Raw genomic sequence first — 102,626 nt, 5'->3', positions numbered from 1 at the left:
GGCAGGTGGAGGTCCTCGTCGGAGGTGCAGGAGGAGACCTGCACCCGGCTGCCGTCGGGCCGCACGGTGTAGACCCGGATGGTCAACTTCGCCGCCGCAGTGGGGTATTGGTGATCGGGCATGGTTCATGTACCTCGTGGGTGATGTTGCGCGGGGGCGTGAAAGGGTGCCCGCGCCCTCCGTGGACGGTCCATGGCCGAACGCGCGCCGGGGCGCACCCCGAGCGCCGGTCACCGTCCGCTTCTTTCTGCCTTCTGTGCGTCACAAGCATCGGCAGAAACGACTACGCTCACCAGTACCTGCCCGGTGACGCTTTCGTCGAGTTAAGGAGTTGAGGCAGTGAGTGGCGATCAAGAAATTGACGGCATGTCATCTCCTGCCCTGCGCTTCGGCGAAGAACTCCGCAGGTCACGGCGGGCCCGTGGATGGTCGCAGCTCGAAGCGGGCGCGCGCATGGGCTACTCGGGGGGTCTGCTCTCGTACGTGGAAAGAGGGAAGAAGCCCGTGACCCTTAACTTGGCAGTCAGGGCAGATCAGGTGTTCGGGACCGGCGAGCGGTTCCAGTAGCTCTGGCGGCAGTACTCCAACGCCAGCCTGCTGGAGGGCTTCGCGGAGTTCACGGCGGCGGAGGCCCGGTGCCGACGGATGCGGACCTTCGGGATCGGAGTGATTCAGGGGCTGTTGCAGATACCGGCCTATGCGTCCGCGCTTGCGAACGCCGCTGCTCAGCGCGGCAGTATCACTCAGGAGCAGGCCGATGCGCGTGTTGCTTTCCTGGCAGGCCGTCAATCCCTGCTGAGTCGGTCGAATCCACCCTTCATCCACGCGGTCATCGATGAGAGTTGCATTCGACGTCCGATCGGCGGAAGGGCGGTGATGGCTGAGCAGTTGAGGTACCTGGAGGAGTTGGCTGCGCAGCCGTGGATCACCATTCAGATCGCTCCGTTCGACCTGGGGGAACGAACGCCGTTCACGATGCCGCTGGTACTGCTCGACCTTCCCGATCGAGCGGTAGTCGGCTACGCGGAATCGCAGGCCCGAGGCTATCTTGAGCGCAGCCGGGAGACGGTTTCCGCCTGGTCCAGGGAGTACGATCTGCTCCAGGTGGAGTCCTTGTCTACGGTCGCTTCACTCGCCAGGGCCCGGGCTCTCAGGAAGGAATTCTCATGACCGACATCGACCTGTCCGAGGTGCGCTGGATGAAGTCCACGTACAGCAACAACGGTGGCGAGTGCATCGAGGTCGCCCCGGCCGCTTCGCCGAGCCACCTGCCTGTTCGTGACTCCAAGGACCCGCAGGGCCCCGCGCTGTTCTTCACCAAGGCCGGGTTCGCCTCCTTCGTCGCTGCCGTCAAGGCCGGGGAGTTCGGCGAGGTCTGATCCTCCGGAGCGACACGAAGCCCTGCGGCCCAACACCCGGCCTGCGGGGCTTCTTGCTGGCCGGGGGCGGATCGGTGGGCCGCAGTTCCGTGAGGCGCCCGGTTGCCGCCGTGCCGGGAACTACCCTCGGTTCTGCGGTGGAACCGCACCACTGGATCTCGGCGCTGTCGAGCGGCACATCTGACGACGACGCCGACGGGAGGGGGAACCCGCTCGGGCCGTGCCGCGTCCAGAACCACAGGTGAACGATTCCGGTACGGAGGGGGAGCGTCGGTTGAGCGGGTACGTCTCGGAGCCCGAGCGGCTGCCGGTCGCGGCGAACGAGCTGGACGAGGGGGCGGACAAGCTGTCCGCGGCGAACGCGGGGTTCGGCGAGTCGGACGCGGCGGCCCGCCGCCACGGCGAATGGGCGGTCGGCAAGTCGCTGGGCGACTGCGCCCGGCGTTGGGAGGGCGAGACCGGGCGGACGGTCGCCGCGATGCGCGCGCTCGGGGAGGGGCTGCGGGTCACCGCGGCGAACTACGGCCGTCAGGAGGACGCGGTCGCCGAGCAGTTCCGCCGCGCCGCCGTCCTGCTGGAAGGGAACGGCTGATGCGGCCCGCGGACGGCAACGACGCCCCGGACGGCCGCTGGAACGCGAGCACGCCCGGCCACGAGCGGCTCTTCGACGCCCCCGTCACGGTGGCCCGACTGCGCGACTGCGACCCCGCCGCCTTCGGCCGGGCCGCCGAGGAGTGGGACAGGATCGCGACGGCCGCCGGCGAGGCACGCTTCGAGGCCGTCGACGTCCTCTCCACGCTGCAGGAGGGGTGGAGCGGGGAAGCGGCCGAACTGGGCCGACGCTCGCTCGCCGACCTGATCGACGAACTCTCCATCGCCGAACGGGAGATGGAGGCGGCCAGGCTCACCCTCAGCAACACCGCCGACGGGCTGGCCCTGGCCCGGCGCTGGATGGCCGAGGCGGACGACCTGGCGCACCGCAACGGCCTCGCGGTCGAGGACGACGGCACCGTCCGCTTCCCGTCCCGGGCGGGGTACGCCAACGACCCGGACGCCCGGCTGGAGGACCGTGAACTGTCCACCGCCGCCGGGGACGTCCGCAACCTGGTCGAGGCCGCGCTGAGCTACGCCGCGGACGTCAGCGACACCGCGGCCCACGAACTCGACCGGATCGAGAAGGCCGTCGGCTACGACCGCCTCGACGGCTGGACTGAGCGGGTCGTCGCCGAGGACCTCACCGCGGCCCGCGACATGCGCAAGGTCTTCAGCGGCGCGGGCGGGGTGCTGCTCCCGCCCGACCCGTACGACCGGGGCGCCGGCGCGTACGACTCCGAGGAGCCCACGCAGCGCGACGTCAAGCTGAAGAACACCCTCGGCGCGGGCATCGTCGGCATGCCGTTCAAGGCGGGCGACGTCAACGCGAGCGCCATGATGGCGCACTACCTCTCCGGCACCGGGGAATCGGTGGAACTCGACGTCGAGGACATGTTGCGGGACGTCCCCGACTTCCGGCAGAGCGTCGACGAGACCCTGGACGGCAACCTGCCCGGCTGGGAGGCGCAGGCGCTCGCCGAGTACCGCCGGACCGGGAAACCGGTGGCCCTGGTAAAGCAGACCGGCTGGCAGCCGATGTCCGCCACGCCGGACAGCAGCCAGGACTGGTTCTACGCGGTGGGCTCGTTCCACTACAACACCCAGGCGAAGATCGAGGTGAAACCGCCGGCCACGCCGGGCGGACCGCCGGAGGTCACGGTCACTTACCAGACCCAGGTCCGCGACCGCTACAACTGGGACAGCGGCAAGTCCACCGAGGTCCCGGGCATCGGCACCGTGACCGACGACGACATGCAGCGCTTGCACCGGACCGGGCTCGCCCAGGAGTTCGACATGGGCGGCAACAGCGACACCCGGACCAGGAAGCTCTGACGCCGTGACACCCGTGCGGCCCGTGCTGCGGCGGCTGCTCGTCGCGTTCCTGGCGGCGTGCGTCGGGTTCACCGTGCTGGTCGTGGGCTGGGGCGTGGTCGCGCTGACCCGCGACCACACCCCGCGCGAGACCGACTCGACCCGGGCGCAGCGGCTGGCCGGTCTGCACGCCGACCAGCACCCGGGCAAGGGCAGGTACTACGTCCCGCAGGACGCGGTGCTGGCCCGGACACCGGACGGCACCCGGGTCGGCTACCTGCACTACCGCCTCGGCGGCGGTGACGACGTCAACGTCGACGACTTCCTGCGCACCTACGACCTGCCCGGGCCCGGCGGCCCGGCGCCCCTGCCGGACGACCTGCGGACGGCCCTGCCCGGCGACGAACCGCCCGAAGCCGCCCTGCTCCCCGAAGCCCCGGGGAGCGGCGTCCACCGCCAGGTCTACGTGGTCCGGACGCAGGACGGCCCGACCGGGGCGGGCGACGTCTACGTCCGCGCCACCGGCCAGTCGTCCTGACCCCGGCGGCGGAGCCCGGGCCCGGCGGTGATCCGCTGCTCCGGCCCGCCGTCCGCGGGCTCAGTGCGGGATGGCGGAGATGAGTTCGGTGGCACCGGCCCGCTTGAGGGTCAGGGCGACGGAGGTGCCGAGGTCCTCGGGGGAGAGCGGGCCCGCCCATTCGTGGGCCTTGAGGACGCGCTTGCCGTCGGGGGTGAAGACGTGGCCGCGGAGGGAGAGGGTGCCGTCGGGTTCGGCCTTGGCGTGGCCGGCGATGGGGGAGTTGCAGTGGCCCTGCAGGACGTGCAGGAACATGCGTTCGGCGGCGGCCTCGCGCCAGGTGTCGTGGTGGCCGAGCCCGGAGACGGTGTCGATGGTGCGGGTGTCGTCCTCGCGGCACTGCAGGGCGAGGATCCCGGCGCCGATCGGCGGGCACATCGCCTCGACGGTGAGGACCTCGCTGATCCGGTCGGCGGCGCCGATCCGCTCCAGGCCGGAGACGGCCAGCAGCAGGGCGTCGGCCTGGCCGGCGTCCAGCTTGGCGAGGCGGCTGTTGGCGTTGCCGCGGATCGGGACGGTCTCCAGGTGTGGGTGGGAGACCGCGAGTTGGGCGATCCGGCGGACCGAGGAGGTGCCGATCCGGGAGCCGGGCGGGAGCTGGTCGAGGGTCAGGCCGCCGGGGTGGACCAGGGCGTCGCGGATGTCGTCGCGCCGCAGGTGGGCGGCGAAGGTGGTGCCGGCCGGCAGCGGGCGGTCGGCCGGGACGTCCTTGAGGCAGTGCACGGCGAGGTCGGCCGTGCCGTCCAGCAGCGCCTGGTCGACCTCCTTGGTGAAGGCGCCCTTGCCGCCGAGCGCGGCCAGGTCGCCCGGCCAGCGGTCGCCGGAGGTGGTGACGGGCACCACCTCGGTCCGGATCCCCGGGTGGAGCGCGGCCAGTTCGGCGCGGACGCGTTCCACCTGGGCGAGTGCCATCGGGGAGGAGCGGGAGACGATGCGGACCAACTCGGTTGAGGGCATGCCGAGATGATAGGTCGTCTTACGCGCGGCGCCGGAACGGGACGGGCCGCCCGGGCGGGGCGTAGCGTGGGCCGGGTGATCGTATGGCTGAACGGGACCCACGGCGCGGGCAAGACGACGACCGGCACGCACGTGCAGCGGCTGCTGCCGGACTCCCGGGTGCTGGACGCCGAGAAGGTCGGCGAGACGCTGATGGACATCAGGCCGGGGCTGCCCGGGACGGACAACTTCCAGCACTGGCCGCCGTGGCGTCCGCTGGTGGTGGAGACGGCCCGCCGGGTGCTCGACTACGCGGGCGGCACGCTGGTGATGCCGATGACCGTCCTGGTCGAGGAGTACTGGCGGGAGATCAGCGGGGGCCTGGCCGGGTACGGGATCCCGGTGCGCCACTTCGTGCTGCACGCCGACCGGGAGACCCTCCGGCGGCGGATCGCGGGGGACACCGTCACGGGCCCGGACTCCCCGTTCCGGCTCAGGTACCTGGAGCCCTACGCGCGGGCGGCCCGCGACTGGCTGCACGCCGAGGCGGAGGTGGTCGACACCACGCACCTCACGCCGGCGCAGGCCGCCGGGCGGATCGTGGCCGCGCTGGGGCGGTGAACCGGCCGGGCTGCCGGGCTGCCGGGCTCCGGGCGGTCGGGCGGTCGGGCGGTCGGGAGCGGCGGAGGGCGCCGACGGCGGGTGACCGTCGGCGCCCTTCCGGGGCGGTCGCGCGGCTGGTCAGGCGCGGACCAGGCCCTTGCCGGCGGCGGACGCGGCGTCCAGGGCCTGGGCGTGGTACTCGGCGGCCAGGTCGCGCAGGCTCTCCATCGCGGGGTTGACGGCGGCGAGGGTCAGCTCGCGGCGGATGGTGGTGAGGTCGGCGCCCCAGACGTCGCGCAGGATGCGCTCGATGTACGGGGTGGAGTGGTCCCAGCCCTCGCGGGGGGTGCCGGGGGCGAAGCCGCCGCCGAGCGAGGTGACCAGGACGACCGGCTTGCCCTTGAGGAGTTCGGCGGTCGGGCCGGCGCCCGCGATGACCAGGTCGACCCAGGTCTTGAAGTGCTGGGAGACGCCCCAGTTGTAGAGCGGGACGGCGATGATCGCGGCGTCGGCGGCGCTCAGCTCGGCGGCGAGGGAGGCGCCGAGCGCGGCGGCCTCCTGCTGCTCGGGGGTGCGCTGGTCCTCGGGGGTGAAGCCGGCCAGGGCGGCGGTGGCCCAGATGTCGCCGGGCAGCGGGTCGGTACCCAGGTTGCGGCGGGTGACGGTGCCCTCGGGGTGGGCGGCGGTCCACTCGGCCTCGGCGGTGTCGGCGAGCTCGGCGCTGGTGGAGGCGCCGGGCATGATGCTGGCGTCCAGGCGGAACAGGTTCATGACAGTACTCCTCGGTTCGCGCCCCGCCGGGAGGGCGGTGGGCACGGGTGGGCGCGGTTCGGGCGCGCGGACGGGCACGGCGGGGCAGGGGCGGGCCCGGTGGGCACCGCCTCGACGTAAACGGACTTTACCCCGTTTCTCCCGCCGGGTAAATTGGCGCCCATGGACAGCCCCCTGGTCCCCTTCGGTCGACCCCCCACCGAGCGCGCGGACGCGGCCCGCAACCGCGAGGTGCTGCTCTGCACCGCCCGCGCGATGATCGCCGAACTCGGGGCGGACCACGTCACCATGGACGGGCTCGCCGAGCGTGCCGGACTGGGCAAGGGCACCGTCTTCCGCCGCTTCGGCACCCGGGCCGGGATCTTCCGCGCCCTGCTCGACGCCGAGGAGCGGCGCTTCCAGTGCGAGGTGCTGTCCGGCCCGCCCCCGCTCGGCCCCGGCGGCGACCCCGTCGACCGGCTGATCGCCTACGGCCGCGCCCGCACCCGCTTCCTGCTGGAGCGCCACGAGATCGCCCGCGCCTCGTTCGAGCGCAAGGGTGTCGCCCCGCCCGCGGTCGGCCCGAACTTCTCCCGCCCGCACATCCGGATGCTGCTCGCCCAGGCCGCCCTGGGCCTGCCCGACCTGGACACTCTCTCGCTCCAGCTCGCCAGCGCGCTGGAGGGCCCCGCGCTGCTCTTCCTGGTCGCCGACCTGCCCCCCGGGGGCCGGGCCGCCGGGTGCGCCGAGGACGACCTGGGCGCCCTGCTCGCGGACGGCTGGCAGACCCTGGTCGAACGGATCGCCCGCCGCTGACGGGCCCCGGGCCGACGGGCCCCGGGCCCGACACCCGTGACGCCGGGCCGGGGCGCGGGCGTCAGAGGCCGGACGTCACCCAGATCATCTTCCGGCCGGTCTCGGCGGGGGCGATCGGAGCCTCCTGGTCGATCCGGTCCAGGACGTAGCCGAGCTTGCGGGGGACGGCGGCGCTGGCCGCGTTCGACTCGTCGCAGTGGATCTCGGCGCGGTTGATGCCGGGCAGCGCCAGCGCGGCACCCGTCAGGGCGCGGGCGGCGGCGGTGGCCAGGCCCCGGCCGGTGTGCTCGTGGTGCACCCAGTAGCCGACCTCCAGTGCGCCGGGGCCGAGCCGGCTGTGCAGGCCGAAGGCGCCGATCACCACCGCCGGGTCCGCGTCCAGGCCCAGCAGGTACAGGAAGTCGGTGCCCCGCTCCCAGGCCGCCTCGCCGCGCACCGACAGCTGCTCGCTCTCCGCCAGGGTCGGCGCGTGCTGCGCCCAGGGCATCCACGGGCTCAGGTGGGCGAGGTTGGCGTTCACCGCGGCGTTCAGCGCGGCGGCGTCCGCCAGCGTGCGGCGGCGCAGGTGCGCGCCGCCGCCCACGGGCAGCAGTTCGGGCGGGCGACCCGCGGTGACCGGTGGCACAGAGTTGTCGGGCGTGTCGGCGGAGTGACTCATGGACGGAGTATGGGCCATGCACGACCGTTCCCACCAGCGGATATCCGCCCCGCTACCCTTGCGCTTCGCCGCCGACCGCCGACCGCGGCCACGCTCCGCGGTCGACCGTCAGAGCCGCACCATCACCTCGTCCAGCGGCTTGCGCTCCAGGTCCGGCACCCGGGCGTCCTCGGCGGGGTAGCCGACCGGGATGACGTACGCGGCGCGCTCCTCCGGCGGGCGGTCGCAGACCTCGTTCAGGAAGCGCATCGGGCTCGGCGTGTGGGTCAGCGTGGCCAGGCCGGCCTGGTGCAGGGCGGAGAGCAGGAAGCCGACGGCGATGCCCACCGACTCCTTGGTGTAGTACGGGCGCGGCGAGTTCGGGCCCTTGTGCACCTCGAACACCACGATCACCGCGGGCGCGTCCTCCAGGAACGGCTTGCGCCAGTCGGTGCCGATCGGGGCCAGTGCTGCCAGCCACTCCTCGGACGCCCGGTGGGCGTAGAACTCCCGCTCCTCGGCCTCGGCGGCCTCCCGCAGCCGCCGCTTGCGCTCCGGATCGGTGACCACCACGAACCGCCACGGCTGCACGTGCGCGCCGCTCGGCGCGGTCGCCGCCGTCCGCACCGCCCACTCCAGCACCCCCTCGGGCAGCGGACGGGTCGAGTAGTCGCGCACGGTGCGGCGCTGGTCCATCACGCGGTGGAACTCCCGGCAGCGGTCGGCCGCCTCGTCGGCGGGGACGCTCATCGGGTGCAGCGGCGTCGTCGGGTGCGACGGCGCGCGGGAGGGGTCACGGTCAGCCATGCGCGCCACCCCAGCACGCCGGACGCCCCGGCGGAAGGGGCCGGGGCGCGGTCGGCGAAAACCGGCAAGCCGGCGGCCGACGAGAACCGACGAGCGGGCGACCGGCGGGGAGCGCGCGGGGGCCTACAGTTCGGTGACCCGGCCGTCCGCGACCACCAGCCGCCGGTTCACCTGCACGGCCTCCAGCATCCGCCGGTCGTGGGTGACCAGCAGCAGGGTGCCGGTGTACGAGGCGAGCGCCGACTCCAACTGCTCGATCGCGGGCAGGTCCAGGTGGTTGGTCGGCTCGTCCAGCACCAGCAGGTTCACCCCGCGGCCCTGGAGCAGCGCCAGCGCCGCCCTGGTCCGCTCGCCCGGGGAGAGCGTCCCGGCCGGGCGCATCACGTGCACCGCCTTCAGGCCGAACTTGGCCAGCAGGGTGCGCACGTCCTCCGGGTTCAGCTCCGGCACGGCCGCCGCGAACGCCTCCAGCAGCGGACGCCCGGCGTCGCCGCCGAACAGGTGCCCGCGGGCCTGCTCCACCTCGCCGACCAGCACGCCCGAACCCAGCGACGCCGAGCCCGAGTCCAGTTCCAGCCGGCCGAGCAGCGCCGCCAGCAGCGTCGACTTGCCCGCGCCGTTCGCGCCGGTGATCGCCACCCGGTCCGCCCAGTCGACCTGCAGGTCCACCGGGCCGAACGCGAACTCCCCGCGCCGGGCGGCCGCCCGGCGCAGCGTCGCCACCACCGAGCCGGAGCGCGGCGCGGCGGCGATCTCCATCCGCAGCTCCCACTCCTTGCGGGGCTCCTCCACCACGTCCAGCCGCTCGATCATCCGCTGGGTCTGCCGGGCCTTCGCGGCCTGCTTCTCGGTCGACTCGGCGCGCTGCGCCCGGGCCTTCTTGTCGTTGTCGCCGCCCTTGCGGCGGGCGTTGCGGACGCCGTGCTCCATCCAGTTGCGCTGCATCTGGGCGCGCGCCTCCAGGCCGGACTTCGTGTCCGCGTACTCCTCGTACTGCTCGCGGGCGTGCCGCCGGGAGACCGTCCGCTCCTCCAGGTACGCCTCGTAGCCGCCGCCGTACAGGTTCACCTGGCCCTGGTGCAGGTCGAGTTCGAGGACCCGGGTGACGGTGCGGGCCAGGAACTCGCGGTCGTGGCTGATCAGCACGGTGCCCGCGCGCAGGCCCTTCACGAACGCCTCCAGGCGCTCCAGGCCGTCCAGGTCCAGGTCGTTGGTGGGCTCGTCCAGCAGGAACACGTCGTAGCGCGACAGCAGCAGCGAGGCCAGGCCCGCCCGGGCCGCCTGGCCGCCGGAGAGCGCCGTCATCGGCAGGTCCAGCGAGACCTTCAGGCCCAGCGAGTCGGCGACCTCCTCGGCCCGCTCCTCCAGGTCCGCGCCGCCCAGCTCCAGCCAGCGGTCCAGGCCCGCCGCGTACGCGTCGTCCGCGCCCGGACGGCCCTCCACCAGGCCCTCGGTGGCCTCGTCCAGCGCCGCCTGCGCCGCCGCGACGCCGGTGCGCCGGGCCAGGAAGTCGCGCACCGACTCGCCCTCGCGGCGCTCCGGCTCCTGCGGCAGGTGGCCGACGTTCGCGGTCGGCGGGCTCAGCTTGAGGCTGCCGCCCTCCGGGGCGTCCAGCCCGGCCAGCAGCCGCAGCAGGGTGGACTTCCCGGCGCCGTTCACCCCGACCAGCCCGATCACGTCCCCGGGGGCGACGACCAGGTCCAGCCCGGAGAACAGCGTGCGCTCACCGTGGCCGGCGGCGAGGTCCTTGACGACGAGAGTGGCAGTCATGATGACCACGATTCTAGGCGGCGCCGCGACGCCCCCCGGACGGGCGGGGGACGGCGGGTCCGGGACCGGGGTCGGAACGCCCCCGCGGTGAAGTTACGCTGGTCGCCGTCACCGTTCAGCGTTCCGGGGGGATGCCGTGCCGCCCTACAGCAGCAGTGTTCCGCGGGCGCGCCGCCGCCTGCGGTTGGTCCTGGGCGCGGCGGCGGGCGCGCTGCTGCTCGGTCTGGTGCCCGCGGTGCGGCACGACGCGGAGGCGATGGTCGGCGAGGGCGGCCCGGACGGGCCGGCCGGGCCGGTCGGGCCCCGGCTGACGGTGGCCACCTGGAACATGTGCGGGGAAGTCGCCTGGGGCTGCGGCAAGTACGGCGGCGGCGAACAGAAGGCCGAGGCGCTGCGCTCGCTGGCGGTGGACCACGGAGTGCGGGCGGTGCTGGTGCAGGAGGCGTGCCGGGGAGACCTGGAACGGGCCCGGACCGGGCTCGGCGCCGACTGGCGGCTCGCCTTCCAGCCGTACGCGGAGGTGGACGACGCGGGCACCGCCGCCCCGGTGGACTGCGGCGACGGCCGGGGCCAGGCCGGCATCGGCATCCTGGCGGCGGCCCCGCTCACGGACGTCTCCCCGGTCGCCGCGCCCCAGCCCGAGCACGGCCTGCGCCGCGGCATCCTGTGCGCCACCGCCACCGCCACCGCCACCGGCGCCGGCGCCGCTTCCCCGGCGGCCCCGGCCTCCCCGGGCACCGCGTCCGGCGGCGGCCTGCGGCTGTGCGTCGCGCACCTCCCGCTGCCGCCCGCCGACCGGTCCGACCGCGCCGCGGAACTCCGCGACGACCAGCTGGCGGCGCTGCTCGCCGCCGGGACGGCCGGGGCGCCGGGCACGACCGGCTCGGTGTTCGGCGGCGACTTCAACTCCTCACCGCCGGGCCAGAACGGCAGGGACGCCTGGATCTGGCCCGCCGCCTACTTCGACACCGTCCGGGAGTGCGCCCAGCAGGAGCCGGACCAGCGCTCCGGCTTCGCGCCCACCCACCAGAACGGGCTCAAGCTGGACTACCTGTTCACCGCGCTGCCCCGGCACGGCTGCCACCAGGTGGACACCGGTTCCTCCGACCACCGGGCGGAGCTGCTCACCGTCACCGCCGCGCTCTGACGGCCCGTCAGCCGAGGTAGCGCTGCCGGAGCACGGGGTTGGTGACGAGCGCGCCCGCCACCACGAAGGTGACCTTGCCCGGCGGCGAGACCCGGCCGTCGGCGTCGGCCGCCCGGACCTCGACGGTGTGCCCGCCGCCGCGCCACTCCCAGACGGGCTGCCAGCTCCACCGGCCGTCCTCGACGGGGGCGGTGCCCAGCACCCGCTCCCCGATGGCGAGTTCGACCCGTTCGGCGCCGTCCGCGCGGCCGGTCAGCCGGACGGCGGGGCCGGCCACGTAGCTCTCGTCGACGGGGTCGGTGACCACCGGCGCGGGCAGCGCCGGCGCCGCCGCGGCGGGGGCGTACTGGGCGCGGGGGGCCTGCGGGTCGATGGTGAACACCACTTCGGAGTGGCCGCTGTGGACGTTGGCGGCGTCGGCGGCGAACAGGCGGATCAGGTGCCGGCCCGGGGTGAAGTTCCGGCTGGGCTGCCAGGACCAGCTGTCGTCGGGGGCGACCGGGGCCGAGCCGAGGTACTTGCCGTTCTCCCAGATGCTGATCCGCACGCCGCCCGGCGCGGAGCCGGTGATGGCCACGCCGTCCGGCGGGAGCACCGCCTCCACCGGCGGGAAGGTGATCACCGGGCTGGGGAAGGCGTCCCCCCGGACCTGCGAGGTCTCCTTGAGGAACTGGTCGATCGCGGCGTGGTCGGGCGGCAGCACCTCACCGCCGTTGGTGATCATGCCGATGTACGGGACGATGCCGTCCACCAGCATGTTCAGGATGCCCATGATGGTGGGCAGGTTCCGCAGCGTCACCTTGCCGTGGTCGGTGATCAGCGCCGAGTCGGTGTAGATGAAGTTGAAGTTCGAGTAGCCCTGGAAGAACCGGACGAACGGTTGCACCTGCCGCACGTACTGCTCGTCCTGCGGGGAGGTGATCAGGTAGATGTTGGCGTTCCGGTGCGGGCTGCCGATCACCAGGTCCGGCAGGACGGCGTCGAGGACGGCGACGTTCTGCTCGGTCACCTCGCCCATCATCACCTTCGCCGCGCCGGGGATGCCGGCCCGCACGTAGGAGCCGATGCTGAACTGGGGCACGACGGCGACGATGTTGCCGTAGCCGTACTTGAGGCCGAAGAACAGCGCCGCGCTGCCGCCCTTGGAGCTGCCGAAGAGCGTGACGTCCTGCGGCGTCAGGTGCAGCAGGCGCATCACCCGCTCGATCAGCGCGGCGACGGACCGCTCCAGCGAGAAGTCCATCCGCTTGCACAGGTAGTAGGTGTTGGCGCCCTCGAAGAGGTCGCGGATCCACAGGACGTTGCCGCGGACCTTGTCCAGGACGCCGTTGCTCCAGCCGTACTCGTCCGGTGCTGTGAAGTTGGCGAACGCCACGACCAGGTGCCGGTTGCCGTTGCGGGAGTGCGAGAAGCGGTACTCGATCGGGACGGCGCCGGTGGTGTCCACACCGTTGAAGATGCGGCGGGTGTGCTTGGCCTGGTCAGCCATGGGCCGATTCCAATCGTGCGCGCAGTTCTGCCTGGAGGTCGCGCGGCGGTCCCCCCGCCGCCGCGGCCCCGTCGAAGGTGGGGGCGGGGGCGTACCGGGGGGCCTGCGGGTCGACGGTGAACACCACCTCGGAGCGGTCGCTGTGGACGTTGGCGGCGTCGGCGGCGAACAGGCGGATCACGTGCCGGCCCGGGGTGAAGGTCCGGTTGGCCTGCCAGGACCAGCTGCCGTCGGGGGCGACCGGGGCCGAGGCGAGGTACTTGCCGTTCTCCCAGATGCTGATCCGCACGCCGCCCGGCGCGGAGCCGGTGATGGCCACGCCGTCCGGCGGGAGCACCGCCTGCACGGGGGGGAAGGTGATCACCGGGCTGGGGAACGCGCCGCCCTGGACCTGCGAGGTCTCCTTGAGGAACTGGTCGATCACGGTGTAGTCGGGCTGCACGACCTCACCGCCGTTGGTGACCAGGCCGATGTACGGGACGATGCCGTCCACCAGCAGGTTGAGGATGGCCAGGAGGGTCGGCAGGTTCCGCAGCGTCACCTTGCCGTGGCCGGCGATCAGCGCCGAGTCGTTGTAGACGAAGTTGAAGTTCGAGTAGCCCTGGAAGAACTGGACGAACGGTTGCACCTGCCGCAGGTACTGCTCGTCCTGCGGGGAGGTGATCAGGTAGATGTTGGCGTTCCGGTGCGGGCTGTCGATCACCAGGTCCGGCAGGAGGGCGTCGATGACGGCGACGTTCTGCTCGGTCACCTCGCCCATCATCACCTTCGCCGCACTGGGCATGTGGTCCCGCACGAAGGAGCCGATGTTGAACTGGGGCACGCTGGCGACGATGTTGCCGTAGCCGTACTTGAGGCCGAAGAACAGCGCCGAGGTGCCGCCCTTGGAGCTGCCGAAGAGGGTGACGTCCTGCGGCGTCAGCTGCAGCGAGCGCATCACCCGCTCGATCAGCGCGGCGACGGACCGCTCCAGCGAGAAGTCCATCCGCTTGCACAGGTAGTAGGCGTTGGCGCCCTCGAAGAGGTCGCGGATCCACAGGACGTTGCCGCGCACCTTGTCCAGGACGCCGGTGCCCCAGCCGTACTCGTCCGGTGCGTTGAGGTTGGCGAACACCACGACCAGGTGCCGGTTGCCGTTGCGGGCGTGCGAGAAGCGGTACTCGATCGGGACGGCGCCGCTGGTGTCCACACCGTTGAAGATGCGGCGGGTGTGCTTGGCCTGGTCAGCCATGGGCCGATTCCAATCGTCTGCGCAGTTCTGCCTGGAGGTCGCGCGGCGGCTCCTCCGCCGTCGTCGCGACCCCGTCGAGGTCACGGAAGGAACGGGAGCCCGGCCGGGGACCGCCGAGCGGGAGCGCCGACAGGTCCTGCGGGGGCGCCTCCAGGTCGCCGCCCGCGACCAGGATCCGGTCGGCCAGGCGGACCGAGGCGTACCCGTCGTCCAGGTCGCAGAAGGCGTCCTGGAAGCGCCGGTAGCGCTCCGCGTAGCGCTCCTCGATCAGGTCCACGTCCCGGATCGAGGAGATCAGCTCCTCGGAGTCGAAGACCAGCGGCCCGGGGGCACTGCTCTGGAAGTCGAAGTAGAAGCCGCGCAGGGTGTCGCGGTAGTGCTCCAGGTCGTAGGTGAAGAACAGGATCGGCCGACCGGTGTTGACGTAGTCGAACATCAGCGAGGAGTAGTCGGTGACCATCACGTCGGTGATCAGCGACAGGTCGGCCATGTCCGGGTAGTCGGAGACGTCGAAGACGAAGCCGTCCCCGGCGCCCGGCACCGGGTCCACCACGTTGGGGTGGCGGCGGACCAGCAGCACGTGGTCCTCGCCGAGCCGCGCCCGGGCGTCGTCGAGGTCGATCCGGAAGTCGAACTTGTACCGGCCGGGCGCGTAGTACTGGTCGTCGCGCCAGGTCGGCGCGTACAGCACGACCCGCTTGCCGTCGGGGACGCCGATCCGGCGGCGGATCCCGGTGGCGAGCCGCTCGGTGCCCGGGCGGCGCAGCACGTCGTTGCGGGGGTAGCCGGACTCGACCATCTCGCCGGGGAAGCCGAAGGCGCGGCGCAGGATCGGGGTGGAGAACGAGTTCGGGGAGACCAGCAGGTCCCAGTTCTCCACCTCGACGGCGAGGCGCTCCAGGTACCGCTTGTCGGCGAAGTGGACGGCCTCGATGTCGTGGCCGATCTTCTTCAGCGGGGTGCCGTGCCAGGTCTGCACGACGACCTGGCCGGGCCGCTTGCGGAACCAGTCGGGCAGGTGGTTGTTGGCCACCACGTAGCGGCTGGTGGCGAGCGCCTCGTACCACTCGGGCGACCACATCCGCACCGCGCGGGCGGTGTCGGGGACGTCCACCTGGTCGTCCTTGACCACCCACAGGTGCTCCAGCGCGACGCCGCGGCGCACCAGTTCCTCGTGGACGGCGCGCGGGCTGTCGGAGTACTGGGTGCCCTTGAAGGCGTCGAACAGCACGGTGGGCCGGACGGGCTGCTGGCGGGCGGCGGGGTACGCCTTGGTGCGCAGCAGCTTCTGCCGGTAGGGGCCGCGGGCGTGGTCGGGCATCGCGGAGTGGACCAGCAGGGACAGCCGGTCGTACGCCTCGGCCTGGAGCTCGTAGTCGCGGCCGCCGGCCGTCGCGGACTGCGGGAGCCGGGGGATGGCCTCCTGGTCCAGCTTGAGCATCAGGTCGGGCAGCAGGTCGGCGGGCGCGGTGCGGGACGGGTCCTGGCGGCGCAGGAAGAGGTCCCAGCGGCCGGCGGCGAGCGGGACGGTGCCGGCCAGGGTGCGGATCCGGGCGGGGACGAAGCGGGCCCGGAAGTGCTCGCCGGCCAGTTCGACCGGGACGGCGCGCTCGGTGCCCTGGGCGCGCGAGCGCAGCACCAGGTGGAGCCGCCGGCGCTCCGCGACGGGCAGCAGCTGCAGGCCGGGGTAGCGGCCGACGACCTCCAGGGTGCCGTCCTCCTCCCAGCCGAAGCGGGTCGCCAGCGGGAGGGCGGCGCGCTCGAACAGGACGAGGTAGCCGGCGCCGTTGCGGTGCACCACGAGCTCCCGGTCGCCCTCCGCGGTCTGCAGCTCGTCGGGGAGGCGGTGGTGGCCGTCGGGGGTGTCCTCGGCCATCACGGGGTACATCGTCATCTTGCGCCCGGCGACGTGGAAGGTGGTCTTCCAGCCGTTGGCGCCGAGGTCCCAGGACTCCGGGACGCCCCCCTCGCCGTCGCCGCCGCCGTGGCCGCGGTGCGAGGGCACCAGGGAGCGCAGCGGGACGCGGACGGTGAAGGTGCACCAGCCCTCGCCGCCGGGGGTGAAGTGGACGGGGGCCTGGGCGCGGCCCGCGCCGCCGAGGCTGACCAGCCGCAGCTGGCCGCCGGTGGGGACGGTCGGGCCCAGGTGGACGCCGCGCAGTTCGAGCCGGTCGCCGACCAGGCGGTGCCCGGTGATCCGGCAGCGGACCACCTCGACGCGGAGCTTGAGCCGGTTCTGGACGAACAGCGGCAGCACCCGGGTGTTCTTGTCGACGTACCGGTAGGGCGGGTTGGCGGCGCTGCCGGCGCTGCCGCGGTCCAGGCCGCGGTAGCGGAACAGGCCGCGGCTGAGCACTCCGGCGGCGACGTCCCAGGTGCCCTCGACCCACTGGCCCTTCTGCTTGAGCCGGTTGGTGTCGAAGCTCGCGCTGAACCCGGACCAGTCGTAGCAGTAGCGGTTCTGGTTGGAGTGCTCGGTGGCCTGCGGCGCGTAGACGGTGCGGGCGGGCACCAGCAGCATCCGGCCCTGCTTCTTGTTGCGCAGGGCCAGCGCCTTGATCGACATGTGCCGCTTGTGGACGTTCAGGAAGCGGATGTAGGCGTTGCCGGAGAACTCCAACCGGTCGCCGTCCCACCGGACCCCGCCGATCGAGCCGTGCAGCGACAGCTCCTTGCCGAGCCGGTACGCCTTGCGGCCGATGCCGGTCCCGCGGTCGTCGAGGTGCGGGTACTTCAGGTACCGGTGGAAGCGGCGCTGGACCGGCATCGGCCCGCCCCGGCGCTCGAACTCGACGACATCCAGCAGCGCCTGGAGCTTGCGGCGGCGCACCAGCAGCCACTTCACCCGGGCCTCGGCGGGCAGTTCCTCGATCAGGTCCTCGCCGGCCTCGTCCAGGAACTCGTTGGCCCAGGTGATGAAGGAGGTCCGGTACTCCTCGTCGCCGTCCGGGAGCGCCTTCAGGTGGAGCATCAGGTCGGAGGCGAGGCAGGCCAGGTCGTACTTGCGCTTGGACTCGGCGAAGGTCCTGGAGCGGTGCCGGCCGAGGAAGCGGCTGACGGTGAGGACGGCGTTGACCCGGTCGCGCAGGTTGTCGACCTCGTGGTGCCGCTGGGTGATGGAGGGGGCGGCGTTGCCCTCGCGGCGGCGCCAGTAGTAGACGACGTCGGTGATGGTGTCGACCTTGGACGCCCGGAAGTGGGCGAACATGTTGACCCAGGAGTCCTCGTAGAGGACGCCCTCGGGGAACTCGATGAAGTAGTAGTCCCAGAAGCGGCGCCGGAACAGTTTGTTCCACACCGTACGGTCGTAGATCAGTTTGTCGTACTTCGTGATGTGGGTGCCCCGCCGGTTGGCGGCCATCGGGGCCTTGTGCAGCGGGGACTGCCACTTCTTCGTGGAGGTCATCATCTGCACGTTGCCGGAGACGAAGTCCGAACCGGACTCCTCCAGGGTGCGCAGCAGCGTCTCGTACGCCTGCTCGGGCACCACGTCGTCGCCGTCGGCGAAGACCAGGAACTCGCCGTCCGGGTGCATCGCCCGCAGCCCGGTGTTGCGGGCGTGGCCCGGGCCGTGCGCGTCCTGCCGGATCAGCCGGAAACGCGGGTCGCGGGCGCACATCGCCCGGGCGATCCCGGTGGAACCGTCGGTCGAGCCGTCGTCCACCAGGATCACCTCGAAGTCGCGGAACGACTGCCGGGCGATGGACTCCAGGCACTCGGCGAGGTACGCCTCGACGTCCTGGAAGGGCACGACGACGCTCAGCCGCGGGCGGTAGGCATCCACGAACGCAATCCGTCTCTTCTGTCAGCCGGCGGTGGCGGCCGGAACTGGCTTGTCCTCGCGCAGCGCCTGCCAGAGCTGCTGGGCGCGGGTCTCGTCGGCGACCACCCGGTTGTGGTCGATCCGGTCGGCGACGACCGGGAGCATCACGGTCCTCATCCGCTCCGGCTGGAGGCCCTTCATGCTCTGCGCGAAGTCGAGCAGGCCGGTGAGCGACCCCAGCGAGGTGTCGGTGGTGAGCGCCTTGGTGGCCGCGTTCGCCACGCCGTACGCCTTGGTCGGGCTGGAGAGGGTGCCCTTGCGCTGGAGCTGGGACAGCACCGAGAGCAGGAACTTCTGCTGCAGGCCGATCCGGCCGAGGTCGCTGCCGTCGCCGATGCCGTGCCGGGTGCGGACGAAGGCGAGCGACTGGGTGCCGTCCAGCACGTGGGTGCCGGCGGGCAGGTGCAGGCCGCTGTACTTGTCGTCGATCGCGACGTCGGTGGTGATCTCCACCCCGCCCATCGCGTCCACCAGTTCCTTGAACCCGGCGAAGTCGACCTCGACGTAGTGGTTCATCCGCAGGCCGGTCATGGTCTCGACGGTCTTCACCACGCAGGCCGGACCCGCCGTGGTGTAGATCGAGTTGAACATCACCCGGGGCGCGGCGGCCACCTGCTTGCCGGCGGCCGTGGTGCAGGCCGGACGGGCGACCATGGTGTCGCGGGGGATGCTCACCACGGTGGCGTTGGCACGGCCCTCGGGGATGTGCACCACCATCGCCGTGTCGGAGCGCGCGGTGCCGCCGACGTCGCCGCCCGCCAGCTCGCCGTTGTCGCCGCTGCGGGAGTCCGAGCCGAGCACCAGGATGTCCTGCGCGCCGGTCGGCAGCACGGCCGGGCGGTCCTCGCCGAGCGCCTTGTCGATGTCGACGGTGCTGAGGTTGCTCTCCAGGTGCCGGTACAGCCAGAACCCGGTGCCGGCGGCGGCCAGCACGAGGGCGAGCACCACGCCGCCACTGATCAGGAGGATCCGCCGGCCCTTGCGGCGGGGCTTGGCCTTCCGGCCGGGTGCGGTTCCCGGATCGGGCTCCGGTGCGGATTCCGGTGCGGCCGACATCTCGTCAGTCTGCGCCATGGGTCGAGCGTCCTCCCACTTCACGGGCAACGGTGCGTACCCGGAGGGGGACATGCTCTCACGCGATATTCATCAGACGTTTACTTTTTTGATCACAGCAATATACCGAAGCCGTACGTGTTCGGATGATCGCTTTCCGCGATCGGCCCGTCGGACCGGCGGGGGGGGGGGGAGTGCATTTCCGGCGCCGCCGTCGTCCGGGCGCCCGGCCCCGCCCGATCCCCCGCCGGGCGGTCCGCGAGGGCGGGCGCCCGGCCCCGCGAGGACGGGACCTAATTCCGTTGCGGGGGGCGTGGGGGGCTGCGTAACCTCGGAGACGTTACAGCCCCGCACGTCTGGAGAAGGCCGTTGCTCGTCTGAGGTCATGAGACACCGCGCCACGCCGCACACCCGTGTCCCCTCCGGGTCGGTCGGCGTGCGGGCGCGAGTGCGACCTCGGCAGGGCAGCCGCCACGGCTCCCGTGCGGACCCTCCCGTCTCCCCTCCGGAGGAGGCGGCCCCGCGACGGCCCTCCGCACTCCCGCGCCCCCGGTGTCTCCCGTGTTGCTCCCCCTTCCCGCGGCAACCTCCAGGAGGCCCTCATGGCGCAACCCACCACCTCGATCCTCTGCACCGACCTCGGCTTCGAGTGGCCCGACGGCCGCCCCGTGCTGAGCGGTTTCCACCTCGCCGTCGGCCCCGGCCGCACCGGCCTGGTCGGCCTCAACGGCGCGGGCAAGTCCACGCTGCTGCGGCTGATCGCCGGCGAACTCACCCCGGCCGCCGGCACCGTCCGGGTCGCGGGCGAACTCGGCTACCTCCCGCAGGACCTGACGGTCGCCGCCGGACGGCGGGTGGACGAGACGCTCGGCATCCGCGCCCGGCGCGAGGCCCTGCACGCCATCGAGTCGGGAGACGCGGACGAACGCCACTTCACCGCGATCGGCGACGACTGGGACGTCGAGGAGCGCGCCCGCGCCACCCTCGACCGCCTCGGCCTGGCCGAACTCGACCTCGACCGCACCACCGGCGAACTCTCCGGCGGCCAGGCCGTCCTGCTGCACCTCGCCGCCCTGCTGCTGCGCCGCCCCGACGTCCTGCTGCTCGACGAGCCCACCAACAACCTGGACGTCCGGGCCAGGGCCCGGCTGTACGACGCGGTGGCCGCCTTCCCCGGCGTGCTGCTGCTGGTCAGCCACGACCGCGAACTACTGGAGCGGGTCGACCAGATCGCCGACCTGCGGGACGGCGGGGTCACCTGGTACGGCGGCAACTTCAGCGCCTACCAGGAGGCCCTGGAGGCCGAGCAGGAGGCCGCCGAACGCGTCGTCCGCAACGCCGAGGCCGACGTCAAGCGCCAGAAACGGGACTTGGTCGAGGCCACCCAGCGGCTCGCCAAGTCCGCCGCCTACGGCAAGCAGCGCTCGGTGCGCCGCAACGACCCCAAGGCGCTGGCCGACAAGCTCCAGGGCAAGGGCGAGGAGACCGCCGGCCGCCTGCGCGGCATGCACACCGAACGCCTCGACGAGGCCAAGGAACGGCTGGCCACCGCCGAGGAGGCCGTCCGCGACGACGCCGAGATCCGGATCGACCTGCCCCGCACCGCCGTCCCCGCCGGGCGCACCGTCCTCACCCTGGAGGGCGTCCGCCTGGCCCACGGCGGCCGCGGCCGGATCGACCTGGAACTGCGCGGCCCCGAGCGGATCGCCCTCACCGGCCGCAACGGCTCCGGCAAGAGCACGCTGCTGCGCACCATCGCCGGCGACCTCGCCCCCGCCGAGGGCATGGTCACCACCCCCGTCCAACTGCGCCACCTCCCCCAGCAGTTGGACGTCCTGGACGAGCGGGAGACGGTCTTCCGGAACGTCAAGGCACACGCCCCCGGCGCCACCGACAACGAGATCCGGGCCCGACTGGCCCGCTTCCTGTTCCGCGGCGCCCGCGCCGACCAGCCGGCCGGCACCCTCTCCGGCGGCGAACGCTTCCGGGCCACGCTGGCCGCCCTGCTGCTCGCCGACCCGCCCCCGCAGCTCCTGCTGCTCGACGAACCCACCAACAACCTCGACCTCGCCAGCGTCCGCCAACTCACCCAGGCCCTGGCCGGCTACCGCGGCACCCTGATCGTCGCCAGCCACGACCTCCCCTTCCTCCGCGAGATCGGCATCACCCGCTGGCTGGACTGGGACGGAGGCGAACTGCACCCGACCGACCCGCGCTGACCCGGTGGGCCGTCGGTACCCCAACCACCCTGTCCGGAAAGGAGGATGGGAGACTGACCATCTGTGACAGACACCGAGACGCACACCGACCTGGCCCGCCGCATCCACGCCGCCTCCCACCTGACGGGGGAGTTCACGCTCCGCTCGGGCCGCACCGCGACCGAGTACTTCGACAAGTACCGGTTCGAGGGGGACCCGGTGCTGTTGGACGAGATCGCCCGCCGGATGGCCCCGCTGGTGCCGCCCGGCACCGAGGTGCTGTGCGTGATCGATCGCGGGCAGGGCGGCGCCGGGGCGCTCGCGGCCGAGGGCATCCGCCTGCGGTCGCTGCTCACCGCCGACGACCTGCGCGCCGCCGCGGCCTGACCCCGGCCGCTCCTCCCGCCGCCGTTCCCTCCTCTCCGGCCCCGCGGTCCCGTTCCGGTGTCCGCACCGTGGGACGAGTCGGCCCGGGGCGGGGGCGGGAGGGCAGGATCGGGGGGTTCTGTCGTCGTTCCCCGCTGGAGTGTGCGCCGTGGCGCTGGTCGAGATCCCCGGTTCGAAGTCGGTGACGGCGCGCGCGCTGTTCCTGGCCGCGGCGGCGGACGGGGTGACGACGCTGGTGCGGCCGCTGGTGTCGGACGACACCGAGGGCTTCGCCGAGGGGCTGGGCGCGCTCGGCTACCGGGTGGAGCGCGCGGAGCGGGAGTGGCGGATCACCGGGCGCCCGCAGGGCCCCGGGGCGGACGGGGCGTCGGTGTTCTGCCGGGACGGCGCCACCACCGCGCGCTTCCTGCCGACGCTGGCCGCCGCCGGGCACGGCACCTTCCACTTCGACGCGTCCGAGCAGATGCGCCGCCGCCCGCTCGGCCCGCTCACCACCGCGCTGCGCGACCTCGGCGTCGAGCTGGAGCACCACGGCGCCGAGGGCCACCACCCGCTGAGCATCCGCGCGGCGGGCGTCGAGGGCGGCGAGGTGACGCTCGACGCCGGGCTGTCCTCGCAGTACCTGACGGCACTGCTGCTGCTCGGCCCGCTCACCCGCACCGGCCTGCGGATCAACGTCACCGACCTGGTCTCCGCCCCGTACGTCGAGATCACCCTCGCGATGATGCGCAGCTTCGGCGTCGAGGTGGCCCGCGAGGGCAACGTGTTCGACGTCCCGTCCGGCGGCTACACCGCCGCCCGGTACCCGGTCGAGCCGGACGCCTCCACCGCCTCGTACTTCTTCGCCGCCGCCGCGCTGACCGGCCGCGAGGTGACCGTCCCCGGGCTGGGCCGCGGCGCGCTGCAGGGCGACCTGAGGTTCGTCGAGGTGCTGGAGCGGCTCGGCGCGAAGGTCGAGATCGGCGCCGACGCCACCACCGTCACCGGCGGCACGCTCACCGGCGGCACCGTCAACATGCGCGACATCTCCGACACCATGCCGACGCTGGCCGCCATCGCCCCGTTCGCCTCCGGCCCGATCCGGATCGAGGACGTCTACAACACCCGGATCAAGGAGTGCGACCGGCTCGACGCCTGCGCGGAGAACCTGCGCCGCCAAGGCGTCGACGTCGCCACCGGCCGGGACTGGATCGAGATCCGCCCCGGCACCCCGCAGCCGGTCGAGATCGAGACCCGCGGCGACCACCGGATCGTGATGTCCTTCGCCGTCGCCGGGCTGCGCACCCCGGGCACGACCTTCGACGACCCGGGCTGCGTGCGCAAGACCTTCCCCGGCTTCCACGACGCGTTCGCCGCCTGGGCGGCACAGCCGGAGGGCTGAGCCGCGCGGACGGCGAACGGGAGGGTGCGGGGGAGGGCTCAGTCCTTCACCGCGCCGCCCAGGCCCGACACCATGTGCCGCTGGACCAGCACGAAGAAGACCAGCACCGGCACCGTCATCAGGGTCGAGGCGGCCATGATGCCGCCCCAGTCGTTCTCGTCCGGCTTGAAGAACACCATCAGCGCGGCCGGCAGCGTCTGGTGGTCGGTGTCCAAGATCAGCGTCTTGGCGAACACGAAGTCGTTCCACGCCGTGATGAAGGAGAACACGCTGGTCGCCGCCAGGCCGGGGGCCACCAGCGGGAACAGGATCCGCCACAGGATGGTGAACCGGCTCGCCCCGTCGATCCGGGCCGCCTCCTCCAGCGACTCCGGCACCGCGGCGACGAAGCCGCGCAGCATCCACACCGCGAACGGCAGCGAGAACGCCAGGTTCACCAGCATCAGCGAGCCCAGCGAGGACAGGCCGAAGCCCGGCGCGACCGAGCCGATGTCCCGGACCAGGAAGAACAGCGGGATGGTCAGCGCCTCCACCGGCACCATCTGCGCCACCAGGAACATGATCAGGATGGTGGTCCTGAACCTGAACTTGAACCGGGACAGCGCCACCGCCGCCAGGAAGGCGATCGCGGCCGACACCACCACCACGACCACCGCCACCGCCAGGCTGTTCAGGAAGTACCGGCCGAAGCCGGACACCCCCAGCGCGTTGCGGAAGTTCTCCAGTGTCGGCGCGAACGTCCACGGCCGCGGGTGCGCCGAGGTGATCTCGCCCTTCGGCTTCAGCGCCGACAGCACCATCCAGTACAGCGGGAACACCGTCAGCAGGGCCAGCACCACGGCGACGGTGTTGGCGCCCTGCCGCAGCACCCGGTTGTCGCGCTTGCTGATCACAGTTCCTCCCCGGAGCGGCGCAGGCTGCGGATGTAGATGGCGGTGACGCCCAGCAGGATCAGCGTCATCAGGACGCCGATCGCGGCGCCGAGGCTGTAGTTCTCGGCGACGAACGCCTTCTGGTAGGCGTAGACGTTCAGAACCAGGTTCTGGCCGGCGATGCCGCCGCCCCCGGTCATCACGTAGATCTGGGTGAAGACCTTGAAGTCCCAGATGACCGACTGGATCACCACGATCACCAGCAGCGGCCGCAGCATCGGCAGCATGATCCTCCGGAAGATCGTGACCGTCCCGGCGCCGTCCAGCCGGGCGGCCTCCAGCACGGAGTCCGGGATCGCCTGGATGCCCGCGTACAGGGTGATCATCACGAACGGGAAGCTGTGCCAGACCACGACCACGGCGACCATCGCGAACGCCGACCACTTGTCGTACATCCAGTTGTGGCCCTGGGTGCCGAGGACCTCGTTGACCAGGCCGGAGTTGGTGTCCAGCAGGAACATCCACACCGTGGAGCCGGTCATCGCGGGCGCCGCCCAGGCGCCCAGCGCGCCGAACATCAGCATCAGCCGCGGCCACTTGCCGACCCGGGTCAGCAGCACCGCGCAGGTCGCGCCGACCGCCAGGGTGGTCAGCACGCAGAACGCGGCGAACGCCAGGGTCTGGCCGAGCACCGTCCAGAACTGCTCGTCGCCCAGGACGTCGGTGTAGTTCGACAGGCCGACGAACTCGGTCGGCACTCCGCCCGACGCCTGCGGCTGCCCGAACTTCAGCACCGACAGCAGGCCCAGCTGGTACAGCGGGTAGCCGAACAGCGGGATCAGCACCAGGGCGGCCGGCAGCAGCAGCCACAGCGGGACGGGGATCCGGGCGAGCGGCCCGGTGCGGCGGCGGGCCCCGGCGGGGGCGCCGCCCGCCGGGCGGACGGGGGAGTCCCCCTGGTCCGCCCGGGCGGTGACGGTCGTGGCAGGCATCGACAACTTCCGGTTCTCCTACGGGACCCTGGCTACTTGCCGCTGAACGAGGTGTTCATCGCGGCCGCGGCCTCCTTGGTGGCACCGGCCACGTCGGACTTGCCGGTGATGACCTTCTGCAGCATCGTCGGCACCACGTTCTGGGCGTCGATCTTGGCCCAGGCGGCGTCCTTCGGGACGAACTTGGTGCCGGCCTCGATGGTGTCCGTGAACGGCTTCAGCCACGGCTGCTTCTGCACCACCTCGGCGCGCGCCGAGGACAGCGTCGGCAGGTTGCCCATCGCGTCGAACAGCGCCAGCTGGTTCTTCTTGGAGGCCAGCTCCTTCATGAAGTCGACCGCCAGGCTGCGGTGCTGGGTCGACTTCATCACGCCCAGGTCGTTGCCGCCGGAGAACGCCGGGGCGATCTTCCCGGCCTCGGCGCCCGGCAGCGGCACGATCGCGTACTTGCCGGCCGCCGCGCCCGCCTCCACCGCGCTGCGCGAGGAGTTCGGCAGGATCGCCATGCCGGCCTTGCCCGCCGCGAACGACTCCACGGTCTTGCCGCCGGTCAGGTCGGCGCACTGCTGCGCCGGGCAGATCGCGTCCGTGAACAGGTCGGTGTACGCCTTCACGCCCGCCTGCGACTGCGCCGAGTCGATCGCCGAGGTGTACGCCGAGCCGCTCGCCGTCGCCAGGTCGCCGCCGTCGGCCCACACGAACGGCAGCGCGCCGAAGGTGTACTTGCCGCCGACCGCGATGCCCAGCAGGTCGCCGTGCGCGGCCCGGACCTTCTCCGCCGCCGACTTCAGCTCGGCGTAGCTGGTCGGCGCCTGCAGGCCCAGCTCGGTGAACACGTCGGTGCGGTAGTACAGCGCGCGCACGCCCAGCCACCACGGCAGGCCGTACGTCTTGCCGTCGACCACCGCGGTGTCCTTCAGGTCCTGCGGCAGGTCCTTGCCCTCCTCCCAGCCCGCCAGGTCGGAGGTGATGTCGGCCAGGCCGCCCGAGGCGGTGTAGCCGAACAGGTCGGTGTTGCCGAACTCCACCACGTCCGGGGCCGAGGACGGGTCGTTGAACGCGCCCTTCATCTTCTCGGCGCGCGGACCGGCGTCGGTCGGGATGTACGAGACCTCCACCTCGACGCCCGCGTGCTTCGCCTTGAAGTCGGCGACGGCCTGCGCCACCACCTGCTCCTTGGGCGCCCGGTTCGCCTCGTCGTACAGCCACACCTTCACGGTGCCGGTCTGCTTGTCCGCGGACGTCGCGGTCTTCGCGGTGCCCGGCGCACAGGCCGTGGCCACGGTGCCGGCCAGCACGGCAAGGGCGGCACCACGGGCCAGCTTCTTCATGCTCAACGTCATCTCCTCGCCGCAGCGGGACGCACCTGCGCGCCCCGGGACGAACCGGGACATGCAGTGGGGGATCGGTGTGAGCGGGACGTTAGAAACTCGCCGGGCACGGCGACAAGAGCAGACCGCGAAAGTTCTGCACTGCAAAACGATGTGCTGCGGAACTGGCACCGGGGCCCTCCCCGCCGTAGCGTCACACCCCATGACCAGCACCGCCGCCGAGAGCCGACCCGCCGAGGGCCGGCCGGAACGCAACCAGTCCGCGTCGCTGCGCCGCGCCCTCGCGGTGCTCGAACACGTCCGGGACCACGCGGCGGCCGGCACCGACCTCAGCCTCACCGCGCTCGCCGACGGCCTGGAGATGTCCAAGTCCACCGTGCTGCGGCTGGCCGCCCCGCTGGTCGACGCCCAGCTCCTCGCCCGCGACCGCGACACCGGCCACTTCCGGCTCGGCCCCGGCGCCCTCCAGCTCGGCCAGGCCTACCTCGCCACCCTCGACCTGCGCACCGCCGCCTCCGAGGAGGCCCACCAGCTGATGCGCGAGGTCGGCGGCACCGTCCACCTGTGCGTCCCCGACACCCCGTACGTGGTCTACGTCGACAAGGTCGAGAACGAGACCGCCGTCCGGATGGCCTCCCGGATCGGCAGCCGCGCCCCCATGTACTGCACCGCCGTCGGCAAGGCCATGCTCGCCTGGATGCCCGAGGAGGCCCTCGCCGCCGTCGTCGCCGACGGCCTCCCCGCGATCACCACCCGCACCCTCACCTCCGCCGCCGCCCTGCGCACCGACCTCACCCGGATCCGCACCCGCGGCTACGCCGTCGACGACCGCGAGAACGAACCCGAGGTCCGCTGCATCGCCGCCCCCGTCTTCGACCACAACAACACCGTCATCGGCGCCATCTCCACCTCCGCCCTCACCTCCCGCATCACCGCCGCCCGCGCCCGCGAACTCGGCCCCGTGGTCGCCGCCACCGCCGCCCGCGTCTCCAGGCGGATGGGCTCGACGCGCTGACGACGCGGCTGCCGCGGGCCGATCGCGGACTACACGGGGATCAGCCGGACGCGGCCTCCGCAGAGCTTGGTGAGGTCGTCGACGTCCGAGGTCAGCACCACCACCGGCCGCTGCTGCCGGAGGGCGAGTTCGGCCACCGCGGCGTCGATCGCGTACTTGTGGCCGTGCAGGCCGGCCGCGAGCAGCAGGGCGGACGCGGCCTTGGCCTCCTCCTCGCCGACCGGGGCGATCCGCAGCCCGGAGAGCAACCAGCGCAGCCGGGCTTGGTCGGTGCGTGCGTGCACCGCCTCGATGACGGTCAGCGCGCTGATCACCACCTCCATGCCCCGGGCGCGGGCCTCCGCGACCAGCGCGACCACGGGCTCACGGTCGGCCAGCAACTGCGAGAGACCCTCGGAGTCGAGGACCAGAGTGCCCTCGTGGTTCAGCTTGCGGCGGGCCATTCGCTCTCCCCGGCGAACACCTCGTCGAACACCTCGCGGGCGCGGTCCTGCGCGGCGGTCGAGATCGGCCCGTTGCGACGTTCGTAGTCGGCCAGGTACTCGTCCAGTATCCGGCCGCGGAGTTCGCGTTCGACGGCGGCAGTGATGAACGCCGAGAACTCACGCTTCCCGACCCGTTCCCGGATGGCGGCCGCGGTGCCCTCAGGCAGGGAGAGGCTGACCCTGGTGGCGGGGCCCTCGCCGATGTTGTACACGCTCTCGGTCACGGGCCGAGATTATCAAAGAAGTGGGAAAGCGGCCCCGGCGGTGATCCGTCAGACCTCGGCGGGCTTCGGGGCCCGGGGGCGGAGCCTGGTGCCGAGGCGGTCCAGGCCGATGACCAGGGCGCCCAGGACGGCGAACTCGGCGACGAGTTCGACCATCTGGAGGCCGACCCAGGCGTAGCCCTTCTCGGTGGGGTCGAGGAAGAAGTAGGGGTAGCGGACCGGGAAGTGCGGGAGCAGGATGGCGCGGGCCTCGGTCAGCAGGGCGTAGCCGAGGGGGTAGGAGAGCCACAGCGGCAGGTCGCGCCAGCGGGAGGCGTTGCGGGGGGAGAACAGCAGCCACTCGCCGAGGACCAGGACCGGGGTGGTGTAGTGCAGGAAGAAGCTGGACCAGTGCTGGACCACGTCGCCGGAGGTCAGGCCGGGCAGCGGGTTCTCGCCGTGGTTGAGCAGGACGTGCGCGACGATGCCGGTGATGGTGATGTACAGGACGGCGGCGCCGCGCAGCCGGGGCGCGGGGGCGTCGGCGGTGTCGCGCCTGGCCGTCCAGTAGATCGCGGCCAGGAAGTAGCCGAGCACGATCACGTTGCTCTGGATGGTGAAGTACACCAGCGAGCTGTTGCTGAGGAAGATCCCCAGGAACGCGGACAGGACGATGGCGCTGCGCCACCAGGTGGCGGGTCGGGCCCAGACGGTCATGCGGTCACCGGACGTTCGTTTCGGCGGTGCCCCCCGTGGGCACGACAGGTCGCCGCACTCTACCCGCCGGTTCGACGGTCGGAAAAGATCACCGGTCGGGGGTGGTGCGCGCCCGCCCGCGGGCTCAGAAGGACAGCTGCGCGGGGGTGTGGGTGTGGCCCTCGATGCCGGTCGCGGCGCGCCCGATCAGCTGCCGGGCGAGGTCGTTGCAGGCGCGGGCGGCGGCGAGTTCCTCGCCGATCGCGGGGTCGGCCTCGTCGTCCGGGTTGCGCCGGGCCGCCCCGGTGCCGCGGGCGCCGGGGGCGCTGAAGCCGCTGAGCGCGGCGGTGCAGGTGGTGCGGGAGTCGTCCTCGTCGAAGTTCAGGTCGACGAGCCAGTGGTTCTGCATGACGGTTCACCTTCCGGGCGCGCACCGGCGCACGGGCGGCCGGCGCCCCTCGTCCCCCCGGTCTCGCGTTCCCCTCCAGCCTCCGCCGCGGCCCGCCGGGCGTCAACGCGCGGCGGGCGGGCACCCGGTGCGGCGGCGGTCAGGGGGTGCGGAAGCCGCGGAAGACCACGTCGGCGCGGCGGACGAAGCCGAGCCGCTCGTAGAGGGCGCGCGCGCCGGTGTTGGCGGCGGCGACGTGCAGGAACGGGCGTTCGCCGCGGGCGGTGATCCGGGCGGCGAGTTCGCCGACCAGGTGGGCGGCCAGGCCGCGGCCGCGGGCCTCGGGGGCGGTGCAGACGGCGGAGACCTCGGTGAAGCCGGGCGGGCGCAGCCGTTCGCCGGCCATCGCGAGCAGCGCGCCGTCCGGGTCGCGGGGGTCGCGGACGCCCAGGTAGGTGCCGAGTTCGCGGGTGCGCGGCCGGAACGGGCCGGGGCGGGTGCGCTCCACCAGGGCCAGCATCTCGGGCACGTCGGCGGCGCCGAGTTCGACCACCCGCAGTCCGGCGGGCAGTGCCGGGCGGACGGGTTCCCGCTGTACCAACTGGTGCCCGTCCAGGACGAATTCGGGCTTCCAGCGGGCGGGCGGCAGCGCCGGGCAGCTGAACAGGTCGGCGAACTCCCCGGCCCCGAGCAGCCCGGTCAGGTCGTCCCAGGCGCCGGGCCCGGGCGCGGCGCCGACGCTGCTGAAGCTCGCCACCTCCGGGTCGTAGCGCACCGCCTGCCCGTGCCGCCGGGCCAGGTGCGCGTGGGCGCCGCCCAGCGAGGCGCCGACGGGGTCGTCCAGTACGGCGGTGTCGAGGCTGTCGATGGTGTCCATGTCCGCGGAGCCCTCCCGGTCGATCGGTCCACCCCCATGATCGGGCACGCGTGATCGGGCGCGCGCGGCGCGCCGTCCGCGGGCCGCCGCCGTGTCGCGCGCACTGCTGCCGGGCTCTTGTTACCGGCGGGTCACGTCCCTATCATCGCCACTGTGACAGCTTCACTGTCAAACCTGGGAGGCGGTCGCCGATGACCTCCGCAACACCCCCCGCCGGTCCCCTCGCCGGGGTCCGGGTGCTGGAGCTCGCGGGCATCGGGCCCGGCCCGTTCGCCGCGATGCTGCTCGCCGACCTCGGGGCGGACGTGGTGCGGGTGGACCGGCCCGGCGGGCAGGGCCTCGGGCCCGACCCGGCGCGCGACCTGACCAACCGCAACAAGCGCTCCGTCCTGGTCGACCTGAAGACGGACGCGGGCGCCGCCGCCGTCCGCGACCTGGCCGCCCGCGCCGACCTGCTGATCGAGGGCTGGCGCCCCGGCGTCGCCGAACGCCTCGGCGTCGGCCCGGACGCCTGCCTGGCCCGCAACCCGGCGCTGGTGTACGGCCGGATGACCGGCTGGGGCCAGGACGGGCCGCTGGCCGAACGCGCCGGGCACGACGTCACCTACCTGGCGACCTCCGGCCTGCTCGGCCTGATCGGCCCGCCCGACGGGCCCCCGGCGATCCCCGCCAACCTGCTCGGCGACTACGCGGGCGGCTCGCTCTACCTGGTGGTCGGCCTGCTCGCCGCCCTGCACCACGCCCGCGCCACCGGCACCGGCCAGGTGGTGGACGCCGCGATCGTGGACGGCGCCGCGCACCTGACCACCATGCTGTGGGGCCTGCTGGACGCCGGGCTCTGGCAGGAGCGGCGCGGCAGCAACCTGCTGGACGGCGGCGCCCCCTGGTACGGCACCTACCGCACCTCGGACGACCGCTGGATGGCCGTCGGCCCGCTGGAGCCGCGCTTCTACGCCGAGTTCGCCCGCCTGCTGGAACTCGGCCCGGACGCCCCCGACCAGTACGACCCGGCGCGCTGGCCCGAACTGCGGCAGACCCTGGCGGCCCGCTTCGCCACCCGCACCCAGGCCGAGTGGACCGCCCTGTTCGAGGGCCACGACGCCTGCGTGGCACCGGTGCTGACGCTACGTCAGGCCGCCGAGCACCCGCACCTGGCCGCCCGCGGCAGCTACCCCGAGCACGGCGGCACCCGCCAGCCCGCCCCCGCCCCGCGCTTCTCCGCCACCCCCGGCGCGCTGCGCACCCCGCCCGCCCGGCCCGGCGCGCACACCGCCGAGGTGGCCCGCGACTGGGCCGTCCCCCTCCCGGAGTCACCGGCCCCGAACCCCCCGGCCCCGAACTTCCCTGCTCCGAACCCCCCTGCCCCGAACTCCCCTGCTCCGCCCGCCTCCTGAAGGGACCCGCCCGTGCAGCGCGAGCTCTACACCGAGGAGCACGAGGACTTCCGCACCACCGTCCGGGCCTTCCTCGCCAAGGAGGTCACCCCGCACCACGCCCGCTGGGAGCGGCAGGGCGTCGTCGACCGCTCCGCCTGGCTGGCCGCCGGCCGGGCCGGGCTGCTCGGCCTGGCCGTGGACGAGCGGTACGGCGGCGGGGGCAGCCCCGACTTCCGGTTCGCCGCCGTGCTGGCCGAGGAGTTCGTCCGGGCCGGGGCCGGCGGCCTGGCCGTCGGCCTGCACAACGACGTCATCGGCCCGTACCTGACCGGCCTGGGCACCGAGGAGCAGAAGCGGCGCTGGCTGCCCGGTTTCTGCTCCGGCGAGCTGGTCACCGCGATCGCGATGACCGAACCGGAGACCGGCTCCGACCTGCAGGCGATCCGCACCACCGCGGTCGACGCGGGCGACCACTACCTGTTGAACGGCGCCAAGACCTTCATCTCCAACGGCATCCTGGCCGACCTGGTCGTGGTGGTCGCGAGGACCACCGCCGAGGGCGGCGCGCACGGCCTGAGCCTGCTGGTGGTCGAGCGCGGCACGCCGGGCTTCGAACGCGGCCGCAACCTCGACAAGATCGGCCAACACGCCCAGGACACCGCGGAGTTGTTCTTCCACGAGGTGCGCGTCCCGAAGGCCAACCTGCTGGGGGAGGAGCACCTGGGCTTCCAGTACCTGATGCGCAACCTGGCCCAGGAGCGGCTGGCCATCGCGGTGGCCGCGATCGCCGCCGCCGAGGCCGTCCTCGCGGAGACCGTCGAGTACGTCAAGCGGCGCACCGCGTTCGGCCGGCCGCTGGCCAAGCTGCAGCACGTCCGGTTCGAGATCGCCGAACTGGCCACCGAGTGCGCGGTCACCCGCACCTTCGTGGACCGCTGCGTGCTGGAGCACAACCGGTACGCGCTGACCCCGGTGGACGCCTCGATGGCCAAGTGGTGGGCCACCGAACTGCAGAAGCGCGCCGCCGACCGCTGCCTGCAACTCCACGGCGGCTCCGGCTACATGCGTGACAGCGCGGTCGCCCGGGCGTTCACCGACGGGCGTGTCCAGACCATCTACGGCGGCACCACCGAGATCATGAAGGAGATCGTCGGCCGCGCCCTCCTCGCCTGAAGTCCGGCCGAACCCGGCTGAACCCGGTCGCGCTCCCGCCGAACTCCCGCCGAACTCCCGTCGCAGTCCCGCCGTACCCTCCCTCCCGAAAGGCACCCGCACCCGTGACCACCGAAGCGTACGTCTACGACGCGATCCGCACCCCGCGCGGGCGCGGCAAGCAGAACGGCTCCCTGCACGGCACCAAGCCGATCGACCTGGTGGTCGGCCTGATCCACGAACTCCGGCGCCGCTTCCCGACCCTGGACCCGGCGGCGATCGACGACATCGTGCTCGGCGTGGTCAGCCCGATCGGCGACCAGGGCTCCGACATCGCCCGGGTCGCGGCGATCGCCGCCGGGCTGCCCGACACCGTCGCCGGCGTGCAGGAGAACCGCTTCTGCGCGTCCGGCCTGGAAGCCGTCAACCTGGCCGCGGCGAAGGTCCGTTCGGGCTGGGAGGACCTGATCCTGGCGGGCGGCGTCGAGTCGATGTCCCGGGTGAAGATGGGCTCCGACGGCGGCGCCTGGTTCGCCGACCCGATGACCGCCTACGAGACCGGTTTCGTCCCGCAGGGCATCGGCGCCGACCTGATCGCCACCATCGAGGGCCTGTCCCGCACCGACGTGGACGCGTTCGCCGCCGAGTCGCAGGCCCGCGCCGCGAAGGCGCAGGCCGACGGGCTGTTCGACCGCTCGGTGGTGCCGGTGCGCGACCGCAACGGGCTGGTGGTGCTCGGCCGCGACGAGTTCATCCGCCCCGGCACCAGCGTCGAGTCGCTGGCCGGGCTGAAGCCGTCCTTCGCCGACATCGGCGAACTCGGCGGCTTCGACGCCGTCGCGCTGCAGAAGTACCACTGGGTGGAGGCCATCGACCACGTCCACCACGCGGGCAACTCCTCCGGCATCGTGGACGGCGCCGCGCTGGTCGCCATCGGGTCGAAGGAGATCGGCGAGCGCTACGGCCTCACCCCGCGGGCCCGGATCGTCTCCGCCGCGGTCTCCGGCTCCGAGCCCACCATCATGCTCACCGGCCCGGCCCCCGCCACCCGCAAGGCGCTCGCCAAGGCCGGGCTGAGCGCCGCCGACATCGACCTGGTCGAGATCAACGAGGCGTTCGCCGCCGTCGCGCTGCGCTTCATGCGCGAACTCGGCTTCCGGCACGACCAGGTGAACGTCAACGGCGGCGCCATCGCGCTCGGCCACCCGCTCGGCGCGACCGGCGCGATGCTGATCGGCACCCTGATCGACGAACTGGAACGCCGCGACCTGCGCTACGGCCTGGCCACCCTGTGCGTCGGCGGCGGCATGGGCATCGCCACCGTCGTCGAGCGCGTCAACGCCTGACCACCCGTCAACTCACGTAACTGACCAAGGACTTCAACGACATGACCGACGTGAGCAGCCCCATCCGCTGGGAGCAGGACCAGGACGGCGTGGTCACCCTCGTCCTCGACGACCCCGCCCAGTCCGCCAACACCATGAACGCCGCGTTCACCGACGCGCTCGAAGCCACCGTCGAACGGCTCTCCGCCACACCGGAGTTGACCGGCGTCATCATCACCTCGGCGAAGAAGACCTTCTTCGCCGGCGGCGACCTCAAACTGCTCTCCGCCGCCGGACCGGCCGACGCCGAACGGGTGTTCGCCGACTCGATGCGGATCAAGCGCGCGCTGCGCCGCCTGGAGACGCTCGGCAAGCCGGTGGTCGCCGCGATCAACGGCACCGCGCTCGGCGGCGGCCTGGAGATCGCCCTCGCCTGCCACCACCGGATCGCCCTGGACGCCCCCGGCAGCAAGATCGGCCTGCCCGAGGTCACCCTCGGCCTGCTGCCCGGCGGCGGCGGCGTGGTGCGCACCGTGCGGATGCTCGGCATCACCGACGCCCTGCTCAAGGTCCTCCTGCAGGGCCAGCAGTACCGTCCGGCGCAGGCCCTGGAACACGGCCTGGTGCACGAACTCGCCGCCACCGCCGAGGAGATGGACGCCAAGGCGCGCGCCTTCGTCGCCGCCCACCCGACCAGCCTGCAGCCCTGGGACGTCAAGGGCCACCGGATCCCCGGCGGCACGCCCAGCACCCCCGCGCTCGCCGCCAACCTGCCCGCCTTCCCCGCCAACCTGCGCAAGCAGCTGAACGGCGCGCCCTACCCGGCGCCGCGCAACATCCTGGCCGCGGCGGTGGAGAGCAGTCAGGTCGACGTGGACACCGCGTTCGCCGTCGAGGCCCGCTACTTCACCGAGCTCGCCTGCGGGCCCACCTCGAAGAACATGATCAAGGCGTTCTTCTTCGACATGCAGGCCGTCAACTCCGGTGCCTCCCGCCCGAGTTCGGTGCCCACCCGGAAGGCCGCCAAGGTCGCGGTGCTGGGCGCGGGCATGATGGGCGCGGGCATCGCGTACTCCTGCGCCAAGGCGGGCCTCGACATCCTGCTCAAGGACGTCACCGCCGAGGCCGCCGAACGCGGAAAGGCCTACAGCGCGGGCCTGTTGGACAAGCAGGTGGCGCGCGGCCGGATCACCGCCGAGGAGCGCGCCGCGTTCCTGGCCCGGATCACCCCCACCGCGGACGCCGCCGACCTGGCCGGCTGCGACACCGTCATCGAGGCGGTCTTCGAGAACCCCGAGCTCAAGCACAAGGTCTTCCAGGAGGTCCAGCACGTCGTCGCCCCCGACGCGCTGCTCTGCTCCAACACCTCCACCCTGCCGATCGGCCTGCTCGCCGAAGGCGTCGAGCGGCCCGCCGACTTCATCGGCCTGCACTTCTTCTCGCCCGTCGACAAGATGCCGCTGGTCGAGATCATCCGCGGCCCGGGCACCGGCGACGAGGCCCTCGCCCGGGCCTTCGACCTGGTCCGGCAGATCCGCAAGACCCCGATCGTGGTCAACGACTCCCGCGGCTTCTTCACCTCCCGGGTGATCGGCCAGTTCCTCAACGAGGGCGTCGCGATGATCGGCGAGGGCCTCGACCCGTCCTCCGTCGAACAGGCCGCTGCCCAGGCCGGCTACCCCGCCAAGGTCCTCGCCCTGCTGGACGAACTCACCCTCACCCTGCCCCGCAAGATCCGCAACGAGGCCCGCCGCGCCGTCGAGGAGGCCGGCGGCAGCTGGACCGGCCACCCCGGCGAGGCCGTCCTGGACCGGATGCTCGACGAGTTCGACCGCCCCGGCCGCAGCGGCGGCGCCGGCTTCTACGAGTACGTCGACGGCCGCCGCACCCGGCTCTGGCCCGGCCTGCGCGAGCACTTCGTGCGCGAGGGCGCGGAGATCCCGTTCGAGGACATGAAGGAGCGGATGCTGTTCAGCGAGGCGCTCGACTCGATCCGCTGCCTCGACGAGGACGTCCTCACCTCGGTCGCCGACGCCAACATCGGCTCCATCCTCGGCATCGGCTTCCCCGCCTGGACCGGCGGCGTCCTCCAGTACGTCAACGGCTACCCCGGCGGCCCGGCCGGCTTCACCGCCCGGGCCCGCCAACTCGCCACCGCCTACGGCGAACGCTTCACCCCGCCCGCCTCGCTGGTCGCCCTCGCCGAGAGCGGCGGCCGCTACTAGGCCCTGACGGCCGCGGCGTCGCGGGCGGCCAGCAGGCGACCGGCGCCGATCAGGCCGGAGTCGTCGTCCGCGACGCCGAGCACCACCATCCGGCGGATCTCCTCGGCGCTCAGGCCGAAGCAGCCCAGGCGCTCCAGCTCGGCGGTCAGCAGCTCGGCGTAGCGCGGCCCGACCGCGAGCGCGAAGCCGCCGATCAGCACGTAGCGGCGGATGCCGATCGAGGTGAACATCGCGGTGATCGCCGAGGCCAGTGCGGTGAACCCGCCGCGCAGCGCCTCGGTCGCGAAGCCGTCCCCGGCCCGGACGGCGGCCACCAGGGCGTGGTTGTCGAGCAGTTCGGGCTCGGGGGCGGCGGCCGCCAGGGCGGAGCGGGCGTAGCCGTCCGGGTCGGCCAGCGCGGCGCGGCGGGCGGCGGCCAGCGCGCCGCGCCCGGAGGCGATCGCGCCCAGGTGGCCGCGGCCGCCGCAGTCGCAGGGGGCCGCGTCCGGGGACGGGTCGACCGTCCAGTGGCCGATCTCGCCGCCGTGGCCCTCGCTGTCGAGCAGCACCTCGCCCGCCCGGAAGACCTTGTTGCCGATCCCGGAACTCACCGTGATCAGGCAGAACGGCTGGTCGTCCGCGGGCTCCACGTACCGCCAGACCGCCGCCGTCAGGTCGTTGACCACGACGACCGGCAGGCCCAGCCGCTCCTCCAGCCGTTCCCGCACCGCCACCTGCGCGCCCGGACCGCCCCACACGGTCGGCGCGGCCAGCGCCCGGCCGTCCGCGGTGACCGGCCCGGCGAAGGCGACGGCGACGGCGCTGCTGCCGTGCCGCTCGACCGCCTCGGCGGCGAACGCGGCGACCTGCTCCAGCACCCGGGTCTGCAGCTCGTCCACCGGCAGCTCCGGGTGCCCGGCTATCCCGTCCGTCGGCACCCGCCGGACGTCGGTGACGGCGTCCTCGCCCACCCCGTAGCGGGCGGTGCGCAGCGTGGTGCCGCCGAGGTCGATGACGGTGAATGCGGCGTCGGACAAGGGTCGCTCCCAGGGGCTTCGGTGCTCGGACGTGCGGCGGCGGCACGGCCCGACCGCCGCCGCGGCGTGATCGTACACGCCCGCCGCCAAATATGGGAGCGCTCCCACAGCTACCGCCGCTCCGCGCCGCCGGGCCCCGCCCCCGGTCGCCGGCGGTCCCGGGCCGTCCCGTCCTCGGGGTGCGGCAGCGGAAGTGCCCCGTCTCGATGAACATGGCGGAGTCTCGGTGGACCTGGCCCTTGGCGAACCACTCTGTCCGGCGTCACTGCACCCGCGGTTCGTCACCGAGCTCTGACGACCACTAGGAGCTGTCCGGCCGATCACGTGAGCGCCTCGGCAGGTGATCAGCGGGATTCTGCCGCGGGTGCGGATTCGGGCGGCGGCCTCAGTCTTTCGCATCCGAGGCGGCCCCGCGATGATGCAGGACATGGATGTTGAAGACCCTGTAGCCGTGGTGGCGCGCCTGCGGGAGGAGCATCAGAACGAGCCGTGGGACCGCAGGTGGAACGACCTTGAGGTGGCGGGCGTCGATCTGGTGTCGCTCGACACTAGGCTGGGCGGCTGTACCTACACGTGGGTCGCCAACGGCGGTTCCCTCCACGAGCGGGGACTTGCGACCGTGGGACTCATCCTCGGACAGCTTGAGACGATCCTTCCCGAGCTCACTGAGGATGACAGCCCGCGTGTGTGGCATCGGTTGCACCTGATGGCTCAGCTCATCATGGCTCACAACACCCCACCAGCTGAGGCGAGTTCTTAAGGACCCGCCCGCCCGATCATGTGACTGTCGGGCTCCCGGGTCGTTGTTTCGGGCATGGGGCGGGGTGATCTCACGGATGCCGAGTGGGAACGGCTGAGGCCGTTCCTGCCGGTCAGCAATAGGCGTTGTGGCCGGTGGCGGGACCACCGGCAGGTGATCGACGGGATTCTGCACCGAGTGCGGACCGGTGTTCACTGGCGTGACCTGCCTGAGCGGTTCGGCCCCTGGAAGACGGTCTATGAGCGCCATCGGCTGTGGTCGGCCGACGGGACCTGGGAGCGTCTACTCCAGCGGGTCCAGGCGGAGGCGGACGCGGCCGGGGACATCGACTGGGACGTCTCCGTCGACTCCACCATCGTCCGGGCCCACCAGCACGCGGCCGGCGCCGGTGCCGATCCGCCACCAGCTCTTGATTCAAAGGGGGCTGGGCCGGGAGAACACCAGGGCGAGACGCCGTGGCAGAGCCTCGTCGCCCGCCTGGCGGAGGTGGTGCGGGAGGCGAGGGCCTCGGCCGCTCGCGCGGCGGCTTCACCACCAAGGTCCATCTGAGCGCAGACGGCCGTTGCCGCCCTCTGTCCCTCATCATCACGCCGGGGCAGCGGGCCGACTGCACGCAGTTCGCGCCGGTGCTGGAGAAGCTCCGTGTCCCGCGGATCGGGCCGGGCAGGCCTCGCAAGAAGCCCGACAGCCTGGCCGCCGATAAGGCGTACAGCAACGGGCCGTGCCGCGACTACCTGCGCAGACGCGGCATCCGGCACACGATCCCGGAGAAGACCGACAGCCAGGCCGCCCGCCTGCGCAAAGGCTCACGTGGAGGGCGGCCGCCGGGCTTCGACGAGGAGCGGTACAGGAAACGGAACACCGTCGAACGGGCCATCAACAAGCTCAAGCACGCCAGAGCAGTCGCAACCCGATACGACAAACGCGGCTACGTCTACCTCGGAACAGTCACCGCAGCCGCCCTCGTCATTTGGCTTCGCACATGATCGACCGGACGGACCCTAGTTTCCTGCCACCGGAGTTTGATCGGTGGGACTCGGCGAGGAGAGGGGACGCACCATGAGAGCGGTGGATGATGACGAGGCCGCCGCGACCCTGACTCACCTCGCCGTGATTCAGATTCGCGCCATGGCCCGGAGGCGGCAACCCTTCCACCCGTGGATGGGCGATGACTATGTCGTCTGCATCGGGTGGCTCGCCGATCTGGTGCACAACCTGGCAGTGCCTCGTGGGCGAACGAGGTCGTGGAGGCCCGGTCGGAAGCGGAGCCGCCGCATGGAACACACCTGGGCGGTGGCCGGGGAGATCGGCCGGAAGTGGATCACCGACAGTTTGGAGGCGGAAGGACTCGTGTGGAAACCGCCGTCGGACACGTTCCTCCCAGGTGAGCGCGACAACCGCGGGTGAGAGCCCGTCGCGCTGCCCCCCGGGAGCGCGGCGGGGCGCATCTGTGGTGGGACCGGGGGGCGAACCTAGCCGTCCCGGGCCGCCGCGTCCTCGGGGTGCGGGCGGGCCAGTTCCTCGGCCAGTGAGCGTTGGAAGGCCGTCACCAGGGCCTGCACCACCACCGGCTGGATCCGGTCGGTGAGTTCTCGCATCCGGTCCAGTTCCTCGGGGGGCGGGGCGCTCTCCCGGTACGGGCGCCAGACGGTGTCCCGGAAGAGGCGGTGCAGGTCGTGGGCGGTCGCCCGGCTGTGCAGCCGGACCACGGCGCGGGCGGCGAGCAGGGTCTCCAGCGGGATCGGCACGTCCAGCACCCGGACGCCCAGCGGGAGCAGGCCGGGGTCGACCTTGAACACCTCCGGGTCGGCGGTGCGGTGCAGGGCGCCCATCGCGGCGAGCGAGTCCAGGTCGGCGTCCGAGAGCGGGCGGCCCGCCCGGCGTTCGACCTGGTCGCGGCGGGCCTCCTCGGCCGACTCGGGCGTCCAGGAGGCGACCAGGGCGCGGTGGATCGCCAAGTCCAACTCGCCGATGTCCTGCGGAAGTTGGGCCAGGTACCGTTCGATCGCGGCCAGCGTCAGCCCCTGCCGCTGCAACTCCTCGATCAGCTCCAGCCGCCCCAGGTGCTCGGCCCCGTACCACCCCACCCGCCGCGCCCCCAGCTCCGGCGGCGGCAGCAGCCCCTTCGCCCCGTAGAACCGCAGCGTCCGCACCGTCACCCCGGCCCGGCCCGCCAGCTCCTCCACCGTCCACCGCGGCCCGTCCACCACGCCCGACCCCTCACCCCGGCCCCACTGTGACAGCAGCAGTGTCGCACCGGCCGGGGCGGCCGGTCCATCGGCGCGGAGGTCAGCCCAGCGGGAGCAGTTCGGGGTGGTGGCGCCTGGTGACCGCTGGGTGGGCGCGGCTGTAGCCCTTCAATTCGTTTGCGCCGAAGTCGGAGTGGAGCGGGTTCGAAGGGTCCTGGGTGATGCCGGGGGCGTGGTGGGCGTGCGGGAAGTCGAGCGGGGTGATGTGGGCGTCGAGGCGGGGGTTGTAGAAGAACGGGACGGAGAAGCGTTCGCGGGCGCCGGGCGGGGACAGGACGCGGTGGGAGGTGGCCCGGAGGTAGCCGTCGGTGGCGACTTCGAGGAGTTCGCCGAGGTTGACCACGAAGGCGCCCTCCAGCGGGGGGACGTCGAGGAAGGTGCCGTCCGGGCGTTCGACCTGGAGGCCGCCGACGGTGTCCTGCAGGAGGAGGGTGACGAAGCCGTAGTCCTTGTGGGTGCCGACGCCCTGCGGGGGGCCGGCGGGGGCGCTGCCGGGGTAGCGGACCAGCTTGAGGTGCAGGTGGGGGTGCGGGGCGAAGGCGTCGTCGTAGAAGTCGGGGCGGGCGCCGATCGAGGCGAGCAGTTCGTGCAGCAGGCGGCGGGCGACCGAACCGAGGCGGTCGATCCAGTGCAGGGCGGCGGTGCGCAGCTCGGGGAGCGCGGCGGGCCACTGGTTGGGCCCCTCCAGCCACCAGTACGCGGGCTCGCCCGGGGCCGGGACGTGCGGGGGCAGTTCGGGGCCGATGTCGAGCTGGTCGCGCCAGTCGCGGCGGCCGCCGGTGTGCTCGTCGCCGGTGCGGGTGTAGCCGCGGAAGTGCGGGGAGTTGAGGTTGCTGACCGCCAGCCGGTCGGCCTCGGGGAGGGCGAAGAAGGCCCGCATCGCGGCGGTCAGCGCGGCGGTCTCGGCGGGCGTGACGCCGTGGCCGGTGAGCTGGAAGAAGCCGACGCCGGTCGCGGCCGCGCGCAGTTCGGCGTGCAGGCGGGCCCGGTCGGCGGGGGTGCCGTCGGCGAGCGAGAGGTCGATCACGGGGAGGGAGGTGGGGTGCTGCTGCGTCATGGGGGTGCGTCCGCGGTGCTGGGACCCCGGCGGGGACGGCGGATCGCGCCGCACGGGCCGGGGGAACGGGGGCCCGCGCGTCCGAACGGGAGGAACGGGGGAGCGGGGCCGGGAGACGGGATGGGGTCAGGCGGAGCGACGACAGGACGCGCTCGTGACGCGGAGCAGGTCCACGTGGCGACGGCTGACGAGAAGGGGCACCCCATCAAGGCTACCGCCCCCGTCCGGAAAGCCCCCGGGGAGCGTACGGCGGGCGTACGGGGAGCTTCCCGGGCGGGGATGGGGGCGGGGCGGGGGCGCGGGGCCCGGCGGGTGCGGGCCCGGGCGTGCTGCGGCTCAGTAGCCGGTGGCGCCGTCGATCCGCTCGCGCAGCAGGTCGGCGTGGCCGTTGTGGCGGGCGTACTCGGCGAGCATGTGCACCAGGATCCGGCGCAGCGAGACCGGCTGCCCGGTGGCCTTGTGGACGCCGGTGGCGTCCAGCGAGGGGGTGTCGGCGATGATCCGGCGGGAGATCTCGACCTGGGCGCGCCAGGTGGCGAAGGCTTCGTCGAAGTCCCCGTCGAGGCGTTCGAAGTCCTGGTCGGGGTCGTCGTCCGAGTAGTACAGCACCGGCCGGGACTCGTCCCCGGCGAACTGGATCTGCAGCCACCACTGTTCGACCCCGGCCAGGTGCCGGACCAGGCCGTGCAGGGTCAGCCCGGACGGCGGCACCAGGAACTCGGAGAGCCGCCCGGTCGGGACGCCCGCGCACTTCAGCGCGAAGGTCTCGCGGTGGAACTCCAGGTACGACAGCAGGACCTCCCGCTCGTCGCCGACCAGCGGCGGATCGGCGCGGCCCGCGGCGTCGGCCCAGGCGGGGGAGAAGGTCTGCGGCGCGGTGGTGGGCCGTCCGGCGGGTCGTTCGGCGGGCCGTTCGGCGGGGCGCCCGGTGGTTTCGTCGCTCATCGGGCCAGCCTGCCAGCCGCCGCCGACAACGGGCTTGCCCCACGCGGGAGATGGGGGGAGGTCAGAGGGTGACGACGAGCTTCTGCGCGCTGACGCCCTTCTTCAGCTCCCGCAGCGCCTCCGGGACGGCGGCCAGGCCGTGCCCGACCACGGTGGCGTCCGGGGCGGCCCGGTAGGCGCCGGCGGCGAGCGCGGCCGGCAGGAAGCCGGTGTAGACGGCCGGCCCGACCTCGTTGTCCTTCAGGGTGCCGCCCCAGATGCTGCTCACCCGCACCCCGTGCCGCCGCGCCAGCCACCCCGGGACGCGGGTGAACAGCGCGGGCCGGGCCGAGGCGATCCGCCGGCCGCCCGGGGCCCGGGCCGCGACCCGGACCGCCGGGCGGAGCGAACCGGCGCCGATCGCCAGGATGCCCGCGAGCGGTCCGGCGCCGATCAGTTCGAGGAGTTCCGGGACGGCGGTCGGGCTGGTGCGGTCGACGGCGTGCGCCGCGCCCAGGGCGCGGAGGCGGTCGAAGTTGTGCGGGGACGAGGTGGCCAGGACCCGGTAGCCGGCGCTGCGGGCGAGCTGGACCGCGTTGCTCCCGACGCTGGTCGAGCCGCCCCAGACGAGCACCGTCTCCCCGCGGTCGGCGGGGTCCGGCCCGGGCAGCGCGAGACCGAGGTGGTCCGGCTGGAACAGGCCGGTCGCGGCGGTCGACAGGGCCAGCGGCAGCACGGCCGCCCGGTACAGCGGCATCGACTCCGGGACGGGGCAGACCATGTGCTCCAGCAGGACGGCGTAGTGCTGGAAGGCGCTCTCGGCCGGACGGTTGCGGGACCGGTCGACCCCGAACGCGTGCCCCAGGACGCGGTCCCCCGGACGCAACCGGGTCACCCCGGGGCCGGTCTCGACGACCTCGCCCGCGACGTCCGAGCCCACCACGGCGGGGAAGGCCAGCCAGGGCAGGGCCAGCCGGTAGAGGGGACCCGGCAGGTCGTCGATCGGGTTCACGGCCACCGCCCGCACCCGGACGACCACCTCGCCCGCCGCCGGCGGGGTGTAGGGCGCGGGCCCCACCTCGAAGGGCGCGCCCGGTTTCGGCAGCCACAGTGCGGTGTTCCGGTACGTCATCTCGGGGCCTCTCTCCCTGGGCGCGTCGGTGTCCGGCCCCGAGACTAGGCAGTGTCTAGAAAGTAGTCAATGCCTACTTGCGGATAGGATGGGCCCATGCCCCACCGGCCCTTCCACCACGGCAACCTCCGAGCCGCCCTGCTCGAACGGGCGGAGGCGGTGCTCCGCGAACGCGGCCTGGACGCCCTCTCGCTGCGCGAACTCGCCCGCGAGGCGGGCGTCAGCCACGGGGCCCCGCGCAGCCACTTCCCCGACCGCGGCGCCCTGCTCGACGCGCTCGCCGAACGCGGCTTCCTCCGGCTCGACGAGGAGATCCGGCAGGCCGCGGGCCGGGCCGCGAGCCGGGCCGCCGCCCGGGCCGCCACCGGTGACGCGCAGGACGACCACGCCCGCACCCTGCACGCCGCGGCCTCGGCCTACCTGGGGTTCGCCGTCCGGGAACCCGCGCTGCTCGACCTGATGTTCGCGACCAAGACCGACGAACCCCCGGAACCGGTCCGCGCCGCCGCGGGACGCCTGTTCGGCACCATGAGCGGCCTGATGGACGCGGGCGTCGCGGCGGGCGCCTACCCGGCGTCCGACGTCGGCCGGCTCACCCTGCTGCTGTCCGCGACCGTCCAGGGCGTCTCGGCCCTGGTCACCTCCCGCCGGATCCCGGCCGACCAGGGCGAGGCCCTCCTCGGCGACGGGATCGCCCTCCTGCTCTCCGGCGCGGCGGCGGGACGGTAAGACGGCGGGATGGTGGGACGGTGGGACGGTGTGGCGGCGGGATGGTGGGGCGGCGGGCCGGTAGGGCGGCGGGCCGGTGGGACGGTGTGGCGGCGCGGCGGCGGAACGGTAAGACGGTAGGCCGGTGGGGCGGCGGGACGGCGGGACGGTGCGGCGGCGGGACGGCGGGACGGTGCGGCGGCGGGACGGCGGGACGGTGCGGCGGCGGGACGGCGGGACGGCGGGACGGTGCGGCGGCGGGACGGTAGAGCGGGCGCGGGGGCCGGCCGGTAAGACGTCCGGCCCCGGCGGTCCGTCAGAGTGCGCGCCGGTACACCTGGCGCGAGCCGCCCTCCGGGCCCGGGGCGGCCGGTTCGGCGGGGGTGAAGCCCAGGCGTTCGTAGAAGACCCGGGCGCCGCCGGCCACCGCGCCCGGGTGGTCCGCGCCGAAGGTCACCACCTCGACCGTCCGCACCCCGGCCGGACAGCGGGCCAGCGCCCCGGCGACCGGGGCCCGGCCCAGGCCCAGCCCGCGGGCGGCGGCGTCCACCACCAGCCAGTGCAGGTGGCACACCGGCGGGTGGTGGCCGACCAGCAGACCGCCCAGCAGGGTGGCGCCGTCGTCCGCCACCAGGGCGCTGCCGCAGGCGAGTTGCTCCGCCACGGCGGCGTGGAAACCGGGATCGTCGACCATCGGCCCGAACCAGTGCTCGACCTGCCCGGCCAACCGCACCAGCCCGGCAGCGTCCTGCGGCACCCCCACGCGCACCCGCACACCCGCGCCCGCGCCTGAGCCCGTGCTCACGCCTGAGCCCGCGCCCGTGCCCGTGCCTGCGTCCGCGCCCGTGTCCGTGCTCGTGCTCACGCCTGAGCCCGCGCCCGTGCCCGTGCCTGCGTCCGTACCAGTGTCCGTGCTCGCGCCTGTGCTCGTGCTCGCGCCTGCGTCCGCGCCCGTGCCTGCGTCCGTGCCAGTGTCCGGGCTCGTGCTCACGCCTGAGCCCGCGCCCGTGCCTGCGTCCATGTCCGTGTCCGTGCTCGCGCCTGTGCTCGTGCTCGCGCCTGCGTCCGTGCCTGCGTCCGTGCCTGCGTCCGTGCCTGCGTCCGTGCCCGCGCCCGTGTCCGTGCCCGCGCTCGCGTCCGCGCCCGTCTCCTTGTCCGTGTTCATCTCCGACCCCGTTCGCCTGCCCGGCCTTGACCCTGACCCGTGGGTCAGGGGCTAGCGTTCCGGCACTTCCCGTCGGGCGCCGCTCACCGGCCGCGCCCGGCGTCCCCCCGATGAGCAGAGGAGCCGTCATGAGTGTGCCCGGAAGCCTGCCCGCGAGCGTGCCCGGGACCGTCCGCGAGGTCCGGCTGGTCCGGCGTCCGCAGGGCCGTCCGGTGGCTGCCGACCTGGCCGTGGTCGAGGTGGCCGCGCCCGAACCGGCCGAGGGGCAGGTGCTGGTGCGCAACCGGTGGTTCCAGGTCTTCGCGGGCCTGGCCTCGCTGCTCGGCGAGACCCCGCCGAACACGCCGTTCCCGTCGATCGAGGTCGGCGGCACCCTGTTCGGGGCCGCCGTCGGGGAGGTGGTCCTGGCGCCGGAGGGCAGCGGGCTGCGTCCCGGCGACCTGGTCTCGCACTTCCAGGGCTGGCGGGAGTACGCGGTGGTCGACCCGGCCGGGCTCGCCCTGCTGGACGGGCGGCTGCCCGACCCGGCGGCCCGCCTGACCTCGGGCGCGACCGGCTACGGCGTGCTGACCCGCACCGCGCCGCTGCGGCCCGGCGACACCGTGCTGGTCACCGGCGCGGCCGGCGGCGTCGGCACGCTGGCCGGGCAGACCGCCAAACTGCTCGGCGCGGGCACCGTCCTGGGCACCACCGGCTCCCCGGCCAAGGCCGCGCGGCTGCGCGAACTCGGCTACGACGCCGTCCTGGTGGACGAGCGCACCGACGGCGCGGACGGCCCGGCCCGGGCCGAGCGCTTCGCCCGGCAGCTCGCCGAGGCCGCCCCCGACGGCATCGACCTGCTGCTCGACACGGTCGGCGGCCACCAGGCCGAGGCGGCCCTCGCCGCCGCCCGCCCGGGCGCCCGCGCCGCCCTGGTCGGCGTGCTCACCGACCAGTTCGCGGCCGCCGGGACCGCCGGGGCCGCCCCGCTGCGGCTGGACGCCTTCCAGGTCATCGTCAAGGGCCTGCGGGTGAGCGGGTACGCGAACGCCGGGCACGCCGAGGTGGAGGCCGAGTGGCTGCCCCGCTTCGGCGAGTGGCTGCGCTCCGGCGCGATCACCTTCCCGCACGTCCGGGCGAAGGGCCTGGAGGAAGCCCCGCGGGCGCTCCAGGAGATGGCCGAGGGACGGCACTTCGGCACCGTCCTGGTCGAGCTGTAACCCGGCGGCGAACGGCGGCGAACGGCGGCGAACGGCGATGGCGGCCGGGTCGGCGGCGGCCGGAATGTCCGGGCCGCCCCCGTGGTTCGACCGGTGGACGGTGACCGGCGACCGGTCAACGGCCACCGGGGAGGACCTGATGGACATGCGGATCGGGGACGCGGCCGCCGCCGCCGGAACCACGCCCAGGGCGCTGCGCCTGTACGAGCAGCGCGGTCTGCTGCCGCCGCCCGCCCGCACCTCCAGCGGCCAGCGGGTCTACGACGGCACGGACGTGGCCCGGATCCGGGTGATCCGCACGCTGCTCGGCCTCGGCCTCACCATCGAGGACCTGCGCGGCCACGCCGAGTCCTTCGACCTGCTGGTCGCCGACCCGGCCCGCCGCTGCGCGAACAACAGCGGCGGCCCGGTCGTCCGGCACCGGCTGGCCGCGCTGGACGCCGAGATCGCCCGGCTGACCAGGCTGCGCGCGGCCCTGGCCGCCGCCGCGCTGCGCCCCGGGGCGGACTGAGCTCGGGCCCGTCCGCAGCCCGCGGGCCCTCAGCCCGCGCAGCCCCGCGCCCTCAGCCCGCGTGGTGCCGGGCCAGCAGGACGGCCTCCCGGCGCAGCGCCTCGTCGCCGGTGCGGTCGGCCGCGGCGAGCAGTTCGCCGGGGAAGGCGTCCTGCAACTCGGGGCGGTGCGCCAGCAGCCCGTAGCTGGCCCAGAGCAGGTGTTCGCGGGTCAGCGGGTCGGGGCGGTGCGCGACGTACCAGACGTTCTCGAAGCGGGGGCGCAGCGCCGGGTCGGTGAGCAGGCTGAGCACCCGGCGCAGGTGGCGCACCGGCAGGTCGGCGTCGAACCCGGCGGAGGCGTGCACGGCGGCGACGTACAGCGCGGGGTGGTCCTCGGTGAGCGTCTCGGCGAGGACGGCGCGGGCGCCGGTGGTGCCGGTGAGGGCGAGCGCGTGCAGCAGGGCGAGTCGGACGGACGGGTCGGTCTCGGTACGCCACAGGCCGAGCAGGGTCGCCGGGTCGGGGGCGAGCGGGAGCGCGGCGCGGCGCACCGCCGGGTCCGGGTCGGCGAGCAGCGGCAGGGCGCCGGAGCGGTGCCGTTCGGTCAGCGCCGGGTCCGCGGGCAGCAGGCGCGCCAGCAGCGCGGTCAGCGGGACGCGGGTGCGGCCCATCTCCGGGTCGGTGGCCAGCGCGAGCAGCAGCGGCAGGGCGGCGTGGGCGGCGGACGGCGCGGGTCGCCCGGGCGCGGGGACGAGGCAGTGCAGCAGTTCGCAGTCCTCGGGCCGGGCGTCCGGTCCGGCCAGTGACAGGCGGTGCAGCACCCGCGGCACCATGGTCGCCGGGCTGGACCAGTGCGCGGTCTCCAGGCCCTCCCAGAGTGCGTCGTCCAGTGCGGTCAGCGGTATTTCGGTGGTCATGCTCTCCCCCGTACTCCGTGGTGCCCCAGTGAAGCCGTACCCCGTGAAGATCGGCTGTCATTCTCGGCCGGGACCGCCGTGCTGTCGTGCGGATTCCCGGCCCGGGACGAAAACTTTGCCGAGGTGATGCGGGGGAGTGATGGGGGGTCACGGAAGGGATCGGCGCGGTGGCCGACCGTCGCCGCCCGGCCGCGCGGGCGCAGCTCACGGCGACGGTCGGTGACGGTGCGTCAGCTCCGCGCGGAGGGGGCGGCCCCCACGTACCGCGCCAGGTGCTGCCCGGTCAGGGTGCTGCCGTCGGCGACCAGGGCGGCGGGGGTGCCCTCGAAGACGATCCGGCCGCCGTCGTGGCCCGCGCCGGGGCCGAGGTCGATGATCCAGTCGGCGTGCGCCATCACCGCCTGGTGGTGCTCGACCACGATCACCGAGGTGCCGGAGTCGACCAGCCGGTCCAGCAGGCCCAGCAGTTGCTCGACATCGGCCAGGTGCAGGCCGGCGGTCGGCTCGTCCAGCACGTACACGCCGCCCTTCTCGGCCATCCGGGCGGCCAGCTTGAGGCGCTGGCGCTCGCCGCCGGAGAGCGTGGTGAGCGGCTGGCCGAGCGTCAGGTAGCCGAGGCCGACGTCGGCGAGCCGCTGCAGGACGGCGTGCGCGGCGGGGGTGCGGGCCTCGCCGGCGGCGAAGAACTCCCGGGCCGCGTCGACGGACATCGCCAGCACCTCGGCGATGTTCCGGCCGCCGAGCCGGTACTCCAGCACCGCGGCCTGGAAGCGCCGGCCCTCGCACTCCTCGCAGACCGTCGCCACGCCGGCCATCATGCCCAGGTCGGTGTAGACCACGCCCGCGCCGTTGCACTCCGGGCAGGCGCCCTCCGAGTTGGCGCTGAACAGGGCGGGCTTGACCCCGTTGGCCTTCGCGAACGCCTTGCGGATCGGCTCCAGCAGGCCCGAGTACGTCGCCGGGTTCGAGCGCCGCGAGCCCCGGATCGGGCTCTGGTCGATCGCCACCACGCCCTCCGGGACGCCCCCGCCCGCCGTTGCCGCGCCGCCCGCCGACGCCGCGCCGCCCGCCGTTGCCGCGCCGCTCACCAGCGCCGCGCCGCTCACCAGCGAACCGTGCACCAGCGAGCTCTTCCCGGAGCCCGCCACGCCGGTCACCACCGTCAGCACGCCCAGCGGCACGTCCACGTCGACCTTCCGCAGGTTGTGCGCGTCCGCCCCGCGGATCTCCAACGCCCCTGTGGAGGTGCGTACTTCGGCCTTGAGTGCGGCCCGGTCGTCGAAGTGCCGGCCGGTGACGGTGCCGCTGGCCCGCAGCCCGGCCACGCTGCCCTCGAAGCACACCTCGCCGCCCGCCGCCCCGGCCCCGGGGCCGAGGTCGACCACGTGGTCGGCGATCTCGATGGTCTCCGGCTTGTGCTCCACCACCAGCACCGTGTTGCCCTTGTCGCGCAGCTGCCGCAGCAGCGCGTTCATCCGCTGGATGTCGTGCGGGTGCAGGCCGGTGGTCGGCTCGTCGAAGACGTACGTGACGTCGGTCAGCGAGGAGCCCAGGTGCCGGATCATCTTCACCCGCTGCGCCTCGCCGCCGGAGAGCGTCCCGGCGGGGCGGTCCAGCGAGAGGTAGCCGAGGCCGATCGCGGTGAAGGAGTCCAGCAGTTGGCGCAGCGACTCCAGCAGCGGGGCCACCGTCGGCTCGTCCAACTCCCGCACCCAGTCGGCGAGATCGCTGATCTGCAGGGCGCAGGCGTCGGCGATCGAGAGGCCCCGGATCTTCGAGGCGCGGGCGGCCGCGCTCAGCCGGGTGCCGTCGCACTCGGGGCAGGTGGCGAAGGCCACCGCCCGGTCCACGAACTCGCGGACGTGCGGCTGCAGGGCGGCCCGGTCCTTGGCGAGCATCGACTTGCGGATCCGCAGCACCAGGCCCTCGTAGGTCATGTTGATGCCGGCGATCTTCATCCGGACCGGCTCCCGGTACAGGAAGTCGTGCCGCTCCTGCTCGCCGTACGCGTCGATCGCCTTGTCCGGGTCGACCAGGCCGGACTCGGTGTACAGCCGGTAGTTCCAGCCGCCCGGCTTGTAGCCGGGAATGGTCAGCGCGCCCTCGTTCAGCGACTTCGAGCCGTCGTACAGCTGCCCCAGGTCGATGTCCGAGACGCTGCCCCGCCCCTCGCAGCGCGGACACATCCCGCCGGCCCGCCCGAAGGTCCGCTTCTCGGTCGTCGTCCCCTCGCCGCGCTCCACCGTGATCGCCCCCGCGCCGTGCACCGTCGGCACGTTGAAGGAGAACGCGGGCGGCGGGCCCACGTACGGGTCGCCGAGCCGGCTGAACAGGATCCGCAGCATCGCGTTGGCGTCCGTCGCGGTGCCCACCGTCGAGCGCGGATCGGCGCCCATCCGCTGCTGGTCGACGACGATCGCCGTGGTCAGGCCCTCCAGCACGTCCACCTCGGGGCGGCTCAGCGAAGGCATGAAGCCCTGCACGAAGGCGCTGTACGTCTCGTTGATCAGCCGCTGCGACTCGGCGGCGACCGTCCCGAACACCAGCGAGCTCTTGCCCGACCCGGACACCCCGGTGAACACCGTCAGCCGGCGCTTGGGCAGTTCGACGCTGACGTCCTTCAGGTTGTTCACCCGGGCCCCGTGCACCCGGATCAGGTCGTGCCCGTCCGCCGCGTGCCGCCCGTCCCCGCCGACGTTCCCGCCCGCGTCCCCGCCGTCCGCCGGTGACCCCGTCCGTGCCGCGCCGCTCATCGCCCTCGTCCCTCCGTCCGGCGGTGCCCGTGGCAGCGCCGCCGCCCCGATCCAACCATCCGGAACCGTCGACAGCCGGTTCTCGTCCACATCAAGCGCGGGTAAAGTGACCGGCCGAACCACCCGGGAGGCACCGATGCGGGCACAGAAGCGGATACGGGACCGGCGACGGCCGGCGGCGCGAATGACCCCGGGAGCCCCGGTGGCCGCCGCCGCGCTCGCCGCGCTGGTGCTGCTCGGCCCCGCCGCCGCGTCCGCGGCGGCCGGCCCGTCACCCGCCGCGTCCGCCTCCGCCACGGCTTCGGCCCCCGCCGCGTCCGCCTCCGCCACGGCCCCCGCCGCCGGGCTGCTGCCCGCCGAGGCGTCGCAGGCCGAGCGGCTGGCCGCCGAGCTGCGCAAGAGCCCGGTCTACATCTCCGCCGACCTGCCGCGCCAGGTGCCGCGTTCGCTGGCCCCCGCGTACGCCGAGGCCGCCGAGCGCACCGGCGTGCCCACCTACGTGCTGGTGCTGCCCGACTCGGACCGGACGCTGCTCGCCCAGGTGCACGACCGGCTCGGCACCGACGGCCTGTACGTGCTGGTCGAGAAGTACGGCGGCGTCACCGTCTCGGCGTTCGGCGTCGACCTCCCGGCCGAGGACGCCGCCCGGATCGCCAACCGCACCGTCTCCTACGACGCCGGGCCGCTCGCCCGGTTCACCGCCTTCACCGAGAAGGTCACCCAGGGCAAGGACCAGGTCGCCGCCGAGGCCCGGGAGTTGGAGCAGCACCACGACGACGACCCGCCCCGGGCGTACATCTCCTCCACCGACCGGCAGAACCAGAACCTGCTGCTGGGCCTGGCCGTGGTGGTCATCCCGGGCCTGCTGCTCTCCCTCGGCCTGTGGTTCGCCCGCCGCCGCCCGCTGCGCCCCGGCCCGCCCGCCCGCAGCACCGGAGCCGTCCGCCGTCCGGCCGTCGACCTGGGCAAGAAGCCGCCCGTCGCCCTGACCAAGGCCACCGCGAAGGCCCAGCTCAAGAAGGGCGGGACGAAGGCCGGGACGAAGGGCGGCGGGCGCCCGCAGCCCGCCGCGCTCGCCCCCGCGCCGCTGCGCCGGAGCGTGCTGGTGGCCACCCTGCTGGTCACGGTGGCCTCCGTGTTCGGCGTGGTGCTCGCCGCGCCCAGCGTCTTCCCGCAGACCATCGACGACCCCGACCTCACCGTCACCCGGGCCGACCTGGAGGCCCGCACCACCGAGGCCGCCGCCGCGCTCACCGCCGACGGTGGCATCTACCAGGACGCTTCCGCCCCCAACCCGCTGACCCCCGAACAGCTCGCCGCCGTCCGTCAGCGGATGGGCCAACTCGCCACCAAGACACCGGTGTTCCTGCTGTTCACTTCCTCCGACGGCGACGACGAGAGCGCCGGCGACAGCTCCGCCCTGCTCGCCCAGGTGCACCGGCAGACCGGCCGGGACGGCGTCTACGTGCAGGTCGACCCGGTCGGCGGCTACCTGCAGGTGGAGGAGTACGCCGCCGCCGAGACCGACCTGTCCAGCCAGTTCCGGAAGGCCGACCTCCGCTACCCCGACCGCGACGGCTCCTACGACGACCTCAAGATCTCCGAGCGGCTGAACACCGTCCTGGACGAGGTCGCCGCCGCCCGACCCACCGGCGACGAGGGCTACACCGGCGACCGCGAGACACTGCCCGAGCTGCGCAGCAACAAGCTCCCGCCGCTGTTCAGCAACGACTTCGGCGGCGGCATCACCCTCGGCGTCCTGCTGCTCGCCGTCCTGCTGCTGCTCGCCTGGGCCGCCGTCGCCACCGCCCGCGCCGTGCTCCGCTCCCGCCGCGCCCGGTCCGCCGCGCCCGCCCCCGCCCGGCCCACCAGCACCGGCCCCCGGCACACCGCCACCCACCCCTCGGCCCGCCAACTGCGCTCCTGGGCCACCGAGGACGCCCGCGCCCTCGCCGTCCGGCTGGCCGCCGTCGACCAGGACGACCCCCGCCGGGCCCGCGCCTGGGACTGCCTGGACGCCGCCCAACTCCTGCTCGGCGAGGACGGCGGCAGCGACGCCACCCCGTCCGACCTGGCCGCCGCCGTCGCCCTGGCCCGGGCCGGGGCCGACACCCTGGAGGACCGGCGGGGCCCGCGGCTGTGCCGCCTCAGCCCGCTGCACGGCATCGCCGACGGCGGCAAGGTCCCGTCCTGGTTCACCACCGTGGACCTCGGCCCGACCTCCGCCCAGCTGTGCGCCGAGTGCCGGGACCTCCTGCAGCTCAGCGGCGTCAACCGGTACGGCGCCGCCGACCTGCCCGCCCGCCGCGCGGAGACCGACAAGCGGCTGCTGCGCCTGCCCGACGAGGGCGGCCGCGGCACCGTCGCCTGGAACGAGGAGGGGGAGGTCCTCCCGGCCGCGCTCGAAGGCGTGGACGCGCTGGTCCAGTGGGCCCGGGAGTCCGCCAGTGTCCAGTGACCGGCCCGGCCGTGCGCCCGCCGGCCGTGCGCCCGCCCGCCGTGCACCCGACGCCCGGCCGGACGCCGGGCAGATCCTTCCGGCCGCATCCGATGGCCTCGACGCACCCGTCCCCAGGGCCAGGGAGTCCGCCAGTGTCCAGTGACCGCCCCACCGCCACCGCACCCGGCGTGCTCACCGCACCCGGCCGCCGTCCGCTGTCCGGCCTGCTGGCCGTGCTGCTGCTGGCCTGCGCCGTCCTGCTCGGCACCGGCAGCGTCACCCCGGCCCGCGCCGCCGACGCCACCCCCGCCACCAAGGCGACCGGCGCGAGCATCGCCGAGGCGCTCAAGACCTCCCCGGTGTACGTCGATCCGGCCTTCGCCGCCGCCGTCACCCCCGCCCAGCAGCAGCAGCTCGCCGAGCAGATCGCCGCGACCGGACTGCCCGTCAAGGTGGTGCTGGTGCCGCTGCAGAAGGGCGACGCCTTCGACGGCCGGGCCAAGGCGATGGCCGCCGTCGTGCAGGAACGCCTCGGCCAGTCCCCGCTGATCATGATCACCAGCGACGACTACGGGAGCTGGCTCAACGGCTACGAGTGGCCGGCCGACAACGCCCACCAGGCCCGCGACGCGGCCAACGCCGTCGCCCTGATCAAGGAGCTCAAGGACGCCGGCCTGGCCGCCAAGATCGGCCGGGCGATCGAACTGATCGGCACCGGCAAGGGCACCGAGGTGTACAAGGCCGAGGCCGACCGCGTCGACCGGGAGCACGCGGCCCGCGCCCAGACCGAGGACCACGCCGACTCCCCGTCCGCCTCGTCCTCCGCCACCGGCCCGTTCGCGATCGTCGCCGTCCTGGTGCTCGCCCTGGTCATCGGCTCCGCCCTGCTGGTCCGCAGCCGCCGCAAGCCCCGCCACACCGCCTTCACCTTCCCCGACGCGGTGTTCGCCGCCGACCGGGCCGCCGACGAGGCCGGACTGCGCCGCCAGGCCGCCGACGAGGTGCTCGCCCTCGGCACCGCCCTGGACGGCGCCGACGGCGCCACCACCCCCGGCCTCAGCCGCGCCCTGGACGCCTACGACGCGGCCGGCCGGGTCCTCGACCGCGCCGACGGCCTCCCCGACCTGGCCGGCGTGCTCGCCCTCGCCGCCGAAGGCCGCGCCGCGCTCGCTGCCGAACCCCGGCTCCCGCTCTGCTTCTTCGACCCCCGGCACGGCACCGCCGCCCGCCGCACCACCTGGCGCCCGCTCGGCCGCCGCGACCGCGTCGACGTCGCCGTCTGCACCGACTGCGGCCAGGCCCTCAAGGCCCGCCGCTCCCCGCAGGTCCTCGCGGTCCGCGACCACGGCCGCACCGTCCCCTACTTCGAGGTCCCGGCCGAACGCAGCCTGTGGGCCGCCACCGGCTACGGCTCCCTCCTCTCCGGCCCGGACGACACCCTCGCCGCCCGCGTCGGCTCCGGCGAGTTCAGCCGCGCCGCGACCCGGCGGCAGGCCGCCGACCACAAGGACTGACCCCGGAGCCGGGCGGCAGACCACCCCCGGCGAGGACCGGCCCCCGCCCCGGGGGTGGGCGCTCACGCGCGCGGTGGCCACGGCCAGGCGGCGGCCGCCGCGTCCGCCTCCGGGCCCGCCACCTCGTCGAGCACCGCCCGCAGCCGGGCCAGGCACTCGGCGGCGAACGCCGGGAGGGTGCGCCAGTAGTACGGGATCCCGCTGACCGCGACCGCGATCGCCCAGGCCCGGGCGCGGGTCCAGGTGGCTTCGTCCGGGGCGAGTGCCTCCCGGTACGCCCGCCGGGCCTCGGGCGGCAGGTCCCAGACGGGGGCGTGCTCGGCGTCGGGGTGGCCGACGGACAGGCAGCCGAAGTCGATGACGGCGCTCAACCGGCCGTCCCGCACCAGCAGGTTGCTCGGCTTGAGGTCCCCGTGCAGCCACCCGTGCGGTCCCGACGGTTCGGGCAGCGCGAGCCCGTCCCGCCACAGTCCCTCCAGCGCGTCGAGGTCCAACTCCCCGCCCAGCAAGGCCCGGCACTCGCCGAAGCGGCCGGCGATCGACTCCTCGACCGCCCGCAACCCGCCCCCGCGGTACCAGCTCAACTCGCCCGTCCGCCGGGCCCCTCGCAGATCCGCCCCGTGCAACTCCCGTACGAACTGCGCCAGATCGGCCCCGAACCCGGCCCAGTCCCGCACGCTGTCCGGCCCCGCCTCGGCCCCCTCCAGCCACCGGTACACCGACCACACCAGTGGGAACCCGGCCCCCGGGACCCCCGCGTACAGCGGCTCGGGCACCGGCCACGACAGCGACGGCGCCAACCTGGGCAGCCACTCCCGCTCCTTGCGCGCGGCCCGCGCCGCGTCCGCCGTCCGCGGCAGTCGCACCAGCAGCCCGCCGCCCACCCGGTACATGGTGTTGTCCGTCCCCGCCCCCGCCGCCACCACCGGCAGCCCACCCCACTGCGGACACTGCTCCGCCACCAACGCCCGCACGAGCGCCTCATCGCCCGGAACTTCGTCCTCGTGCAGCATCATCCCGGCAGTCTCCCCGCCGTCCCGCCCCGGGGCCAGTGGATTTCCGCCCCGCCACCGCGAACACCCGCCGGGTCCGGCACGTCACCGCGCCGCCCCGGGCTCCTCCGCCACCTGCTGCCGCGCGACCACCGACCGCGGTCCCCACCCGGCGGCCTTCGCCGTCTTCCAGCCGCCCTGACGTTCAACTACCCTTTCCCCAAGGGGGATTGCCGATGTTGTTGGTGCGGGATCTGGTACGCGAGGTGGTGGCGGAACACGCGCCGCACGAGTTGCCGCTGGTCGACGGCCTGCGGACCCTGGACGATGCCGAGGTCGTCCGCGTCCTGCGCGGCCGGGGGCCGCGCAGGGAGCCGCTCGGGTTCGGTTTCGCGGAGGTGGCGGCGCTGGTCACGCCCGTCGTCTGGCTCGCCCTCGACCAGGTGCTCAAGCAGACGGCCGAGACGATCGCGGAGAGCGCGTTGCGCCGGTGCCGTTCGGGGATCCGCAAGCTGCTGCGCCGCCAGGCCGAACCACCCGTCTCAGTAGTGGAGTTGACGCCGGAACAGCTGGCACTGGTCCGAACGCTCGTCCTGGAGCGGGCCGCCGAGCGGGGCATCGCACCACAGGAGGCCGAAGCGCTGGCCAACGACGTCGTGGCGCGGATCGCGACCGGGAACGCGACGGGCCACGAGCTCTCCGGAACACCAGAATCCGACGCGTGACTGCCGCCGGGCTTCGGAGCGCGACCGGTACGGGCCCCCGGTTCGTGCTCCTCATCGTCCTGGTCACGGTGTCGAGCACCCAGGCCCTCGGCGCGGCGGCCGTGCTGGTCGAGACCTGGGTGTTCCGCCGCCACACCGTGCCACCCGGATGGGACTGCCTCTACGCCGCCGGATTCGATCCGGTCGGCAGCGACCTGGAGAAGGTCCAGGTGATCGCACACCAGGCGGCGGCCCTCGACAAGTGCGCCGCCACCCGACCGGTGTCGTACCAGGGCGCGATCGCGGCCCTGGTGCTGTTGGCCGTCGCGGCCCTGGTGTACTGGTGGCTGCCGGCGCTGCGCGACCGCCGCCGGCGCCCGGTGCCGGTCGAGGCCGTCGACCCCGACGGGACGCTGACGGCCGAACTGGCCGACCTGTGCGCCCGGAGCGGAATCCGCTCCCGCCCGCGTTTCCACGTCGACGCGGCCCGGTTGACCTCGGGCGCCGCCGTCCACGGACGCACCGGAAGGTACACCGTTCTCCTCCACGGCGGCCTGCTCGTGCGACGCGGCACCGACCCCGAGCGCTTCCGCGCCGTCGTCCTGCACGAGCTCGCGCACATCCACCACCGCGACGTGGACTACGCGTACGCCACCACGGCGTTGTGGCGGGTGTACGTGCTCCTCGCCCTGCTCCCCTCGCTCGCCCTCGACGGGCTGCTCCTCGCCGACGCCCTCTCCGGGGCGGACTCCCTGCGGTGGCGCGTGTTCTCGCGCGGCACCGTGGCGGACGTCGTCGTCGGGCTGCTCCTGGCCGGACTGGTCCACCTCGCCCGGGCGGACCTGCTGCGGCGCCGCGAACTCCAGGCGGACCTCCGGGCCGTCGCCTGTGGCGCACACCCCGACACCTGGGACGCGGCCGAACCGCCGAGAACCGTGCGGCCACCGCTGCACCGGTTCCTCGCGGCGCTGCGCACCCACCCCGGGTGGGCGGAGCGCAGGCGGACGCTGGCCGACGCCGACCGGGTGCCCGGCGTCGGCTCGCTGGAGATGTTCCTGGCCGGTGTGGCGACCTGGTTGCTCTACGACTCGGCCGCATCGCTGCCGCTGCCCCTGTCGAAGACGTGGGAGTACTCGCTCTGGACCACGGTCGTCCTCGTGACGCCGGTGCTCTGCCTGAGCCTGGGCCTGCCGATCGTCCGCGCCGCGCTGACCGCCCGAGGCCGCGCCGGATCCGGTGCCCGGGCGGGTCTCTGGCTCGGCTGCGGGCTGCTGCTGGGCGCCGTCACCACCGAAGGCCGGAGCCGCCTGGCCTGGGTGCCGCCGCAACCGGAGTACCTGGTCGCCCTGCTCTTCATCGGCGCGGTGCCCGTCGTGTGGTTCTCCCAGTGCCTCCGCCTGGCCGTGGGCCTCCCCGGGCGGCGCCGACGGTGGACCGCGGCGGCGCTCTGCGCGCTGGTCACCGGGTTGCTGCTGGCCGCGGGACTGCAATGGTGGCAACTGGGAGGCAGCCGGATCGCGCTCGGGGCCGGCGATCCGGGCGGTGCGATCTCCGCGCTCTACGACCGCAGGGGCCCGGGCCTGTGGCAGGACTACCGTTTCGACCTGTCGGCGTTGTCCTTCGGCATGCCGCTGCTCACGCCGCTGTTCGGTGACGCCCTGTTCGGCGTCGCCGCGCTGCTGGCGTGGCTCGTGCCGCTCGTGCTGGTCCTCCTCCAGCGGCCGGGTTTCCGCCTGCGGCGGACGCTCGGCGCGGGCCTGGCGGGCGGGCTGCTCTCCTGGGCGGGGCTCGCCCTGATGGCGTACGTGCTGTACCCGCAGCGGCCGGCCGGTCTCCAGGAGCGGACCGCGGCGTACCTCGCGGTGCACCTGTGGTGGTCGGTCGTGACCGTGCTGGCGGCCTGTCTCCTGACGGCCGGGCTGGTGGCGGCCTTCTCCCGGCGGCACTGGCTACCGCGGGCCCTGGTCGCGGTCCCGGTGGTCCAACTGCTCGGCTACGCGGGTGCCTTCGCGCTCTACTCCGCCGACGGCTGCCTCGGCCCGTTCAACACCGTCGTCGACCGCTGCCGGCGCTCACACCTCCAGGCCGGTTTCGACAATTCCCGAGCGGTCGTCATGGTGACGCTCGTCGACGCCGTCCTGGGGGCCGCCTGCGCGGCGGTGGTGGGCGCGGGCACCGCCCGGGCGGTCCGCCGCCTGCGCCGGCGCCCGGCGGAGCCCGTCGGCACCGACGCGCCCCCTGGCCCAGTCGGCCCGGTCCGGCGGCGCCGTCGCCTCGCGGCGGCGGGCACCGTCCTCGTCCTCGCCTCCCCCCTCGCGGCACTGACCGCCGGTACCGCCTGGTACACGCCGACCCTGCCCGGCGACCTCACGGCCGTGCCCTGGCCCACCGCGCGGGGCCAGGACCAGCTCCCGCCCGACCAGGCGGCCGAGCTCCGTCGGACGCAGCTGTACGCCTGGATGACCGGCGGCGGGACTTCGGCCGTCCGGGAGATCGACACCGCGACGATGGCGCTGGCCGCCGAGATCACGAAGGCCGGCACCGAGACGCCGAAGGCCAACGGCAAGGTCTCGGTGGACGAGCAGGCGTTCCACCGGCTGTGCGGTGCCGTGGGCGACCGGGTCGTCGAGGCGCAGCGCTACTTCTCCGTCCCCGACCCGGAGTTGCGGACCGCCTGGTCCGACGCGCTGGCCCGGATGAGGAAGGGGGCCCAGGAGTGCCAGGACGCGATGGTCCCGCCCGCAGACGGGCCGCAGCACACCGACGAGGAGCGGGCACGGCTCTTCACCGCCTCCCTGCACGAGGTCACCGACGGGTACGGGAACCTCGCGAGCGGCTTCAAGGCGATCGCGGCCGCCGCCGCCGCGACCCCCGCCCCCGGGGAGTGACTTCAGCGGGTCCGTCCAGCGGTCGGAGGTCCGGGAGGTCCCGGCCCCCGTCACCGGGCAGCGCTTCCTCCGGCGCGACCGGGCCCGGACGCGCCGGGCTGCGCCACGTACTCCACCGTCTGCATCATGCCGAGGTCCTCGTGGTGCAGTTGGTGGCAGTGCGCGATGGTGCGGCCGGTGAAGTCCTCGTAGCGGACCAGGAAGGTCACCGACTCGCCGGGGGTGCCGCCGGCCAGGCCGACGGTGTCGTGCCAGACCGGCGGGTCCAGCCGGACGCCGTTGCGGTGGGTCACCAGGAACGGGTTGGTGTGCAGGTGGAAGGGGTGGTTGAAGCCGGGGGCGGTCTCGCCGGTGCGGACCGTCCAGCGTTCGGTCCGGCCCAGCGGGAGCACGTGGTTGACGTGGTCGGGGTCGTACAGCCCGTACGCCGGGTCGCGGTGCGGGTCGCCGCCGGGGTCGGCGGGCGGGGTCGCGCCGCTGCCCAGCACCCGGAAGGCGTCCGGGAAGGGTTGCGGGAAGACGCCCGGGTCGACGTGGAAGAGCACTTCCCGGTCGGGGCCGGTGACGTCGCGCTCGTCGAGGAACGGGCGGCCCGCCGGCAGCGCGGTCGGCAGGGCCATCGGCGGGTCGACCGGGTCGCCCGCCACCTCGACGGTCAGCAGCGGTTCCGCGACCCGCGCCGCCCGCAGCTCGTACCGCCCGGGGGCCCCGCCCCGGACCAGCAGGTCCACCCGGTTGCCCATCACCAGCGACACCGTCCGCGCGGGTACCGGGGCGGGCAGCGTCACCCCGTCCTGGGCGATCCGGTGCATCGTCAACTCGCCGTCGGGGCCGGTCAGTCGCAGGTCCAGTGCGGTGAACGCGGTGGCCCCGACCAGCCGCCAGCGCTGCACCTCGCCCGGCCGCAGCGCCAGCACCGGGTTGACCGCGCCGTTGACGGTGAACACCGACGGCACCCCGGCCGTCCAGGCTCCGGAGGTGAACGGCGGCACCCGGCCGCCGCGCAGCTTGAGCTCGTTGACGCACACCACCACGTCCGCGGCGGCCCGCACCTGAGGCACCTCGTCCACGTCCCCCTCCACCACGAGCACCCCCGCCATGCCCCCGGCCAGCTGTTCGGCGGTGGAGCCGTGCAGGTGCGGGTGGTACCAGTACGTCCCGGCCGGGTGGTCGGCCGGGATCCGCAGCACCGTGCGGTAGCGCGGCTCCGGGTCGCCGGACGCGGCGCGCGGCGCGAACTCGCGCAGCACGTTGTCGGCGAGGCCGGACGGGGAGACGTGCAGCCCGTGCGCGTGCAGGTTGAAGCTGTTGGGCCGGTGCGGCATCCGGGCGCCGCGCATCCCGCCCGCCGGGTTCGGCGGCAGCCCGTTGACGTGGGTGAGCAGCAGGGTGTCCCCGGCCCGCACCCGCAGCGTCGGCCCCGGGAAGCCCCCGTTGTAGGCCCGTACGGTGACCGGCCCGTACCCGGGCACCCGGACCTCCGCGTACCGGACGTCCAGCACCTGCTCCAGCACCGAGGGCACCCGCTCCGGCGTCGGCCGCCGCCGGACCGTCGCGGGCTGCGGGAAGGCGGCCCGCCCCGCTGCCGTCGTCGCCGACGCCGCCCCGGTGCCCGCCGCCACCACGAGACCGGCCGCAGCGGCCCCCTTGAGCAGCACCCGTCGACCGATCACGCCACTGTCTCCCATAACCGGGCAATCTAGGGCAAAGCGGCGCCACTGTTCGCCCCGCCGCACCGCGCGGCCCGCTCCGGTCGACGGTCCGTCAGGACCGCCTGCGGGGCCCGCCCCCGTCCCCGGCAGGCCGGGAGCGGGGACGGGCCGGGAGCGGGGGCAGGCGGCCGGGTCAGGAGATGGAGAAGACCGAGGCCCACTTCTGGCCGGCGCTGCCGGCGGCGGCGGTGTTGGCGGTGACGGCCTGGCCGGCGGTGGCGTTGCCGTCGAGGACGAAGCCCGTGGCCGGGTTGGTCAGGGTGTAGGTGCCGACGGCGTTCTGGGTGACCTGCCACTTCTGGTTGGCGGCGCCGAGGTTGACGGCGGTGAGGGAGATCTGGCCGCCCGCGGTGGTGGGCGCGGTCAGGTAGAGCGGGATCGGGCAGCTGTCGTAGACGCGGACGGTGCCGTCGGTGTTGGTGGCGAACTTCCAGCGCTGCGAGGCCCGGGTGGTGTCCAGGGCGGCGAACTCGGCCACCGAGGGGATGCTGCCGCTGCAGGTGCCGCCGCGCTGGAGGGCGACGCCGCCGCCGTTGCTGAGCGCGTGGTAGGCGCCGTCGTTGACCACGGTGGGGCCGTAGTTGATGGCGTGGGTGTCGAGCGCGGTCAGCGCGGCGCCGGTGGTGGACAGCGGGGGCGCGGCCGTCGGGCGGACGTTCTTGAACCAGTCGGCGAAGGTGGCGGGCGTGTGCGAGGCCAGGGTGGCGACGGTGCGGTCCCAGCTGCCGTCGACCTGGTTCCACAGCTGGAGCAGCGCCCCGTCCACGTTGCCCTGGACCTGGTCGCCGGTCTGCCAGCCCGCCGCGGCGGTGAACGGGTAGGAGGAGCCGTCCGGCCAGACGTAGCGCTGGTCGCCCAGCAGGTAGGCCGCCACCGAGTCGGCGAAGCCCTCGGTCCAGGCGCAGGTCGCGGAGGACGCCGTCGGGACGTAGTGCGGGTTGCAGTTGGTGACGGTCGGGAAGGTGCCGTTGTACAGCCGGTTCTGGAAGAAGTGGCCCGACTCGTGCAGCACGGTGTGCTCGGAGTCCGGGTCGGCGTCGGCGAGGTGCACGGTGTTCGACAGGTCGTACCAGGGGCCGTCGGTGGAGCCGGGGTACCAGCGGACGGTCAGGGTGGTGCAGGTGGCGGCGTTCGCCTCGGCGGTGGTCCAGCACGGGGTGGTGGAGTTGGCCCGGCGCGACCAGAGCAGGTTGACGGTGTCGAAGGCGTGCCAGGCGCGGGCCGCGCCGGTCGGTTTGACGACGCCGAGGGCGAGGCTCGTCGATATGTTCGTCTGGGTCGGCGTGTCGTAGGTGTAGACCGTGCCGCCGGCGTCGGCGACCTTCCACACCTGGTTGTCGCGGGTGGCGAAGTGGACGTACAGGTGGTCCATCGAGGTGGTGGCGACCGGGGTGTAGCAGAGGTTGAACGAGCCGTCGGCGGCGCCGGTCAGCTGGGTGTCGGGGTTCAGCTTGTGGTCGGTGTCGGTGGACTTCTCCCGGCCCCAGAGCTCGACCGAGGCGTTGCGGGCGGCCCGGGTCAGGGTCGGCTTCCCGGTGCCCGCCTCGGCGGACTGGTAGTCGAACTGGAGGGTGCCGCTCAGGCAGATCGGCGTCGCGGCGGCGGCCACTCCCGCCGAGAGCGGGACGAGGGCGCCGGCGGCGAGGGCCGCGGGCAGCAGCAGGCGCAGCAGGATGGTGGAACGGTGCGGCATGGACGTCCTTCCGGAGGTGCCCGCGCGGGGTGCGGGGCGGGAGCGGCGGCCCGTGACGCACCGTTCGGTGACGGACCGTCAGAGGCGCGAGCCATCGTCGGTTCGGCGCCGCCCCGCCCACCAGGGGCGCACGGAATCACCGCCACCGTTTGTGGATTTCACGTGTGCGCCCGCGCGTGTTCGGATCCGCCCCGCGCTCCGCAACCCGTCGTAGCCCGGCCCGAGGTGTGCCCGCGCGGCGGCGGGCCGACGTGCGAACGGCGGGGGAGGCGGATCGGTGGTCCAACTCGCCCGCACGGGACGGACGTTCGACGGGCGCACGGCCCAGGGCGACGTGCGCCCCACCAATGCCGGGGGCTGCCACCGGAGCCCGCCGGCCCGGCCCGTCCGGATTGCCCCGCCCGGTTGTTCTGACGCGAACAACGGAAGTTCCGGGGCCGCCTTCTCCGCAGCGGATATCCGATGCCGCCAAAATGGTTCTCCGTCCGATTATCACCCTCTATGTCGTATGCGTTCCATGTCTTCCGCGCCCCGGTCCGCCCGGAATTCCGGAGGGTTGGTTCGGCAATTCGGCCGACTGGTATGGTCCGTGACAACGAGCCAGATCGGGGGGGACGGCTTCTTGCCCGCTGTGCCCATGTCTCCGAGTCACTTTTGGATCGGGCGCCACCGCACGGGCAGGCCGGTAACGGTTCCGCGGAGAGCGCCCAAGAACTGGCGCACCATGCGTACGAAGACCATGAAATTGACCGTCGCCGCCGTCGCCGCGGCCGCCGCGCTCTCGTTGACGGCCTGCGAGCCGGACGGCAGCGACGGGACCGGCGACGAGGCGGCGGGCGCCGGTACCTCGACGGCCTCCGCCCCGGCCGCGGGCGGCACCCCGACGGGCAAGGCGACCGGCGCCACCCCGACGGGCAAGGTGACCGGCGGGAGCACCGGCGGGACGACCTCGTCGGCGGGGGGCGGCACCGGCGGGAGCACGGGGGGCGGCACCGGGGGCGGCGATGCCGCGGGCGGCGGCAGGCTGAAGCCGGCCGCCCAGTCGGTGAAGATCGGCCAGCCGGCCACGGTCGACTTCGCCGACAAGCAGGCGAACGTCACCACCAAGCTCCAGATCACCGTCACCGGGGTCGAGATCGGCTCGATCAAGGACCTCCAGGAGGCCAAGGCCCCCACCGCGAACGCCGAGGGCCACACCCTGGTCTACGTCAGCTACACGATCAAGAACCTCGGCGACGCCAGCCTCTCCTTCACCGCGCCGAGCTCGAAGTTCGTGGTGGTCGACACCGCGGGCCACAACGGCGTCTTCATGGACCCGCCCGCCTCGATCACGGTGGCCAAGTGCCCCGGCCCGAAGTTCCAGGGCGTCAAGAAGGGCATGGAGGCCAAGGGCTGCAGCATCATCGGGCTCTCCGGCACCGACAACGCCCCGGCCCAGGTCGGCTACACCGACCTGGTCGACCTGCTCAAGTTCCAGGCGGCCTGGACGAAGTGACGTCCGGGGGCCGACGCGTCCGCTCCGGCCCGGCGGGGCCCGGACCGGCGCGGCCGGAACCCCGGACGCCACCGCCGCGCACGCCGCCGCGCGGCGCCGTCGCGGTGCCCGTCGGCACCGCGCGGCGGCCTCCCGGCCCCGGGGGCGTTCGCGTGGTCTGATGAAACGTCGGGCGCGCGGGCACGGAGAGCGAGGCTGGTCGGGCATGCGGATCGCGGTCATCGGGGCGAACGGCGCGATCGGTCGGTGCGTGGTGACCGAGGCGCTGGCCCGGGGGCACCGGGTGACGGCGGTGGTGCGGCGGCCGGAGCAGTACCAGGGGCTGGCGATCAGCGTGGAGCGCGGGGACGTGCTGGACCCGGCGGACGTGGCGCGGGTCGCGGCGGGCCGGCAGGCCGTGGTGAGCGCGGTCGGCGGCGGGGACGGCCCGGGCCGGGGGCGGCTGGTGGAGCCCGCCGCGCACGCGCTGGTCGCGGGGCTGCGGGGGCTCGCGGACGCGGCACCGCGCCTGCTGGTGGTCGGCAGCGCCGGCAGCCTGGCCACCGCTTCGGGCGCGCCGCTGTGGGACGACCCGGCGGTGACGCCCCGGCAGTTCGAGCTGATGCGGGCGCACGGCCGGGCCCTGGACTACCTGCGCACGGTGCGCGATCTCGACTGGACGGTGCTCAGCCCGCCGCGGAGCCTGGTTCCGGGCGAGCGCACCGGCGCCTACCGCTCCGGCACCGACGAACTGGTGACGACCCCGGACGGCCTGTCCACCCTCTCGCTGCCGGACTTCGCGGCCGCCCTGGTCGACGAGCTCGAACAACCGGCCCACCACGGCGAACGCTTCACCTGCGCCTACTGAACCCCGTCGGGGGCGGGACCCCGCAGCGGCGCGCCCTTGGGGCACCAGGTCGCGTGCGGGCTGCGGTACCGCTCGGCCCCGTACAGCACGGTCGCCTGCCCCAGCAGGCCGACGAGGACGATCGGCACCACGACGGCCAGCACGGTGTGTCCGGCCCGCTCCCGTTCCGGTCGGCGGAACAGGGCGTGGCCGAGCTGCCAGGCCGCCCAGCCGAAGGCGGCGGCGCCCGCCACCAGGCCGGCGAGGGCGAGCGCGGGCGCGGGTCCGGAGATCTGGAGGGTGCCGAAGCAGTGCCGGCCGAGTTCGGCCTGGAACGCGGACAGCGCCCACAGCGCCGCGACGGTGCAGGCCCAGCCGCCCCCGGCCGCCAGCAGGCTGTAGCGCGTCCGGTGCCACCAGCGCACCCGTTCCTCGTCCATTCCCGCCCCGCCTCGCCTCGGTCGTCCCCTGTCAGGTCCGGACGCCGCCCGGGCCGAAGAGGTTGCGGCCGGCCCGGGGCGGGCCGGCGCGGCTCAGCCGAACTGGACGGAGCGCTTGGCCAGGCCCATCCAGAAGCCGTCGATGACGCTGCGCTGCTCGCCGAGGTCGGCCTCGCCGGCGCCGAGGGTGACGAAGAGCGGGGCGAAGTGCTCGGTGCGCGGGTGGGCGAGGCGGCCGGCCGGGGCCTTGTGCTCGAAGTCGAGCAGGGCGTCGAGGTCGCGGGCCTCCAGGGCGCGGCGGCCCCAGTCGTCGAACTCGGCCATCACGGAGGTGATCCGGCCGTCGGGGGAGAGGGCGCGCAGGTTGTGGGTGAAGAAGCCGGAGCCGACGATCAGGACGCCCTCGTCGCGCAGCGGGGCGAGCTTGCGGCCGATCTCCATCAGCTTGCGCGGGTCCAGGGTGGGCAGCGAGACCTGCAGGACCGGGATGTCCGCGTCGGGGTACATCTCGACCAGCGGGACGTACGCGCCGTGGTCGAGGCCGCGGTCCGGCACGTCCTGCACGGGGGTGCCGGGGGCGCTGAGCAACTTGCGGACGGAGGCGGCGAGTTCGGGCGCGCCGGGGGCGGCGTACCGCACCTGGTAGTAGTGCTCGGGGAAGCCCCAGAAGTCGTACACCAGCGGGAGGGTGCGGACCGCGCCGATCGCCAGCGGGGCCTCCTCCCAGTGTGCGGAGACCATCAGGATCGCCTTGGGACGGGGCAGGTCGGCGGACCAGGCGGCGAGCTGGCCGGGCCAGACCGGGTCGTCGGCGAGCGGGGGCGCGCCGTGCGAGAGGTAGAGGGCGGGCATGCGCTCGGTGGTGGGGGTGCTCATGGGTCCGTCCTCCTGTAGCCGGCCTGTAGTTCAAATTTGAACCTCGTGCCTCCGAAGGTACACCTGAGTTCAAATTTGAACAACCGGAGTAGACTGCGGGGCATGGACGATCCCCGCTGGCTCGACGAGACCGAGATGGCCGCCTGGCGCGGGTTCGTCGCGGCCGCCAACCTGGTCGCCCGCCGCCTGGAGCGCCAGCTCAAGGAGGACGCGGGGCTCTCCCACACCCAGTACGAGATCCTGGTCCAGCTCTCCGCCGCCCCCGGCGGCTCGCTGCGGATGACCGACCTGGCCGACCGCCTGATCACCTCCAAGAGCGGCCTCACCTACCAGGTCACCCAGCTGGAGAAGGCGGGCCTGGTGGCCCGCCGCTCCTGCCCCAGCGACGTGCGCGGCGTCTTCGCCGAGATCACCGACCAGGGCTGGGCGACGCTGCGCGCCGCCGCCCCGGGGCACGTCGCCGCCGTCCGCGAGGCGCTGATCGACGTGCTCACCCCGACCCAGCTGGCCGCCCTCGCCGACAGCCTCGGCACCGTCAGCGACCGCCTGCGCGCCGCCGACTCCTGAGCCCCGCCGCCCCGCCGCCCGCTGTCACCCGCTCCGCCGCCCCGCGGTCACCCGGCCGGCACCGGCGGCAGGCCCAGCAGCGCCGCCACCCGCTCCACCGTCGCGTCCTCCCCGTCCGCCAGCACCGTCTCGACGCCCAGCGCCCGGGCCGGCGGCAGGTTGGCCGGCTGGTCGTCGACGAACACGCACGCCCGGCCCGGCAGCCCCATCGCCTCCAGCACCAGCCGGTAGATCGCCGGGTCCGGCTTGGCGAGGCCCACCCGCTCGGAGATCACCGCGACGTCGAACAGCTCCCAGAGGCCGAGCGCCGCGTACGGGTCGTACGGGTCGGTGCCGAAGCTGTTCGACAGCAGCGCGACGGTGTGCCCGGCCGCCCGTGCCGCCCGCGCCAGGGCGATCATCCGGACCGCCGGGCGGACGGTGGACCAGGCCCGGCCCATCAGGTCCACGTGGTCGGCGAGGCCGAGGGCGGGGGCGACCCGCCGGTTCCACTCGGCCTGCCCGATCCGCCCGACCTCCAGGTCCGCGTACAGCGCCCGCACCGCCGGGTCCCCGGTCAGGGTCCGCCACCAGGCGTCCGGGGCGAGGCCCTCCCGCTCGCACCAGGCCCGGTGGGAGGTCCCGGTGCCCCGGGTGAGGACGCCCGCGAAGTCGAGGATCAGCCCCCGCGGCGGGGGCCGGTCCGTTCCGTCGCCGTCCTGCCGCGTCCCGTCGCCGTGCGGCTGCGCCACGGTGGTTCCCCCTCCGGTCGGTGGTTGCTGGTCTTCGGAGGGGGTCTTCCCCGTTCCCGGGCCGGTCAGAGCGCCGTCGCCCGCACGCACAGCACGTCCGGCAGGTGGGAGGTGAGCAGCGACCAGTGCTCGCCGCCGTCGGGGGAGCCGTACACCTCGCCGTTGCGGTTGCCGAAGTAGACGCCCGCCGGGTCGCCGTCGTCGGTGCACAGCGCGTCGCGCAGGACGACGCCGTAGTGCTCCTCGGCGGGCAGGCCGGCGGTCAGCGGCTGCCAGGTCTCGCCCGCGTCGGTGGTGCGGAAGACCCGGCAGCGGCGGTCGACGGGCAGCCGGGCGTAGTCGGCCTCCAGCGGGAACAGGTACGCGGTGCCGGGGGTGCGCGGGTGCGCGGCGACGCCGAAGCCGAAGTCGGCGGGCAGGTCGCCCGAGATCGACTTCCAGGTCCGCCCGGCGTCGTCGCTGCGGTAGACCCCGCCGTGGTTCTGCAGGTAGAGCCGGTCCGGGTCGCCCGCGTCCCGGGCGATCTTGTGCACGCACTGGCCGAACTCGGGGAACCGGTCGGGCAGGAAGTCGGCCCGCACGCCGAGGTTGGACGGCCGCCAGCTCAGGCCGCCGTCGGCGGTCCGGTAGGCGCCGCCGGAGGAGACCGCGACCAGCAGCGCGTCCGGGTCGCGCGGGTCGGTGAGGACGGTGTGCATGCCCTGGCCGCCGTAGCCCGCGCCCCAGTGCTCGCGCTGCGGGTGGTCCCACAGCCCGTCGACCAGGGCGAAGCTCTCGCCGCCGTCGGTGGAGCGGAACAGCGCGGCGGGCTCGGTGCCCGCGTACACCACGCCCGGGGCCTCGTCGCCGGCCGGCTGCAGCTGCCAGACCCGCTCCAGGGTGGCGCCCGTCCGCTCGGGGAACTTCACCGCCGGCCGCGCGGGCTCCTGCCAGTCGGCGCCCAGGTCGTCCGACCACCACACCGAGGGGCCCCAGTGGCTGCTGTCCGCCCCGACCAGCAGCCGGGTCCGGCCGCCGCGGCGGTCGATGCCCACCGCGTAGACCCCGTTCATCGGGAAGTGGGGTCCGCTGAACTCCCACGTCTCGCGGTCCGTGCTGCGGCCCAGGAACAGGCCCTTCTTGGTGCCGACAGCCAGCAGGAAACCCTGCGCATCCCGTGCATCGTTCATCGTCGAACCCATCCGGAGACTCGGTCGTAACGCGGTCCCGCAGCAGTGTGCTCCGGGCCACTGACAGTCGCACGCCAGCACGCCGGGGGCCCGGCAATGCCGGACGCCCCGCAGGTGGTTTACAATTCAACAATGCCGGGAGCGCGACACCCCGACCGCGCCCGGCACCCGACGGAGGAGGACCCGATGGCATCCACGATCGACCTGCGCCGCGCCGACGAGCGCTTCCACACCCGGGCCGGCTGGCTGGACTCCAAGCACTCCTTCTCCCACCACTGGGACCCGACCAACACCCACTTCGGCCTGCTGCTGGTCTCCAACGACGACACCGTCGCCCCCGGCACCGGCTTCGACACCCACCCGCACCGGGACATGGAGATCATCACCTGGGTGCTCGACGGCGGCCTGGTCCACCAGGACTCCGAAGGCCACAACGGCGTCATCTACCCCGGCCTGGCCCAGCGGATGAGCGCCGGCACCGGCCCGGCGCGGAGCGCTTGAAACGGCACGAGTCTGCACAGCGAGAAGAACGACTCCTGGACGCTCACCGGCGAGCCCGCCCACCGCGACCCGGTCCACTTCATCCAGATGTGGACCATCCCCGACGCGGCCGGCATCGCCCCCGGCTACGAGCAGCTCGACATCAACGACCAGCTCGCCCGGGGCGGTTGGACCACCCTCGCGTCCGGCATGGCCAAGCACGCCAACCAGCGCGCCATCGGCATCCGGCAGAAGCACGCCGCCCTGCACGTCGCCCGCCTGCGCCCCGACGAGACCCTCGAACTCGCCACCGCCCCCTTCGTCCACCTCTACGCCGCCCGCGGCGAGGCCGCCGTCGAAGGCGCCGGCCTGCTCCACCAGGGCGACGCCCTGCGCATCACCGCCGCCGAGGGCCAGCGCGTCACCGCCGGCCCCGAGGGCGCCGAACTCCTCCAGTGGGAGATGACCGCCGCCCTCGACTGACCCGGCCCCCACCCACCGAAAGGCCCGCCCCCCACGGGGACGGGCCTTCGGCGCGTACGGGACGCGCGGGGACGCAGAAGGGCGCCCGGAGGAAGGGTGTTCCTCCGGGCGCCCCGCGTCCGGGCTCCGCCGCGGGGGCGGGGCCGGGTCAGTTCTGGGCGGCCTTCTGGGCCGCCACGCCGGCGTGGACCTCGGCCATGTCGAGCTTCCGGGCCTGGCCGATCAGGTCCTCCAGGGCGGCTTCGGGGAGCGCGCCGGGCTGGGCGAAGACCAGGACGCCCTCGCGGATGATCGCCAGGGTCGGAATCGACCGGATGTCGAACGCCGCGGCGAGCTCCTGCTGGGCCTCGGTGTCGACCTTCGCGAAGGTGATGTCCGCGTGCTTGTCGGACGCCCGCTCGAAGACCGGCGCGAACTGGCGGCACGGGCCGCACCAGGCCGCCCAGAAGTCGATCAGGACGAAGCCCTTGTCGTCCTCACCCTGGACCACCTCGTCGAAGTTGTCCTTGGTCAATTCCACCGTGCTCATCATCGCCACCTGCCTCTCGCAGCTCCGGCCCCGCCGTTCGGGCCCTTCGCCCGGCACAACTCCGTCGCCAGCGGAACTATTCCGGCAGCCGTGAGCGGTGAACACCCGGGACCTGCCGTACGTACCCCAGGGCGAACCGGTCGAACCAGGACCGGAACGCCACCTCCCGGACGGGAGCACCCCGATGACCACCACCGGCCGGACGGCCCCCCGCGACCGCCGCCTCACCCTGCTCGCCGCCGGCACCCTCGCCGCCGCGGCCCTGGTCGCCGGCTGCGGCAGCAGCGGCGGCAGTGGCAGCAGCACCTCGGCGGGCCGCACCGGCAACCCCGGACAGAGCCAGGGCACCCTGATGACCGCGCACGACGCCAAGCTCGGCACCCTGGTCACCGACGGCCAGGGCTACACCCTGTACCGCTTCGACCAGGACACCAACAACCCCTCGGCGAGCCACTGCACCGACGCCTGCGCCTCGCTGTGGCCGCCCGAGACGGCCAACGGCAGCGGCAGCGCCGACCTCAAGGGCATCGACGGCAAGCTCGTCTCCACCGTCACCCGCCCCGACGGAAGCCACCAACTCACCCTCGACGGCTGGCCGTTGTACCGCTACAGCCCCGACACCAAGCCCGGCGACACCAAGGGCCAGGGCGTGGACGGCACCTGGTTCGCCGCCACCCCGAGCGGCGCCAAGGCGATGCCGGTCAACGGCGGCACGCCCGGCACGCCGTCCGGCGGCGGCTACTGAGGGCCGTGGACGGCCGGGCGGAGCGGGGGGTGCGGCGCGGGCGCCCGAGCCGCACCCCCGTCACGGTTATCGACACCAGCCGCCCCGGACTTGAGGTCCCCGGCCCGCCCCGCGCCCCCCGCCCGCCGAGGCCGCCGCCCGCACCGCGCCCGATCGCCGCCGCGCGCCCCGCGCGCGAGGATGGCGCCGTGGCCGAGCCCCCGCGCACCCCCGTCCCCCGCGGCACCGGACGCCCGGCCGCCGAGCACCGGCTGATGCGCGCGCTGTACCGGGAGCACGCCGGCCCGCTGTACGGCATGGTGCTGCACCTGGTCGGCGGCGACCGGCAGCGCGCCGAGGACGTCGTCCAGGAGACCCTGGTGCGCGCCTGGCGGCACCTCGACCGGCTCGACCCGGACCGCGACGGCCTGCGGCCCTGGCTGGCCACCGTCGCCCGCCGGATCGTCATCGACGGCCGCCGCAGCGCCCGCGCCCGCCCCCGGGAGGTCCCGGAGAGCGCCCTCGACCGCCTCCCGGACCCCGCCGCCCCCGCCGCCGAGGACGAACTCGACCGCGCCCTGCGGCTGATGACGATCACCGACGCGCTCGGCGCGCTGTCCGCCGCGCACCGCGCCGCGATCACCGAGACCTACCTGCGCGGCCGCACCGCCACCGAGGCCGCCGCCGTCCTCGGCGTCCCGCCCGGCACCGTCCGCTCCCGCCTGCACTACGCCCTGCGAGCCCTGCGGCTCGCCCTGGAGGAACGGGGCGTGACCCCATGACCGCACCCCGCGAACCGTACGACGGCCCGCACGACGGCCCGCACGACGACGGCCCGCACGACGACAGCCCGTACGAGGACCCGCACGCCGATCTCGGCGCGCACCTGCTCGGCGTGCTCGAACCCGAACGCGCCGCCCGCTTCGCCGAACACCTCGCGCACTGCCCGCGCTGCACCGCCGAGGCCGCCGAACTCGCCCCCACCACCGCGCTGCTCGCCGAACTCGCCGCCGACGCGCTCCCGGAACCGGCGGGCGAGGAGCTGCTGCTCGGCCGGGTGTCCGCCGAGCGGCGGCGCGCCAAGGTCCGGCGGCTGGTGCTGGCCGCCGTCGCGGCGATCCTCGCGCTGGGCGGGCCCGCGGTCACCTGGGCGGTCGTCCAGAGCAGTCAAGTCGCCGCCACCGCACAGCGGTTCAGCGCCACCGACCCGGCCACCGGGGTGTCCGCCACGGTCGGCGTCGACCCCGCCGCCTGGGGCAGCCGGATCACCCTCGACCTGGACCGCGTCCCCGGCCCGCAGACCTGCGAACTGGTCGCGGTCGGCACCGACGGCACCCGGCAGACCGTCACCAGCTGGACCGTCCCGCCCACCGGCTACGGCGCCACCACCGGGCTGCGCACCGCGGGCGGCAGCGGGCTGCCCCCGGCGGCGATCGCCCGCTTCGAGGTCCGCTCCGGGACGTCGGTGCTGGTCACCGTCCCCGTCCCCGGGGCACACTGGAAGCAGTGAGGAGGCCACGCGGGCCCGGGGAGCTGCCCGCCGCGGGGCGCGTGGACAGCGGTGATGAACAACCGGATGCCCCTGCTCTGCCCGCGCTGCGGTCTCCCGCAGCAGGTCGTCCACGAGGACGACCCCCACCACCCGGTGCGCGTGGTGCACACCGGGACCGGCCGCGAGGCGTGCGACGAGCCGGAGACCGTCGAGGAGCCCCCCGGGGAGGACGTCGGAGAGGCGCCGGTCGACGTGGAGCGGACCGGCCTCAGCCGCTGCTGAAACCGGCCCCGCCTCGCCGCCCCGGCCCCGGCGTCGCACCCTGGAAGGACCGGACCGGCCCCGACGACCCGAACACCCAGCACGCACCCGGGAGGTGGCGGCCATGATGAGGACGCTGGTCGGATGGCACATCGAGATGGAGTTCCAGGAGGACGGCGACCACACCAGGGCCGCCGCGATGGTCCGCCTCGCCGACGGCACCGAGCTGCGCGGCCACGGGAGCGCCACCCGGCGCCACGGCGACCGCCCGCAGCTGCGGGTCGGCGAGGAGGTCGCCGGGGCCCGCGCCCTCAACGACCTCGCCATGCACCTGCTCACCAAGGCGCACGACGAGATGACCCGCCCCACCGGCGACCCGATGGCCCCGCTGATGTGGCGCGAGGTGACCTGACCGCGCCCCGGATCAGAGTTCGTCCAGCGGCACCGCCGGGTCGGCCAGCCGCTCCGCGTCCACCGCCCGCCCGGAGCGGACCAGTTCGCGGATCGGGTCGGTGACGTCCCAGACGTTGACGTTCATCCCGGCCAGCACCTTCCCGCCGGACAGCCAGAACGCGATGAACTCCCGCCCGGCGACGTCGCCCCGGAACACCACCCGGTCGTAGCCGCCGGGCTCCGCGTAGCCGGTGTACTCCATGCCCAGGTCGTACTGGTCGGTGAAGAAGTACGGGACGCGGTCGTACACCGCCGCCTTGCCGAGCATCGAAGCGGCCGCCACCGCGGGCTGGTTCAGCGCGTTCGCCCAGTGCTCGACCCGGATCGGCTTGCCGAACAGCGGGTGGAAGGCGTTCGCCACGTCGCCCGCCGCGAACACGTCCGGGTGCGAGGTGGCCAGGTGCTGGTCGGTGCGCACCCCGTTGTCCACGGTCAGGCCCGCGTTCTCGGCCAGCGCCGTGTTCGGCGCGATCCCGACGCCGACCAGCAGCACGTCGGCCGGGACGGTGCTGCCGTCGCCCAGCCGCACCCCGTCCGCCCGCAACTCCTCGACCTTGACGCCGAACCGCAGGTCGACGCCGTGCGCCCGGTGCAGGTCGGCGAAGACCCGCGCGGCCTCCCGGCCCAGCACCCGCAGCAGCGGTAGCTCGGCCGCCTCCAGCACCGTCACCTCCGCCCCGGCGGTGCGGGCCGCGGCCGCCGCCTCCAGGCCGATCCAGCCCGCGCCGACGACCACCACCCGGGCGCCGGGGCGGAACGCGGCCCGCAACTGCTCGCTGTCGCCGAGCCGGCGCAGCGTCCGCACGAAGTCCCCGTCGCCGCCCGGCACCGGCAGCGCGCGCGGCGCCGAACCGGTGGCCAGCAGCAGCTTCGAGAACGGCAGCCGCTCGCCGCCCTCCAGCGTCACGGTGTGCCCGGCCGGGTCGATCGCGGTCGCCGCCGCGCCCAGCCGCAGCTCCACCCCGTGCTGCTCGTACCAGTCGGCCGGGTGGACGTAGACCTTCTCCTTCTCCTCCTTGCCGAGCAGGTACCCCTTGGACAGCGGGGGCCGCTCGTACGGCCGCTCGGCCTCGTCGCCGACCAGGGTGACCGGCCCCCGGTAGCCCTCCGCGCGCAGCGCCTCGGCGGCCTTCGCCCCGGCCAGGCTCGCCCCGACGATCACGATCCCGGTGTCCATGCCCCACGTCCTTCCCACAGTGGCGTTCCCTTGTCGCCGTCCTGCCCGACCTTGGCACCGCCACACGTCCGACCGGGGGACCCGCGCCGCTCCGCGGCCCCGCCGGGCCCGGATTCGTCCGCGAGGCGGACCACGATCCGGCGGGGCCGTCCGCCTAGGCTGGGGCGGGTCCGGCCGTCCGGCCGGCGGAGCGTCGAAGGGAGCCCGCGGGATGGTGGAGCGAACGGCCACGGTGCGCTGCGTGCCCGCGGTGCCGTGCTGGGTCGGCCTGACCGTGCGCGACCTCCGGGCCGCGCAGGACTTCTACGGCCCGCTGCTGGGCTGGGAGTTCACCCCCGGCCCGGACCGCTGGGGCCCGTACCTGCGCGCGGTCGTCGACGGCGTCGAGGTCGCCGGACTGAGCGAACTCGGCACCGACTGGGAACGCCCGGTCGCCTGGACCACCTACTTCGGCATCGAGGACGCCGACCGCGCCGCCGACGGCGTCCGTGAACGCGGCGGCACCCTCGCCGTCGGCCCGCTCGCCTTCGACGCCGGCCGGGTCGCGCTGGCCGCCGACCCCTTCGGCGCCACCTTCGGCATCTGGCAGGGCGAACCCGCCGGGGCCCGCCCCGGCGACGCCCCCCGGACCACCCGCTCCGGCGCCCCCGCCTGGATCGAACTGCGCACCGCCGACCCGTTCGCCGCCGCCCTCTTCTACGGCGAGGTGTTCCGCTGGGACGACCGCGACCCGGCCGACTTCGAGGTCCGCTACGAGCACGAGCGCGTCGTCCTGCGCTCCGCGGACCGCAGCGTCGCCGCGCTGCGCTCCGCGAAGGACCTCTCCCCGCACTGGGAGGTCTTCTTCGCCGTCACCGACACCGACACCGCCGCCCACCGCGCCACCAGCCTCGGCGGCCGCGTCCTGGACGGCCCCGCCGACTCCCCGTACGGGCGCGTCGCCCGGCTCGCCGACGCGGAGGGCGGCCACTTCTCGGTGCTGGGGCCCGCGATCTGAATCCATGGGCTCACGAGAGCGAAACCAGGGGCTCGGGGAACGGCGAGTCCGTGCTGCTGGTGGCCGGAGCCCATCGAAGGTCCGTGCTGCTGCGTGTCTTCAAGAGAACCGCAAGCAGAAGCGCGCAATGGCAGTGCACCGTCAGCAGACTGGGCCTCGCCGTTCCCCGAGCCCCTGTCGGGGCTCTCTGCTCAGCGCCCCACCGGGGAGAACAGCCGGTGCATCGCCTCCGGCAGGTCGTCCGGGTGGCTGACCGGGCGGTGGAAGTCGAAGCGGGCGTCCAGGGTGCCGCCGCCGAGCAGCAGGCGCACCCGCAGGCCGTGGCGGTCGAGGGCGACCGGGCGGACCTCGTGCAGGGGGTCGGTGGTGGGGCGGTGGTGGTCCAGGGCGCTCGCGCCGAGCAGGAGCAGTTGGTCGGCGTGCGCGGCGGCCAGGTGCTGGAGCAGGCCGGCCTCCTCGGCGGCGACCGGGTCGGGGGCCGCGGCGGCCGTCCCGTCCGGGTCGAGGCAGCACTCGGAGCCCCACAGGTCGTCCAGCGCCAGGTGTTCGGGCTCCAGTCGGAGCACCACCCCGGCGCCGTCCCCGTGGCCGTGCCGGGGGAACAGCACGGCGGCGCTCTCGCCGGGGGCGCGGGAGAGCAGGCCGCGGACCCGGAGCCGGCCGCGGACGCGGTGCGGGACGGCGACGGGGGCGACGTCCACGCAGTCGAGTTCGGCGGTGAGCGGGCCGCGGGCCAGCGCGGTGATCCGGTGCAGCGCCGACTCGCGGCCGACCAGCACCGCGACCGAGCCGTCCGGCCGCGGTGCGCAGGCGACCTGCGGCGGCAGGCCGGGGCGGGCGGTGAGGTCGGCGCCGCGGACGTCCAGGACCGCGGAGGAGGCGAACTCCAGCAGGGTGCGGGCGCGTTCGGCGGCGGACGGGCGGCGGGCGGGCTGGGGCAGCACGTGGAGCCTCCTTCTTGATTAGGTAAGGCTAACCTAATCAAGGGGAGGGGTGGAGGTCCAGTACCGGGGCGTGCTCAGTCGCCGATCCGCCCGTCCGGGGCGCCCAGCATCCGCAGCACCAACTGCCCGTAGCGCCGCCCCAGCTCCTCCGGGGACTCGCTGCTGCGCTCGGTGTACCAGCGCGAGACGTCGATCCCGAGCGAGGTCACGGCGCGGGCCGCGGTCCGCTGGTCCGGGACGCGGAACAGACCCGCCGCCGCCCCGTCCGCGATGATCCGCAGCACCGTCTCCTCGATCCGGATCCGCAGCTCGGCGACGGCCGCGAAGTCCTCCTCGGGCAGCGCGTGCAGCTCGTTGTTGACGATCCGGCCGACGGTGTGGCCGCGGGCGTGCCAGACGGTGAACGACTCGGCCAGGGCGCGCATCCGCTCCACCGGGTCCGCCCCGGCGGCCTCGGCCCGCTCCACCAGCTCCAGGGTGGCCCGGTGGCCGGTGCGGGAGATCTCGGCGAGCAGCGCCGCCTTCGAGGGGTAGTGGATGTACAGCGCGGCGGGGCTCATCCCGGCGGCCGTGGCGATGTCCCGGGTGGTGGTGGCGTGGTAGCCGCGGCGGGCGAAGGAGTCCACGGCGGCCAGCAGCAGCCGCCGGGCGGTCTCGGTGCGCTCCCCGCCCCCGGGCCAGAGCGCGGCGGTCGCTGGGTCGGTCATGGGCCCAATCCTCCCAGACGGCTCCGGCCCGACCCGGCGGGTCGGGCTGTTGACAGTGTGGCCCGCCGCAAAGATGCTAAGCAAGCGCTTAGTCACGTCCGTTCGGAGAGGTGCGAGGTACGAGATGACAGTGTCGTTCGAGGGCAAGGTGGCCGTGGTCACCGGCGCGAGCCGGGGCATCGGGTTCGGCATTGCCCGGGAGCTGGTCCGGCGCGGGGCGAAGGTCTGCCTCACCGCCCGCACCGAGGAGACCCTGACCGAGGCCGCGAAGGCGCTCGGCGGCCCCGGGAGCGCGATCGCCGTCGCCGGGAAGTCCGACGACGCCGCGCACCAGGAGGAGACCGTCGCCCGGGTGATGGAGACCTACGGCCGCCTCGACCTGCTGGTCAACAACACCGGCATCAACCCGGTCTACGGCCCGGTGCTGGACACCGACCCGGCCGCCGCCGCCAAGATCCTCGCCGTCAACGTGCTCGCCCCGCTCGCCTGGACCCGCCGGGCCCACGCCGCCTGGATGGCCGAGCACGGCGGCGCCGTCGTCAACGTCGCCTCCATCGCGGGCCTCCGCTCCTCCAGCGGCATCGGCATGTACGGCGTCTCCAAGGCAGCCCTGATCCGCCTCACCATGGAACTCGCCGCCGAACTCGGCCCCGCCGTCCGGGTCAACGCGGTGGCCCCCGCCGTGGTCAAGACCAAGTTCGCCGAGGCGCTCTACGAGGGCCGCGAGGAGAAGGTCGCCCGCGCCTACCCCCTCGGCCGCCTCGGCCTCCCCGAGGACGTCGCCGGAGCCGTCGCCTTCCTGCTCTCCGAGGACGCCGCCTGGATCACCGGCCAGACCCTGGTGGTGGACGGCGGCGTCACCCTCGGCGGCGGGCTGTGAGCGGAACCCGCCCCGACTCCGCCGGGACGGACCCCGCCGGGGCCGACTTCGCCGGGACCGGTGCCGTCGTCACCGGCGCCGGGCGCGGCATCGGGGCCGCCCTCGCCCGGGCCCTGGCCGCCGCCGGCGCCCGGGTGGTGGTCAACGACCTCGACGCCGACGCGGCCCGCGCCGTCGCCGCCGAGATCGGCGGGCACGCCGTCCCCGGCGACGCCGCGGGTGAGGACGGGGTCGCCGCCCTGATCGGCGCCGCCCGCGACCGCCTCGGCGCGATCGACCTCTACTGCGCCAACGCGGGCGCCGCCACCACCGGCGGCCCCGACGCCGCGCCCGACGCCTGGGAGCTGGCCTGGCAGGTCAACGTGCTCGCCCACGTCCGGGCCACCCGCCTGCTGCTGCCCGACTGGCTGGAGCGCGGCACCGGCCGCTACCTGGCCACCGTCTCCGCCGCCGGGCTGCTCACCATGCTCGGCTCCGCCCCGTACTCCGTCACCAAGCACGGCGCCCTCGCGTACGCCGAGTGGCTCTCCGCCACCTACCGGCACCGCGGCCTGAAGGTGCACGCCCTGTGCCCGCAGGGCGTGCGCACCCGGATGCTCGACGGCACCGGCACCCACGGGCAGGTCCTGCTCGCCCCCACGGCGATCGAGCCCGCCGAGGCCGCCGCCGAGGCGCTGCGCGGGATGGCCGCCGACGAGTTCCTGATCCTCCCGCACCCCGAGACCGCCGGGCAGTACGCGGCCCGCGCCACCATCCCCGACCGCTGGCTGCGCGGCATGAACCGCCTCCAGCAGGAGATCGAGGCCCGATGAGAGCCTGGCGGATCACCCGCACCGGCCCGCCCCTGGACGTGATGGAACTCGTCGCGGACGCCGACCTCCCCGTCCCCGGACCGGGCCAACTCCTGGTCCGGGTGAGGGCCGCGGCCGTCAACTTCCCCGACGCGCTGATGGCCGCCGGGCAGTACCAGGTCCGCCCGCCGCTGCCGTTCACCCCCGGCGTGGAACTCTGCGGCGAGGTCGTCGAGGGGCCGCGGGCCGGTCAACGCCTGATCGGCACCGCGGAGTTGCCCGCCGGTGCGTTCGCCGAGCACGCCCTGATGAACGCCGCGACCGCCCTGCCCGCCCCCGGCCACCTGGACGACGCCGAAGCCGCCGGCTTCCACATCGCCTACCAGACGGCCTGGTTCGCCCTGCACCGGCGCGCCCGCCTCGCCCCCGGCGAGACCCTCCTGGTGCACGCCGCGGCCGGAGGCGTCGGCAGCGCCGCCGTCCAACTCGGCAAGGCCGCCGGGGCGTTCGTCATCGCCGTGGTCGGCGGACCGGAGAAGGCCGCCGTCGCGGCCGAGCTGGGTGCGGACCTGGTCGTCGACCGCCGCGCCGGGGACTTCGTCACCGCCGTCAGGGAGGCCACCGGCGGCCGCGGCGCCGACGTGGTCTTCGACCCGGTCGGCGGCCCCGCCTTCACCGGCTCCACCAAGTGCGTCGCCTTCGAGGGCCGGATCGTCCTGGTCGGCTTCGCCTCCGGCGAGATCCCCGCCCCGCCGCTCGGCCACGCCCTGGTGAAGAACTACTCCCTGCTCGGCCTGCACTGGGGTCTCTACGTCACCCGGGACCCCGCCGCCGTCCGCGCCTGCCACGCGGCCCTCACCGCCCTCGCCCCCCGCCCCCTGGTCTCCGCCCGCCTCCCCCTGGAGTCGGCCGCCACCGCCGTCCACGACCTCGCGGCCGGCACCACCACCGGCCGCCTCGCGATCGTCCCCTGACTGCCCGGCCCGGGGGCGGGTGCCGGACCCGCCCCCGCCCCCGCCGCCGTCAGCGGTGCTTGCGCAGCTCGCGGCGGGCGAGCGAGCGCTTGTGGACCTCGTCCGGGCCGTCGGCCAGCCGCAGGGTGCGGTTGCCGGCCCAGAGTTGGGCGAGGGGGGTGTCCTGGCTGACGCCGGCCGCGCCGTGGGCCTGGACGGCCTTGTCGAGGATCCACTCGACGGTGGACGGGACGGCGATCTTGATGGCCTGGATCTCGGTGTGGGCGCCGCGGTTGCCGACGGTGTCCATCAGCCAGGCGGTCTTCAGCACCAGCAGGCGGGCCTGCTCGATCCGGACGCGGGCCTCGGCGATCCAGTCCTGGACCACGCCCTGGTCGGCGAGCGGACGGCCGAACGCCACCCGGGAGTTGACCCGGCGGCAGGTCAGTTCGAGGGCGCGTTCGGCGATGCCGAGGGCGCGCATGCAGTGGTGGATCCGGCCGGGGCCGAGCCGGGCCTGGGCGATGGCGAAGCCGCCGCCCTCCTCGCCGATCAGGTTGGCGGCGGGCACCCGGACGTCCTCGAAGAGGATCTCGGCGTGGCCGCCGTGGTCGTCGTCGGGGTAGCCGAACACCCGCATGCCGCGCAGCACCCGCACGCCCGGGGTGTCGCGCGGGACGAGGACCATCGACTGCTGACGGTGGGTCTCGGCGGCGGGGTCGGTCTTGCCCATCACGATGAGGACCCTGCAGTCCGGGTTCATCGCCCCGGTGATGTACCACTTGCGGCCGTTGACGACGTACTCGTCGCCGTCGCGCTCGATCCGGGTGGCGATGTTGGTGGCGTCGGAGGAGGCCACGTCCGGCTCGGTCATCGCGAAGGCGGAGCGGATCTCGCCGTCGAGCAGCGGCCGCAGCCAGCGCTCGCGCTGGGCGGGGGTGCCGAACTGGGCGAGCAGTTCCATGTTCCCGGTGTCGGGGGCCGCGCAGTTGAGCGCGGGCGGCGCCAACAGGATGGAACGGCCGGTGAGTTCGGCCAGCGGCGCGTACTGCAGGTTGGTCAGCCCGGCGCCCGACTCGCCCGGGAAGAAAAGGTTCCACAGGCCGCGGGCCTTCGCGGCGGCCCGCAACTCGCCCACCACCGGCGGGATCGACCACGGCTCGCGGGCCGGGTCGGCGAGTTGGGCGGCCAGCACCGGTTCGGCGGGGTAGACGAACTCGTCCATGAAGGAGGTCAGTTGGCCGAGCAGCTCGGTCGTCCGGGCGTCGTGGGAGAAGTCCATCGATCAGCCCTCCAGTACGTCGAGGCCGAACTCGACGAAGAGCGGCACCAGTTCGCCGACCCGGTCGAAGCCCGCGCCGACGGTGGCGCCCCGGGTGTAGCGGTAGTGGATGCCCTCCAGGACGACCGCCAGCTTGAAGGAGGCGAAGGCCACGTACCAGCCGAGGCCGGCGACGTCCCGGCCGGAGGCGTCCGCGTAGTGGCGGACCAGTTCGGCGGTGGTCGGGAAGCCGGGGGCGAGGGCCGCGCCGGGGAGCAACCCGTCGAAGCGGCGGGCGAGTTCGGTGTACATCACCAGGAGGCCGAGGTCGGTGAGCGGATCGCCGACGGTGGACATCTCCCAGTCCAGGACGGCCGCGATCCGGTCCTCGGCGTCGACCAGGACGTTGTCCAGCCGGTAGTCGCCGTGCACCAGCGCGGCGGCGGGGGAGGGCGGCAGGGTCTCGGCGAGGCGGCGGTGCAGGTCGTCCGCGCCCGGCACCTCGCGGCTCCGGGAGGCGTCCAACTGCTTTCCCCAGCGGCGCAGTTGGCGCTCCAGGAAGCCCTCGGGGCGGCCGAAGCCGGCCAGGCCGACCGCGTCCGGGTCGAGTGCGTGCAGGGCGACCAGGGTGTCCACCAGGCGCAGCCCGAGGGCGTGCACCCGCTGCTCGCCGAGCGCGGCCAGCGCCTTCGCGTCCCGGTGGGCGGTGCCGGGGACGTACTCCATCAGGTAGAACGGCGCGCCGATCACCCCGGTGTCCTCGACCAGCAGCACCGGCCGGGGGACTGGCACGGCGGTGCCGGTCAGGGCGCCCAGCACCCGGTGCTCGCGGGCCATGTCGTGGGCGGTGGCCAGCACGTGCCCGAGCGGCGGGCGGCGCAGCACCCAGCGGGAGGCGCCGTCCTCGACCAGGTAGGTCAGGTTGGACCGGCCGCCCTCGAACAGCCGGGCGGTGAGCGGCCCCGCGACGGGCGCGGGCAGGGCGGCGTCCAGGTGGGCGCGCAGCCTCTCCAGGTCGAGTCCGGGCGGAGCGGCGGTGGTCATCGGGGCACCTCGCAGAGGGTCGGGACGTGCTGACTAAGCGCTTGCTTAGGATCGGCCCGGCGGCGGCGCTTGTCAACGAACGGCGGCGGACCGGCAGCGCGGACGGCAGCGGATCGGAGGCGCGAACGCCGGCGGACCGGAGGCGCGACCGGACGCACCGTCTTCCCCGCGACGTCCCGGCCGAGCTGCCCGCCCCACGGCGACGGGTCGGCGGCCGGCCCTGCCGTACGAGTTGCACCGGCACGTGCGCCCGCCCCGCCCACAACCGGCGGGGCCCGGCCCGGTGACCCCTCAGAACCCCGGCGCCGCGTACCCGTTCAGGAACCACAGCGCCGCCGACCACCACAGCACCCCCACCGCGCAGAACAGCGCCCCGCCCGCCACCGGCAGCACCCAGCCGCGCAGCCCGCCGTGCCGCACCAGCAGCACCTTCGCCGCGAACGCCCCGTACAGGAAGCACCCCGCCGCCGAGTGCAGCCCCACCCGGACGTCGGTGAACCGCACCCCGTACGCCAGCAGGCAGTGCTGGGCGATCGGCAGCGACAGCGCGAACGCCAGCCAGCCGCCCACCCGGTGCCCCACCCGCACCGGACGGGCCGCCGGGCCGCGCCGGTACATCCCCAGCGCCAGCACCACCTGCACCAGCGCCAGCCCGAACAGCGCCGAACCGAGCCAGGACTTCAGCCGCAGCGCGTCCTCGCCGGACGCGCCGAACAGGCTCCGCCCCGGATCCGGCACGTGCGCCCGCCCGAACCACAGCAGGCCCAGCGAGACCGCCGCCGGCGCCAGCACCGCCAGCAGCGGGACGACCGGCGACCCACCGGGACGCGGTCCGGCCACCTCAGCCCTCCTGCGAACCGTCGGTGCCGGCCGGGGCCCCGTCCGCGGGCGCCTGGGCGGGCGCCTCGTCCGCCGGTGCCTGGGCCGGTGCCTGGGCCGGGGGCACCTGCACCGGAACCTCGACGGGGGCCTCGGCGGCCGGCTCGGGCGCCTGGACGGCGGGCGCGGGCGTCGGATCCTGCACGGTGGCCCGGGCGCCGGGGTCCGCGGGGGCTGCCGGATCCGCCGGAGTCGCCGGGTCCTGGGCGGGGGCCGATGCCGCCACCGACGCACCCGCCGACGCACCGGCCGAGGCCCCCGCCGACGCGCCCCCGCCCGGCACCGCGCCGCCCGCCCCGCGCAGCGTCGCGATGTCGACGCCCACCGGGTCGCCCAGCGAGGTCACCGCGTAGAAGGTGCCGCGCGGGTCCGCCACCGTGTGCCCGGCCGCCTCGCCCGGCGCGCGGTCGCCCGTGTACCGGTACAGCGGGTGGCCCTTGTACAGCACCTGCGCCGTCCCGTCCGGCAGCGCCGCCGCGCCCAGCAGCCCGTCGTCCACGCCCGGCCCGGCCAGCGGGAACCCCGGGGTGGTCACCGGCGGCCAGGACTTCGCGCACTCGTCCAGGCAGCCGGCGTGCACCGAGTTGTCGGCGCCGTACAGGTACAGGGTGCGGCCCTGCGCGTCCACCAGGACCGGGCCCAGGCTGCCCACGCTCGCCAGCGCCACCCGGGTGCCGGTCGAGGACGCGAACGTGGACACCGACGGGCCGGAACTCGCGGACGGCGCCGCCACCGACGGGGAGTCCGTCGCGGGCGGGGCGTTCAGGTCGGTGGGCGCCGCGCAGGCCGCGGCGGACAGGACGGACAGCGACAGCACCGCGGCGGCGGCACGACGGGTACGGGGCATCGGGGCTCCAGGGGACGGCGCGGCACTGGAACACCATCCACTCCCGCCGCCCGCCGCCCGGCCACTCCAGAGCCGGGTCGCTCCGCACCAGGGGGGACCCGGTTGCCCCGGAAGGCCCACCCGGCGCCGGCGGGCGGACACCGGAGGGGCACCGCCCGCCCGAGGGGGCACGCCCGTGACCACCGAGCCCGCCGGCGCCCGGTCCGCGATCCGGGTCGAGGGCCACGGCAAGCGCTTCAAGCACCTCACCGCCCTGGACGGCGTCGACTTCGCCGTCCCGCCCGGCACCGTGTTCGGCCTGCTCGGCCCCGACGGCGCCGGGAAGACCACCACCGTCCGGATCCTCACCACCGTCATCCGGCCGGCGCGGTCGACACCGCGATCGGCCCGGCCGGCGACCTGCGGACCGGGCTGATGGAGCGCTTCCGCTCGCTGCCGACGGCCCGTTCCGCGGTGCTCTCCGGGCGCACCACCGCCGACCCGGCCCGGAACGTGTTCGTGGTCGCGCTGATGACCGGCGTCGGCTTCCTGGTCGGCTTCCGGATCCACGACGGCGTCCCGGCGTTCCTGGCCGGCGGGCTGCCGGTGCCGGCCTTCGGGTTCGCGATGTCCTGGGTGTTCGCCGTGGTCGGCCTCGCCGTCGGCGACCCGGAGACCGCGACCGCCGCCGCGTTCCCCGTCCTCGCCCCGCTGGTCTTCGCGTCCTCCGCGTTCGTCCCCACCGCGACCATGCCCGGCTGGCTCCAGGTCTTCGCCGACCACCAGCCCGTCACCATCACGGCCGGGGCCGTCCGCACCCCGATGATCGGCGGCCCGCTCGGCACCCAGGTCCGGCAGGCCCCCGCCTGGGACGTCGGCATCGTCGCGGTCTTCGCCCCGCTCGGCGTCCGGCTCCACCGCCGCGCGGTCCGACCGCTCAGTCGTGGGCCCAGACCGTGCGGTCGCCGCCGCGCCAGGCCACCAGGTCCGGGTCGTCCAGGTCGGGTTCGGCGACGCCCGCGTGCCGGAGCAACTCCACCACGTCCTCGGGCCCGGTCGCCCGCCCGACCGTCCGTCCGTAGATCTCCACCCGCCGGTACGGCCGCGCCCCGCGGGTCGGCGGGCGGACCACGACCGGCGGGTGGAATATGTCTCCGGACTCGCTCATGACTCCAGTGTCCCGCGCCGGGCCCGGGACGGCCCGTCGATGTCGCTCCGCGCAGCCGGCCGGACACGTATCGTGGTCGTCCGTGCCCGCCACCCGACCCGCCCTCGCCCCCGGCGGCCTGCCGCTGCTCGGCCACCTGCCCGCGCTGCTCTCCCGGCCGCTCGCCTTCCTCGACACGCTGCCCGCGCACGGCGACCCGGTCCGGATCCGGGTCGGGCCGCGCGAGATGTACGTGGTCAGCGGCCCCGAGACGGTCCGGCGGGTGCTCACCGACCGGACGGGCTACGACCGCACCGGGCCGCTGTACGCGAAGATCCGGGCCTTCCTCGGGAACGGCCTGGCCTCCTGCCCGCACGCCGACCACCCGCGGCTGCGCCGGATCGTCCAGCCCGCCTTCCGGCCCGCGCTGCTGCCGCACTACGCGGAGGCGATGACGGAAGGGACCACCGCGCTGCTCGCGCAGTGGCGGGAGGGGCGGGTCGTCGACGTCACCCGGGAGGCGTTCCGGCTCACCACCGCCGTCGCCGTGCGCACCCTGTTCTCCGCCGGGCTGCGGCCGCGGGCCGCCGAGGAACTGCGCGCGGCGCTGGACGTCCTGCTGCGCGGCATCTACCTGCGGGTCGTGCTGCCCGCCGCCGACCTGCTGCCCACCCCGGGACGGCGCCGCTACCGGCGCGCGCTGGCCGACTGGCACGCCGGGGTGGCCGCGATCATCGCCGACTACCGGGCCCGCGGGATCGACCGGGGCGACCTGCTGTCGCTGCTGCTGGCGGCCCGCGACGAGGACGGCCGGCCGCTGGCCGAGCGCGAACTCGCCGACCAGGTCGCCACCCTGGTGCTGGCCGGGGCCGAGACCACCTCCGCGGCGCTGGCCTGGTCGCTCCGGCTGGTCGCCGAGCACCCGGAGGCCGAACGGAAGCTGCACGCCGAGGTGGACGCCGTACTGGCCGGGCGGCCCGCCCGCTGGGAGGACCTGCCGCACCTGCCGTACACCGCCCGGGTGATCGACGAGGCGCTGCGGCTCTACCCGCCCGCCTGGGCGGTCAGCCGCACCACCACCCGCCCGACCGAACTCGCCGGGGCCCGACTGCCCGCCGGGGCGCTGGTGGTCTGCTGCCTGTACCTGCTGCAGCGCCGCCCCGAACTCTTCCCCCGGCCGGGTGCGTTCGACCCGGACCGGTTCGCGGACGGCGGCCCGCCCCGGGGCGGCTACCTGCCGTTCGGGTTCGGCGCGACCAAGTGCCCGGGCGACCGCTTCGGGCTGGCCGAGGCGGTGCTCGCGCTGGCCACCGTCGCCGGCCGCTGGCGGCTGCGCCCGGCCGCCCCGGGCCCGGTGCGGCCGGTGCCGCGGATCGTGCTGTCGCCCGGGCCGCAGCCGATGCTGCCGCAGTCGCGGCTCGGCGGGCCGGTGGGGTGACGGCGGCGGCCGGAGCGCGGGCGGGGCGGTGGCGAGCAGGTGGTGGCGGCGGGTTCAGCGGGCCAGCAGGTTGACCGCGGCGCCGAAGAGCGGGGGCAGCGCGGCCGCCAGCGGGACGATGCGCGGGCCCAGCCGGGGGTGGTGGCGGGCGGCCAGCAGGGCGGCGGTGAGCAGGCGGTAGCGGCGGGTGGCGCGCCGCCAGGCCCGCTCGTAGCCGGCGGGGCGGCCGGCGGCCAGGCAGCGGACGGCGGCCTCGGCGGAGGCCAGCGCCAGCGCGACGCCCTCGCCGGTGAGGGCGTCCAGGTAGCCCGCCGCGTCGCCGACCAGCAGCACCCGGCCGTGCACCCGGGCCCCGGCCCGCTGCCGCAGCGGGCCCGCGCCGCGCACCGGGCCGGCCGGTGCGTCGCCCAGCCGCTCCAACAGGGCTGGGAAAGCCGCGAGTTGGCGGTCGTACGGGAGCCGCTCGGTGCCCAGCACGGCGACCCCGACCGTCCCGTCCGCGACCGGCGTCACGTACGCCTCCGCGTGCCGCGACCAGTGCACCTCGACCAGGTCGCTCCACGGGCGCACCGAGAAGTGCCGCCGCTGCCCGTACCGGGCTGGGTGCCGGTCGGGGCCGGGCCGGTGCAGGCCCAGGGCGCGCCGGACGGGGGAGTGCAGGCCGTCCGCCGCGATCAGGTGGCGGGCGGTCGACCCGCCGACGGTGACGGCGTGCCGGGTCAGCTGCAGCCCGTCGGCGCGGGCGGCCAGGCGGTGCACGCCGAGTTGCTCGGCCCGGTCGGCGAGCGCCGCGTGCAGGGCGGTGCGGCGCACGCCCAGGCCGTGGCCGGTGCGGAACCGGGCCTCGGCGGTGCGGGCGCCGTCGGCGGACAGGTAGCGGATGCCCGCGAACGGGCGGCCCTCGACGTCGACGCCCAGCCGCTCCAACGCCCGTACCGCGCCCGGCATCAGGCCCTCGCCGCAGGCCTTGTCGATCGGCGTGGTGCGCGGCTCCAGCACGGTCACGGACAGGCCGGCCCGGGCGGCGTGGATCGCGGCGGCCAGCCCGGCCGGCCCGCCGCCGACCACCAGCAGGTCGGTCACGCGGTGCTCCGGCGGCGGGCCGGGCGCGTCGGGGGCGAACGCGTCGGGGTCGGTCACGTCGGGGTCGGGCGGCGGGTCGGTCACGTCGCGGTCCGGCAGCGGGTCAGTGCGGCGTCCTCGCAGCGCAGCCGGGTCGCCAGCAGCCAGGCGTTCAGCGCGGTGAAGCAGAGCGCCGTCAGCCAGGCGCTGTGCACCAGCGGCAGTGCGAAGCCCTCCACCACCACCGCCAGGTAGTTGGGGTGCCGCAGCCACCGGTACGGACCGCCGCTCACCAGCGGCAGGCCCGGCACCACGATCACCCGGGTGTTCCAGCGCGGCCCCAGCGTCCGGATGCACCACCAGCGCAGGCCCTGCGCGCCCAGTGCCAGCGCCAGCATCGGCCAGCCCAGCGCCGGGACGAACGGCCGTTCCGCGTACCGGACTTCGAGCAGGCAGCCGAGCAGCAGCGCGGTGTGCAGCGCCACCATCGCCGGGTAGTGCCCGCGCCCGTACTCGACCCCGCCCCGGGCCAGGCTCCAGGCGGCGTTGCGGCGGGCCACCAGCAGCTCGGCCAGCCGCTCCACGGCGACCAGCGCGATCAGGGCGGTGTAGGCGGTCTCACTGTTCATCGGCAACTACCAGCGCAGGAGGACGAGTTCGGAGGCGAAGCCGGGCCCGAGGGCCAGCACCAGCCCGTACGAGCCGGGCGGCGGCGCGGGATCGGCCGCCAGCACGTCCCGCAGGATGTGCAGCACGGAGGCCGAGGAGAGGTTGCCGCAGCGCGCCAGCGAGGACCGGCTCGGGGCCAAGGCGGCCGCGGGCAGGGCGAGTTCCTCCTGCAGCGCGTCCAACACCCGTGGCCCGCCCGGGTGGCAGATCCAGGCCGTCACGTCGCCCGGCTTCAGGTCGTGCGCGGCCAGGAAGGAGGACACCTCCTCGCCGACGAACAGCCTTACCAGTTCCGGGAGTTCGGCACCCAGCAGGATCCGGAAACCGGTGTCGCCGACCTCCCAGCCGAGCAGCCGCTCGGTGCCCGGGTACAGCCGGCTGCGGGTCGCCACCACCTCCGGGCCCGGCAGGTCGACCGCGTCGCCGACCGCGACCAGCGCGCCCGCCCCGTCCCCGAACAGGGCGGTGGCCAGCAGGTTCGCCGCCGAGGCGTCGGTGCGCTGGAGCGTCAACGAGCACAACTCGGTGGCCAGCAGCAGCGCCACCCCGTCCGGACGGCCGGTCAGCAGGTCGTCCAGCGCCGCGATGCCCGCCGCGCCGCCCGCGCAGCCCAGCCCGAACAGCGGCAGCCGCCGGACGTCCGCGCGCAGGCCCAACCGGGGCGCCAACCGGGCCTCCAGGGAGGGCGCGGCGACGCCGGTGACGGTGGTGGAGACGACGAAGTCGACCCGCTCGGGCGCGACCCGGCCCCGCTGCAGGACCCCGGCGGCGGCCCGCTCGGCGAGTTCGACCGCGGCCGCCAGCCAGGCGTCGTTGGCCCGGCCGAAACCGTCCAGCTCCGGGTACCGCTCCAGCGGGAACGCCAGGTGCCGGAACTCCACGCCCGCACCCGCCGCGAACCGCTCCGCGAGGGCCCGCACGTGCCCGTCCCCGTCCCCGTTCCCGCCCGGGCGCAGCGCCGCCACCGCTTCGGCCAACTCCCGCTGCCCGTAGCGGTGGGCCGGGAGCACTCCGTGCACAGCCGCGATCCGCGTCACCGGCCCAGAATAGGGAACACTCCACCCGAACCGGGCAATTCGCCCGTCCGGGCGCGTCCCCGGCGGTGACGGCCGGTCAGGTCGGTCAGGCCGGTCAGAGTGGTCAGGGGAGGAGATCCGTCCGGACCAGCTTCCCGTCCGGGCCCATCCGGTAGGACCGCGGCCGGCTCATCCGGGCGACCGCGGCCCGGACCGCCGCCGCCTCCGCCTCCGCCGCGGCCTGCCGGGCCGCGTCCGGGTCACCGAGCCGGTAGCCGAGCAGTGCGATCGCCTCCGGGTCCAGGTCGTCGGGGGCGGTGGCGCCTTCGGCGACGAAGCCGACCAGGGCGCGTAGGGCGTCCTCGCCGAGGCTCAGCGGGTGGAACGGCAGCGGGTAGGGCTTCTCGTCCACCTCGTCCACGTCGTCCGCTCGGCTCAGTGGCTTGACCGGGTGCCCGCCCGCCCAGTAGGGGAGTTCGAAGGGGAGGCGCTCGCCGAGGTCCTCGATCACGCCGCTGTCCGGGGAGAGGCTCAGCGAGCGGACCAGCCGGCCGTCCTCCCAGACCGCGAACGCCAGCCAGTCGACCACGCTGTGCATCGCGTGCAGCACCGTCCGGCGGCCCGGGCCGGTCGCGAGCAGCCCGGCGGGCAGCTCCGAGGGCCGGTCGACCATGAACCGCTGGTCGCACAGCACCTCCACCCCCGGCCAGCTGCCCGCGAACGCCTCCCCGTGGCCCGGGTAGGCCGCGTCGTACAGCTCGCGGGGCTCGTTCCCCGGCGTGACCGTCCAGCCCGGGTACAGTCGCGCCATCAGGGCGTCCGTCCGCTCCCGGTCGGGGGCGACGCCCTCGGCGCGCCGGAGCAGCTCGGGGACGGCGCCGTCCGCGTGGACGAGCAGGGCGGTCTTGGCTCCCATGGGTGCACTCCGGGTGAGGAGGGGGTTTCGTGCGCTCCGCACCCTAGGGGCCGGCACCGTCAGCAGTGCGCCAGCCCGAGCCGGTGCGCGCCCGAGAGCGCCCCGGCCGGCGCCGGCGCGGCCACCGGCCACGGCGCGGCCACCGGCCACGGCTCGGCCCGCGCGAAGCCGAGGCTCGGACCCGGTGAATCCGGCAGGTCGGACGGGACGATTCGCTCATGTCCTGCCCGGTGAACCGCGCGGACCCGCCTAGCCTGGCCCGTGTGAGCAGCGCAGCGGTGGAGCCCCGGACCCTGATCGGCACCCTGCTGCGGGCCTGCCACCCCGCGCCCGCCGCCGCCGTCACCGCGCTCACCGCCGCGATGGCCGCCACCGCCGGGCGCGGCGCGCTCGGCACGGCCCTCACCACCGGCGCCGTCGCCGCCGGACAGCTCTCGATCGGCTGGAGCAACGACCTGATCGACCGGCGCCGGGACGCGGACGCCGGACGGCCCGACAAACCGCTCGCCGCCGAAGAGCTGACGGTCCGTCAGGTGGTCGCGGCCACCCGCTGGGCGGTCGTCTGCTGCGTGCTGCTGTCGGCCGCCTGCGGGGTCGCCGCCGCGAGCGTCCACCTCGCGGCGGTGGCCGCCGGGTGGGCGTACAACCTGCGCCTCAAGGCCACCGCCTGGTCCTGGCTCCCGTACGCGGTGGCCTTCGCCCTGCTGCCCGCCTTCGTCACGCTCGCCCTGCCCGGCCGCCCCTGGCCCGCCCCGGACGTCCTCGCCGCGGGCGCGCTGCTCGGCACCGCCGCGCACTTCGCCAACGTGCTGCCCGACCTGGCCGCGGACCGCGCCGCCGGCGTCCGCGGCCTCCCGCAACGCCTCGGCCGCCGGGCCTCGGCGGTCATCGCCGTCCTCGCCGCGACCGCCGCCGCGCTCCTGCTCGCCCCCGGCTGGCCGGTGCTCGCGGTCACCACCCCGCCCGCCCTCACCACCCTGCTCGCCCCGCCCCGCAGCCGCGCCCCCTTCCTGGGCGTCATCGCGGCGGCGGCGATCGCGTTGGCGGTGCTGCTCCTGGGCAGGGGCCTGTAGAGGCGGTCAGTGGGTGAACACGGCGTACGAGAAGCCCTCCGCGCGCAGCACCGAGTGGGTCAGTGACACGCCCCGTCCGAACAGCGGCCGCCCGGGCAGTTCGCGTTCCACCGGCAGGCAGGCGGGCGTCCGGCGCGGGTTGACCACCACCAGGTAGCGCTCGCCCCGCAGGTACGCCAACGGGTAGCCGGTGTGCAGCAGTTCGACCGGCGCGTGCGCCCCCAGGCCGGGGTGCGCGCGGCGCAGCGCGATCAACTCCCGTACCTGGTGCAGCAGCGAGGACTCGTCGGCGCGCTGGGAGGCCACGTCCGGACGGTCCGGGGACGGGTCCAGCGGCAGGTAGAACTCCTCGGCGGGGGCGGTGGAGAAACCGGCGTCCGCCGTCGCGTCCCACTGCATGGGGGTGCGCGAACCGGCCCGGTTGTAGCGCGGGCCCAGCACGCTGCCCTCGGTGTCCGGCAGGCCCGGTACGAAGCGCATGCCGATCTCGTCGCCGTAGTAGATCGCCGGGACGGTCGGCCAGGTCAGCTGGAAGGTGAACGCCGCCGCCAACTGCTCGCGGGTGCGCGGCCCGCAGGCCAGCCGGGAGAAGTCGTGGTTCGCGGTGGGCAGCGAGGCGAAGCCGTGCCCGGCGGCGGCCTTCGCGGCGCGCTCCCACTCGGCCAGGAACGGGCGCATCGAGCCGCGCCCCTCGGCGTCGAAGTAGCACGGCTCGGCCGGCCACTCCTCGTGCACCGTGCCCGCGGCGTTGTTCCACAGCGAGCGCAGCGCCGCGCCGTCGTTCGGGCCGCCGAACTGCAGGAAGAAGTCCCCGTGGAAGCCCATCGGCACCGAGCGGGCCGGGTCGCCCCACTCGGCCAGGATCACGTTGTCGGGGTGGTTCGCGTCCATCCAGGCCCGCATCTCGCGCCACAGCCGGCCGGTCTCCACGAACCCGGGGTCGTCCTTGACCAGCGAGGACGCCATGTCGACCCGGAAGCCCGAGACGCCCAGCGCGAACCAGTGCGCCATGATCTCGCGCAGCGCCGCCCGGTTGGCCCGCGGGCCCTCGGCGTCCACCGGCTGCCGCCACGGCTCGGCCGGGTCGGTGCGGGCGTAGCCGAAGTTCAGCGCGGGCTGGAAGTCGAAGAAGTTCGGCCGGTACCAGCCCGGCCGGCTGCCCGGCGAGGCCACGTACCCGGGCGCCGGGCGGTCCGCCCACACGTAGCGGTGGTCGGACGGGTCGGCGGCCGAGCGGACGAACCACGGGTGCCGGTCCGAGGTGTGGCCCGCCACCAGGTCCAGCAGGACGCGGATGCCGACCCGGCGGGCCGCGTCGGTGAACTTCGCCAGGTCCTCCGGCGTCCCGTAGCGGGGCGCGGTGGTCAGGAAGTCCGCCACGTCGTAGCCCGCGTCGCCGAACGGGGAGGCGAAGCACGGGTTCAGCCAGACCGCGTCCACCCCCAGCCAGCGCAGGTACTCCAGCCGCTCCGTCAGCCCCGCGAAGTCGCCGATCCCGTCGCCGTCCCCGTCCGCGAAGCTCTGCGGATAGATCTGGTACAGCACCGCGTCGCTCGCCCACTCCGTGCCCACCACGGCCCCTCTCGCCTCGCACCGTCCCGCACCGCACCGCGGTGTCCCCCCAAGCCATGCCCCGCACCGGCCCCCGGGAACCGGGCGGCGGATGCTCGGCCCCTCCCCGGGCCCGGGGTGTCCGGAGCGCCCACTAGGGTGCCGCCAGGTGGTCGGCCGGTTCGTGGTCGGCCGGTCGGGGCCGGAGGGGCGAAGTGCGGCGCTGGGAGTCGGTCGACGGCGGTTCGGCGGAGTTCCGGGAGGCCGACGGGCTCGCCCGCGCCGCCGGGTTCCCGGACGAGGACGCGTTCGTGCTGCCCGAGGCGTGGCGCGCGCACGTGCTGCCGCGCCGCCGGGGCGGGGTGCCGGTGCCGCTGCCCGCGGGGTGGCCGGTGCTGGACGCGGCGGCGGTGGCCGAGGCGGAGGACCTCCACATGACCCGGCCGCACCGGGCGGTCGAGCAGGTGCTGACCGCCGAGGGGTCCGATCCCGGGGTGGTGGCCGCCGTCCGGGCGTACCGGGCCGGGGCGCCGGACCCGGTGGGGCTGGCGGCGGTCACCGCGATGCTCCGGGAGTGGGGCGATCCCGACTGGGAGGAGCGGGCCTTCGCGGGCTGGACGGCGCGCTTCGGCCTGAGCCTCGCGGTGCGGGCCGCCCTGGTCTCCCTGGAGGTGGACGCCTCCGAGCTGCAGGCGCCCCGCTGGGGGCGGGCCCGGGTGACCGTCCGCGACCTGGACTCCCCGTACTGCGCCGACCCGAGTTTCGGCCTCCGGGTGCTGGCGGCCGCCCGCCGGGCGCTGGCCGCCGCGCCGGAGGGCGAGTACGCGTCCGTGGTGGCGGAGTTGGCCGAGCTGCGGGGCACCCCGCTGCGCCGGGCGGTCACCGCGTTCCTGGTGCCGGAGCGGACGGAGTGGGTGGACGCCTGTCTGGCCGAGCTGTCCGGGCACGCGCGCGGGGTGACCCTCCTGCTGCGCGAGCTGCTGGTGCCCGCGCTCGGCGGCGCCGAACAGGCGCGGCGGTTCGACGCGGCGACGCGCGGGGTGTGGCTGTACTGGACGCCCCAGCTGGTGGCCACCCTCGCCGACGGGGTCGGGCCGGCCGCGGCGCCGCTGGTGGCGGAGGTGCTGGCGCACTACGGGAGCGAGGGCGACCGGGTGCGCGAGTACGCCGAGTACGTGGCGGAGTTCCCGACCGACGAGGCGATGGGCGAACTGGTCGACCGGATCGCCGCCAAGACCGTCCGGCTGGTGCTGCTGGAGACGGTGCGGCGCTTCCCGGTCCGGGCGGTGCGGGTCCTGTCGGCGGCGGCGCGGCGCGGCGGCCCCGACGCGGCGGCCGCCCGGCAGCTGCTCAACGGGCACGTGGCGGTGCTGCGTTCGCGGCTGCCGGAGATCCTGCCGACCCTGGACGAGGAGAGTGCGGCGTACGTACGGGGCCTGGAGGGGGCGCGGGAACCGCTGCCGGAGGCCGCGCCGGAGCGGCTGCCCGCGCTGCTGGTCGACCCGCCGTGGACGCGGCGGCGCGCCGTCCGCAAGCCGCGGGTGCTGACCGGCCCGGTGGCCGACCAGGACGTTCAACTGCTCTGGGATGAGGGCGAGTCGGCGGCGTTCGCGGCCACCCCCTTCCGCTCCTGGGAGTACACGGCGGACATCGGCTGGGCGGAGAAGGTGCGCAATTCCGAGGAGAACGGCTGGACCGGCCAGTGCTGCCGGCTGCTGGCCATCGCTCCGGCGGAGCTGATGGCGCCGTACCTGGAGTCCTGGGACCCGCGCGAACTGGCCTCCTGCGGTGAGCAGTTGGCACCGGTGCTGGCCAGGTTCGGCCCGGCCGCGCTGCGGCTGGTGCTCGGCGCGGCAGTGGCCCGGCCGGCCCAGGTCGCGCCGGTGCTGCTGCCGGTGCGCGGCGCGGTCGCGGCGGGCGTGATGGCGGACGCCCTGCTGCGGCTCAAGTCCGTTCAGCCGGTGGCCCGTTCGTGGTTCGCCCGGCACGGGGTGGCGGGGGCGCTGCTGCTGGTTCCGGCGGCGGTCGGCAAGGCCGGTCGGGAGCGGGCCGCGGCCGAGCACGCGCTGCGGCTGGTGGCCGCCCGGCAGGGGGCGGAGGCGCTGACGGCGGCGGTCGCCGAGCGCTACGGCGAGCGGGTCGCGGAGGTGGTCGCGGACGCACTGGACTTCGACCCGCTGCAGGCCGAGCTGCCCGCGAAGCTGCCCGAACTCCCCTCCTGGCTGCGGCTGGAGGTGCTGCCGCAGATCCAACTGGCCGACGGGAGCGGTGCCTTGACGCAGCAGGCGGTGCGTCACCTGCTGACCGTGCTGCAGTGGGGGAAGCTCCGCGAGCCGTACCCGGGCCTGGCGCTGGTCGCCCCGGCACTGCGGGCCGACACGGTGCGGGCGTTCTGCTGGACGCTGCTGGAGGAGTGGCGGCAGGTCGGGATGCCGGGGCCGGACAGCTGGACGCTGCACGCACTCGCCGAGTTCGGCGACGACGACACCGCCCGGCGACTGGCCCCGCTGCTGTGCGAGTGGCCGGGCCTGAACGCCCACCAGCGGGCGGTGGAGGGGCTGGACGTGCTGGCCGCGATCGGCACCGACGCCGCGCTGCTGCACCTCCAGGGCATCGCGCAGCGGGTGAAGTTCAAGGCGCTGAAGGCCCGTGCGCAGGAGAAGATCGCCGAGGTGGCGGAGGGCCTGGTCCTGACCGCCGAGCAGCTCGGCGACCGCCTGGTGCCCGACCTCGGCCTGGAGCCGGACGGCAGCACGGTGATCGACTACGGCAGCCGGAGGTTCACCGTCGGCTTCGACGAGCAGCTGCGCCCGTACGTGCGGGACGCCGACGGCAAGCGCCGCAAGGACCTGCCCGCGCCCGGTGTCAAGGACGATCCGGAACTCGCCCCCGCCGAACGCAAGCGGTTCGCCGCGCTGAAGAAGGACGTCCGCACCCTGGCCGCCGACCAGAGCGCCCGGCTGGAGGCCGCGATGGTCACCGAACGGACCTGGAGCACGGGCGAGTTCACCGACCTGCTGGTCGCCCACCCGCTGCTCGGACACCTGGTGCGCCGGCTGGTCTGGACGGCGGCTCCGGCCGGGGGCGCCGACGGCACCGCGTTCCGGGTCGCCGAGGACCGCAGCTACGCCGACGTCCACGACGGGCCGTTCGCGCTGCCCCCGGGCGCGGTCGTCCGACTCGCCCACCCGCTGCACCTGGCGCCCGCGGACCTCGCCGCCTGGGCCGAGCTGTTCGCGGACTACGAGATCCTCCAGCCGTTCCGTCAACTGGGGCGCTCAGTCGCCGCGTTGACCGAGGAGGAGGCCGCCGGCCACCGACTGCGCCGGTTCGAGGGGCACACCGTGCCGGTGGGCCGGCTGCTCGGGCTGACCAAGCGCGGCTGGCGGCGCGGCGAACCGCAGGACGCGGGGCTGGAGTTCTGGTTCCACAAGCCGCTGCCGAACGGCCGTCACCTGGTGATCGAGATCCAGCCGGGCATCGCGGTCGGCCTCCCCAACGAGTACGACGAGCAGACCTTCGAGGCGGTCTGGCTGGACGAATCACCGGGGAGCTACTGGCCGAACGGCCGTGAGTACCGCGAGCGCCTCGGTGACCTGGAGCCGGTCGTCTCCTCGGAACTCCTGGCCGAACTGGAGGAGTTGACCGCTCGGTGACGTCCGACGCCGGACGGCTGCCGACCGGTGCCGGCCCCGACCGGACGGAGGCGCGGCCCGAACGGTGACGCCGAGACACCAGCCCGCCCGCAGCCCGCCGCTCGCCGTCCTCCCGACTCCGTTCGTCCGAGGAGTGAGAAAGGGGCAGCGGAACGCGGTGCCCGGCCGCTATGGTTCCCGGCATGACCCTGCTGGTGAGCCGCCGCCATGTCGACCATGGCCGTGCCACCACGACGGGTTGTCGCCGCGTCGGCTGACGCGGCCCGTACCCCTTCCCTCCCGTAGAGGGCCGCTCACGCACTCCCGCCGAGCGGCCCCGCGCGCTTTCCCGTCCCCGGTGCCGTCCGCCGTTCGGCGTTCCTTCCTTCCGCTGCCGTCGGAAGGATTCAGCCTCCCGGAACAGGACCCCGCCATGCGCACCCGACTGCTGCTCCCCGCCCTCGCCCTGGCCGCGGCGCTCGCCGCCACCGCCTTCGGGCCGCTGCCCCCGCAGAACCCGGCCACCGCCCCGAACGGCAACGCCGGGATGCACGGTGACTCCGCCTCCAGCGACACCACCCCGTACGCGGGGCCCGGTACCGGCGCCGTCAACTGGAGCCGCACCGCGCTCGCCTCGGCCTGCCCCACCGTGACGGTCGGGCAGGACGGCTACCCGGTCGCGCTGTGCACCACGATCTTCGGCCAGACTCCGACCGTGCACCTGCTCGACCCCGCGAACGGCAACGACCTGGCCTCGCTGGAGCTCCCCAAGGGCGCCCTGTTCGGCGGCGTGTACGCCTACCTGGACCAGAACGACCGGCTGGTCGGCGTCGACGGCAACGACAACCTGCTGCGGATCGGCCACCACCGCGGCAGCAGCGGCTCCTGGCAGCTGACCGTCGACGAGAGCACCCCGCTGGCCGCCGCGATACCGTCCGGCGACAACATCGTCGGCCTCAGCCCCGGCTGGGACGGCAAGGTGTGGTTCGCCACCGGCGGCGGCGTCATCGGCACCGCCGACACCGCCACCGGCACGGTGCGCACCCTGGCCACCGGCGAGGGCGTCGCCAACAGCATCTCCACCGTCCCCGGCCACACCGCCGTCGCCACCGACCACGCCCTGTACCTGCTCGGCCAGGCCGCCGACGGCACCCCCGTCGTGCAGTGGCGCGCCCCCTACGACCGCGGTCCCGGCCGCAAGCCCGGCCAGCTCAGCTGGGGCACCGGCGCCACGCCCAGCTTCTTCGGGCCCGGCGACGGCACCGAGTACGTCACCATCACCGACAACGCCGCCCCGCACGAGAACCTGCTGGTCTACAAGGTCGACGCCGGGCCGGCCCCGGTCTGCAGCACGCCGGTGCTCACCAAGTGGGCCGCCAGCGGCACCGAGGACGCGGTGATCGCCTCCGGCCGCAGCGTGTTCGTCACCAACACCTACGGCTACCCGTACCCGGCGCTGCCCGAGGGCGCGCCCGCCAGCGTCCCGTCCTCGGCCTCCTTCCAGGGCGGCCTGGCCCGGATCGACCTGAACGCGACCGGCACCGGCTGCTCCACCGTGTGGGAGAGCGACGTCAAGTCGGCGGCGCTGCCCCGGCTCTCGCTCGGCGACAACCTGATCTACACCGTCACCGTCAGCGGCCCCACCGACTCGGTCGGCGCCCAGACCTTCGCCAGCTACGCGCACGCGGTGATCGACCCGGCCACCGGCGCCAAGGTCGCCGGCACCACCTTCGGCATCGGCCTGCTCTACAACCCGCTGCAGATGACCGGCACCACCGCGCCCAACGGCACCCTCTACCAGGGCACCGAGACCGGGGTGCTGCGGATCACCAAGAAGTAGGAACCGTGCGAAGGGCCCCGGGGGAACTTCCTCCGGGGCCCTTCGCACGCCCGTCCGGAAATTCCCCCGCCGCCGGGAAGGACGCCCTACCGGCCGGGAACGTCGGCTTCCTAGATTCCTCGTCGCGACAACCGGCCCTGGAAGAAACCGAGTTCCCGAGGGGGAGAGTGTGGCTGACCTAGAGGTGGGCGTACTGGCGATCGGCGCCGGACCGGCGAACCTGGCCCTCGCCGCCGCGATCGAGGAGAGCGGATCGGCCGAACTGGCCGAGCGCACCCTGCTGTTGGAGCAGGCCCCGGACATCAAGTGGCAGCGCGACCTGCTGATGCCCTGGGCCCGCAGCCAAGTGTCCTTCCTGAAGGACCTGGTGACCCTGCGCGACCCGCGCAGCCGCTTCTCGTTCCTGAACTTCCTGCACCAGCACGACCGGCTGGACCAGTTCATCAACCTGGGCACCTTCCACCCGCACCGCTGGGAGTTCTCCGACTACCTGCAGTGGGTGGCCCGTTCGCTGGAGAAGGTGCGGATCCGCTACGACGCGAAGGCCACCGCCACCGAGCCGCGCTACGACGCCGACGGCAAGCTGGTCGGCTGGCAGGTCACCCTCGCCGACGGCGACACCATCCGCTGCCGCGACCTGGTCGTCGGCGCCGGCCGCGACATGCACATCCCCGCGGTCTTCGCCGACCTGCCCGCCGAGAAGGTCATCCACAGCGCCCGCTTCCGCAGCCGGATCAGCACCGTCGACAAGGACGCCCCGCTGCGCACCGTGGTGATCGGCGGCGCGCAGAGCGCCGCCGAGATGTTCATGGCGCTGTACGAGAACCTGCCGAACTCCACCGTCACCATGCTGGTCCGCTCGATCGGCCTGCAGAACTACCAGACCAGCAAGTTCGTCAACGAGCTGTTCTACCCGTCCTTCGTCGACGAGTTCTTCGACGCCCCCGCCGACACCCGCGCCCAGCTCCTCGACGAGATGCGGTTCACCAACTACGCCGCGCTCGCCCCGCCGTTCCTCGACGAGCTGTACATGCTGCTCTACCGCGAGAAGATGATCGGCACCGGCCGGGCCGAGGTCCGGGCGATGACCGAGGTGCTCGCCGCCCGCGAGGAGGACGGCGAGGTGGTCCTCGACCTGCGCGACCGGCGCACCGGCAAGGTCACCGAGCAGCGCTGCGACCTGGTCCTGCTCGGCACCGGCTACGACAGCCGGATGCCGTCCCTGGTGCGGCAGTTGACCGAGAAGGCCGGGCTGGCCGAGGTCACCGTCAGCCGTGACTACCGGGTCGAGCTGGGCGCGGGCACCGACGCCGCGCTGTACCTGCAGGGCGTCAACGAGGCCACCCACGGCATCGCCGACTCGCTGATCAGCGTGCTCGCCCACCGGGCCCGCGACATCACCGGCGACCTGCTGGCCCGCCACGGCCTGGCCGTCGCCACCCCCGCCGCCCCCGCCGTCGCCCCCGCCGTCGCCCCCGCCGTCGCCCCCGCCGTCGCGGGCGGCCGCTGATGGCCGCGCTGCTGGTGGTCGCCCCCGGCCCCACCGCCAACGGGGACCTGCACCTGGGCCACCTGGCCGGGCCGTTCCTGTCCGCCGACGTGTGCGCCCGCTACGCCCGCGCCACCGGCCGGGACACCCTGTTCGGCACCGGCGTCCACTTCACCCAGAACTACATCGTCACCACCGCCCGCCGGCTCGGCGAACAGCCCGAGGAGCTGCGGCAGCGCGCCGCCGAACAGGTCGAGGCCACCCTGGCCGCGGCCGGGATCGTCCCGGATGGCTTCGTCCGGTTCGACGAGCGCTACCTGAAGACCGTCCGCACCTTCTTCGAACGGCTGTACGGCGAAGGGCACTTGAGGCTGCGCAAGGTCGCCTTCCCGTACCTGCCCGGCACCGGCGAGTACCTCACCGACGCCTACGTCCGCGGCGGCTGCCCGGTCTGCCTGGCCGAGGGCTGCGCCGGGCTGTGCGAGAGCTGCGGCCACTGGATCGCCTCCGGCGAACTGATCGACCCGCGCTCCACCCGGCACCCCGAACTCCCGGTCGAACTGCGGGAGAAGGAGGTCCTGGTGCTGCCGCTGGAGGAGCACCGGACCGCCCTGGCCAGCTACTTCGCCCGGCTGGCCCCCACCATGCGGCCCCGACTCGCCCAGCTCGTCGAGGAGTTGATGGCCCGGCGGCTACCCGACTACCCGATCACGCTGCCCATCGACTGGGGCATCCCCGCCCCGTTCGCCGAGACCCCCGGCCAGGTGCTGTACTCCGACACCGAGACCGTCGCCTGGAGCCTGCACGCCATCGCGCTGGCCGCCGAGGCCCGCGGCGAGGTCCCCGGCGACGAGGAACGGCACTGGGCGCTGGAGAACGGCCCCGAAGTCGCCTACTTCTTCGGCTCCGACGCCAGCTTCGCCTTCGCACTGGCCGGCACCGCCATGCTGCTCGCCCTCGGCGGACTCGCCCTGCCCGCGCACTTCGTCACCAACGAGTTCTACGAGCTCGACAGCGACAAGTTCTCCACCAGCCGCGGCCACGTCGTCACCGGACGCCAGCTCACCGCCGAGGTCCCGCGCGACCTCGCCCGCTACTACCTGGCCGCCACCGGCCCCGACTTCCAGCGCACCAACTTCACCCGCGCCGCCATGGACCGGGTCTGCGGCCAGCGCCTGGTCGAACCCTGGAACCGGGTCGCCGCCAAGGCCGAGGCCCACCTCGGCCGCGGCCCGCTGCCGGTCGGCGCCCGCTCCCGGCACGCCGCCGCGCTGATCGCCGAACGCTTCGCCGCCGCCCTGCGCCCGCGCCGCTTCAGCCTCAGCGCCGCCGCCGCCACCCTCACCGAACAGCTCGGCCGGCTCGACCGCTGGGAGGTCACCGACGCCGACGCCGGCGACTTCTGGCACGAACTCGACCTGTTCCTGCGCTGCGCCGCCCCGCTGCTGGTCGACCTCGCCGCCGAGGCCCTGCCCGACACCGCGATCCCCGCCGAGCACACCGCCACCACCGTCACCCCCCGCCCGCTGCCCCGGCTGGCGACCCGCGCCCGCGGCGGCGGGCGGTGAGCAGTGCCACCGGTCTCGCGCCGACCGCCCCCGCGACGGGCAGCGCCGCCGCGCACGTGGTGGTGGTCGGCGCGGGCGTCACCGGCCTGCTCGCCGCCGTCGCCTGCGCCCGGGCCGGGCACCGGGTCACCGTCCTGGAGCGCGGCCCGCTGCCCAACCCCGACGCCACCTCGCACGACCAGCACCGCGCCATCCGCACCCTGCTGCCCGGCGAACCCGACGGCACCGCCCGCCGGCTCGCCGCGCACCGCCACTGGCAGGACCTGGAGGCGCTGCTCGGCACCCCGCTGTACCGCCGGGTCGGCACCCTCACCGCCCACCCCGCCGAACGCCTCGACGAGCTGCTCGCCGAGGCCGCCGAGGCGGGCGTCCCGGTGGACCTGCCGGAGCCGGACGCGCTCCCGCCGCTGGGACTGCCGCCCGGCACCGTCGGGGTGCGCGAACGCACCGGCGGCGTGCTGCTCGCCGACCGGGTGCTGCACGCCGCCACCCGCTGGCTGACCGCCCGGCCGGGCGTGGTGCTGCGCCCGCACAGCACCGTCCGCTCGGTGTTCACCGGCTCCGGCCGGATCGTGCTGGACACCGGCGAGGTGCTCCGCGGCGACCTCGCCCTGCTGGCCGGCGGCCCGTGGACCCGGCGGCTCGCCCCCGGCCCGGTCACCCTGTACCGGCAGACCATGCTCTACCTGCGCCGCCCCGACGGCGAGGACCGCTGGGACGACGCGCCCGCCGCGGGCGGCCTGGGCCGGGCGGGCCGCGGCTGGGTGCTGCCGCCCGGCGCCGGGACGCTGCTCAAGCTCAGCTCCGACACGGTGTGCCGCCCCGTCGCGGACACCGACAGCACCGGCGAGGACCAGCGGTCCCACCTGGACCGGCTGGCCGCCGAGGGCGTCCTGCCCGACCTGGAGCGCTACCGGGTGGCGGGCGTCCGGGTCTGCCACTACACCGCGGACACCGCCACCGGCGGCCCGCTGCTCACCCGGGTCTCCCCGGGCCTGTGGACCCGCGCCGCCTGCGGCGGCAGCGGGTTCTCCACCGCTCCGCTGGTCGCGGAGCGCATCGCCGAAGCAGTGAAGGAGGCGGCATGACCGACGACGACGGGCCCCCGATCGGCGTCCTCGACACGCTCAGGGCCACCCCGACCACCGTCCGGTACCTGCTCGGCGGCGTCCTGGTCAACCAGCTCGGCGCGTTCGTCCAGACCTTCCTGGTGCTCTACCTGACGCACCGGGACCTGTCGGACGGCACCGCGGGCCTCGCGCTCGGCGCGTACAGCCTGGGCACCGTGTTCGGCACCCTGCTCGGCGGGGAGGCCACCCACCGGTTCGGGGCGCGCACCACCATCGTCGCGGCGATGCTCGGCTCCGCGCCGCTGGTCGCCGTGCTGCCGCTGCTGGCCCGGCCGGGGCTGGTCCCGGCGCTGCTGGTGGCGATCGCGCTGGCCGGCCTGGCCGCGCAGGCGTACCGGCCCGCGGCCTCGGTACTGCTCAGCGACCTGATGCCGGAGCGCTACCACGTGATGGCGTTCTCGATGATGCGGATCGCGCTGAACACCGGCGCCGCGCTCGCCCCGCTGATCGCCGCCGGGGTGATCCTGCTCGACTGGGACCTGCTGTTCTGGATCGACGGCGCCACCACCCTGGTGTACGCGCTGCTCGCCCACCGGCTGCTGCCCCGGCACGCGGTGCCCGAGCGGGCGCCGCGGACGAAGGCCGAACGCCGCGCGGACGGCCGGGCCGCGTACGCCGGGATGCTCCGCGACCGGGCGTACCTCGCCTACCTGGCCGCGGTGGTGCTCGGGACGGTCGCCTACGTGCAGTCCTCGATCTCGCTGCCGCTGGAGATCGTCCACGACGACTACCCGACCTGGCTGTACAGCGCGGTGCTCACCGCCTCCTCGCTGGTGCTGATCACCTGCGAGCTGAAGATCACCGCGTACATCACCCGGATCCCCACCCACCTGGCGGTCGGCGTCGGCCACCTGGTCAACTCGATCGGCCTCGCCGCCTACGGGCTGGCCGTGCACTCCGGGGCGTTCGTGCTGTTCGGCGCGGTGCTCGCGGTCAGCGGGCTGATGATCGCCGGGCCCAGCATGT

96 protein-coding genes and 2 pseudogenes (1 of these 98 only partly in view) are annotated in these 102,626 nt (G+C 74.5%); 51 read left to right on the top strand and 47 right to left on the bottom strand.

Annotated elements, in window-relative coordinates; genetic code table 11:
• The first annotated feature begins 366 nt into the window (after window positions 1-366).
• The 6 genes from ABD345_RS40265 (at window position 367) to ABD345_RS06160 (ending at window position 3,822) form a co-directional block, all read left to right on the top strand.
• Complete coding sequence (locus ABD345_RS40265) at window positions 367-567, top strand: helix-turn-helix domain-containing protein (RefSeq protein WP_380276280.1); 201 nt, start codon at window positions 367-369, stop codon at window positions 565-567.
• A gap of 27 nt (window positions 568-594) precedes the next feature.
• Window positions 595-1,170, top strand: coding sequence for a DUF5753 domain-containing protein (locus ABD345_RS06180; RefSeq protein WP_344550764.1), 576 nt, complete (start codon window positions 595-597; stop codon window positions 1,168-1,170).
• Window positions 1,167-1,379 carry a DUF397 domain-containing protein gene (locus tag ABD345_RS06175; RefSeq protein ID WP_344550746.1) on the top strand — a complete coding sequence of 71 codons (213 nt, stop codon included), beginning with the start codon at window positions 1,167-1,169 and terminating at the stop codon, window positions 1,377-1,379. The genes ABD345_RS06180 and ABD345_RS06175 overlap by 4 nt, the downstream gene beginning before the upstream one ends.
• 274 nt (window positions 1,380-1,653) lie before the next feature.
• Window positions 1,654-1,971, top strand: a complete 318-nt coding sequence (locus ABD345_RS06170) for a type VII secretion target (protein ID WP_344550745.1) — start codon at window positions 1,654-1,656, stop codon at window positions 1,969-1,971.
• Complete coding sequence (locus ABD345_RS06165; RefSeq protein WP_344550744.1) at window positions 1,971-3,305, top strand: hypothetical protein; 1,335 nt, start codon at window positions 1,971-1,973, stop codon at window positions 3,303-3,305. The genes ABD345_RS06170 and ABD345_RS06165 overlap by 1 nt, the downstream gene beginning before the upstream one ends.
• Before the next feature lie 4 nt (window positions 3,306-3,309).
• On the top strand, window positions 3,310-3,822 hold the full coding sequence (locus ABD345_RS06160) for a hypothetical protein (protein WP_344550743.1): 513 nt from the start codon (window positions 3,310-3,312) through the stop codon (window positions 3,820-3,822).
• Between the two features lie 60 nt (window positions 3,823-3,882).
• Here ABD345_RS06160 and hemC read toward each other — a convergent pair whose 3' ends face one another.
• Window positions 3,883-4,818 carry a hydroxymethylbilane synthase gene (gene hemC, locus ABD345_RS06155; protein WP_344550742.1) on the bottom strand — a complete coding sequence of 312 codons (936 nt, stop codon included), beginning with the start codon at window positions 4,816-4,818 and terminating at the stop codon, window positions 3,883-3,885.
• A gap of 75 nt (window positions 4,819-4,893) precedes the next feature.
• Between hemC and ABD345_RS06150 the strand changes: the two genes are divergently transcribed.
• Complete coding sequence (locus ABD345_RS06150; protein ID WP_344550741.1) at window positions 4,894-5,418, top strand: AAA family ATPase; 525 nt, start codon at window positions 4,894-4,896, stop codon at window positions 5,416-5,418.
• Between the two features lie 120 nt (window positions 5,419-5,538).
• Here the strand turns inward: ABD345_RS06150 and ABD345_RS06145 are convergent, their stop codons facing one another.
• Window positions 5,539-6,171, bottom strand: coding sequence for an FMN-dependent NADH-azoreductase (locus ABD345_RS06145; RefSeq protein ID WP_344550740.1), 633 nt, complete (start codon window positions 6,169-6,171; stop codon window positions 5,539-5,541).
• Window positions 6,172-6,333: 162 nt separating this feature from the next.
• Between ABD345_RS06145 and ABD345_RS06140 the strand changes: the two genes are divergently transcribed.
• Window positions 6,334-6,966, top strand: coding sequence for a TetR/AcrR family transcriptional regulator (locus ABD345_RS06140; protein WP_344550739.1), 633 nt, complete (start codon window positions 6,334-6,336; stop codon window positions 6,964-6,966).
• Between the two features lie 61 nt (window positions 6,967-7,027).
• Here the strand turns inward: ABD345_RS06140 and ABD345_RS06135 are convergent, their stop codons facing one another.
• The 3 genes from ABD345_RS06135 to ABD345_RS06125 all read right to left on the bottom strand — a co-directional run bounded on the left by ABD345_RS06135 (window position 7,028) and on the right by ABD345_RS06125 (window position 10,180).
• Window positions 7,028-7,624 carry a GNAT family N-acetyltransferase gene (locus tag ABD345_RS06135; protein ID WP_344550738.1) on the bottom strand — a complete coding sequence of 199 codons (597 nt, stop codon included), beginning with the start codon at window positions 7,622-7,624 and terminating at the stop codon, window positions 7,028-7,030.
• A 108-nt stretch (window positions 7,625-7,732) separates the two neighbouring features.
• Complete coding sequence (locus ABD345_RS06130) at window positions 7,733-8,410, bottom strand: nitroreductase family protein (protein ID WP_344550737.1); 678 nt, start codon at window positions 8,408-8,410, stop codon at window positions 7,733-7,735.
• Window positions 8,411-8,533: 123 nt separating this feature from the next.
• On the bottom strand, window positions 8,534-10,180 hold the full coding sequence (locus ABD345_RS06125) for an ABC-F family ATP-binding cassette domain-containing protein (RefSeq protein ID WP_344550736.1): 1,647 nt from the start codon (window positions 10,178-10,180) through the stop codon (window positions 8,534-8,536).
• Window positions 10,181-10,316: 136 nt separating this feature from the next.
• On the opposite strand from ABD345_RS06125, the gene ABD345_RS06120 reads away from it, so the two are divergent.
• On the top strand, window positions 10,317-11,327 hold the full coding sequence (locus ABD345_RS06120) for an endonuclease/exonuclease/phosphatase family protein (protein WP_344550735.1): 1,011 nt from the start codon (window positions 10,317-10,319) through the stop codon (window positions 11,325-11,327).
• A gap of 7 nt (window positions 11,328-11,334) precedes the next feature.
• On the opposite strand, the gene ABD345_RS06115 is transcribed toward ABD345_RS06120, so the two are convergent.
• The 4 genes from ABD345_RS06115 to ABD345_RS06100 are packed head-to-tail and all read right to left on the bottom strand — an operon-like array spanning window position 11,335 to window position 18,944.
• On the bottom strand, window positions 11,335-12,816 hold the full coding sequence (locus ABD345_RS06115; protein WP_344550734.1) for a hypothetical protein: 1,482 nt from the start codon (window positions 12,814-12,816) through the stop codon (window positions 11,335-11,337).
• Complete coding sequence (locus ABD345_RS06110; RefSeq protein ID WP_344550733.1) at window positions 12,809-14,047, bottom strand: hypothetical protein; 1,239 nt, start codon at window positions 14,045-14,047, stop codon at window positions 12,809-12,811. The genes ABD345_RS06115 and ABD345_RS06110 overlap by 8 nt, the downstream gene beginning before the upstream one ends.
• A complete protein-coding gene (locus tag ABD345_RS06105; RefSeq protein ID WP_344550731.1) occupies window positions 14,040-17,831 on the bottom strand; it encodes a bifunctional glycosyltransferase/CDP-glycerol:glycerophosphate glycerophosphotransferase in 3,792 nt (1,263 codons plus the stop codon). The genes ABD345_RS06110 and ABD345_RS06105 overlap by 8 nt, the downstream gene beginning before the upstream one ends.
• Before the next feature lie 21 nt (window positions 17,832-17,852).
• Window positions 17,853-18,944, bottom strand: coding sequence for an LCP family protein (locus ABD345_RS06100; RefSeq protein ID WP_380272766.1), 1,092 nt, complete (start codon window positions 18,942-18,944; stop codon window positions 17,853-17,855).
• 581 nt (window positions 18,945-19,525) lie between these two features.
• On the opposite strand from ABD345_RS06100, the gene ABD345_RS06095 reads away from it, so the two are divergent.
• The 3 genes from ABD345_RS06095 (at window position 19,526) to aroA (ending at window position 22,889) form a co-directional block, all read left to right on the top strand.
• The gene (locus ABD345_RS06095; RefSeq protein WP_344550730.1) at window positions 19,526-21,142 is read left to right on the top strand and encodes an ABC-F family ATP-binding cassette domain-containing protein; all 1,617 of its coding nucleotides are present in this window, start codon (window positions 19,526-19,528) and stop codon (window positions 21,140-21,142) included.
• Window positions 21,143-21,205: 63 nt separating this feature from the next.
• Window positions 21,206-21,508, top strand: coding sequence for a hypothetical protein (locus ABD345_RS06090; RefSeq protein ID WP_344550729.1), 303 nt, complete (start codon window positions 21,206-21,208; stop codon window positions 21,506-21,508).
• Window positions 21,509-21,656: 148 nt separating this feature from the next.
• On the top strand, window positions 21,657-22,889 hold the full coding sequence (aroA, locus tag ABD345_RS06085; RefSeq protein ID WP_344550728.1) for a 3-phosphoshikimate 1-carboxyvinyltransferase: 1,233 nt from the start codon (window positions 21,657-21,659) through the stop codon (window positions 22,887-22,889).
• A 38-nt stretch (window positions 22,890-22,927) separates the two neighbouring features.
• Here aroA and ABD345_RS06080 read toward each other — a convergent pair whose 3' ends face one another.
• From ABD345_RS06080 to ABD345_RS06070, 3 genes are read right to left on the bottom strand one after another with little or no spacing between them, the layout of a single operon-like run.
• The gene (locus ABD345_RS06080) at window positions 22,928-23,782 is read right to left on the bottom strand and encodes a carbohydrate ABC transporter permease (RefSeq protein WP_344550727.1); all 855 of its coding nucleotides are present in this window, start codon (window positions 23,780-23,782) and stop codon (window positions 22,928-22,930) included.
• A complete protein-coding gene (locus tag ABD345_RS06075) occupies window positions 23,779-24,753 on the bottom strand; it encodes a carbohydrate ABC transporter permease (protein ID WP_344550726.1) in 975 nt (324 codons plus the stop codon). The genes ABD345_RS06080 and ABD345_RS06075 overlap by 4 nt, the downstream gene beginning before the upstream one ends.
• Window positions 24,754-24,785: 32 nt before the next feature.
• On the bottom strand, window positions 24,786-26,084 hold the full coding sequence (locus tag ABD345_RS06070; protein WP_344550761.1) for an extracellular solute-binding protein: 1,299 nt from the start codon (window positions 26,082-26,084) through the stop codon (window positions 24,786-24,788).
• Between the two features lie 202 nt (window positions 26,085-26,286).
• Here ABD345_RS06070 and ABD345_RS06065 point away from each other — a divergent pair, with 202 nt between their 5' ends.
• On the top strand, window positions 26,287-27,099 hold the full coding sequence (locus ABD345_RS06065; RefSeq protein WP_344550725.1) for an IclR family transcriptional regulator: 813 nt from the start codon (window positions 26,287-26,289) through the stop codon (window positions 27,097-27,099).
• Between the two features lie 29 nt (window positions 27,100-27,128).
• Here ABD345_RS06065 and ABD345_RS06060 read toward each other — a convergent pair whose 3' ends face one another.
• From ABD345_RS06060 to ABD345_RS06040, 5 genes are all read right to left on the bottom strand, one after another.
• Window positions 27,129-27,542 carry a PIN domain-containing protein gene (locus ABD345_RS06060; RefSeq protein WP_344550724.1) on the bottom strand — a complete coding sequence of 138 codons (414 nt, stop codon included), beginning with the start codon at window positions 27,540-27,542 and terminating at the stop codon, window positions 27,129-27,131.
• Window positions 27,524-27,808 carry a hypothetical protein gene (locus ABD345_RS06055; protein ID WP_344550723.1) on the bottom strand — a complete coding sequence of 95 codons (285 nt, stop codon included), beginning with the start codon at window positions 27,806-27,808 and terminating at the stop codon, window positions 27,524-27,526. Before ABD345_RS06055 ends, ABD345_RS06060 begins: the two co-directional genes overlap by 19 nt.
• A gap of 48 nt (window positions 27,809-27,856) precedes the next feature.
• Window positions 27,857-28,504, bottom strand: coding sequence for a Pr6Pr family membrane protein (locus tag ABD345_RS06050; RefSeq protein ID WP_344550722.1), 648 nt, complete (start codon window positions 28,502-28,504; stop codon window positions 27,857-27,859).
• Between the two features lie 124 nt (window positions 28,505-28,628).
• Complete coding sequence (locus ABD345_RS06045) at window positions 28,629-28,892, bottom strand: DUF1876 domain-containing protein (RefSeq protein ID WP_344550721.1); 264 nt, start codon at window positions 28,890-28,892, stop codon at window positions 28,629-28,631.
• Between the two features lie 139 nt (window positions 28,893-29,031).
• Complete coding sequence (locus ABD345_RS06040) at window positions 29,032-29,748, bottom strand: GNAT family N-acetyltransferase (RefSeq protein ID WP_344550720.1); 717 nt, start codon at window positions 29,746-29,748, stop codon at window positions 29,032-29,034.
• Between the two features lie 191 nt (window positions 29,749-29,939).
• On the opposite strand from ABD345_RS06040, the gene ABD345_RS06035 reads away from it, so the two are divergent.
• From ABD345_RS06035 to ABD345_RS06020, 4 genes are all read left to right on the top strand, one after another.
• Window positions 29,940-31,142 (top strand): CaiB/BaiF CoA transferase family protein, encoded by a 1,203-nt coding sequence (locus ABD345_RS06035; RefSeq protein ID WP_344550719.1) that lies wholly within the window; start codon window positions 29,940-29,942, stop codon window positions 31,140-31,142.
• Between the two features lie 12 nt (window positions 31,143-31,154).
• On the top strand, window positions 31,155-32,297 hold the full coding sequence (locus tag ABD345_RS06030; protein WP_344550718.1) for an acyl-CoA dehydrogenase family protein: 1,143 nt from the start codon (window positions 31,155-31,157) through the stop codon (window positions 32,295-32,297).
• Between the two features lie 104 nt (window positions 32,298-32,401).
• The gene (locus tag ABD345_RS06025) at window positions 32,402-33,622 is read left to right on the top strand and encodes an acetyl-CoA C-acetyltransferase (RefSeq protein ID WP_344550717.1); all 1,221 of its coding nucleotides are present in this window, start codon (window positions 32,402-32,404) and stop codon (window positions 33,620-33,622) included.
• 41 nt (window positions 33,623-33,663) lie between these two features.
• A complete protein-coding gene (locus tag ABD345_RS06020) occupies window positions 33,664-35,826 on the top strand; it encodes a 3-hydroxyacyl-CoA dehydrogenase NAD-binding domain-containing protein (RefSeq protein WP_344550716.1) in 2,163 nt (720 codons plus the stop codon).
• On the opposite strand, the gene ABD345_RS06015 is transcribed toward ABD345_RS06020, so the two are convergent.
• Window positions 35,823-36,842 carry an ROK family protein gene (locus ABD345_RS06015; protein ID WP_344550715.1) on the bottom strand — a complete coding sequence of 340 codons (1,020 nt, stop codon included), beginning with the start codon at window positions 36,840-36,842 and terminating at the stop codon, window positions 35,823-35,825. The two genes, ABD345_RS06020 and ABD345_RS06015, sit on opposite strands and share 4 nt — an antisense overlap.
• 427 nt (window positions 36,843-37,269) lie before the next feature.
• Here ABD345_RS06015 and ABD345_RS06010 point away from each other — a divergent pair, with 427 nt between their 5' ends.
• The 3 genes from ABD345_RS06010 (at window position 37,270) to ABD345_RS06000 (ending at window position 39,009) form a co-directional block, all read left to right on the top strand.
• Window positions 37,270-37,602, top strand: a complete 333-nt coding sequence (locus ABD345_RS06010) for a hypothetical protein (protein ID WP_344550714.1) — start codon at window positions 37,270-37,272, stop codon at window positions 37,600-37,602.
• 54 nt (window positions 37,603-37,656) lie between these two features.
• Window positions 37,657-38,588, top strand: a protein-coding gene (locus ABD345_RS06005) for an IS5 family transposase (RefSeq protein ID WP_380272752.1) whose coding sequence is annotated in 2 segments (ribosomal slippage) — window positions 37,657-38,034 and window positions 38,037-38,588 — 930 coding nt in all. Because the reading frame shifts where the segments join, the coding sequence is not laid out codon by codon here.
• An 82-nt stretch (window positions 38,589-38,670) separates the two neighbouring features.
• Window positions 38,671-39,009: a hypothetical protein gene (locus ABD345_RS06000; protein WP_344550713.1), complete on the top strand. Its 339-nt coding sequence runs from the start codon at window positions 38,671-38,673 to the stop codon at window positions 39,007-39,009.
• 65 nt (window positions 39,010-39,074) lie between these two features.
• On the opposite strand, the gene ABD345_RS05995 is transcribed toward ABD345_RS06000, so the two are convergent.
• The 5 genes from ABD345_RS05995 to ABD345_RS05980 form a co-directional block, all read right to left on the bottom strand.
• Window positions 39,075-39,809, bottom strand: a complete 735-nt coding sequence (locus tag ABD345_RS05995; protein ID WP_344550759.1) for a MerR family transcriptional regulator — start codon at window positions 39,807-39,809, stop codon at window positions 39,075-39,077.
• 82 nt (window positions 39,810-39,891) lie between these two features.
• Complete coding sequence (locus ABD345_RS05990) at window positions 39,892-40,908, bottom strand: isopenicillin N synthase family dioxygenase (protein ID WP_344550711.1); 1,017 nt, start codon at window positions 40,906-40,908, stop codon at window positions 39,892-39,894.
• Window positions 40,909-41,034: 126 nt separating this feature from the next.
• Window positions 41,035-41,109 carry a putative leader peptide gene (locus ABD345_RS40260; RefSeq protein ID WP_380234127.1) on the bottom strand — a complete coding sequence of 25 codons (75 nt, stop codon included), beginning with the start codon at window positions 41,107-41,109 and terminating at the stop codon, window positions 41,035-41,037.
• A gap of 135 nt (window positions 41,110-41,244) precedes the next feature.
• Complete coding sequence (locus ABD345_RS05985; RefSeq protein ID WP_344550710.1) at window positions 41,245-41,853, bottom strand: DinB family protein; 609 nt, start codon at window positions 41,851-41,853, stop codon at window positions 41,245-41,247.
• 61 nt (window positions 41,854-41,914) lie between these two features.
• On the bottom strand, window positions 41,915-42,964 hold the full coding sequence (locus ABD345_RS05980) for a zinc-binding alcohol dehydrogenase family protein (RefSeq protein ID WP_344550709.1): 1,050 nt from the start codon (window positions 42,962-42,964) through the stop codon (window positions 41,915-41,917).
• A 96-nt stretch (window positions 42,965-43,060) separates the two neighbouring features.
• Between ABD345_RS05980 and ABD345_RS05975 the strand changes: the two genes are divergently transcribed.
• A complete protein-coding gene (locus ABD345_RS05975) occupies window positions 43,061-43,693 on the top strand; it encodes a TetR/AcrR family transcriptional regulator (RefSeq protein ID WP_344550708.1) in 633 nt (210 codons plus the stop codon).
• A gap of 295 nt (window positions 43,694-43,988) precedes the next feature.
• Here the strand turns inward: ABD345_RS05975 and ABD345_RS05970 are convergent, their stop codons facing one another.
• The gene (locus ABD345_RS05970) at window positions 43,989-44,447 is read right to left on the bottom strand and encodes a GNAT family N-acetyltransferase (RefSeq protein WP_380276278.1); all 459 of its coding nucleotides are present in this window, start codon (window positions 44,445-44,447) and stop codon (window positions 43,989-43,991) included.
• Window positions 44,448-44,965: 518 nt separating this feature from the next.
• Here ABD345_RS05970 and ABD345_RS05965 point away from each other — a divergent pair.
• Both ABD345_RS05965 and ABD345_RS05960 read left to right on the top strand, forming a co-directional pair.
• The gene (locus ABD345_RS05965) at window positions 44,966-46,036 is read left to right on the top strand and encodes a zinc-binding dehydrogenase (RefSeq protein WP_344550706.1); all 1,071 of its coding nucleotides are present in this window, start codon (window positions 44,966-44,968) and stop codon (window positions 46,034-46,036) included.
• Window positions 46,037-46,181: 145 nt separating this feature from the next.
• The gene (locus tag ABD345_RS05960; protein WP_344550758.1) at window positions 46,182-46,547 is read left to right on the top strand and encodes a MerR family transcriptional regulator; all 366 of its coding nucleotides are present in this window, start codon (window positions 46,182-46,184) and stop codon (window positions 46,545-46,547) included.
• 52 nt (window positions 46,548-46,599) lie between these two features.
• Here ABD345_RS05960 and ABD345_RS05955 read toward each other — a convergent pair whose 3' ends face one another.
• Together ABD345_RS05955 and ABD345_RS05950 are read right to left on the bottom strand one after the other, a co-directional pair.
• Window positions 46,600-47,445, bottom strand: a complete 846-nt coding sequence (locus tag ABD345_RS05955; RefSeq protein ID WP_344550705.1) for a hypothetical protein — start codon at window positions 47,443-47,445, stop codon at window positions 46,600-46,602.
• A gap of 230 nt (window positions 47,446-47,675) precedes the next feature.
• Complete coding sequence (locus ABD345_RS05950; RefSeq protein WP_344550704.1) at window positions 47,676-50,198, bottom strand: ATP-binding cassette domain-containing protein; 2,523 nt, start codon at window positions 50,196-50,198, stop codon at window positions 47,676-47,678.
• 184 nt (window positions 50,199-50,382) lie between these two features.
• Here ABD345_RS05950 and ABD345_RS05945 point away from each other — a divergent pair, with 184 nt between their 5' ends.
• Window positions 50,383-52,656: a hypothetical protein gene (locus ABD345_RS05945; protein ID WP_344550703.1), complete on the top strand. Its 2,274-nt coding sequence runs from the start codon at window positions 50,383-50,385 to the stop codon at window positions 52,654-52,656.
• Between the two features lie 134 nt (window positions 52,657-52,790).
• A complete protein-coding gene (locus ABD345_RS05940; protein ID WP_344550702.1) occupies window positions 52,791-54,152 on the top strand; it encodes a hypothetical protein in 1,362 nt (453 codons plus the stop codon).
• A gap of 62 nt (window positions 54,153-54,214) precedes the next feature.
• On the opposite strand, the gene ABD345_RS05935 is transcribed toward ABD345_RS05940, so the two are convergent.
• Window positions 54,215-55,168, bottom strand: coding sequence for an aminoglycoside phosphotransferase family protein (locus ABD345_RS05935; RefSeq protein ID WP_344550701.1), 954 nt, complete (start codon window positions 55,166-55,168; stop codon window positions 54,215-54,217).
• A 212-nt stretch (window positions 55,169-55,380) separates the two neighbouring features.
• Here ABD345_RS05935 and ABD345_RS05930 point away from each other — a divergent pair, with 212 nt between their 5' ends.
• Both ABD345_RS05930 and ABD345_RS05925 read left to right on the top strand, forming a co-directional pair.
• A complete protein-coding gene (locus ABD345_RS05930; RefSeq protein ID WP_344550700.1) occupies window positions 55,381-55,869 on the top strand; it encodes a hypothetical protein in 489 nt (162 codons plus the stop codon).
• Complete coding sequence (locus tag ABD345_RS05925; RefSeq protein ID WP_344550699.1) at window positions 55,866-58,736, top strand: M48 family metalloprotease; 2,871 nt, start codon at window positions 55,866-55,868, stop codon at window positions 58,734-58,736. Before ABD345_RS05930 ends, ABD345_RS05925 begins: the two co-directional genes overlap by 4 nt.
• A 50-nt stretch (window positions 58,737-58,786) precedes the next feature.
• Here the strand turns inward: ABD345_RS05925 and ABD345_RS05920 are convergent, their stop codons facing one another.
• Together ABD345_RS05920 and ABD345_RS05915 are read right to left on the bottom strand one after the other, a co-directional pair.
• Entirely contained in the window at window positions 58,787-60,409 is a 1,623-nt protein-coding gene (locus ABD345_RS05920) for a multicopper oxidase family protein (RefSeq protein ID WP_344550698.1), read from the bottom strand.
• A gap of 172 nt (window positions 60,410-60,581) precedes the next feature.
• Window positions 60,582-62,141 (bottom strand): RICIN domain-containing protein, encoded by a 1,560-nt coding sequence (locus tag ABD345_RS05915; RefSeq protein ID WP_344550696.1) that lies wholly within the window; start codon window positions 62,139-62,141, stop codon window positions 60,582-60,584.
• A gap of 739 nt (window positions 62,142-62,880) precedes the next feature.
• Between ABD345_RS05915 and ABD345_RS05910 the strand changes: the two genes are divergently transcribed.
• Both ABD345_RS05910 and ABD345_RS05905 read left to right on the top strand, forming a co-directional pair.
• On the top strand, window positions 62,881-63,636 hold the full coding sequence (locus ABD345_RS05910; protein WP_344550695.1) for a hypothetical protein: 756 nt from the start codon (window positions 62,881-62,883) through the stop codon (window positions 63,634-63,636).
• A 205-nt stretch (window positions 63,637-63,841) separates the two neighbouring features.
• The gene (locus tag ABD345_RS05905) at window positions 63,842-64,483 is read left to right on the top strand and encodes an NAD(P)-dependent oxidoreductase (protein WP_344550694.1); all 642 of its coding nucleotides are present in this window, start codon (window positions 63,842-63,844) and stop codon (window positions 64,481-64,483) included.
• Here the strand turns inward: ABD345_RS05905 and ABD345_RS05900 are convergent.
• The gene (locus ABD345_RS05900; RefSeq protein WP_344550693.1) at window positions 64,477-64,902 is read right to left on the bottom strand and encodes a hypothetical protein; all 426 of its coding nucleotides are present in this window, start codon (window positions 64,900-64,902) and stop codon (window positions 64,477-64,479) included. The genes ABD345_RS05905 and ABD345_RS05900 overlap by 7 nt on opposite strands.
• 93 nt (window positions 64,903-64,995) lie before the next feature.
• Window positions 64,996-65,778, bottom strand: a complete 783-nt coding sequence (locus tag ABD345_RS05895) for a dioxygenase family protein (protein ID WP_344550692.1) — start codon at window positions 65,776-65,778, stop codon at window positions 64,996-64,998.
• A 102-nt stretch (window positions 65,779-65,880) separates the two neighbouring features.
• On the opposite strand from ABD345_RS05895, the gene ABD345_RS05890 reads away from it, so the two are divergent.
• The gene (locus ABD345_RS05890) at window positions 65,881-66,345 is read left to right on the top strand and encodes a MarR family winged helix-turn-helix transcriptional regulator (RefSeq protein WP_344550691.1); all 465 of its coding nucleotides are present in this window, start codon (window positions 65,881-65,883) and stop codon (window positions 66,343-66,345) included.
• A 47-nt stretch (window positions 66,346-66,392) separates the two neighbouring features.
• On the opposite strand, the gene ABD345_RS05885 is transcribed toward ABD345_RS05890, so the two are convergent.
• Window positions 66,393-67,076 (bottom strand): HAD-IA family hydrolase, encoded by a 684-nt coding sequence (locus ABD345_RS05885; RefSeq protein ID WP_380272737.1) that lies wholly within the window; start codon window positions 67,074-67,076, stop codon window positions 66,393-66,395.
• 65 nt (window positions 67,077-67,141) lie between these two features.
• On the bottom strand, window positions 67,142-68,245 hold the full coding sequence (locus ABD345_RS05880; RefSeq protein WP_344550690.1) for a WD40/YVTN/BNR-like repeat-containing protein: 1,104 nt from the start codon (window positions 68,243-68,245) through the stop codon (window positions 67,142-67,144).
• A 186-nt stretch (window positions 68,246-68,431) separates the two neighbouring features.
• On the opposite strand from ABD345_RS05880, the gene ABD345_RS40255 reads away from it, so the two are divergent.
• Window positions 68,432-68,746: a pirin family protein gene (locus tag ABD345_RS40255; RefSeq protein ID WP_380272735.1), complete on the top strand. Its 315-nt coding sequence runs from the start codon at window positions 68,432-68,434 to the stop codon at window positions 68,744-68,746.
• Window positions 68,747-68,833: 87 nt separating this feature from the next.
• Window positions 68,834-69,208, top strand: coding sequence for a pirin family protein (locus ABD345_RS40250; protein WP_380272733.1), 375 nt, complete (start codon window positions 68,834-68,836; stop codon window positions 69,206-69,208).
• Window positions 69,209-69,356: 148 nt separating this feature from the next.
• Here ABD345_RS40250 and trxA read toward each other — a convergent pair whose 3' ends face one another.
• Entirely contained in the window at window positions 69,357-69,746 is a 390-nt protein-coding gene (gene trxA / locus ABD345_RS05870; protein ID WP_344550689.1) for a thioredoxin, read from the bottom strand.
• A gap of 175 nt (window positions 69,747-69,921) precedes the next feature.
• Between trxA and ABD345_RS05865 the strand changes: the two genes are divergently transcribed.
• The 5 genes from ABD345_RS05865 to ABD345_RS05845 all read left to right on the top strand — a co-directional run bounded on the left by ABD345_RS05865 (window position 69,922) and on the right by ABD345_RS05845 (window position 72,626).
• Complete coding sequence (locus ABD345_RS05865) at window positions 69,922-70,482, top strand: hypothetical protein (protein ID WP_344550688.1); 561 nt, start codon at window positions 69,922-69,924, stop codon at window positions 70,480-70,482.
• Window positions 70,483-70,670: 188 nt separating this feature from the next.
• On the top strand, window positions 70,671-71,243 hold the full coding sequence (locus tag ABD345_RS05860; protein WP_344550687.1) for a sigma-70 family RNA polymerase sigma factor: 573 nt from the start codon (window positions 70,671-70,673) through the stop codon (window positions 71,241-71,243).
• A complete protein-coding gene (locus ABD345_RS05855) occupies window positions 71,240-71,971 on the top strand; it encodes an anti-sigma factor family protein (RefSeq protein ID WP_344550686.1) in 732 nt (243 codons plus the stop codon). The genes ABD345_RS05860 and ABD345_RS05855 overlap by 4 nt, the downstream gene beginning before the upstream one ends.
• A 54-nt stretch (window positions 71,972-72,025) precedes the next feature.
• Window positions 72,026-72,235, top strand: a complete 210-nt coding sequence (locus ABD345_RS05850) for a hypothetical protein (protein WP_344550685.1) — start codon at window positions 72,026-72,028, stop codon at window positions 72,233-72,235.
• 103 nt (window positions 72,236-72,338) lie between these two features.
• On the top strand, window positions 72,339-72,626 hold the full coding sequence (locus ABD345_RS05845; RefSeq protein WP_344550684.1) for a DUF1876 domain-containing protein: 288 nt from the start codon (window positions 72,339-72,341) through the stop codon (window positions 72,624-72,626).
• Between the two features lie 12 nt (window positions 72,627-72,638).
• On the opposite strand, the gene ABD345_RS05840 is transcribed toward ABD345_RS05845, so the two are convergent.
• Window positions 72,639-73,844 carry an NAD(P)/FAD-dependent oxidoreductase gene (locus ABD345_RS05840; RefSeq protein ID WP_344550683.1) on the bottom strand — a complete coding sequence of 402 codons (1,206 nt, stop codon included), beginning with the start codon at window positions 73,842-73,844 and terminating at the stop codon, window positions 72,639-72,641.
• A gap of 211 nt (window positions 73,845-74,055) precedes the next feature.
• Between ABD345_RS05840 and ABD345_RS05835 the strand changes: the two genes are divergently transcribed.
• Window positions 74,056-74,841 carry a VOC family protein gene (locus ABD345_RS05835; RefSeq protein WP_344550682.1) on the top strand — a complete coding sequence of 262 codons (786 nt, stop codon included), beginning with the start codon at window positions 74,056-74,058 and terminating at the stop codon, window positions 74,839-74,841.
• A gap of 191 nt (window positions 74,842-75,032) precedes the next feature.
• Here ABD345_RS05835 and ABD345_RS05830 read toward each other — a convergent pair whose 3' ends face one another.
• Together ABD345_RS05830 and ABD345_RS05825 are read right to left on the bottom strand one after the other, a co-directional pair.
• Entirely contained in the window at window positions 75,033-75,785 is a 753-nt protein-coding gene (locus tag ABD345_RS05830; RefSeq protein ID WP_344550681.1) for a DUF2470 domain-containing protein, read from the bottom strand.
• A 74-nt stretch (window positions 75,786-75,859) separates the two neighbouring features.
• Entirely contained in the window at window positions 75,860-76,492 is a 633-nt protein-coding gene (locus tag ABD345_RS05825; protein ID WP_344550680.1) for a TetR/AcrR family transcriptional regulator, read from the bottom strand.
• Window positions 76,493-76,616: 124 nt separating this feature from the next.
• Between ABD345_RS05825 and ABD345_RS05820 the strand changes: the two genes are divergently transcribed.
• From ABD345_RS05820 to ABD345_RS05810, 3 genes are read left to right on the top strand one after another with little or no spacing between them, the layout of a single operon-like run.
• Window positions 76,617-77,372 (top strand): SDR family oxidoreductase, encoded by a 756-nt coding sequence (locus ABD345_RS05820; RefSeq protein ID WP_344550679.1) that lies wholly within the window; start codon window positions 76,617-76,619, stop codon window positions 77,370-77,372.
• Window positions 77,369-78,184: an SDR family oxidoreductase gene (locus ABD345_RS05815; RefSeq protein ID WP_344550678.1), complete on the top strand. Its 816-nt coding sequence runs from the start codon at window positions 77,369-77,371 to the stop codon at window positions 78,182-78,184. The genes ABD345_RS05820 and ABD345_RS05815 overlap by 4 nt, the downstream gene beginning before the upstream one ends.
• Window positions 78,181-79,137, top strand: coding sequence for an NADPH:quinone oxidoreductase family protein (locus ABD345_RS05810; protein ID WP_344550677.1), 957 nt, complete (start codon window positions 78,181-78,183; stop codon window positions 79,135-79,137). The genes ABD345_RS05815 and ABD345_RS05810 overlap by 4 nt, the downstream gene beginning before the upstream one ends.
• A gap of 49 nt (window positions 79,138-79,186) precedes the next feature.
• Here the strand turns inward: ABD345_RS05810 and ABD345_RS05805 are convergent, their stop codons facing one another.
• The 4 genes from ABD345_RS05805 to ABD345_RS05790 form a co-directional block, all read right to left on the bottom strand.
• The gene (locus tag ABD345_RS05805; protein ID WP_344550676.1) at window positions 79,187-80,398 is read right to left on the bottom strand and encodes an acyl-CoA dehydrogenase family protein; all 1,212 of its coding nucleotides are present in this window, start codon (window positions 80,396-80,398) and stop codon (window positions 79,187-79,189) included.
• Between the two features lie 3 nt (window positions 80,399-80,401).
• Complete coding sequence (locus ABD345_RS05800) at window positions 80,402-81,421, bottom strand: phosphotransferase family protein (protein WP_344550675.1); 1,020 nt, start codon at window positions 81,419-81,421, stop codon at window positions 80,402-80,404.
• Between the two features lie 291 nt (window positions 81,422-81,712).
• Window positions 81,713-82,261 carry a DUF6529 family protein gene (locus ABD345_RS05795; RefSeq protein ID WP_344550673.1) on the bottom strand — a complete coding sequence of 183 codons (549 nt, stop codon included), beginning with the start codon at window positions 82,259-82,261 and terminating at the stop codon, window positions 81,713-81,715.
• A 1-nt stretch (window position 82,262) separates the two neighbouring features.
• Window positions 82,263-83,147 carry a COG4315 family predicted lipoprotein gene (locus ABD345_RS05790; protein WP_344550672.1) on the bottom strand — a complete coding sequence of 295 codons (885 nt, stop codon included), beginning with the start codon at window positions 83,145-83,147 and terminating at the stop codon, window positions 82,263-82,265.
• A 175-nt stretch (window positions 83,148-83,322) separates the two neighbouring features.
• On the opposite strand from ABD345_RS05790, the pseudogene ABD345_RS05785 reads away from it, so the two are divergent.
• Both ABD345_RS05785 and ABD345_RS05780 read left to right on the top strand, forming a co-directional pair.
• Window positions 83,323-83,511, top strand: a pseudogene (locus tag ABD345_RS05785) (ATP-binding cassette domain-containing protein); the annotation flags it as partial.
• A 50-nt stretch (window positions 83,512-83,561) separates the two neighbouring features.
• Window positions 83,562-83,885, top strand: a pseudogene (locus ABD345_RS05780) (ABC transporter permease); the annotation flags it as partial.
• 178 nt (window positions 83,886-84,063) lie between these two features.
• On the opposite strand, the gene ABD345_RS05775 reads toward ABD345_RS05780, so the two are convergent.
• Window positions 84,064-84,294, bottom strand: a complete 231-nt coding sequence (locus ABD345_RS05775; protein ID WP_344550671.1) for a hypothetical protein — start codon at window positions 84,292-84,294, stop codon at window positions 84,064-84,066.
• 82 nt (window positions 84,295-84,376) lie between these two features.
• Between ABD345_RS05775 and ABD345_RS05770 the strand changes: the two genes are divergently transcribed.
• Window positions 84,377-85,711 carry a cytochrome P450 gene (locus ABD345_RS05770; protein ID WP_344550669.1) on the top strand — a complete coding sequence of 445 codons (1,335 nt, stop codon included), beginning with the start codon at window positions 84,377-84,379 and terminating at the stop codon, window positions 85,709-85,711.
• Between the two features lie 54 nt (window positions 85,712-85,765).
• Here ABD345_RS05770 and ABD345_RS05765 read toward each other — a convergent pair whose 3' ends face one another.
• The 4 genes from ABD345_RS05765 to ABD345_RS05750 form a co-directional block, all read right to left on the bottom strand.
• Window positions 85,766-86,794, bottom strand: coding sequence for an NAD(P)/FAD-dependent oxidoreductase (locus ABD345_RS05765; protein WP_344550756.1), 1,029 nt, complete (start codon window positions 86,792-86,794; stop codon window positions 85,766-85,768).
• 80 nt (window positions 86,795-86,874) lie between these two features.
• Window positions 86,875-87,402: an isoprenylcysteine carboxyl methyltransferase family protein gene (locus ABD345_RS05760; protein WP_344550667.1), complete on the bottom strand. Its 528-nt coding sequence runs from the start codon at window positions 87,400-87,402 to the stop codon at window positions 86,875-86,877.
• A gap of 6 nt (window positions 87,403-87,408) precedes the next feature.
• Window positions 87,409-88,479, bottom strand: coding sequence for a type III polyketide synthase (locus tag ABD345_RS05755; RefSeq protein WP_344550666.1), 1,071 nt, complete (start codon window positions 88,477-88,479; stop codon window positions 87,409-87,411).
• A 103-nt stretch (window positions 88,480-88,582) separates the two neighbouring features.
• Window positions 88,583-89,374 carry a DUF6928 family protein gene (locus ABD345_RS05750; RefSeq protein WP_344550665.1) on the bottom strand — a complete coding sequence of 264 codons (792 nt, stop codon included), beginning with the start codon at window positions 89,372-89,374 and terminating at the stop codon, window positions 88,583-88,585.
• A 263-nt stretch (window positions 89,375-89,637) separates the two neighbouring features.
• Between ABD345_RS05750 and ABD345_RS05745 the strand changes: the two genes are divergently transcribed.
• Window positions 89,638-90,447 carry a UbiA family prenyltransferase gene (locus tag ABD345_RS05745; protein ID WP_344550664.1) on the top strand — a complete coding sequence of 270 codons (810 nt, stop codon included), beginning with the start codon at window positions 89,638-89,640 and terminating at the stop codon, window positions 90,445-90,447.
• 6 nt (window positions 90,448-90,453) lie between these two features.
• On the opposite strand, the gene ABD345_RS05740 is transcribed toward ABD345_RS05745, so the two are convergent.
• Window positions 90,454-92,022 carry an alpha-amylase family glycosyl hydrolase gene (locus tag ABD345_RS05740; RefSeq protein ID WP_344550663.1) on the bottom strand — a complete coding sequence of 523 codons (1,569 nt, stop codon included), beginning with the start codon at window positions 92,020-92,022 and terminating at the stop codon, window positions 90,454-90,456.
• Window positions 92,023-92,213: 191 nt separating this feature from the next.
• On the opposite strand from ABD345_RS05740, the gene ABD345_RS05735 reads away from it, so the two are divergent.
• The 6 genes from ABD345_RS05735 to ABD345_RS05710 form a co-directional block, all read left to right on the top strand.
• Window positions 92,214-95,654: a DUF4132 domain-containing protein gene (locus tag ABD345_RS05735; RefSeq protein ID WP_344550662.1), complete on the top strand. Its 3,441-nt coding sequence runs from the start codon at window positions 92,214-92,216 to the stop codon at window positions 95,652-95,654.
• A 412-nt stretch (window positions 95,655-96,066) separates the two neighbouring features.
• Entirely contained in the window at window positions 96,067-97,473 is a 1,407-nt protein-coding gene (locus tag ABD345_RS05730; protein WP_344550661.1) for a hypothetical protein, read from the top strand.
• A gap of 169 nt (window positions 97,474-97,642) precedes the next feature.
• A complete protein-coding gene (locus tag ABD345_RS05725) occupies window positions 97,643-98,983 on the top strand; it encodes a SidA/IucD/PvdA family monooxygenase (RefSeq protein WP_344550660.1) in 1,341 nt (446 codons plus the stop codon).
• A complete protein-coding gene (locus tag ABD345_RS05720) occupies window positions 98,983-100,530 on the top strand; it encodes a class I tRNA ligase family protein (RefSeq protein WP_344550659.1) in 1,548 nt (515 codons plus the stop codon). The genes ABD345_RS05725 and ABD345_RS05720 overlap by 1 nt, the downstream gene beginning before the upstream one ends.
• Window positions 100,527-101,618, top strand: coding sequence for an NAD(P)/FAD-dependent oxidoreductase (locus ABD345_RS05715; RefSeq protein WP_344550658.1), 1,092 nt, complete (start codon window positions 100,527-100,529; stop codon window positions 101,616-101,618). Before ABD345_RS05720 ends, ABD345_RS05715 begins: the two co-directional genes overlap by 4 nt.
• On the top strand, window positions 101,615-102,626 hold the 5' portion of the coding sequence (locus ABD345_RS05710) for an MFS transporter (RefSeq protein WP_344550657.1). Its footprint extends 263 nt past the window's final position; only the first 1,012 of its 1,275 coding nucleotides appear in the window; its start codon is at window positions 101,615-101,617; its stop codon lies off the right edge, out of view. The genes ABD345_RS05715 and ABD345_RS05710 overlap by 4 nt, the downstream gene beginning before the upstream one ends.

It is taken from the genome of Kitasatospora saccharophila (genome assembly GCF_039529925.1).
GTDB classification, from domain to species: Bacteria; Actinomycetota; Actinomycetes; order Streptomycetales; family Streptomycetaceae; genus Kitasatospora; species Kitasatospora saccharophila.
Note: the sequence above shows the minus strand (reverse complement) of the source record. Positions and strands in the feature narration are given on the sequence as shown.

Coding starts and splice junctions, on each gene's coding strand:
- ABD345_RS40265 (WP_380276280.1), top strand. CDS start 367: ATGTCATCTCCTGCCCTGCGCTTCGGCGAAGAACTCCGCAGGTCACGG.
- ABD345_RS06175 (WP_344550746.1), top strand. CDS start 1,167: ATGACCGACATCGACCTGTCCGAGGTGCGCTGGATGAAGTCCACGTAC.
- ABD345_RS06165 (WP_344550744.1), top strand. CDS start 1,971: ATGCGGCCCGCGGACGGCAACGACGCCCCGGACGGCCGCTGGAACGCG.
- hemC (WP_344550742.1), bottom strand. CDS start 4,818: ATGCCCTCAACCGAGTTGGTCCGCATCGTCTCCCGCTCCTCCCCGATG.
- ABD345_RS06145 (WP_344550740.1), bottom strand. CDS start 6,171: ATGAACCTGTTCCGCCTGGACGCCAGCATCATGCCCGGCGCCTCCACC.
- ABD345_RS06140 (WP_344550739.1), top strand. CDS start 6,334: ATGGACAGCCCCCTGGTCCCCTTCGGTCGACCCCCCACCGAGCGCGCG.
- ABD345_RS06135 (WP_344550738.1), bottom strand. CDS start 7,624: ATGAGTCACTCCGCCGACACGCCCGACAACTCTGTGCCACCGGTCACC.
- ABD345_RS06130 (WP_344550737.1), bottom strand. CDS start 8,410: ATGGCTGACCGTGACCCCTCCCGCGCGCCGTCGCACCCGACGACGCCG.
- ABD345_RS06125 (WP_344550736.1), bottom strand. CDS start 10,180: ATGACTGCCACTCTCGTCGTCAAGGACCTCGCCGCCGGCCACGGTGAG.
- ABD345_RS06115 (WP_344550734.1), bottom strand. CDS start 12,816: ATGGCTGACCAGGCCAAGCACACCCGCCGCATCTTCAACGGTGTGGAC.
- ABD345_RS06110 (WP_344550733.1), bottom strand. CDS start 14,047: ATGGCTGACCAGGCCAAGCACACCCGCCGCATCTTCAACGGTGTGGAC.
- ABD345_RS06100 (WP_380272766.1), bottom strand. CDS start 18,944: ATGGCGCAGACTGACGAGATGTCGGCCGCACCGGAATCCGCACCGGAG.
- ABD345_RS06095 (WP_344550730.1), top strand. CDS start 19,526: ATGGCGCAACCCACCACCTCGATCCTCTGCACCGACCTCGGCTTCGAG.
- ABD345_RS06075 (WP_344550726.1), bottom strand. CDS start 24,753: ATGCCTGCCACGACCGTCACCGCCCGGGCGGACCAGGGGGACTCCCCC.
- ABD345_RS06070 (WP_344550761.1), bottom strand. CDS start 26,084: ATGAAGAAGCTGGCCCGTGGTGCCGCCCTTGCCGTGCTGGCCGGCACC.
- ABD345_RS06065 (WP_344550725.1), top strand. CDS start 26,287: ATGACCAGCACCGCCGCCGAGAGCCGACCCGCCGAGGGCCGGCCGGAA.
- ABD345_RS06060 (WP_344550724.1), bottom strand. CDS start 27,542: ATGGCCCGCCGCAAGCTGAACCACGAGGGCACTCTGGTCCTCGACTCC.
- ABD345_RS06050 (WP_344550722.1), bottom strand. CDS start 28,504: ATGACCGTCTGGGCCCGACCCGCCACCTGGTGGCGCAGCGCCATCGTC.
- ABD345_RS06045 (WP_344550721.1), bottom strand. CDS start 28,892: ATGCAGAACCACTGGCTCGTCGACCTGAACTTCGACGAGGACGACTCC.
- ABD345_RS06040 (WP_344550720.1), bottom strand. CDS start 29,748: ATGGACACCATCGACAGCCTCGACACCGCCGTACTGGACGACCCCGTC.
- ABD345_RS06035 (WP_344550719.1), top strand. CDS start 29,940: ATGACCTCCGCAACACCCCCCGCCGGTCCCCTCGCCGGGGTCCGGGTG.
- ABD345_RS06020 (WP_344550716.1), top strand. CDS start 33,664: ATGACCGACGTGAGCAGCCCCATCCGCTGGGAGCAGGACCAGGACGGC.
- ABD345_RS06010 (WP_344550714.1), top strand. CDS start 37,270: ATGGATGTTGAAGACCCTGTAGCCGTGGTGGCGCGCCTGCGGGAGGAG.
- ABD345_RS05990 (WP_344550711.1), bottom strand. CDS start 40,908: ATGACGCAGCAGCACCCCACCTCCCTCCCCGTGATCGACCTCTCGCTC.
- ABD345_RS05985 (WP_344550710.1), bottom strand. CDS start 41,853: ATGAGCGACGAAACCACCGGGCGCCCCGCCGAACGGCCCGCCGAACGA.
- ABD345_RS05980 (WP_344550709.1), bottom strand. CDS start 42,964: ATGACGTACCGGAACACCGCACTGTGGCTGCCGAAACCGGGCGCGCCC.
- ABD345_RS05975 (WP_344550708.1), top strand. CDS start 43,061: ATGCCCCACCGGCCCTTCCACCACGGCAACCTCCGAGCCGCCCTGCTC.
- ABD345_RS05965 (WP_344550706.1), top strand. CDS start 44,966: ATGAGTGTGCCCGGAAGCCTGCCCGCGAGCGTGCCCGGGACCGTCCGC.
- ABD345_RS05960 (WP_344550758.1), top strand. CDS start 46,182: ATGCGGATCGGGGACGCGGCCGCCGCCGCCGGAACCACGCCCAGGGCG.
- ABD345_RS05955 (WP_344550705.1), bottom strand. CDS start 47,445: ATGACCACCGAAATACCGCTGACCGCACTGGACGACGCACTCTGGGAG.
- ABD345_RS05950 (WP_344550704.1), bottom strand. CDS start 50,198: ATGAGCGGCGCGGCACGGACGGGGTCACCGGCGGACGGCGGGGACGCG.
- ABD345_RS05945 (WP_344550703.1), top strand. CDS start 50,383: ATGACCCCGGGAGCCCCGGTGGCCGCCGCCGCGCTCGCCGCGCTGGTG.
- ABD345_RS05935 (WP_344550701.1), bottom strand. CDS start 55,168: ATGATGCTGCACGAGGACGAAGTTCCGGGCGATGAGGCGCTCGTGCGG.
- ABD345_RS05930 (WP_344550700.1), top strand. CDS start 55,381: ATGTTGTTGGTGCGGGATCTGGTACGCGAGGTGGTGGCGGAACACGCG.
- ABD345_RS05915 (WP_344550696.1), bottom strand. CDS start 62,141: ATGCCGCACCGTTCCACCATCCTGCTGCGCCTGCTGCTGCCCGCGGCC.
- ABD345_RS05910 (WP_344550695.1), top strand. CDS start 62,881: ATGAAATTGACCGTCGCCGCCGTCGCCGCGGCCGCCGCGCTCTCGTTG.
- ABD345_RS05905 (WP_344550694.1), top strand. CDS start 63,842: ATGCGGATCGCGGTCATCGGGGCGAACGGCGCGATCGGTCGGTGCGTG.
- ABD345_RS05900 (WP_344550693.1), bottom strand. CDS start 64,902: ATGGACGAGGAACGGGTGCGCTGGTGGCACCGGACGCGCTACAGCCTG.
- ABD345_RS05895 (WP_344550692.1), bottom strand. CDS start 65,778: ATGAGCACCCCCACCACCGAGCGCATGCCCGCCCTCTACCTCTCGCAC.
- ABD345_RS05890 (WP_344550691.1), top strand. CDS start 65,881: ATGGACGATCCCCGCTGGCTCGACGAGACCGAGATGGCCGCCTGGCGC.
- ABD345_RS05880 (WP_344550690.1), bottom strand. CDS start 68,245: ATGAACGATGCACGGGATGCGCAGGGTTTCCTGCTGGCTGTCGGCACC.
- ABD345_RS40255 (WP_380272735.1), top strand. CDS start 68,432: ATGGCATCCACGATCGACCTGCGCCGCGCCGACGAGCGCTTCCACACC.
- ABD345_RS40250 (WP_380272733.1), top strand. CDS start 68,834: ATGTGGACCATCCCCGACGCGGCCGGCATCGCCCCCGGCTACGAGCAG.
- ABD345_RS05865 (WP_344550688.1), top strand. CDS start 69,922: ATGACCACCACCGGCCGGACGGCCCCCCGCGACCGCCGCCTCACCCTG.
- ABD345_RS05855 (WP_344550686.1), top strand. CDS start 71,240: ATGACCGCACCCCGCGAACCGTACGACGGCCCGCACGACGGCCCGCAC.
- ABD345_RS05850 (WP_344550685.1), top strand. CDS start 72,026: ATGAACAACCGGATGCCCCTGCTCTGCCCGCGCTGCGGTCTCCCGCAG.
- ABD345_RS05845 (WP_344550684.1), top strand. CDS start 72,339: ATGATGAGGACGCTGGTCGGATGGCACATCGAGATGGAGTTCCAGGAG.
- ABD345_RS05840 (WP_344550683.1), bottom strand. CDS start 73,844: ATGGACACCGGGATCGTGATCGTCGGGGCGAGCCTGGCCGGGGCGAAG.
- ABD345_RS05835 (WP_344550682.1), top strand. CDS start 74,056: ATGGTGGAGCGAACGGCCACGGTGCGCTGCGTGCCCGCGGTGCCGTGC.
- ABD345_RS05825 (WP_344550680.1), bottom strand. CDS start 76,492: ATGACCGACCCAGCGACCGCCGCGCTCTGGCCCGGGGGCGGGGAGCGC.
- ABD345_RS05820 (WP_344550679.1), top strand. CDS start 76,617: ATGACAGTGTCGTTCGAGGGCAAGGTGGCCGTGGTCACCGGCGCGAGC.
- ABD345_RS05810 (WP_344550677.1), top strand. CDS start 78,181: ATGAGAGCCTGGCGGATCACCCGCACCGGCCCGCCCCTGGACGTGATG.
- ABD345_RS05805 (WP_344550676.1), bottom strand. CDS start 80,398: ATGGACTTCTCCCACGACGCCCGGACGACCGAGCTGCTCGGCCAACTG.
- ABD345_RS05800 (WP_344550675.1), bottom strand. CDS start 81,421: ATGACCACCGCCGCTCCGCCCGGACTCGACCTGGAGAGGCTGCGCGCC.
- ABD345_RS05790 (WP_344550672.1), bottom strand. CDS start 83,147: ATGCCCCGTACCCGTCGTGCCGCCGCCGCGGTGCTGTCGCTGTCCGTC.
- ABD345_RS05775 (WP_344550671.1), bottom strand. CDS start 84,294: ATGAGCGAGTCCGGAGACATATTCCACCCGCCGGTCGTGGTCCGCCCG.
- ABD345_RS05760 (WP_344550667.1), bottom strand. CDS start 87,402: ATGAACAGTGAGACCGCCTACACCGCCCTGATCGCGCTGGTCGCCGTG.
- ABD345_RS05750 (WP_344550665.1), bottom strand. CDS start 89,374: ATGGGAGCCAAGACCGCCCTGCTCGTCCACGCGGACGGCGCCGTCCCC.
- ABD345_RS05730 (WP_344550661.1), top strand. CDS start 96,067: ATGCGCACCCGACTGCTGCTCCCCGCCCTCGCCCTGGCCGCGGCGCTC.
- ABD345_RS05720 (WP_344550659.1), top strand. CDS start 98,983: ATGGCCGCGCTGCTGGTGGTCGCCCCCGGCCCCACCGCCAACGGGGAC.